The organism is Staphylococcus sp. GW821-FHT11H10, from assembly GCF_058807855.1.
This window is the reverse complement of sequence record NZ_JBXARC010000007.1, coordinates 1-106,353: the sequence shown is the minus strand read 5'-3', so window position 1 is coordinate 106,353 and position 106,353 is coordinate 1. Positions and strand designations below refer to the sequence as shown.

At 32.7% G+C, this 106,353-nt stretch carries 92 protein-coding genes, 2 tRNA genes, 5 pseudogenes, 1 riboswitch and 1 other annotated feature; of the genes and pseudogenes, 46 read left to right on the top strand and 53 right to left on the bottom strand.

Annotation, left to right across the window (positions count from 1 at the left end):
* Nucleotides 1–146 precede the first annotated feature (146 nt).
* The 4 genes and pseudogenes from AC1RRU_RS05840 to AC1RRU_RS05825 all read right to left on the bottom strand — a co-directional run bounded on the left by AC1RRU_RS05840 (nt 147) and on the right by AC1RRU_RS05825 (nt 4,593).
* A complete protein-coding gene (locus AC1RRU_RS05840; RefSeq protein WP_000842690.1) occupies nt 147–1,085 on the bottom strand; it encodes a PfkB family carbohydrate kinase in 939 nt (312 codons plus the stop codon).
* A pseudogene (locus tag AC1RRU_RS05835) lies at nt 1,082–2,415 on the bottom strand (purine-cytosine permease family protein). The gene AC1RRU_RS05840 and the pseudogene AC1RRU_RS05835 overlap by 4 nt, the downstream one beginning before the upstream one ends.
* Nucleotides 2,416–2,433: 18 nt before the next feature.
* Entirely contained in the window at nt 2,434–3,420 is a 987-nt protein-coding gene (locus tag AC1RRU_RS05830; protein ID WP_000653291.1) for an ADP-ribosylglycohydrolase family protein, read from the bottom strand.
* A 243-nt stretch (nt 3,421–3,663) separates the two neighbouring features.
* Nucleotides 3,664–4,593: a helix-turn-helix transcriptional regulator gene (locus tag AC1RRU_RS05825; RefSeq protein WP_000750310.1), complete on the bottom strand. Its 930-nt coding sequence runs from the start codon at nt 4,591–4,593 to the stop codon at nt 3,664–3,666.
* Nucleotides 4,594–4,672: 79 nt separating this feature from the next.
* On the opposite strand from AC1RRU_RS05825, the gene AC1RRU_RS05820 reads away from it, so the two are divergent.
* Nucleotides 4,673–5,101 (top strand): VOC family protein, encoded by a 429-nt coding sequence (locus AC1RRU_RS05820; RefSeq protein ID WP_001011132.1) that lies wholly within the window; start codon nt 4,673–4,675, stop codon nt 5,099–5,101.
* A gap of 678 nt (nt 5,102–5,779) precedes the next feature.
* Here the strand turns inward: AC1RRU_RS05820 and AC1RRU_RS05815 are convergent.
* From AC1RRU_RS05815 to AC1RRU_RS05790, 6 genes are all read right to left on the bottom strand, one after another.
* Nucleotides 5,780–6,409 carry a hypothetical protein gene (locus tag AC1RRU_RS05815; protein ID WP_001053440.1) on the bottom strand — a complete coding sequence of 210 codons (630 nt, stop codon included), beginning with the start codon at nt 6,407–6,409 and terminating at the stop codon, nt 5,780–5,782.
* A 685-nt stretch (nt 6,410–7,094) separates the two neighbouring features.
* Nucleotides 7,095–7,733: a fusidic acid resistance EF-G-binding protein FusC gene (locus AC1RRU_RS05810; RefSeq protein ID WP_001033157.1), complete on the bottom strand. Its 639-nt coding sequence runs from the start codon at nt 7,731–7,733 to the stop codon at nt 7,095–7,097.
* A 317-nt stretch (nt 7,734–8,050) separates the two neighbouring features.
* Entirely contained in the window at nt 8,051–8,209 is a 159-nt protein-coding gene (locus tag AC1RRU_RS05805) for a hypothetical protein (protein WP_023604766.1), read from the bottom strand.
* Nucleotides 8,210–8,318: 109 nt separating this feature from the next.
* A complete protein-coding gene (locus tag AC1RRU_RS05800) occupies nt 8,319–8,597 on the bottom strand; it encodes a hypothetical protein (protein ID WP_001837210.1) in 279 nt (92 codons plus the stop codon).
* 473 nt (nt 8,598–9,070) lie between these two features.
* Nucleotides 9,071–9,913 (bottom strand): NAD(+) hydrolase TirS, encoded by an 843-nt coding sequence (gene tirS / locus AC1RRU_RS05795; RefSeq protein ID WP_000114516.1) that lies wholly within the window; start codon nt 9,911–9,913, stop codon nt 9,071–9,073.
* A 23-nt stretch (nt 9,914–9,936) separates the two neighbouring features.
* The gene (locus tag AC1RRU_RS05790; RefSeq protein ID WP_016170663.1) at nt 9,937–10,641 is read right to left on the bottom strand and encodes an FRG domain-containing protein; all 705 of its coding nucleotides are present in this window, start codon (nt 10,639–10,641) and stop codon (nt 9,937–9,939) included.
* A gap of 144 nt (nt 10,642–10,785) precedes the next feature.
* Between AC1RRU_RS05790 and AC1RRU_RS05785 the strand changes: the two genes are divergently transcribed.
* The 10 genes and pseudogenes from AC1RRU_RS05785 to AC1RRU_RS05740 all read left to right on the top strand — a co-directional run bounded on the left by AC1RRU_RS05785 (nt 10,786) and on the right by AC1RRU_RS05740 (nt 20,484).
* Complete coding sequence (locus tag AC1RRU_RS05785; RefSeq protein WP_037541412.1) at nt 10,786–12,300, top strand: hypothetical protein; 1,515 nt, start codon at nt 10,786–10,788, stop codon at nt 12,298–12,300.
* A 172-nt stretch (nt 12,301–12,472) separates the two neighbouring features.
* On the top strand, nt 12,473–12,769 hold the full coding sequence (gene ssb / locus AC1RRU_RS05780; RefSeq protein WP_000220590.1) for a cassette chromosome ssDNA-binding protein: 297 nt from the start codon (nt 12,473–12,475) through the stop codon (nt 12,767–12,769).
* Nucleotides 12,769–14,538: a cassette chromosome replicative helicase gene (gene cch1 / locus AC1RRU_RS05775; protein ID WP_031926269.1), complete on the top strand. Its 1,770-nt coding sequence runs from the start codon at nt 12,769–12,771 to the stop codon at nt 14,536–14,538. The genes ssb (AC1RRU_RS05780) and cch1 overlap by 1 nt, the downstream gene beginning before the upstream one ends.
* Before the next feature lie 187 nt (nt 14,539–14,725).
* Nucleotides 14,726–16,075 carry a cassette chromosome recombinase CcrA gene (gene ccrA / locus AC1RRU_RS05770; RefSeq protein WP_031926268.1) on the top strand — a complete coding sequence of 450 codons (1,350 nt, stop codon included), beginning with the start codon at nt 14,726–14,728 and terminating at the stop codon, nt 16,073–16,075.
* 21 nt (nt 16,076–16,096) lie between these two features.
* Nucleotides 16,097–17,722 carry a cassette chromosome recombinase CcrB gene (gene ccrB, locus AC1RRU_RS05765; protein WP_031926267.1) on the top strand — a complete coding sequence of 542 codons (1,626 nt, stop codon included), beginning with the start codon at nt 16,097–16,099 and terminating at the stop codon, nt 17,720–17,722.
* Between the two features lie 467 nt (nt 17,723–18,189).
* Nucleotides 18,190–18,540: an SAUGI family uracil-DNA glycosylase inhibitor gene (locus AC1RRU_RS05760; protein ID WP_053017464.1), complete on the top strand. Its 351-nt coding sequence runs from the start codon at nt 18,190–18,192 to the stop codon at nt 18,538–18,540.
* Between the two features lie 86 nt (nt 18,541–18,626).
* Entirely contained in the window at nt 18,627–18,938 is a 312-nt protein-coding gene (locus AC1RRU_RS05755) for a DUF960 domain-containing protein (protein ID WP_053017467.1), read from the top strand.
* Nucleotides 18,939–18,952: 14 nt separating this feature from the next.
* Complete coding sequence (locus tag AC1RRU_RS05750) at nt 18,953–19,462, top strand: DUF1643 domain-containing protein (RefSeq protein ID WP_037541520.1); 510 nt, start codon at nt 18,953–18,955, stop codon at nt 19,460–19,462.
* Between the two features lie 14 nt (nt 19,463–19,476).
* Entirely contained in the window at nt 19,477–19,698 is a 222-nt protein-coding gene (locus AC1RRU_RS05745) for a hypothetical protein (RefSeq protein WP_049426585.1), read from the top strand.
* A gap of 289 nt (nt 19,699–19,987) precedes the next feature.
* A pseudogene (locus AC1RRU_RS05740) lies at nt 19,988–20,484 on the top strand (GNAT family N-acetyltransferase).
* Between the two features lie 178 nt (nt 20,485–20,662).
* Here the strand turns inward: AC1RRU_RS05740 and AC1RRU_RS05735 are convergent.
* The 20 genes from AC1RRU_RS05735 to serS form a co-directional block, all read right to left on the bottom strand.
* Nucleotides 20,663–22,936, bottom strand: coding sequence for a bifunctional glycosyltransferase/CDP-glycerol:glycerophosphate glycerophosphotransferase (locus AC1RRU_RS05735; protein WP_049426584.1), 2,274 nt, complete (start codon nt 22,934–22,936; stop codon nt 20,663–20,665).
* Nucleotides 22,936–24,261 carry a glycosyltransferase family 2 protein gene (locus AC1RRU_RS05730; protein WP_049426583.1) on the bottom strand — a complete coding sequence of 442 codons (1,326 nt, stop codon included), beginning with the start codon at nt 24,259–24,261 and terminating at the stop codon, nt 22,936–22,938. Before AC1RRU_RS05730 ends, AC1RRU_RS05735 begins: the two co-directional genes overlap by 1 nt.
* Before the next feature lie 15 nt (nt 24,262–24,276).
* Complete coding sequence (locus AC1RRU_RS05725; RefSeq protein ID WP_049426582.1) at nt 24,277–26,151, bottom strand: DUF6270 domain-containing protein; 1,875 nt, start codon at nt 26,149–26,151, stop codon at nt 24,277–24,279.
* 264 nt (nt 26,152–26,415) lie between these two features.
* Nucleotides 26,416–26,895, bottom strand: a complete 480-nt coding sequence (gene rlmH / locus AC1RRU_RS05720) for a 23S rRNA (pseudouridine(1915)-N(3))-methyltransferase RlmH (protein ID WP_033079930.1) — start codon at nt 26,893–26,895, stop codon at nt 26,416–26,418.
* Nucleotides 26,896–27,299: 404 nt separating this feature from the next.
* On the bottom strand, nt 27,300–28,100 hold the full coding sequence (locus tag AC1RRU_RS05715; protein WP_011274380.1) for an MBL fold metallo-hydrolase: 801 nt from the start codon (nt 28,098–28,100) through the stop codon (nt 27,300–27,302).
* A 267-nt stretch (nt 28,101–28,367) separates the two neighbouring features.
* Nucleotides 28,368–29,159: a two-component system regulatory protein YycI gene (locus tag AC1RRU_RS05710; protein WP_011274378.1), complete on the bottom strand. Its 792-nt coding sequence runs from the start codon at nt 29,157–29,159 to the stop codon at nt 28,368–28,370.
* Nucleotides 29,160–30,491 (bottom strand): YycH family regulatory protein, encoded by a 1,332-nt coding sequence (locus tag AC1RRU_RS05705; protein ID WP_011274377.1) that lies wholly within the window; start codon nt 30,489–30,491, stop codon nt 29,160–29,162.
* Nucleotides 30,481–32,307: a cell wall metabolism sensor histidine kinase WalK gene (walK, locus tag AC1RRU_RS05700; protein ID WP_016930922.1), complete on the bottom strand. Its 1,827-nt coding sequence runs from the start codon at nt 32,305–32,307 to the stop codon at nt 30,481–30,483. The genes AC1RRU_RS05705 and walK overlap by 11 nt, the downstream gene beginning before the upstream one ends.
* A gap of 12 nt (nt 32,308–32,319) precedes the next feature.
* The gene (gene yycF / locus AC1RRU_RS05695) at nt 32,320–33,021 is read right to left on the bottom strand and encodes a response regulator YycF (RefSeq protein ID WP_011274375.1); all 702 of its coding nucleotides are present in this window, start codon (nt 33,019–33,021) and stop codon (nt 32,320–32,322) included.
* Nucleotides 33,022–33,543: 522 nt separating this feature from the next.
* A tRNA-Asp gene (locus AC1RRU_RS05690) sits at nt 33,544–33,616 on the bottom strand.
* 6 nt (nt 33,617–33,622) lie between these two features.
* Nucleotides 33,623–33,697, bottom strand: a tRNA-Glu gene (locus AC1RRU_RS05685).
* Between the two features lie 490 nt (nt 33,698–34,187).
* Nucleotides 34,188–35,471: an adenylosuccinate synthase gene (locus AC1RRU_RS05680; protein WP_011274374.1), complete on the bottom strand. Its 1,284-nt coding sequence runs from the start codon at nt 35,469–35,471 to the stop codon at nt 34,188–34,190.
* A 277-nt stretch (nt 35,472–35,748) separates the two neighbouring features.
* On the bottom strand, nt 35,749–37,149 hold the full coding sequence (gene dnaB, locus AC1RRU_RS05675; RefSeq protein WP_493196466.1) for a replicative DNA helicase: 1,401 nt from the start codon (nt 37,147–37,149) through the stop codon (nt 35,749–35,751).
* Between the two features lie 206 nt (nt 37,150–37,355).
* Entirely contained in the window at nt 37,356–37,802 is a 447-nt protein-coding gene (rplI, locus tag AC1RRU_RS05670) for a 50S ribosomal protein L9 (RefSeq protein WP_016930923.1), read from the bottom strand.
* Nucleotides 37,799–39,766 (bottom strand): DHH family phosphoesterase, encoded by a 1,968-nt coding sequence (locus tag AC1RRU_RS05665; protein WP_011274371.1) that lies wholly within the window; start codon nt 39,764–39,766, stop codon nt 37,799–37,801. Before AC1RRU_RS05665 ends, rplI begins: the two co-directional genes overlap by 4 nt.
* Before the next feature lie 27 nt (nt 39,767–39,793).
* Complete coding sequence (locus AC1RRU_RS05660; RefSeq protein ID WP_029376641.1) at nt 39,794–40,720, bottom strand: YybS family protein; 927 nt, start codon at nt 40,718–40,720, stop codon at nt 39,794–39,796.
* A gap of 123 nt (nt 40,721–40,843) precedes the next feature.
* On the bottom strand, nt 40,844–41,812 hold the full coding sequence (gene metX / locus AC1RRU_RS05655; protein ID WP_016930924.1) for a homoserine O-acetyltransferase MetX: 969 nt from the start codon (nt 41,810–41,812) through the stop codon (nt 40,844–40,846).
* Between the two features lie 71 nt (nt 41,813–41,883).
* A riboswitch (SAM riboswitch) is annotated at nt 41,884–41,985 on the bottom strand.
* Nucleotides 41,986–42,109: 124 nt separating this feature from the next.
* The gene (locus AC1RRU_RS05650; protein ID WP_011274368.1) at nt 42,110–42,439 is read right to left on the bottom strand and encodes an AzlD domain-containing protein; all 330 of its coding nucleotides are present in this window, start codon (nt 42,437–42,439) and stop codon (nt 42,110–42,112) included.
* Nucleotides 42,436–43,131, bottom strand: coding sequence for an AzlC family ABC transporter permease (locus AC1RRU_RS05645; RefSeq protein ID WP_033079926.1), 696 nt, complete (start codon nt 43,129–43,131; stop codon nt 42,436–42,438). Before AC1RRU_RS05645 ends, AC1RRU_RS05650 begins: the two co-directional genes overlap by 4 nt.
* A gap of 449 nt (nt 43,132–43,580) precedes the next feature.
* A complete protein-coding gene (gene serS, locus AC1RRU_RS05640) occupies nt 43,581–44,867 on the bottom strand; it encodes a serine--tRNA ligase (protein ID WP_016930927.1) in 1,287 nt (428 codons plus the stop codon).
* Between the two features lie 84 nt (nt 44,868–44,951).
* Nucleotides 44,952–45,150, bottom strand: a binding site (T-box leader).
* A 371-nt stretch (nt 45,151–45,521) separates the two neighbouring features.
* On the opposite strand from serS, the gene AC1RRU_RS05635 reads away from it, so the two are divergent.
* A complete protein-coding gene (locus AC1RRU_RS05635; protein WP_016930928.1) occupies nt 45,522–46,334 on the top strand; it encodes an NAD(P)H-hydrate dehydratase in 813 nt (270 codons plus the stop codon).
* A 101-nt stretch (nt 46,335–46,435) separates the two neighbouring features.
* On the opposite strand, the gene gyrA is transcribed toward AC1RRU_RS05635, so the two are convergent.
* The 6 genes from gyrA to dnaA all read right to left on the bottom strand — a co-directional run bounded on the left by gyrA (nt 46,436) and on the right by dnaA (nt 55,690).
* Nucleotides 46,436–49,135 carry a DNA gyrase subunit A gene (gyrA, locus tag AC1RRU_RS05630; protein WP_493196465.1) on the bottom strand — a complete coding sequence of 900 codons (2,700 nt, stop codon included), beginning with the start codon at nt 49,133–49,135 and terminating at the stop codon, nt 46,436–46,438.
* Between the two features lie 97 nt (nt 49,136–49,232).
* Nucleotides 49,233–51,167, bottom strand: coding sequence for a DNA topoisomerase (ATP-hydrolyzing) subunit B (gene gyrB, locus AC1RRU_RS05625; RefSeq protein WP_033079924.1), 1,935 nt, complete (start codon nt 51,165–51,167; stop codon nt 49,233–49,235).
* Nucleotides 51,168–51,176: 9 nt separating this feature from the next.
* Nucleotides 51,177–52,292 carry a DNA replication/repair protein RecF gene (gene recF / locus AC1RRU_RS05620; protein ID WP_053023214.1) on the bottom strand — a complete coding sequence of 372 codons (1,116 nt, stop codon included), beginning with the start codon at nt 52,290–52,292 and terminating at the stop codon, nt 51,177–51,179.
* On the bottom strand, nt 52,289–52,531 hold the full coding sequence (gene yaaA, locus AC1RRU_RS05615) for a S4 domain-containing protein YaaA (protein WP_172458781.1): 243 nt from the start codon (nt 52,529–52,531) through the stop codon (nt 52,289–52,291). The genes recF and yaaA overlap by 4 nt, the downstream gene beginning before the upstream one ends.
* 369 nt (nt 52,532–52,900) lie before the next feature.
* Nucleotides 52,901–54,034 carry a DNA polymerase III subunit beta gene (gene dnaN / locus AC1RRU_RS05610; RefSeq protein WP_011274360.1) on the bottom strand — a complete coding sequence of 378 codons (1,134 nt, stop codon included), beginning with the start codon at nt 54,032–54,034 and terminating at the stop codon, nt 52,901–52,903.
* 300 nt (nt 54,035–54,334) lie between these two features.
* Complete coding sequence (gene dnaA / locus AC1RRU_RS05605) at nt 54,335–55,690, bottom strand: chromosomal replication initiator protein DnaA (RefSeq protein ID WP_011274359.1); 1,356 nt, start codon at nt 55,688–55,690, stop codon at nt 54,335–54,337.
* A 678-nt stretch (nt 55,691–56,368) separates the two neighbouring features.
* Between dnaA and rpmH the strand changes: the two genes are divergently transcribed.
* The 10 genes from rpmH (at nt 56,369) to AC1RRU_RS05555 (ending at nt 64,440) form a co-directional block, all read left to right on the top strand.
* A complete protein-coding gene (gene rpmH, locus AC1RRU_RS05600; RefSeq protein WP_000240855.1) occupies nt 56,369–56,506 on the top strand; it encodes a 50S ribosomal protein L34 in 138 nt (45 codons plus the stop codon).
* 112 nt (nt 56,507–56,618) lie between these two features.
* Nucleotides 56,619–56,969: a ribonuclease P protein component gene (rnpA, locus tag AC1RRU_RS05595; RefSeq protein WP_162838898.1), complete on the top strand. Its 351-nt coding sequence runs from the start codon at nt 56,619–56,621 to the stop codon at nt 56,967–56,969.
* A gap of 153 nt (nt 56,970–57,122) precedes the next feature.
* Nucleotides 57,123–58,502, top strand: a complete 1,380-nt coding sequence (gene mnmE, locus AC1RRU_RS05590; protein ID WP_011276915.1) for a tRNA uridine-5-carboxymethylaminomethyl(34) synthesis GTPase MnmE — start codon at nt 57,123–57,125, stop codon at nt 58,500–58,502.
* 120 nt (nt 58,503–58,622) lie between these two features.
* Nucleotides 58,623–60,500: a tRNA uridine-5-carboxymethylaminomethyl(34) synthesis enzyme MnmG gene (gene mnmG, locus AC1RRU_RS05585; protein ID WP_011276914.1), complete on the top strand. Its 1,878-nt coding sequence runs from the start codon at nt 58,623–58,625 to the stop codon at nt 60,498–60,500.
* On the top strand, nt 60,500–61,222 hold the full coding sequence (rsmG, locus tag AC1RRU_RS05580) for a 16S rRNA (guanine(527)-N(7))-methyltransferase RsmG (RefSeq protein WP_011276913.1): 723 nt from the start codon (nt 60,500–60,502) through the stop codon (nt 61,220–61,222). The genes mnmG and rsmG overlap by 1 nt, the downstream gene beginning before the upstream one ends.
* Nucleotides 61,223–61,267: 45 nt before the next feature.
* Nucleotides 61,268–62,107, top strand: a complete 840-nt coding sequence (gene noc, locus AC1RRU_RS05575; RefSeq protein WP_011276912.1) for a nucleoid occlusion protein — start codon at nt 61,268–61,270, stop codon at nt 62,105–62,107.
* A 223-nt stretch (nt 62,108–62,330) separates the two neighbouring features.
* Nucleotides 62,331–62,693, top strand: a complete 363-nt coding sequence (locus AC1RRU_RS05570; protein ID WP_016930935.1) for a DUF3147 family protein — start codon at nt 62,331–62,333, stop codon at nt 62,691–62,693.
* Nucleotides 62,694–62,711: 18 nt separating this feature from the next.
* A complete protein-coding gene (locus AC1RRU_RS05565; RefSeq protein ID WP_011276910.1) occupies nt 62,712–63,110 on the top strand; it encodes a DUF3147 family protein in 399 nt (132 codons plus the stop codon).
* Nucleotides 63,073–63,612 (top strand): TetR/AcrR family transcriptional regulator, encoded by a 540-nt coding sequence (locus AC1RRU_RS05560; RefSeq protein ID WP_011276909.1) that lies wholly within the window; start codon nt 63,073–63,075, stop codon nt 63,610–63,612. The genes AC1RRU_RS05565 and AC1RRU_RS05560 overlap by 38 nt, the downstream gene beginning before the upstream one ends.
* A gap of 255 nt (nt 63,613–63,867) precedes the next feature.
* Nucleotides 63,868–64,440 carry a helix-turn-helix domain-containing protein gene (locus tag AC1RRU_RS05555; RefSeq protein ID WP_011276907.1) on the top strand — a complete coding sequence of 191 codons (573 nt, stop codon included), beginning with the start codon at nt 63,868–63,870 and terminating at the stop codon, nt 64,438–64,440.
* A gap of 52 nt (nt 64,441–64,492) precedes the next feature.
* Here the strand turns inward: AC1RRU_RS05555 and AC1RRU_RS05550 are convergent, their stop codons facing one another.
* The 5 genes from AC1RRU_RS05550 to AC1RRU_RS05530 form a co-directional block, all read right to left on the bottom strand.
* Entirely contained in the window at nt 64,493–68,155 is a 3,663-nt protein-coding gene (locus AC1RRU_RS05550) for a Spy0128 family protein (RefSeq protein ID WP_016930936.1), read from the bottom strand.
* Between the two features lie 323 nt (nt 68,156–68,478).
* Nucleotides 68,479–68,673, bottom strand: a complete 195-nt coding sequence (locus AC1RRU_RS05545; protein ID WP_011276905.1) for a VraH family peptide resistance protein — start codon at nt 68,671–68,673, stop codon at nt 68,479–68,481.
* 27 nt (nt 68,674–68,700) lie between these two features.
* Nucleotides 68,701–70,584, bottom strand: coding sequence for an ABC transporter permease (locus AC1RRU_RS05540; protein ID WP_011276904.1), 1,884 nt, complete (start codon nt 70,582–70,584; stop codon nt 68,701–68,703).
* On the bottom strand, nt 70,574–71,332 hold the full coding sequence (locus AC1RRU_RS05535; protein ID WP_011276903.1) for an ABC transporter ATP-binding protein: 759 nt from the start codon (nt 71,330–71,332) through the stop codon (nt 70,574–70,576). Before AC1RRU_RS05535 ends, AC1RRU_RS05540 begins: the two co-directional genes overlap by 11 nt.
* Before the next feature lie 23 nt (nt 71,333–71,355).
* Nucleotides 71,356–71,763 carry a YxeA family protein gene (locus tag AC1RRU_RS05530; protein ID WP_011276902.1) on the bottom strand — a complete coding sequence of 136 codons (408 nt, stop codon included), beginning with the start codon at nt 71,761–71,763 and terminating at the stop codon, nt 71,356–71,358.
* Nucleotides 71,764–72,115: 352 nt separating this feature from the next.
* On the opposite strand from AC1RRU_RS05530, the gene lepB reads away from it, so the two are divergent.
* From lepB to AC1RRU_RS05455, 15 genes and pseudogenes are all read left to right on the top strand, one after another.
* Nucleotides 72,116–72,688: a signal peptidase I gene (lepB, locus tag AC1RRU_RS05525; RefSeq protein ID WP_011276901.1), complete on the top strand. Its 573-nt coding sequence runs from the start codon at nt 72,116–72,118 to the stop codon at nt 72,686–72,688.
* A 236-nt stretch (nt 72,689–72,924) separates the two neighbouring features.
* Complete coding sequence (locus AC1RRU_RS05520) at nt 72,925–73,998, top strand: zinc-ribbon domain-containing protein (RefSeq protein WP_011276900.1); 1,074 nt, start codon at nt 72,925–72,927, stop codon at nt 73,996–73,998.
* Nucleotides 73,998–75,404 carry a zinc ribbon domain-containing protein gene (locus AC1RRU_RS05515; protein WP_493196464.1) on the top strand — a complete coding sequence of 469 codons (1,407 nt, stop codon included), beginning with the start codon at nt 73,998–74,000 and terminating at the stop codon, nt 75,402–75,404. Before AC1RRU_RS05520 ends, AC1RRU_RS05515 begins: the two co-directional genes overlap by 1 nt.
* Before the next feature lie 181 nt (nt 75,405–75,585).
* Nucleotides 75,586–75,762, top strand: a pseudogene (locus tag AC1RRU_RS05510) (GNAT family N-acetyltransferase); the annotation flags it as partial.
* A 93-nt stretch (nt 75,763–75,855) separates the two neighbouring features.
* The gene (locus AC1RRU_RS05505; RefSeq protein WP_029376643.1) at nt 75,856–76,398 is read left to right on the top strand and encodes a GNAT family N-acetyltransferase; all 543 of its coding nucleotides are present in this window, start codon (nt 75,856–75,858) and stop codon (nt 76,396–76,398) included.
* Nucleotides 76,399–76,706: 308 nt separating this feature from the next.
* Nucleotides 76,707–77,199, top strand: a pseudogene (locus AC1RRU_RS05500) (FGGY-family carbohydrate kinase); the annotation flags it as partial.
* A gap of 602 nt (nt 77,200–77,801) precedes the next feature.
* Nucleotides 77,802–78,359, top strand: a complete 558-nt coding sequence (locus AC1RRU_RS05495) for a TetR/AcrR family transcriptional regulator (protein ID WP_016930942.1) — start codon at nt 77,802–77,804, stop codon at nt 78,357–78,359.
* Between the two features lie 126 nt (nt 78,360–78,485).
* Entirely contained in the window at nt 78,486–79,370 is an 885-nt protein-coding gene (locus AC1RRU_RS05490) for a beta-keto acid cleavage family enzyme (protein ID WP_048667879.1), read from the top strand.
* A complete protein-coding gene (locus AC1RRU_RS05485) occupies nt 79,370–80,338 on the top strand; it encodes a 3-hydroxyacyl-CoA dehydrogenase NAD-binding domain-containing protein (RefSeq protein ID WP_053020144.1) in 969 nt (322 codons plus the stop codon). Before AC1RRU_RS05490 ends, AC1RRU_RS05485 begins: the two co-directional genes overlap by 1 nt.
* Nucleotide 80,339: 1 nt before the next feature.
* Complete coding sequence (locus tag AC1RRU_RS05480; protein WP_053020143.1) at nt 80,340–80,813, top strand: thioesterase family protein; 474 nt, start codon at nt 80,340–80,342, stop codon at nt 80,811–80,813.
* Between the two features lie 140 nt (nt 80,814–80,953).
* A complete protein-coding gene (locus AC1RRU_RS05475; RefSeq protein WP_016930946.1) occupies nt 80,954–82,141 on the top strand; it encodes a betaine/proline/choline family ABC transporter ATP-binding protein in 1,188 nt (395 codons plus the stop codon).
* Complete coding sequence (locus AC1RRU_RS05470) at nt 82,138–82,770, top strand: ABC transporter permease (RefSeq protein WP_053020142.1); 633 nt, start codon at nt 82,138–82,140, stop codon at nt 82,768–82,770. The genes AC1RRU_RS05475 and AC1RRU_RS05470 overlap by 4 nt, the downstream gene beginning before the upstream one ends.
* An 18-nt stretch (nt 82,771–82,788) precedes the next feature.
* Nucleotides 82,789–83,745 carry an osmoprotectant ABC transporter substrate-binding protein gene (locus AC1RRU_RS05465; RefSeq protein WP_002502246.1) on the top strand — a complete coding sequence of 319 codons (957 nt, stop codon included), beginning with the start codon at nt 82,789–82,791 and terminating at the stop codon, nt 83,743–83,745.
* Nucleotides 83,745–84,404, top strand: a complete 660-nt coding sequence (locus AC1RRU_RS05460) for an ABC transporter permease (RefSeq protein ID WP_016930948.1) — start codon at nt 83,745–83,747, stop codon at nt 84,402–84,404. The genes AC1RRU_RS05465 and AC1RRU_RS05460 overlap by 1 nt, the downstream gene beginning before the upstream one ends.
* A 24-nt stretch (nt 84,405–84,428) precedes the next feature.
* Complete coding sequence (locus AC1RRU_RS05455) at nt 84,429–85,193, top strand: alpha/beta hydrolase (RefSeq protein ID WP_002502244.1); 765 nt, start codon at nt 84,429–84,431, stop codon at nt 85,191–85,193.
* A gap of 214 nt (nt 85,194–85,407) precedes the next feature.
* Here AC1RRU_RS05455 and AC1RRU_RS05450 read toward each other — a convergent pair whose 3' ends face one another.
* From AC1RRU_RS05450 to AC1RRU_RS05440, 3 genes are all read right to left on the bottom strand, one after another.
* Nucleotides 85,408–86,349 carry a ketopantoate reductase family protein gene (locus tag AC1RRU_RS05450; RefSeq protein ID WP_016930949.1) on the bottom strand — a complete coding sequence of 314 codons (942 nt, stop codon included), beginning with the start codon at nt 86,347–86,349 and terminating at the stop codon, nt 85,408–85,410.
* Between the two features lie 120 nt (nt 86,350–86,469).
* A complete protein-coding gene (locus AC1RRU_RS05445) occupies nt 86,470–87,138 on the bottom strand; it encodes a hypothetical protein (RefSeq protein ID WP_048667886.1) in 669 nt (222 codons plus the stop codon).
* A gap of 509 nt (nt 87,139–87,647) precedes the next feature.
* Nucleotides 87,648–89,222: a BCCT family transporter gene (locus tag AC1RRU_RS05440; protein WP_048667887.1), complete on the bottom strand. Its 1,575-nt coding sequence runs from the start codon at nt 89,220–89,222 to the stop codon at nt 87,648–87,650.
* A gap of 183 nt (nt 89,223–89,405) precedes the next feature.
* On the opposite strand from AC1RRU_RS05440, the pseudogene AC1RRU_RS05435 reads away from it, so the two are divergent.
* A pseudogene (locus tag AC1RRU_RS05435) lies at nt 89,406–90,010 on the top strand (GNAT family N-acetyltransferase).
* A gap of 64 nt (nt 90,011–90,074) precedes the next feature.
* Here AC1RRU_RS05435 and AC1RRU_RS05430 read toward each other — a convergent pair.
* Together AC1RRU_RS05430 and AC1RRU_RS05425 are read right to left on the bottom strand one after the other, a co-directional pair.
* Nucleotides 90,075–90,461 carry a VOC family protein gene (locus AC1RRU_RS05430; RefSeq protein ID WP_048667888.1) on the bottom strand — a complete coding sequence of 129 codons (387 nt, stop codon included), beginning with the start codon at nt 90,459–90,461 and terminating at the stop codon, nt 90,075–90,077.
* Between the two features lie 36 nt (nt 90,462–90,497).
* Nucleotides 90,498–90,965: a bacillithiol transferase BstA gene (locus tag AC1RRU_RS05425; protein ID WP_048667889.1), complete on the bottom strand. Its 468-nt coding sequence runs from the start codon at nt 90,963–90,965 to the stop codon at nt 90,498–90,500.
* 258 nt (nt 90,966–91,223) lie between these two features.
* Here AC1RRU_RS05425 and AC1RRU_RS05420 point away from each other — a divergent pair, with 258 nt between their 5' ends.
* On the top strand, nt 91,224–91,997 hold the full coding sequence (locus AC1RRU_RS05420; protein WP_048667891.1) for an inositol monophosphatase family protein: 774 nt from the start codon (nt 91,224–91,226) through the stop codon (nt 91,995–91,997).
* A gap of 115 nt (nt 91,998–92,112) precedes the next feature.
* Here AC1RRU_RS05420 and AC1RRU_RS05415 read toward each other — a convergent pair whose 3' ends face one another.
* From AC1RRU_RS05415 to AC1RRU_RS05395, 5 genes are all read right to left on the bottom strand, one after another.
* Entirely contained in the window at nt 92,113–92,856 is a 744-nt protein-coding gene (locus AC1RRU_RS05415) for a cyclase family protein (protein WP_048667892.1), read from the bottom strand.
* A gap of 265 nt (nt 92,857–93,121) precedes the next feature.
* A complete protein-coding gene (gene metE, locus AC1RRU_RS05410) occupies nt 93,122–95,371 on the bottom strand; it encodes a 5-methyltetrahydropteroyltriglutamate--homocysteine S-methyltransferase (RefSeq protein ID WP_048667893.1) in 2,250 nt (749 codons plus the stop codon).
* Nucleotides 95,368–97,206 (bottom strand): bifunctional homocysteine S-methyltransferase/methylenetetrahydrofolate reductase, encoded by a 1,839-nt coding sequence (locus AC1RRU_RS05405; protein WP_011276876.1) that lies wholly within the window; start codon nt 97,204–97,206, stop codon nt 95,368–95,370. Before AC1RRU_RS05405 ends, metE begins: the two co-directional genes overlap by 4 nt.
* Nucleotides 97,160–98,335: a cystathionine beta-lyase MetC gene (gene metC / locus AC1RRU_RS05400; protein ID WP_048667895.1), complete on the bottom strand. Its 1,176-nt coding sequence runs from the start codon at nt 98,333–98,335 to the stop codon at nt 97,160–97,162. The genes AC1RRU_RS05405 and metC overlap by 47 nt, the downstream gene beginning before the upstream one ends.
* Nucleotides 98,332–99,435 (bottom strand): PLP-dependent transferase, encoded by a 1,104-nt coding sequence (locus tag AC1RRU_RS05395; protein WP_048667897.1) that lies wholly within the window; start codon nt 99,433–99,435, stop codon nt 98,332–98,334. Before AC1RRU_RS05395 ends, metC begins: the two co-directional genes overlap by 4 nt.
* A gap of 810 nt (nt 99,436–100,245) precedes the next feature.
* On the opposite strand from AC1RRU_RS05395, the gene AC1RRU_RS05390 reads away from it, so the two are divergent.
* From AC1RRU_RS05390 to ychF, 4 genes are all read left to right on the top strand, one after another.
* Nucleotides 100,246–101,076: a ParB/RepB/Spo0J family partition protein gene (locus AC1RRU_RS05390; protein WP_048667898.1), complete on the top strand. Its 831-nt coding sequence runs from the start codon at nt 100,246–100,248 to the stop codon at nt 101,074–101,076.
* A gap of 180 nt (nt 101,077–101,256) precedes the next feature.
* A complete protein-coding gene (locus AC1RRU_RS05385) occupies nt 101,257–102,138 on the top strand; it encodes a mechanosensitive ion channel family protein (RefSeq protein WP_011276872.1) in 882 nt (293 codons plus the stop codon).
* A gap of 21 nt (nt 102,139–102,159) precedes the next feature.
* The gene (locus tag AC1RRU_RS05380; RefSeq protein WP_011276871.1) at nt 102,160–102,363 is read left to right on the top strand and encodes a DUF951 domain-containing protein; all 204 of its coding nucleotides are present in this window, start codon (nt 102,160–102,162) and stop codon (nt 102,361–102,363) included.
* An 11-nt stretch (nt 102,364–102,374) separates the two neighbouring features.
* Nucleotides 102,375–103,472 carry a redox-regulated ATPase YchF gene (gene ychF, locus AC1RRU_RS05375; RefSeq protein ID WP_011276870.1) on the top strand — a complete coding sequence of 366 codons (1,098 nt, stop codon included), beginning with the start codon at nt 102,375–102,377 and terminating at the stop codon, nt 103,470–103,472.
* 141 nt (nt 103,473–103,613) lie between these two features.
* On the opposite strand, the gene AC1RRU_RS05370 is transcribed toward ychF, so the two are convergent.
* Together AC1RRU_RS05370 and AC1RRU_RS05365 are read right to left on the bottom strand one after the other, a co-directional pair.
* On the bottom strand, nt 103,614–103,805 hold the full coding sequence (locus AC1RRU_RS05370) for a hypothetical protein (RefSeq protein WP_011276869.1): 192 nt from the start codon (nt 103,803–103,805) through the stop codon (nt 103,614–103,616).
* Between the two features lie 65 nt (nt 103,806–103,870).
* Nucleotides 103,871–104,677 (bottom strand): glycoside hydrolase family 25 protein, encoded by an 807-nt coding sequence (locus AC1RRU_RS05365; RefSeq protein WP_011276868.1) that lies wholly within the window; start codon nt 104,675–104,677, stop codon nt 103,871–103,873.
* Nucleotides 104,678–104,967: 290 nt separating this feature from the next.
* On the opposite strand from AC1RRU_RS05365, the gene rpsF reads away from it, so the two are divergent.
* The 3 genes from rpsF to rpsR are packed head-to-tail and all read left to right on the top strand — an operon-like array spanning nt 104,968 to nt 106,088.
* Nucleotides 104,968–105,264, top strand: a complete 297-nt coding sequence (gene rpsF / locus AC1RRU_RS05360) for a 30S ribosomal protein S6 (RefSeq protein ID WP_011276867.1) — start codon at nt 104,968–104,970, stop codon at nt 105,262–105,264.
* 21 nt (nt 105,265–105,285) lie between these two features.
* A complete protein-coding gene (gene ssb, locus AC1RRU_RS05355) occupies nt 105,286–105,798 on the top strand; it encodes a single-stranded DNA-binding protein (RefSeq protein ID WP_011276866.1) in 513 nt (170 codons plus the stop codon).
* A 47-nt stretch (nt 105,799–105,845) separates the two neighbouring features.
* Nucleotides 105,846–106,088, top strand: a complete 243-nt coding sequence (rpsR, locus tag AC1RRU_RS05350) for a 30S ribosomal protein S18 (protein WP_002447994.1) — start codon at nt 105,846–105,848, stop codon at nt 106,086–106,088.
* Nucleotides 106,089–106,353 lie beyond the last annotated feature (265 nt).

The window sequence follows — 106,353 nt, the reverse complement described above, 5'->3', positions numbered from 1 at the left end:
TCATGCTAGCAAGTTAAGCGAACACTGACATGATAAATTAGTGGTTAGCTATATTTTTTACTTTGCAACAGAACCTTCTTTTAAATAGTTTATAAGCCTAAAGCTAAAATACAACAACTGTTGAAGATAGTAAGCGTGAGACAAATTTAATATTCTTCATCTATAGGATTGAATATATCCGTATTTCCACCTTGTTCTTGCACAATTTTAGATGCTACTTCGTTTCCCCATATACAAGCTTTTTCAATACTTTGGTTATCTAGCAAACCTGCTATAAAAGCTGCTGTGTGTGAATCACCAGCGCCTATAGTATCAGTTACAGGAACCTTTTCCCCCTCTAAAATCTTAACTTTACACTTATTTGCTATAAGAGTACCTTCGTTGCCTAACGTAACTATCACAGGTTGATTAGTCTGTTTACTTACTTCTAATGCCGCATCTTTCACATGATTCTCACTACTCAATTGTAATATTTCATCTTCGTTGGCATGTACTATTGTGTTTATTTCAAGCAACTTCCTTATACTCTCACAGTTCATTTTATTAATCCTTGGTGAGGGGTCAAAAATAATTGTAGTTTTCTCGTTTAAACGACTAAATTCTTCTAATAAAACTTCGTCTGAAGGAGGTTCAAAAGAATAACCTGACACATAAATATAATCATACTTATTAAGATCAATTTCTTTAAACCAATTCTTTTTCCAAGTCATTTCAACTCCAGGTATCGTTAAAAAAGTGCGTTCCCCATTATTTTCAACGATACATAACGTCCAACCATTATCACCTAATATATTATTTAATAATGAAGTTTTGCCTTCTTTTTTTAACTTATTTTCAATAATTGTTCCATTAGGACCATCGCCAACGGGCACCATCAAATCATAATTAGCTTTGAACTGACTAAGTATATCGCCTACATTATATGCGCAACCACCTACTATTGTCTTCTCAGAGTGGGCAAATTCGTCCGATCCACTACTTGGTATACTATTAACATTTAAAATCACATCAATAACAGCACTGCCGATCACCAAAACCTTTTTTTGGCTATTAATCTGGTGATATTCTCTTAATGAACTTTTCATTTTTTAGCCTTCTTTCTGTGAATATTTAAAGAAATATTAAATATATAATATAAAAATCCGCTAACCATAAATGTTACAATTATATCAAAACTTGAAGAAGTAAAAATGTTTATTAATGCACCTACTATTACTGCTATACTCCAGACCATTACTGTTTTAATATTCAGACTATTATACTGGGGATCGCAAACCAATTTTTTTCATAGCCTATATTTTTTCTCAATGTTGCATAATCAACAATGAAAATTGCAGACCAAGCAGCTAATCCAATACCCAAAACTCCTAAAAACATTTCAAAAAAAGCGAGAAAATTTCTGGAAACTACTAAGACATAAATAGGAATGGCAATAATAATAATTGAATGAATAATAATAACTGTAGAATTTTTTACTTTCAAATCAAAAGTACTCATAATTAATCTTGAGGACTTTAAACCTAAAAAACACATAGGAGTAAGGCCACCTAAAGCAGATATTAAGTAAATTACTGTCATCCAATTTGGTAGTACTTCGCTAATTAATAAGATTGGATTTTCTGCATTTGCTAATTGTGGCTCTGAAGTAGCTAATAAAATTCCAGTACTTATAATGATAAATAAAGGGATAAACGCGCCAGCTGTAACACTAGTGATTATTGATAAAGAACTGTTCGATTTTTTTTGAAAACGGCTATAATCTGCAGCTGCGTTAGTCCAAGTCAATCCAGTCCCTACTATTACAAAGGCTAATGCAGGTAGAAAACCTTTAAGCCAAGACCCAGATTTCATAGAAAAAAGAGCGTTCCAATCAGTATTAGTAATTAAAATTGTTATAACTAATAAGGTTAATGCACCAAATACATATGTGAAAAATGTTTGTACTGATACAAGTACTTTTTGTGAAAAAAGAACAGATATAATAACTAGCCCAGCAAAAATCGCTAAACTCATCAAAATTAGAAATGTACTAGTCTTAAAACCAAAAGTATTGAATAAAGCCAGAAGAGTTAAAGTTCCTGTAGAAACATTAACAGATAACCAACCAACTTGACCTACCCAGCCAATTAAAGCAGGTATATGATTGCCTTTAAATCCAAATGGTGCTCTTGAGAGCATAAAAGTTATAGCTCCACTATCTCTACCAGCTACACTTATATAACCAACTAGAACAAAGGATAACGGTCCTATTATAGCAATCAAAATTGATTGTAAAAAGCTCAATCCGTAACTTACTATGACAGCGCCATAAACTATCCCGAGAATACCTAGATTGGCTGCAAACCATATAAAAAATAAGTCGATAGGTTTCCCGTTTTTTTCACTTTCAGGAAGAAAGATTTCTTCTTTTTCCATAACGAACACCTCGATTTTTTATAACATTTTATTTTTTTCGAGCGTAGTTGCATATTGTTCTAAGTTCACACTATTGTGTTTGTCGATAGTCTCTATCCAAAGTTTTTTAAAATTACTATATCCGTATTTAGCTCCCGATATAGCAGTTGCCATAGCACCAATTGTGTCAGTATCCCCACCAATATTCGCACAAAAAATTGCGCATTTATTGGGGTCTTTACAAAAATAAGCAATTGCCAAAGCAGTGGGGACCGATTCAGTTAATGATGTTCCGCATCCTATCACATCATAAAGCCAGAGCGAATATTCCTCCTCACTTTCGAAATGATTGGCAAACTGAACTGCTAATTTTAACCTTTCTGCTATTGATGCAGAAAAAGTTTGTTCTCCTTCTTTAATAGCTATATCGTGAATATCCAAAACGCCTTCTATAATTTCTTTCCAATTCTTATCTTCCGCTGCCAATGTTACTGCATAAGCAATCATACTAGCTCCGGCTATTGCAACATCACTTGTGTGAGTAGCTTCACTAATTTCCTTAACATAATTTACAAGCTCTACTTTTTGATCTTTAGAAAATAAAGTACCAATAGGAGCAATTCTCATAGCCGACCCATTAGTTAATGCATTTTTTGTATAGAATTGGGAATCTTCTCCTTGTATTATTGCAGTTAAAGCTGCTTTAGAACTTGGGCCAAGAATATTATTTTTAAATGCGTTTGTAGCATTGGCCCATTCAATCAATTCGTCTGCTATGATTTTTTTTGAAGGTTCAAAATGATTTTTATTTAGTGCATCAATGATTAGTAGTGATTGTGCAGTATCATCTGTAAACTGTCCTTTGGTGAAATTTCTGGCTACCTTATTTTCATAAGGACCATCTAAAAAAGTTGTGATTTTCCCAAAAAAATCTTTAATTTTGTTGCGATTCCATAATTCTGAAGGCATACCTAAAGCGTCTCCAATAGCTTGGCCATATAAAGTTCCTAATATTTTATCTTTCATTATAAAACTCCCTTCTTGTCCACTTATACGTACGAGTTAATTTTTTATTTTAGAGCGCTTACATTTTATTGTCAAAATTTTAATATAAATCCCTTCCTTTTATACTATACACAATCTATTTTTTAGTTTTATTTGTGATACGCTTCTGCGTCTCGGTTAGTGATGCGGTTTTTAAACTACGGATCAATTTAATATGTTTAAGATTATCTTTTCTTTGTTATTGCAATCATAATTAAATTACCATTAGTATAAGTTTATTATTTTGGTTAGTTCAGTTTTAATAGCTTTTTTCAAACTAATAGGAAATTCTACTTTGACATTGGCACCACATGTGACTATTAATTTAGCTATAAAATTTATATCTTGCATGTTCACTTTTGATTTAAACAAATATGTCTCTTCGTTAATATTTTCAATCATATAGTCACTCCACAAGTATCCTTTCAAGATATTTAATCCAATAATATTACTTCTAATTTGTATATCAATCGTATTTTCGTTTTCAACCATAAACTGTTGAAAATTCTGCATAGTTATTTCATTACATTCTTTAGTTTCTCCCATTTCATATACTTCTTTTATTTTAGAAATGTTTAACAACTTTACTAATTTTGATGCTATATTAACAACAACGAAGTACCATTGTTGATTTTTATATAAGATACCAATACCTTTATATTGTTCTTTCAAATAGTTTTGTGAATAACAGATTTTAAATGACTTACTACCAATTGTTAATCTAATGATTTCATTAAATATCTTATAACTTTTGAACTGATATGTATCTTCATTAAAATATTGAAATATCTCATTATACTGGTTTATCAATTCTTTTTTATTCGAATTATTATATAACTTTTTTAATATTTCTTGATATTCTGTTTGAAAAGGTAACTTACTAACATTGGAGATACTTGAAAGTGTAAATACTAAAGCTTTCAATTCTTCGTCTGTGATTGCTATTTTCGTTTGGTTTCGATTACCTATGGTCATATAACCGCCATTTTTCCCTGTACTACTATATAAAGGCACTCCTAATGCTTCAATTTCCTTTATATCCCTTAAAGCAGTACTACGAGAAATATTAAATTCTGACATTAAATCATTTAACTTGAAATTCCTTTTTTCATTACAGTATTCAATCATATGATATAATCTAACAGATTTTTTCATTATTATTCCCCTTTTAGTATCAATAGGTGACACTAATACAGTATATACTTATTTATAACAAATTTAAGGAGGAAAAACTATGAATTTTCAAGTAAGTCCCTATTTTTTAATTATAGAAAATGCAGATGGTTTGAAAAGGTTGTATGAAGAGCTGTTTGGCGCTAAAACACTGTATATCCAACGTATCAAGGATAGACCGACAGATAAGCAACTTAATATCGATAAAAAAGATTTAAATAAAATTGATCAATGTGTACTTCAATTTGGAGATATAAAAATTATGATTGCGGATGATACCGAAGGTTTACCTATAACCCAAGGTAATAATATATCGCTTTGTATTACTTTTGACCATGTAGAAGAAACTAAGCGTGTGTATGACCAGTTAATAGAAAAAGGCAGTGAAGTATTAAAAGCATTCAGCCCAGAGTTCTATACTGAAGGTTATGGTTATGTAAGAGATCCTTATGGTATATCTTTACATTTATTTACGAAAAGGAAAGGTTAAACCAAGTTTCTAGTGTTCTATTACAGATATTGGTACAACTATAAGGACATTTGGGAACAAATTATCGCATGTTTTTTCAATATAAAAAGCCATGACATTATGCATCTTGGCTTTCGTTTAATCTTATACCTATTTAATAGTTTAATACCTACTGTACAGAATGAACAGTACAGTTATGACGTGCTTTTAGTTGTGATTCTATTATATGTATAGTATTTGAACTTAAGGCAAAATATGCAATACCCCGTATAAGCGATGTTTTTCATTATCAATGATTTTGGAACGGGAAAGGGTGAGGATTCAGAATGGTTTCCCGTTTCTTCATTTAGATATAAGTTTTTCAAGTTTTAACTCAATATATATTTAAAATTTCTTTTGATTAGTAGATTTATTATCAACTTCAATCATCTTACTAAAACACTCAATTTTTTCTTAAAGAAGATTTAGCGATAACTCTATTTGCTTCTGCTACTTTTTCAATTATCTTTTTCATACCTTCAATGTTTTCATTGTTTAACTGATTACTTACTTTATCCAATTTTAAAGCTAACTTTTCGAGACTGCTTCTTTGCTTACTTTCATAATACTTATTATTAACGTCACATTTAATAAAATAATTTATAATATCTTGAATATCCTTAATACTAGCTTCTATATTTAATATTGACTTACCTCCACTTATTCAAAATTATTTTGTATCTCATATTTTTTAATTTTATTAGTGAGTAATGAAAAATCAAATTTTCTAATTTCCTGATTTACATTAATTTCAGATATCTTCTCAACTAATTTCTTATCAAACAAATTACCTATAATAGTATTTACTGCTTTAATTTTACTATCATATGGTTCACTATAATAATATTTATCGGTTTCGTATTTTATCGTTGAAAGTGGTTCTTTAATATTACCCTCATAACAAATTATGATTAAATTAATAGCGTTTGAAAGCTGTAAAGCCACTTCATTATACTGTTTTCTTTGCCTATTAATATCTAAATTACCTTTATTCGTTACGCCTTGCAATTGATTACCTTTATTAATTACTTTAAACGGGTTAAATAAAGGTAATTTGTCTTGATTTGATAATTTTAGTAAATCTTCAGCAATATGATAACCACAATTAAACGTACCTAAAACTTTTTTAGAATTATCTTTTAAACTGTATGAAAAACAATAATAGCTATCTGTCAGTCTACCGCCTTCACCGTCTTTCTTTTGACCTTCTAATAATTTTAAATGTGATATAGGTGTCACATCATATTTCTCAAGAAATTTAAGTCTATTTTCATGACCTCTTAAATTCATACTTAAAGACCCCCTTTATTTAAATTTGATACATTATTATTAATTAATCTGATTTTCACTCTTCATCTACTTACTCATTTTTTTACCATCACTTATGATAACTTTCAGCGTATTTTAGAAGATTGTTGTTTATAGTTTCTGTACTATTAGAGTAAATCAAGAAAAATATACATACAATTGCTAAAAATAATATATTATAAATAAAATGGATAATTAATCATTTTTATCAATTATATTAAATTCATCACGATGCCTTAATATAGATTTTATTCACTTTACGTTGTTACTAATATTTAAAGTGTCTTGCGTCCGTTTTTCATATCTTTTTTCAGAAATAAGATGATAATTGAAGTTAATTCTTTTCACCTTCTCTATTCCCTTCCAATCGAACAGTACGGTTTTTCCGGATAATTCGATTTTCTGTTAATTCATTTCATTATATATAAATATTGCCTAATCCATACAGTTTTTTCTAATCTTATATTTATCTTTATTTAGCCTTTTTCAGTTTGGTACATTAAAAAATTATAATCCCATTTTTAATCCTCTAATTTAATATTTTTGTCATTATACTACAAACGGAACGTACGTTCTATTTATAGGGACTTTCAGCGTATCGATTAAGAGTGAGGTACAAAATATAACAACCCTGATCATTAGTTCTAAAGATCAGGGCTGTTTGGATCTATTTTATTTTAACAATAAATTCGTAAAGATTATTTATATCATCTAGGTTCTGATTACATTTAAAACTGTCATAACAAATGTAATCTCCTTTTTTAGTATATGTTCCACTACTCTTATTATGTTTAGTTTTATTGAGAAAGAGTGATGTATCAGATTCCTGATTACAAATTTTACAGAATCCTTTTACTTTATTTGGTGAAATTTCGCCATATATACCTTCGAATTTATCATCTAAATTTTTATAAACGATATATTTTCGGTTAGAAGAATTATCATTCCATCCTAAATATGAAATTTCTTTTGTATCAATTAAATTTATATCTGGTCTCTTTAATTTTTTTACTTTACGAAAAATTTTCTCCAGTTGACTTGATGAAGGTATTTCAAAATCTTGGATGTACACTTTTAATTCATTTAAAAGATGTTCTGCTTTTTTCTTAGTTAATTTTACATCGTCAATCGATGTAATAAAGTCCGAGATATCAATATCTTTTTCTTTAAAGATATCATTAATTTCATTTAGTAAAAAATCTTTTTGTGTTTTATGGGAATTCATATCGTTTGTACGATATAACTTAATCAATTGATATACTAACTGCTTTACTTTAACAAACTTATACACTTCTATTTTATTCATTTCATATTCCTCCATTTTTGTTGAAGTACTTTGTGAAATGAATGCTATTCATAACTAAGTACTTCTTATCTTTGAGTTAGAGTACTATAGCGTATGATGTATGACATATTTATATGTCGCATTATAATCAGCTCCTATAAAAATCTTCCATACTATCTTAGCAGATGATTTTATAAAAGTGAATAAATACTCCTTAAAATATCTAGTGGCATATTTATACTTATATTATATTCAGTAACTGCTCTTTTACTTATTTCAGCATCCGAATCAAGATTTATCACTTCAAACTCTAGTATCTAACTGGATATAAATGGAATTCAACAGTTACTCCCGCTTCTGTTAATGCTCATTGTCTTATCTCGAAACCGATCAAGTGATCCGACTGTCGTATGTGTAGATGGTAAATCACTAAAGTCTGTTTCAAGAATTGGTACTGCATACTTCGGTGTATCTCCTTCAACACCTTTAAGATACATAGACCATGCAAACTAATTCAATTCTTTACTCCATACTCTCTTATCATTAAATTCATTACTTGATTATGTTATACATACATTATTGCATTATAGCTTCATTCACTATTTATCATTCCCAATCTTTATTACATAATTCTTTAGCGATTTGTTCGGTGGTTAAGCAATCCCTATTCAAAATTTCATTCACATTAAAATACTTAACTCCCATCAATCCACCTTTAGATGTTTTCTTGTAGTCTGTCTCTATAAAATCTTCAATTAAGTAATAATAATGGGGTTCGTTCAATAGATTAGTCCACTTTTCTTTCCCAAGCACCATTATTTTATTTTTAACTATTTCATACTCATCAATCGATAACTCAGTACCTACAGGATAAACTGTCTTCAAGGATAATGAGCTCTCATTTATTTCCGTCACTATTACTTTGTCTACTTTTCCGATAGCTTTTATTGCTTTGTCTTTATATAACCCAATGTATTCTATCGGCTTGAAACTGTAACCTCTTTTTCAGCAGGATGAAAGTAAATATTATGTTTAAGGTTATCATCAAATGAGCTACCTGAAAGACACATTCTCATCCTTCCCTCAATATCATCTTGAATCATCTACACTTAATTGGACATATTATAAAAGAATCAACTAGAAAATATTGGATAACTATTACTACTTTAATTGTAAATCCACCAATCGAGGTAAAATATTCATAAATTGAAGTTGTTTCTATTTTCCATTCACTGCTTTGGTTTAAAATAGAGGAACAGTAGCTTGCTTACCATTCTGCATACTCATTTAGTAATAAAAACACTGCTTTTTTCATTTAATTCCCTCTTTGCTTTTAAAGTAGATAACCAATACTATTACTAATTCTTAGAATTAACGATTACTTGATAAATTTTTTCTACTATTTCTTCTATACTAAAATCACTTGTATTCAATGCATACTTATCTACTAAATATGGGTTGTATGCACGTACATCTTCAACACTCACTTTATGCCAAATAGGTAATATAATAACATGCTCTTCATTTATTTCTCTGTTTAGAAAGGATAAAAATTCGTACCTGCTCCAACCACTTTCAATAAAATTAGGGGATAAAAATACTACAACAAACCGAGAGTTTAGTATACCCATATTCATAGTTTCTGTTTGACTTTTTCCGATTTCAAAAACTTTAACATCTTCAAAGACTTTTAGTCCTTTTTCTATTAGTTTTTCACTTATCTTAGATACATAATCTTCTTTATCTAAACTAGAATGGGATAGAAAGACATCATATTCAATTATCTCTTTTTGATTCACTGCTTTTTTTATCTGATTTGATATCTCATTTATTTGATCTGAATTAGTTAATAATTTTTCCATAATCTCTTCATTTCCTTTTGTATTTTTATCTAACATACTGGATAATTTCTTTTGATTCCTAGACTGCTCTTTTTGAAGATTAATTTTTGTTTCATTAATTTTTTTCTCAATCTTAGTATACTCAACTTGTAAATCTGCAAGTTTTTGCTGCTTTGTAACTAATTGCTTATTAGATTTTTCCAAATCTCTAATATTACTGGAAGTAGGTTTTCTTTTTTTATTTATTCTTTCTATCCTTTTTCTTAATCTATCAATTTCATCTGGTAACTTATTCATATTTCTAGCTATTTTTGCAGATTTTGACATTTGACTTTTTAATTTAGTTTCTAATACTGACATATAATACCTCGCTTTTTATAATCTTATTCATTAATTGAATTTAATTCTTGCGTTATATTATTTGAAGCGTATGGATTTATCTCCATTATCCAATTAACATGGCTAGATAAACCATCTAAGTCAGGAAATAATGATAATTCGTTGATACCATAATAAGATAACTCTTCTCTTAATTTTTTGCGATAATGTTTCTTTATGATGATTTTGTGTAGTTCTTCTTTCTCTGAAAGATTAGCTTCTATAGAATTTGTAGGAGGCTCATGAATAGTAAAAATTCCACTTTGTCTAACCACTCTCGAAGCTAGACCGTTAGGCTTTACTTTTTTTATCCCTTTACTCTTAAAAGGCGTAGCCCCTTTCATATTCATATCCGATTTTTTTAAATAGGCATAAATAACAGCATCACAATCCTCATATGTTTGCACCGCAAAAAAGGCAGCAACTAAAGGATTAAAACTCCAATCCAATAGTCTAGTAGCTAATCCGTGATGTTGCGCTATAGTTAGCATATCCCAATCACTATAAGTCTCTTTTAAAAATATCATTGCTTGACGTTTCCAAGCATAAAATGTTTCTTCATCATCATATTTATCATAAGGTGCTCGACCAGCTTTCGGAACTAAACTCCAATTCAAATTACTATGACCTCTAAATAACCATAAGCTATTATCTCTATAATTCTTTAAAACTTGATGTAACTCACTGAAAGACTCGACTGACCTTTTCATAGGACCCCTCCAATAGGAACGTTTGTTCCCTTTTATATTGTATATCTTATCTTATAGGGAAAAATTAGTAAACATTATTGAAATATCTTAAAAATAAAACTAGCATTATGTCTATACATTTAATTATTGAAAGTGAGTAATACTATGATTAAAAATAAATGGAAAATAGAAATGTGGTTTCGGAATTTTAGTTATTTTATACATAAAATTGATTCAGAATTTATATTAGAAGAATACTTAGAGGATTATTTACCTAAAGAATACCGACCAAATTTTATATGTGGAAAAGCCCAACCTAGCGAAACTATATATGTAAGTTATTTTATAAATCAGGATGAACAAACTGTGGAGCAACATACTGTGGAATGTGACAAAACTGGTTTTTTTATAGATGAAATCCCTAAACATTTTATAAAAAATAAAATGCATTATTTTATTGATAGTCAAAGTAAAATTGATATTAAAGACTTATTAAATGAGTTTATTGATCAAGGTACAGCCATTTTGAATATATTAGATTTAAATGACCTAGAAACATATTTTAATGATTACTTAGAAACAATCAACCATACAACAGAATTCGCTAAAAAAATAGCTAACAAAGCTATGAAAGAAATTCGAAAAAATATTGAGTTAGAGCAAATTAAACAGCAAGTAAGTTATATGAAAAATGCAGATCAAGTCTCTTTTTTAGAAAGCTTTAAGGATTTAAAGCATACGATATTAAAACAACACCGAGATTTATCGTTAAAAAATGTTGATGATATTATAATAAGCGACTTTTTAACAAGATACCTCATTTATAAAGAAAAACAAGATTCGTATGTAAAAAAAGATATCTCAAGTATAAATAAATCTCAGTATTTTAAAAAGTTAGTAATCGAAGGTTTAATTAGAGAAAGAAAGAGTAACTCTCAATACTTTGAAATAGCTAATAGTATCAAACCTTCATCTCACAATAATAATAGCTTAAATCAATCTGATGAAATAGATCAATTTAGACAGGCTGTAATTGGTATTTCTCTTAATCTATACGATCATAATGATACTTACTTCAAATTTATCCGTAGTATTATGAAAAAAAGTTCACGTAAAGTTAATTTAACAATAGACGATATTATTAAATCTAAAAATAATATAGATAAATTTATGAAGAAAAATAAGTTAATTAGTAATAATGAGTTATTTTATTTAACAACAATTGAGGATACATTTCATTTTACATTATTCACTGCTATAACTGATTTAATTGATAAAGTAGTCAATGTTTCAAGTCGTATTATCGAAGAAGCATCTCAATACGATATATTAATTGCCTTACACAGTTTGAATAGTTTAAAAAATGAGTTGAATACAATAATAGATAAACACGAAGAAAATTTAATTCGTTTCGAAAGTCTTATTAATGGTTATGTAAGAAATACTCAATTAAAAATATTAGTTCGCAATACAATTGAACAGCACCCAGAACTAACAATGAAAATAGAAGATTCATTAATTTCAAACCTTAATGATTATAATATTAGTGAAATATATAGTAGGGAGACTTTTAATAACGATTACAATGGTATTCTTGATAAATTAATGATTCAGGTAATTAATGATTTTTATAAATTACGCTTAAAAAAATTGAATAGTGCATCTAAATTATATTATTAACATACCTTTTTAAACCCAACGATTTTTTTATCGTTGGGTTTTTTAATTAACAAAAGGTGTAATACCAATGTCCTAATATTTTCCTCTCAAATTTAGAACTTTATATCTCAGTGTAGATATAAGATACAAAGGCATCATTTAAATGATGACTAATATACAAAGGATGATCCAAATGACTTACGAGCAAGAAGATGATTTTAAACTGTTGAAAAGAAGAATTTTAGGAATTGGATTCGTTTTACCGGAGGGACAAGTATTTACTTTCCATGACTTGAACCGTCGTGCAAATGTACAATGCTCAAAAGCTGTACAACAAAATGTTGGACGTTGGTTCGCATATTTTGTTAAAAATGCGCCAAGTGTTCCATTTATTATTATCGGTAAAAATACCAATGGTCATTTAGTATATATGAAAGTCGGACCTAATCCACTCCAAGATAGCAACCCTTCGAAAGGAGGTGTTCGCTAATGAGTCATTACATCATTTTTGAAGCAGGTCCATACCAATTAGATGCAAAGGCGTGGCGTAAAACTTTTCCACCTAAAAAAGATGGAGATAAGGAAAAAGTAGTGCCTATATCTAGTTGTATCGTTGTTGAAGCTAAATTTTGGCATGCCTCAGAAAATACAGAAAAAATAATTATTTCTAACGGTAAGGATAAAGAACATACATTTGAATCTGATATTTTAACAACTCGAAACTTACCTTCCTTGATTAAATATGGTCACAGTATCAATGAAAGTTATATAAGAGATTTGAGCTATGCACTACAGTTAATGCGCGATGAACTGCCCACTTCTGATTTATATGATGGCTCGGGCATCATAGAAACACCCCACGGTTACATTGTAATGGTAGATACCATTTACACATCTAAACAATATGATCAGTTAGCATCTTTAGAGCCTATTGTCGATAGTGCTTATCTATTAGAGCCTAAAGGGACATTTAAAGATTGGTTAAATATGTATATGAACGAAGTCAAAGGTCATCTTCTTCTAGAGTTAGCGGTCATATTTGGAATTTCTGCCTTAGTGACAGCCTTTCTGAAGCATAAACATGAGGTTGAATTTGCTGGTATCATCTTTAGTTTTACAGGCCAGTCATCAACCGGTAAATCAACAGCGGCAGCTTTAGCGGTATCCGTCGCTGGAAATCCAACCAAAGGTAATAAAACGCTTTTTCGAAGTTGGAATGGCACACGTAACGCTCTTGAAGGTTACTTGAGTAACAATTATGGCATACCTATGGTATTTGACGAGCTCTCCTCAGCAACTTTTAAAGATACAACAGGGTTATTGTACTCCATCGCTGAAGGTCAAGGGCGTCAACGTTCAAACGTTCATGGAGAAGTTAAAACACCTAAGAATTGGGGAACTTCTGTCATTTCAACGTCAGAATACAGTATTTTTACTGATTCAGCTCAAAACGATGGGTTACGTGTAAGAACCATTGAAATTAATGAGCAATTTACTACAAATGCGACCAATGCTGACAATATTAAAAAAGCTGTGGCGCTAAACTATGGTCATGTTTTACCGTTAGTAGCTCAATACCTTATAAATCGTGAAGAGGAAGTTATTCAATGGTTTAAAGATGAACATCATTGGTTTAAAGCTAAATTGAAGAGTGAAGCAAACAATACAGGTATTCGTATGTTTAAGCGTTATGCAGTCATTACAACATCTGCGCAAATATTAGGTCGTGTTTTAGCTACAAATATTGATATCGCTAAAATAAGAGACTACTTTATTGATTATCATGCTCATACAGTCTCTGAACGATCACTGGCAGATAAAGCAATCGAAGTCATTACGCAATTTGTAGCACAAAACCGTGGTAAATTTTCTGATGACAAAGCGTTAAAGAATATGATGGAGAACCATGGACTAATTGCCTTAAAAGATGAGTATATCGAAGTCAAAATCATTGCGTCTGTATTTAAAAATATGTTGATAGAGCATCACTTCCAAGATGTTAATAATGTTGTTAATGCACTAAGGGATAAAGGATTTATCGAATCTGACCATGATCGAATTACAACAAAAAGAACAGTCAAAGATGACAATGGCAAAAAACAGTCACTTGTCTTTTACCATTTAAAGCTAGATTCAAAATATGCGTCTATTTTTGGTCTAACTAAAGATGCTGAACCTATTAAAGCTGAAATTAACTTGGATAACAAAAAGATACTTGAATCATGGAAAAAACAGAACGATGATTTAATTGATTTTTAATAACTTAAAGATGAAATCGTACAGGAGTAGATAAAATGGATGAATTGATTGAATTACTAGCTGATTTAGTTGTTGAAGAAATTAATCATGCTGATGACTAATAATAACGCCCAACACCAGCAGGTGTTGGGCTTATCTATAAATTCGTTCATAAATATATATTATCACTTTGGAAGGAGGAAATACGATGAAACAAGCAATAGGTTACTTACGACAGAGCACTACAAAGCAACAATCCTTAGCAGCACAAAAACAAACCATCGAGGCATTAGCCAAAAAACATAATATTCAATACATTACCTTTTATAGCGATAAGCAATCAGGACGCACTGATAAGCGGAACGGTTACCAACAAATTACTGAACTGATTCAACAAGGACAATGTGATGTATTATGTTGTTACAGATTAAACCGACTTCATCGCAATCTTAAAAATGCATTAAAACTCATGAAATTGTGTCAAAAATACCATGTCCATATCTTAAGCGTTCATGATGGCTATTTTGATATGGATAAAGCATTCGATCGGCTCAAACTCAATATTTTCATCAGCTTGGCCGAACTAGAATCTGATAATATAGGCGAACAAGTCAAAAATGGAATCAAAGAAAAAGCGAAACAAGGTAAAATGATTACAACACATGCACCCTTTGGGTATCACTATCATAATGGTACTTTCACGATAGACACAGTAAAAGCACCAACAATAAAAGCTGTATTCAATTATTACCTTCAAGGTTATGGTTATAAAAAAATTGCGCAATACTTAGAAGCTGATGATAACTTCATTAATCGCAAGCCTTATCAAGTGCGTAATATTATCCTCAACCCTAATTACTGTGGCCGTGTTATCAATCAATACGGACAATATGAAAACATGTTCCCAGCTATTGTCAGTACAACGATATACGAAGAAGCTCAAGTTACCCGAACTCAGAAACAAGTAAAACGTAAGCCGTCAGAAAATCAACTCAAACAAAAAATCAAATGTCCTTATTGTCATTCGACACTCACAAACATGACTGTCCGAAAACCAGATCATTCATTGCGTTACTATGTCTGTCCGCAAAATATGAATAATGCTCGCTTTGTTTGTGAATTTAAAGGAATCAACGCACAAGAATTAGAAACAAGTGTTTTAGCGACTTGTCAGGACTTCTTTCAAAATCAACAGCTCTATTCAAAAATAAACCATGCTATTCAACAACGACTCAAAAGACAAAGAGATATAGAAACTAAAACTACACTCAATCACGAGCAGCTGATAGAAAAATTAGCCCAAGGCAAAATTGATGCAGAAACGTTCAGAGAACAAACGCAATCATTACATCAACAATCAAAACCTATATCATCAATCAGTACGTATCAAATTCGAAAAGCTTTCCAAAACATCATTCAACAACGTTTCACGCTAAACATGTTGTACCCCTATATTGATGAAATTAATATTTCTAAAAATAAAAGCCTCGCTGGCATCTATTTCAAAAATGAACCACTGAATATTGTAAAGCAGACTATGGAATTATCAATTGTATAATTAAAGAAAGGATGGATTATAATGGATAAAATGAAGAAAAAGCTTGTAGGAGGCTACATTCGCGTATCCACAGAGAGACAAGTAGAAGGTTATAGCATCGAGGGACAAATTACACAAATAGAGCAATATTGCCAATTTAATGGCTATGAACTCGTTGATATATATGCAGATCGGGGTATATCAGGAAAATCTATGAACCGTCCTGAATTACAGCGCATGTTAAATGATGCTAAAAATGGAAAATTAGACTGTGTTATGGTTTATAAAACAAATCGTTTGGCACGTAATACTTCCGATTTACTTACAATCGTCGAAGAACTTCATCGCCAAAATGTTGAATTTTTTAGCTTGTCTGAACGCATGGAAGTCAAAAATTCAACAGGCAAGTTAATGCTCCAGATACTTGCAAGTTTTTCCGAATTTGAAAGAAATACAATTTTAGAGAATATTTACACCGGACAACGTCAAAGAGCTTTAGAGGGCTATTATCAAGGCAATCTTCCATTAGGATATAATAACATACCTGATAATAAAAAAGAATTAATGATTAATCAACATGAAGCTAACATCGTTAAATATATCTTTGAATCTTATGCCAAAGGTCATGGTTATCGTAAAATAGCCAATGCACTCAATCACAAAGGCTATGTGACTAAAAAAGGCAATCCATTTAGTATTTCAGCTGTTACTTATATTCTCTCAAACCCATTCTATATTGGTAAAATTCAATTCGCGAAATACAAAGATTGGAATGATAAACGTCGTAAAGGCTTGAATGATAAGCCAGTAATCGCCGAGGGCAAACATACCCCTATTATTAGTCAATCATTATGGGATAAAGTGCAAGCACGTAAGAGACAAGTAAGTGAAAAACCACAAGTCCATGGTAAAGGAACCAATATTTTAACTGGAATAATTTCGTGTCCCCAATGTTCTGCACCTATGGCTGCGAGTAACACCACAAACACACTTAAAGATGGCACTAAAAAACGTATTCGTTACTATTCGTGTAGTAATTTTCGAAATAAAGGCTCAAAGGTATGTTCTGCGAATAGTGTTAGAGCCGATGTCATTGAAAAATATGTTATGGACCAAATACTTGAAATTGTCAAAAGTGATAAAGTTCTCAAACAAGTTGTCGAACGTGTCAATCAAGAGAATCAAGTCGATGTAGCTGCACTTAACCATGATATTGCTTATAAACAACAACAATTTGATGAAATTAGCACTAAACTTAAAAATCTAATTCAAACCATCGAAGACAATCCAGACTTAACATCTGCACTCAAACCAACCATTCATCAATATGAAACACAACTGAATGATATCACAAACCAAATTAATCAACTCAAGCACCAACAAAATCAAGAGAAACCATTTTATGATACGAAACAAATCGCTGCTTTATTACAACGAATATTTCAAAATATAGAATCCATGGATAAATCACAGCTCAAAGCTTTGTACCTAACGGTTATTGACCGTATTGACATCCGTAAAGATGAGAATCATAAAAAGCAATTCTTTGTTACACTAAAACTTAATAATGAAATTATTAAACAACTTTTCAATAATAATAATCTAGACGAAGTGCTTCTCAGCACTTCGTCTTTGTTTTTGCCTCAAACACTCTACTTTCAAATATAATATCTATGTACTGTCCTTTCGTCATTCAATAACACTCATCTAACAAATATATTCAACACGCTAACAAATCATGGCTCAATGTGAAGCTTATATTGATATGACGAAAGAACATCCCAAAACAAAATATAAGTGGGATAGTAACGGGATTGGCTAACTTCATGTAGGAGAAGGATTACGCAAGCGTAATCCCAAAATCCCGTTATTATTTATAAATAAATAATATAAAAAGAAAAAGTAAGTCGTAATAACACCACCAAATCCAAATGATATATAAATATATAGCTATATTTCCCAACAAATGAGCGGGATAACGGGATTTTCTTGTCATATCAATGTTTGTAGCAGTTTTTCATATGGGATTTTCTCATATTGTCAACGGGATCCGTAATAAATGACAAATCAAACATATATTATCTCAATGATGTATATGAACTACATCACTATCACACTATCTAGGAGGCAATGATATGAAAACAACCACTCAAGAACTCAAACAATATATAACTCGTCTATTCCAACTATCTAACAACGAAACATGGGAATGTGAAGCGTTAGAAGAAGCAGCAGAAAATATACTTCCTACTCGCTTTGTAGACCATACCCCACTTGCGCATCTTACACTTGACACTTATACCTACTATAACGATGAACTACATGAGCTAAGTATCTATCCATTTCTTATGTACGCCAATAACCAACTCATCAGCATTGGTTATTTGGATCATTTTGATATGGACTTTCTATACCTCACAGATACTAAAAATACGATTATCGATGAACGTCATTTACTAAAACAAGGAGGGAATGACCATGAATAATTGGATCAAATTGGCACAAATATCTGTTACAGTCATTAACGAAGTGATTGACATCATGAAAGAAAAGCAAAATGGAGGAAAATAGTATGAAAATCAATCGATACATCACAAGAGGCATTAGTGAACACCTATCTCTAGACCTTCAAATCTTACTTTGGAATATGGTGAAAGAAAGAGATAATAAACCTCATACAGATTACCTACACATTTTTAGACTACAAGAAGATGAGAATATACTCTCAATCACACATGAACAAGAACAACCCGCATACAAATTGGAATATCACTATACAAACTATGTAAAAAATCAAAATGCATTACCTAAGAAAGTCTACGTTATTCGTGAAGATGACGTAGACGCTTTTTATTATGTGATGCTTTTACCAGAAGAATACTAAAGGGAGAGACGATGATGAATACAATCAAAAGTACGATACACACAGAAGCTATATTTAGCAGTGATAAAAAACACCGCTACTTACTCAAGAAAACATGGGATGAAAAGAAACCGGCTTGTACTGTGATAACGATGTATCCTCATTTAGATGGTGTATTATCACTCGATCTTACTACGGTTCTCATCCTCAATCAATTAGCTAATTCTGAGCAATATGGCGCTGTATATCTCGTTAATCTTTTCTCTAATATTAAAACACCTATGAGTATAAAGCATCTCAAAGATAAAGAACCATATGATGAACACACTGATATTCACTTGATGAAAGCGATAAGTGAAAGTGACACAGTGATTCTTGCTTATGGTGCCTATGCGAAGCGGCCTGTTGTCGTCGAACGTGTTAAGCAAGTGATGGAAATGCTAAAACCTCATAAGAAGAAAGTAAAGAAACTCATCAATCCAGTAACAAATGAAATCATGCATCCACTCAATCCTAAAGCACGTCAAAAATGGACATTGAAATAAAAGGAGGGTTATCTATGAACCATAAAACTACACAATCAGATTGGCGAACGGTTGCTAGTTGCTTAGCATCGCAAAACTATATTTCAATTATAAAAGGACTAGTATATCATTTTACAGCTATTGAAGATGAAGAAATACTTGATAAAATCTATGACGATTTTATGAATGATGACGCTATAACAACGATACTTAATAATGATTTACAGATAATTATTAACCAATACCTATCAAAATGAATATCATACTACTTACAATAAAAATAGAGCATTCTTCATTTTTACGGTGAGGGATGCTCTATTATTTATTTTTTATTGTTACTATTGATATATTTTTTTAATACAAACAAATGTGACAGTTTTATATGTTTCATAGTAAGAGTAATAAATCAGAGATATTAGAAAATAATAAGAAAATGAGAATTAGTATGTAGTGAATTGTTAAAATAGAGTATTCACAGTGAATGATGACTTATTCGTTATTTATATTTATAAAGCAAATATATAAGAAAATTTTGGGAATGGGATTATGAAACTAAGAACATTAGAGTATAATGATTTACTTTTTGTTCATGAATTAAATAATGAATATTCTATTATGTCTTATTGGTTTGAAGAGCCTTATGAATCCTTAATGGAACTTCGACATTTATTTGATAAGCATTTATTAGATGAATCGAAGAGACGTTTTATTGTTGAAGATGAAAATCAAGTCGTAGGTATTGTTGAATTAGTAGAAATTAATTACATCCATTGTAATTGTGAAATACAAATAATTATTAAACCTGAGTTCAGTGGTAAAGGTTATGCAAAATTCACATTCAAAAAAGCGATAATTTATGCATTCGATATTTTAAACATGCACAAGATCTATCTATATGTTGATGCAGATAACAAAAAAGTATTCATATATACGAGTCACAAGGATTTAAAACTGAAGGATTACTCAAAGAGCAATTCTACACTAAAGGTAAATATAAAGATGTCTATTTTATGTCATTATTGAAATCTGAATATATTTTGTAGCATAAAAAATAACTCATATATTCATTTTAGTGTATCAATAGTAAAAAATTACACGCGTTCAAATGTTACCAGTTACTTGTTAAATCAATATACCTCTTTAGAGATTAAAAATAGAATTATTGCTATAATTACAATAATTCTATTTTTTAAATTATTTATATATTTATTGAATTTTTATTTAATTAATAAAACTTTCTTTTATTATAGCTTCAATATTAACATTAGCATTTCTTATTTCAGAATTTTTATATGATTCTGGTATGTTGAAGTCATTAAATTTATTTTTATTTATATTATTAGCTAATGCGATTTCACTATTAGATACTAGAGGTAAAAGAGAGTTATACATATCCATGTAAACACCCCTAGTATTTATATATTTATTGAAATCCTTTATTAATAAATAAAATGGTTTATTTATATGTACTGCATCAAAAATTATTGAAGAGAAATCAGTTACTATTATATCGGAAATCAAAATTAATTCTTGGCTATCTACATTATTATTAACTGTTAATACATTTCTTATACCATTATTCCAGCTCGGTTGTTTATCCATTGGATGCGCTTTATTTATGATTATGTATTCATCATCTAAATTCTTTAATAACTTATTAAAATCAGCTATATAGCTAGTGTCTTTTCTACTTTCAGGAGTAAGATAATTATAATCTCTCCATGTTGGTGCGTATAATATTATTTTTTTATCTAAAGGAATATTATTTTTCAACTTAAAGTTTCTTATTAATTCTTTATTGTTTAAATTTTTTACTAACCATTCATTTCTTGGATACCCAAAATTAATAATTTTTTTCCGGTCTATATCATAAGAGGAAATGAATTTATCTACAGCTTTACTAGAATCTGATAATAAATAATCCCAACGATCAATATCAGACTTTTTATTTGTTTTATGGCTAGGGTTTAAGGAAAGCATTTTAAATTCATTTGAATCAAAAAGCATCCTTTTAAAAGGAGTGCCATGCCATAATTGAATCCAAACCTGTGCCTCTCGCTTTTTGAATGCTAATGGAATCCACGATTCACCAATTATTACTTTACTAGTATATAAGTATTTATAAAATTCATCGCTTCTTGGAGCTATTCTATACTCTTCATTTATGTTTTTATCAAAAGATACTATTTTTAATTGATTTGGTGAAAAATTTTGTTGTAAATAATTAAAAAGATATTTGGAATTTCCTCTATATTGATAATCAAATCCTAACATTAAAATAGTTTCATTATTTATATTTAAATCTAAATATTTCTTTAGCTGTCTACCTCTTTGTTTTTTTCTGTGTTTATGAACTTTTCTTCTAGTATAAAATAATAATGGTTCTAAATAATAATTATTTTTTACTGACTGCTTTAAATTATACTTTTTATCAGCTTTCAAAGATTTTCTGTTTGCATAATGATTCAATAAATTAGTCCTATGTAAGCGAAATATTTTTTGCATTTTTTTCACCTTTAAATCTCTTATCAAGTGTTTATTAAAAGCATAATCATAAAGTGGAATTACATGATTAGGTACAGTAACCATATGTAGATAATCATTTAGAATTTGCATAGTATCATATATAAATTTTTTTCTAATATTTTTTCTTTTAGGTAAACGGTTTTCAGAATACAATAGACATCGATGTAGAAAATATTTTACTACATGATATGGCGTAAAATGATGGCGATAGCCTGTTTCATATAAATTTTTCAATGCTCTTTCTATAGCAATTAAAAATGAATCTCTATGCTTTAAAGTTTTTCCATCAGATTTTGTAGAAGAGTTCTCATGAACTCTGACTTTATATAATATGTTAGAAATCACTGGTACTCGAACTGACCTTAATACACTTTTTACATAAAATTCGAAGTCTTCATATAAATACCCTTCTCCAAATCTGATATCATGATCTATTAAAAACTCTTTTTTATAAAGTTTATTAACCGAAAAATATGTAGTACATGCTAATAATAACTCACAAGTTTCCCTATACAATGCATTTTTTTTATTATATTGTTCTTTATTTATATATTTGGTTTCACCTGTTTCAGGGTAATAATATGCCCACTCAAAAATTGCAAAACTATTATCGGGAACAGCCATCAATCTCCAATAAGCTATTTTCAAAGCATTCTCAACTAAGTAATCATCAGAATCTAAGAATAATATCGATTCTCCTTTAGCAATTTCTATACCAAAATTTCTTCGTGCTCCCTGCCCTTTATTTATCCCATCGTCATATAGCTTATAGTCTATATAGCCATTGCTTGAATTTGAAATAAAACTTTTAATTATATTAATGGAATTGTCTTTCGAACCATCATTAATTATCAAAACTTCAACATTTTTATTAAAATTTTGATTTTCTACTGAGTTTAGTGTATTAATAATGTACTCCTCAGCATTATACACAGGTATAATTACAGTAACTTCATATTTTTTATTCATTAATAATCCCTCAATTTATTTTTTCTTTTTAATATTCTCTTAACAATTGATTTCGATTTTATATTTAAAATTATTTTATTATTTTTATCTTCAATTACAAAAATAGCATCATGAAAAAAGAACTTTATCGGAATAGTTACATTAAATATTTGTCTACTAAAATCATTCACTTTCTTTCCAAAAATCAAATGATTTCTCACTAATTTTAATTTAGGTTTATAAATTTTTTTTCCCTTAAATTTGATATATATATTTGAATCTTCTGATATAAAAAAACTATTATCGGAGAACGAAAAAACAATATTTCTTTTTATAATTGAAATCGAATGTATATAAACATGAATATGATTTATATTTTTTTTCCAAAAATAAGTTGAATTTTTTAATTGATATAAATAGTTTTTATACACTTCTGGAACTGGTTGTAAATCGATGATCTTCTTGTCTATATTTTTAAATACTAATTGTGATTCTTTTTTAAACTCGTCAAATTCTTCATCATTGTGTTCCAACATTTTGTTTTGATTATCGTAATACAAATAGTTTAAATAGTGTTTTGTAATTAAATATTGAACATAATTTATTACATAACCATATTTGTATTTAGATTGGTTAATTAAATACATATAATTATCTTTCAAATGATTTAAGTACCTATTTTTATTCAACCAAGCTTTGTTACTTAAAGAGTTAGGATCATTTCTATCATAAAAATAAATTGAATTTTTTAACATCCCATATTTTTGCTTGTTTAATAAAATTGTATTTATTAATTTTGCATCCTCCCAATAATCTATAGTATTATCAAAGCGATACTTTTCATTTTTTAATAATGTGTTTCTAAATATTACCCCACCTATGTGATATTGAACAAATTGATAATTTTTAAATATATTTATAATATTCCCATTGAATTTGAATTTATCATTCATCGTATGTTCATAAATTTTTCCTTCTTTAAAAATTTTTATAGGTGTAAAAACTATATCAATCTCTTTCTCTTTCTGAAAAAAATTTTTAGCTTCACAAAAAAAGGATTGACTCACCCAATCAGAATCGTCAATGAATGTCACAAATTCATTTTTTTTATTTATTATTTCTATCCCACTATTTCTTGCATCACTTACTCCTACTCCCAAATTATTTATAACTCGAATATTAGGATATTTAGAATAATAATTTAGTTTTTGTATAGTACACTCATTACTATTATCATTAACTAAAATTATTTCATCATTTATGTCTATAAATGAATTTAAAGTTTTATTTATCGTTCTATCAATAGTTTTCCAACTATTATGTACAGGTATAATTACAGAAAACATTTTATTAAAACCTTTCTACTTATTAACAAGAAGATCTTTTAAAATAATTTTGTTGAGCCTATTAAATTCTTCTTTATAAAATTCACTTGAATAATGAACTAAAGAAGCGCCAAAAGGATGTTTGAAATCAGCAATCCAAAAGTCTTCTGTCATATCTATAACCTTTACTCTAGGATAAGATTTTAAGAAATGATTGTTCATTCGCTCCCAAAAATAATTTTGTTGAATTGATAATTTAGGGTCTTTAACATTATGTTTGTTACCTAATTTATCTTTATATGCATAAGCTGACCTACCTTTAACTAAGATTATTTTTTCTAATGGAACTATCTTTGAGATGTTATCCATATATGTATTCAAATCTTCTTTCCATTTAATAAAATATTCTTCATTTTCTACTTGTCTTATAAAATCTATATCCTTCCAACACTTTAATAATTTTGTTTCTCTAAGGTGTAAATTTCCAGACACATAATTATTATCATTAGTTTTTATAAGCGGTTGCGTTGCATCTACAAAAAAGTCAATTATTATATACTGACAATTTACTCTACTTAACTCATTAAAAATATTTTTTTGAAAGTCTCTCTTTACATACTGTAATTGGGAATCTTTTATATATTTTTCACTACTATAATTCAAATTTACAGGAGATGATACAGCTGAAATGACTGAACTATGAAATTGTGTAAAAACAACATCATATATGTCTTTATAATTTGGATTAAAATATTCACCAGAATTAAACATATTCCTTGAATAACAAGATCCTAATACAGCGATACGTATTTTATTACTAGTTCTTTCCTTAACTTTTAATACTAACTCATTTTTATTATTCTCAAATATTTCAATTTCTTTATTTTCAGATGAAAAATTAATTTTAGTATTTATATTTTTTAATTTATTTTCTACGGAATCATTTTCTAAAAATAAATCATAATCAGCATCTAAATCTGGAAGTTTTTCCAATATTATATTTTTATTTATACTATTATCTTTCAAAGAAAATTCAAAAATTTGCGGTACCATTTTATTTGTTTTTTCTTTCATAATAAATTTATTCAATGTGAAATTTTTGTATTTAAAAATTAATTTTTCTTTTGTTTCTGTAATATCATCTAATTTTCCCTGAATTAAGTAATTATTTTTTCGAACTTCAATAGCTAAACTATTACTTTTGGTTTTATAAAATATAAAATTCACTCCATTATTAGTGAATATTTTTTTATCAAAAGAATCATTTACCAATAAGTATTTATCTGAGATTTGATTATTAATTTTATACCTTATAAAAACATCCCAAATATCTAAATTTTCTGAAATTATGTCTAATTTGTTAATTTCTTCTCTTAAATCCCATTTGTCAGTTTTAAGTTGAGTTGATTTAATAACATAAGTATGAAAGTGCCATAATTTTGGTAATGGTCTCTTTTTAATGACTAGGTCTTTATCAAAATCATGTTCATTATCATCAACATCTAAAATTAAATATTCATTAAAATTTTCTGATTGTAACATTGGCGTTATTAATTTTGGTGATACAATGATACTCATTTTTTCATATTCAATTTTTAATATCGTGTTATAAAGGTCATTTGTCTCTATTTTATATTCCCCATATAAATTGTTATCAAATTCTAAATTACTAGAAATTTTCCATTCTTGTTTTCTACTAATTTCTCTATCAAACAGATGTTCTATTGACAGATAATAAATATTTGATTCCTCTAATTCTTTATATTTGTGCAATTTTAAGTCTGTAGAAGGGATAGCAGGGAAACTAAAATTAAAAATTTTCTGCGCATTAAAAATTAATTCTTCTTTATTTGTTGTAAAAAACCATCCCGATTTTTCATTTTTAATAGACTTTACTTTAACTTTGTTCAACCCATCACTCTCCTATATGAATTATCTATAGATGAAACTGATTTAATATAATAATATAATACTACAAAACCCAATTATATGCATATATTATTTTTTGTTTTTTAGTTATTGTATACAAATTGAATTTATTATTTTTTTGATTAATTTTTAAAAAATAAATTGATCATTGTAACTTATGATAAACTTCACTCAAATATAACTACTATCATACATATCAGAAAGTATTATAAGTTTAAAATACTTATATAAAACTAAAAAACCACATCACTTGTGGTACGCTTCGCCTCGCATGATTTTAAATGCTCTGTATACTTGCTCGATTAAGACAACGCGCATCATTTGATGTGGGAATGTCATTTTACTGAATGAAAGTGCGTAGTTGCTGCGTTGTAAGACGTCCTCATGCAATCCATTTGATCCACCAATAACAAAGACGAAATCACTTTGACCTTGTGTCATGCGTCGTTGCATTTCTTCAGCTAATCCTTCTGAAGACAACATTTTACCTTGGATTTCTAAAGTGATGACTGTTGCTTGAGGTTTGATTTTAGCTAGTAAGCGTTGACCTTCTTTTTCTTTCACTTGTTCAATTTCTTTATCGCTCATATTTTCAGGTGCTTTTTCATCAGGTACTTCAATAATTTCAATTTTGGAATAAGCACTTAATCTTTTTTCATATTCTGATATAGCCTGTTTCCAGTATTTTTCTTTTAATTTACCCACAGCTAAGATTGTTATCTTCATAAAATCCTCCATAGATGTTAATAGTTATCCTACTTATCCACAAGTTATCAACTTGTTAACAGAATTCCCTCTAATTATAACAGTAATGTATACGAATTAAGCCATATTTTTAAAAAATATCCCCATTTCATGTGACTATCCTTGTATATATGTGGATAAGTCTGTGAATAATGTGAGTATTTCTGTGTGTATTATACACAAAAGTGGATAACTTCATTCAATTTTGGGGATAACTTTAAGTAAGTCTTAAATATTTATTCACAGATTTAGGCTAAATCTTGTTATTATAAGGTTCCTTTTGAATAATCATGTATAGTCCAAATTATTAGATAATTAACTCAATAAATAAAAAAACAACCTACTCACAAATACTAATTTTGTAAGTAGGTCGTTCTTCTAAATAATTACAATGTATATATCGGTGTAGCTTGTGCTTTATCTGTATCACATAATAGCACTTCTTTTTCAGTATCTATATCATGTTCATTTAGAACCTGACTAACGCTCATACGTGCTAAATCTTTCATGTTGTTATCTTGTGATAAATGTGAAAGATAAATACGCTTCGTATTACCTGTAATAACATCAGTCATCGCTAGTCCTGCATCTTCATTAGATACATGTCCCATATCGCTTAAAATACGTTGCTTCGTCTTCCAAGGATAACGACACATGCGTAACATATCCACATCATGATTACTCTCAAACATAAAGGCGTCACTACCTTGAATCATACCTTTCATTCTATCTGACACATAGCCTGTATCTGTAATCATCGTAAATTTCTTATAGTTATTGTGGAAAATATAAAACTGTGGATCAATTGCGTCATGAGATACATTAAATGATTCTATATCAAAACCTGCAATAGATTTTGTTTCATAAGGATTAAATATGAATTTTTGATCCATTGGAATTTTACTATCTTTCTTCTCAATTGCTTTCCACGTGTTCTCATTCGCATAAATCGGCAAACCATATTTACGCGCAAGCACACCTAATCCTTTAATATGATCACTATGTTCATGAGTAACTAGAATGCCGTTTAAATCTTTTATATTTCTATCAATTTGGCTAAATAAATCTTCCATTTTCTTGCCAGTGAGTCCAACATCTACTAATAGACTGCCTTTATCACTCTCAACATAAGTGGCATTCCCCGTACTACCACTCGCCAATACACTCATTCGTATCAAGCGGCTCATCCTTTCTACTTCCGACAACTTACTCTATATTTTAGAGTGCCTTCAGTCTAATTCCTTATATTCTGCACTCTATAATTAAAAAAATGAAGTTTCGAACAATCCACATCATTCGAAACAATCCAGTCCTCTAAAATACCTTTATATTATACTATACCAATCCAATAATTAAAGTTCCAATTCCATGTTTATCTACAACACTAACACATACAAATAAAATAAGTGCATGAGACCATCGTTGTCCCACACACTTACTATTCTTCCTGCTCCCTAGTTATCAATCACTTTCGGATTTGATGATGTCGCTTCAACATAATAAGTCTTCACGTCTTCTTTACCTTTATGTTTCACTTTAATTTCCCAGTTCGCCTGCAATAATTGCACATTCGTTTCTCTCACAACCGAGTAATATCCTAACCTTGCATCCATCACTTCATCGCCTGATTTCAAGTAACGATTAAAGTATAACGTTTCTACTGCTTTACGCGGTGTAATCACTTGCTTCTTAGGATTATTATCACTCTTCGCAGGCTCAATGTTATTCATTACCGATTGTTCATAACTTGTCGCTTTACCATCATTGATATTAAAGCGTAGACGCGCTTTATTATTATTCATCAACGGATAACCTTCATAAGTCTGTTCATACGTCACAGTATCAGATGTAACATCACCAAGTTGATACATCTTACCGTTGTATACATTACTCATGATGTAATCTTTTAAATCACTTAAATTACTATCACTCACATTAACTGTACTATTAATCTCACCTGTTAAAGTATTCCCAGAATCTTCCGCTTCTAATGACGACTTACCCTTCGCATAACTTTCGAAGTCTTTAGACTTAGCAGTAATCATCTGCATCTTCGTCCCGCTTACATCTTTATTTAAAATATCCTTCGAAATTTTAATTTCTTCTTGCTGGAATTTAACCTCATTATCACTTTCAGATTCGTTAATTTGAGACTTCGTTACCTTATTCACGTAAATCAATACGAGTAGGATATTAACTAGAATAAACACGAAAATAAACAATGTCTTCGTTCGTTTCCAATTCATTTATTCAAGCCTCCCATCCTCATAAGCGTACCAATCGCCGTCGTATTGAACATACCATGTTGGCACAAACTCACTATTACGTTGCACTTCTATATCATCTTTATCAGGTTGATCATCTTCTTTATAACCAATGACCATATTCGTTACCTTTTCGAAATCAATCGTATGATTATTTGCGAGTGAAGAACGAACACTTTCAACACTATCTAGCGACTTCGTTTTACCTTCTAGAGGTACACTAGAACGCAATAGCGCACGTTTATAGTCATAAATGCCTTTATCTCCCCAAGTGACCTCTATATCATTTAATTGCTGATCATTAAATGTTGGGTGGCCATTGAGGAAGAGTTGATACGTTAATTCACCCGATGAATTATCTGTATTGAAAAGACGGAAGTCATCATTAAAGAATCCACCATGTCCATTGATATATTCAAATGTACTTGGAATCGTTGAATCCATATCACTTGAGCTAGATTCATCTTCAGATAAATTCTTATAATGATATTTCTTACTTTCATCATTATAGTTCGCTACGCCAGTGTTATTATTGTACGTTGTTGAACCACTCTTACCGCTTCGAATAATCACTGAGTCGTCAAATAGAATAGCATTCATCGTTTCGACTGGAATCGTATCATAAACCATACGGTAAGAACGCATGTCTTTCGGACGATTTGGCGCAAATATATGCGTTGCTTTATCAATCGTATCTTTATTTGTGATTACCTCTGAATATTTCTGCATTTCTTTATTCAAATGATCCATAACTTTAATAAAATGATTAGCTTTCGTAGTCAACGTTACTTTCATTACTTCATGACGATCTTCACTTATCGCATACAATTCTAAATTCTCTTTAGGATTTTGACTTACTATAATACGATTAAATTTGAAATTTTTAGGTACTTTCGCTGATGAATTCAATACTTGACCTAGATATGTCGTTAGCGGCATATCATAAGTGAAATCTAGCACAGTAAAGTGGTCATTTAACATGGGAATATTTAAATTATAATCTCGATGAATATGTTCCACTTTACTGACTTCATGATTCTTCAATGTACCTGTTACTTGAGACAATTGAGCACGAGATGGTGCCAGCCCTTTAACCTTATCGCCTTTAACTTCTACAATTTGATACGGAGATATCACATTCTCTATATTGGCAGACATGGGCTTACCAATCGTCTTAGTATTGCTCTTTTTACTATCTGTGCTATCAATATTATTTAAATCTGGTGAGAAATTCCACACCATAAACGTAAGCACAACACTCATCATGACTAGTAGGAAAAGAATAATGGATTTAATATGCTCTTTACTCTTCATCCCAATCACCGTCGTCTATAACTTCACAAGGAAGTGTAATAAATATCGATGTACCTTGTCCTTCAACACTATTCGCCCAAATTCTTCCATTATGCGCTTCTACAATCTCTTTCGAAATGGCTAGTCCTAAACCAGTACCACCCATTTTACGTGTACGCGCTTTATCTACACGATAGAAACGATCAAAGATTTTATCCACTTTGTTAATAGGAATACCTATACCATTATCTTTAATACGAATCGTCATACGATTGTATAAAGCGTTTTGTTTCACGTGGAACTCGACACGTTTTTCACCACGAGAATATTTCATCGCGTTAGTAATAACGTTATCAAACACTTGTGTCATCTTATCTGGATCAATTTCAGTAAAGATGGTTTCTGAAGGAATTTCACGCACAAACGTCGTGTCTTTCGCTGCCATTTCATGACGGTTAATAATCTTATTAATGAACATGTTGAAGTCGACAATTTCTTTCGTAATTTGTTCGGATTCGTTATCCATTTTCGATAATTGCAGTAAATCATTAACAAGACGTATCATTCGTTCTGTCTCTTCACGTGTTACCGATAAGAAAGATGGTGCTAAATTATCATCTTTCCAAGCACCTTCTTCAAGCGCCTCTATGTAACTATTCATCGATGTTAAAGGCGTACGTAATTCGTGAGATACGTTCGCAACGAATTCGCGACGTTCACGTTCAACTTGTTGTTGTTCAGTAACGTCATGTAATACGGCGATGTAACCTGTCACAAATCCAGTTTCTTGAACAATCGTACTGAAATTCACACGTGCGATGATGCCTTCATCTTCATTTATATCTAATAAGAAGCTATCGTTATTCTCTTGAATTTCATCTAATGAGAATTCGTCTTCTAAATTCAATACACTTAGCATGTAATAACCGATTAAGTCTTCCTTAGACATACCTAACATTTTTATCGCCATATCATTGACGATACGCACACGACCACGTCGGTCTGTTGCGATAATACCGTCACTCATATGCGTGATAACTGAGTCTAAACGACGTTTCTCACTCTCAGTATTCGCTTGTGCCTCTTGAACTCGTTTAGACAAATTGTTGAAGGCTAAAGCTAATTCACCGATTTCGTCATTACCATATATCTTAACGCGTTGCGTATAATTACCTTTAGACATCTCTACCGTCTGATTACGCATGTCCGTAATCGGTCTTGTAATCGTCCTTGCGATAAAGAAACCGAGTATAACGGTAATGAAGAGGGAAATCGCAGTACCGATAATGAATATTTGGTTAATATTATTCAACTGATTATATACATCATTGATATTCGATTCTATGTAAATATTACCAATCGTCTCGTTGCCATTCTTTACGGGTAAGTTGTAAATCCAAATTCGCTCTTTACCGCTACCATAGTCTTTTAAAACATTGTGACTATTGGATTCTCCTAGCGATAAGGCTTTTTGAACGGAGTTATCATTAACTTTCTGATTAATCATATTATGTGATGATATCTTCGCTGTAGCCATGATAATTTGATCTTTATCAATAAAACGAATTTCTTCAATTTCTTGACGGTTGGCATACTCATTTAATAAACTTTGAACTTCTTTTTGAGCGTTAGAGGGATCATCTCTGTATATCCGCTCAATGTTAACTTCAAGCTGTGTCGCATACTGTTTAATATTCTTCATGAAGTTATTTGTCAGTTCTTTTTCTAAACTATTAGTGAAATATAGACCGATGATCTGCATTCCAATAATAATCAATAACACATAAACAATAACAAGCTTGGTGTGAAGGGATTGTAACTGTTTCAGCCACTTCATAGTCGCAAGCCCCTAATCGTGTTGTTGGAGGAAGTATCCAACGCCTCTACGTGTCACAATGTATTCAGGATGTGATGGATCATCTTCAATCTTCTCACGTAAACGACGAATTGTTACGTCTACTGTACGCACGTCACCGAAGTAATCATAACCCCATACTGTTTGTAGTAAATGTTCACGTGTCATGACTTGACCCATATGTTTAGAAAGGTAGTGGAAGAGTTCAAATTCTCTGTGTGTTAATTCAATATCTTCCCCACGCTTTTTAATAGAGTAAGCATCTGGATAAATGACAATATCTTTAATTGTAATTTCATTTGTCGTACCACTTACTTCTTGAGCTGGTTGTGAATAATGGCGACGTAAGTTCGCTTTCACACGTGCGATTAATTCACGTGTACTGAACGGTTTCGTAACGTAGTCATCCGCACCAAGTTCAAGACCTAAGACCTTATCGATTTCAGAGTCTTTCGCAGTTAACATAATAATCGGCATTTCGAATTTCTTACGTACTTCACGGCACACTTCCATACCGTCACGACCAGGTAACATGATGTCTAATAATACGATGTCTGGTTCTTCCTCGTAGATTAAATCTACTGCATCATTACCATCATAGGCACAGTAAACATCATATCCTTCTTTTTTCAAATTAAATTCTAAGATGTCCGCAATTGGCTTTTCGTCATCTACAACAACAACTTTTCTTGCCATATCTATAAACCTCATTTCTCAAATTGTAGTTCTATATTTTATTATTCGTTCTTAATGAATTAGTAAAGATTAAACTGTGATTTGATGCGTTTTTAATAAGTTTATAGCGCATATTAATCTACTATATAATTTACCATTAATATTCATGTAATTCTATTTTCATATTTAAAATTATAGAATAATATTCGTTTAAAGTTTACCACTCTAATTTAATATTACAAATAAGTTGAACCCTTTGAATACGGGACAAAAGTCGTAGTGACGGCCATTTAACCCATTATTACAGAATGATGATACGACTCAATGGTTTAGTAGCAAGCTTTCTATTTTAAACATAAGAATAATATTAAGATTCTGTTGCGACGTCATACTTTTGTAATGCTAAAGAATGTATTACGATATTTAGCTTTTAGTATATTTTTTGATTTTTTGAAAATGAGATCTAAAAAGTTTAAAATGTGGATTTCCATAAGTAGTAAAATGAAGGCATAAAAAAATGCCTATCCTTTTGGATAAGCAATACGGTCTCGACGGGAATCGAACCCGCGATCTCCTGCGTGACAGGCAGGCGTGTTAACCGCTACACTACGAGACCTAAAAATGGTGACTCCTACGGGACTCGAACCCGTGTTACCGCCGTGAAAGGGCGGTGTCTTAACCGCTTGACCAAGGAGCCGTTCTTAAGCACAAGATAGATTATAGCACAGGCTTTATTTTGAAGACAAGACATTTTTTACATAATTTTAATATTTTTTTATATTTCCTTAATTTTTTGGATAAACATTGTAATAACAATGGTTTTAAGGTTACAAATGCTATATTTATCGATCTTTTTACACTCATGTTTCTAAAAAAAAATAGGCATTGAACGAATCAATGCCTACAAATAAATGATGTTTCCGGAATGATAGACGGGCTTCAGTGAGCAGGTATTTCTGCAGAAATACTCAAAGCTCGACAAAACTTGAGAAACAGTTTTGCTCACTTTTCGATTCTGCTCTAAACCTAACCGCTCACTTACGCACCTTTTTGATAGACGGGCTTCAGTGAGCAGATTACTCAACAATTATACGCTAATCGCTTAAATCACAGAACGATTTTCGCTCATAGCTAGTAATTGCTCGCAACCTAACCGCTCACTTACGCACCTTTTCTTCACACCTTTTTTACCACAATTGTTCTAATAGGTTTGTTTGGTCACGGTCTGGACCTACTGAGAAGATTGAAATACGTACATTACATAATTCAGAAATGCGTTCTAAGTATTTACGTGCGTTATCTGGTAATTCTTCTAATGTACGGCAACCAGTGATATCTTCTTCCCATCCTGGTAACTCTTCAAAGATTGGTTTACAACGACGTAATTGATCTAAGTTAGCAGGATATTCTGTAATTTCTTCTCCATCTAATTCGTAAGCAGTACAAATCTTCACTGTATCAAGACCTGTAAGTACGTCGATAGAGTTAATAGATAAGTCTGTAATACCACTAACACGACGAGAGTGACGTAATACAACTGAGTCAAACCAACCTACACGACGTGGACGTCCTGTTGTTGTACCGTATTCACGACCAACTTCTCTAATATGATGTCCATTTTCATCAAATAATTCTGTAGGGAATGGACCATCGCCTACACGAGATGTATATGCTTTACATACACCAATCACTTTAGATACGAAAGTTGGGCCTACACCTGTACCAACTGTTACATTACCTGCAACAGGGTTACTTGAAGTTACGAAAGGATATGTACCATGGTCGATATCTAACATGACACCTTGTGCACCTTCAAATAAAACTTTTTCTTCAGCTACAAATGCATCGTCTAAGATTTTAGAAGTATCTGTAACAAATTCTTTTAAACGTTGACCTGCAGCATAGTATTCATCAAAGATTTCATCGAAACGTGGGCAAGTTTCATTAAACATGCCTTTGAAGTATGCATTTTTAACTTCAATGTTCTCTTTTAAACGTCTTTCAAATGTTTCTTTTTCTAATAAGTCAGCCATACGGATACCAATACGTTGTGCTTTATCCACATAAGCTGGTCCGATACCTTTCTTAGTAGTTCCGATTTTATTATCACCACGACGACGTTCTTCATATTCATCTTGTGCTAAGTGATATGGAAGAATGACTTGCGCACGGTTAGAAATACGTAAGTTAGAAGTAGATACACCACGTTCATTTAAACCGTCTAATTCTTTTAATAATGCAACTGGATCTACAACTACACCGTTACCTATAACTGCAAGTTTATCTTTATAAAAAATACCTGATGGCACTAAATGTAATTTATAAGTTTCTCCACCAAATTGAATCGTATGACCTGCGTTATTACCTCCTGAAAAACGTGCAATAACATCTGCTTGTTCCGCTAAGAAATCTGTAATTTTACCTTTACCTTCGTCTCCCCATTGTGTCCCAACAACTACGATTGATGACATGTGAGCACCTCCAAAGTTTTCTCAATTAACCATTAAGTATTCTATCAATACGAACCCCATAATGCAAATAAAAATCGAACATTAATTTTAGTGCATATGACTTCCACACTCAAAAGTAAATTTACTCAATAAAACTGTTAAATCATTGATAATAAAGCTATTTGAGTTCTTTTATTTAAAAATCATTACACATACTTACGCTAGAAATCCATCACCAAAACAAAACAAAAACCGCATATTAAACGATTTATATCATTTAATATACGGTAAAATATTTTTATGACATTTCTGCATGTACATAATCAATGTCTGTAAATTTATTGTATTGTTTCATGAAGTGTAACTTCACAGTACCAGTCGGACCATTACGTTGTTTAGCAATAATGATTTCAATTTCACCATTTTCATCATTCGATTGTGGTTCGAAATTTCCACCGTCATCGTCATCTTCACCTTCGCCACGATTATAATAATCATCACGATATAAGAAAGCAACGATATCCGCATCTTGCTCGATAGAACCTGATTCACGAATATCACTCATCATTGGCCGTTTATCTTGACGTTGTTCCACGCCACGAGATAACTGACTTAGTGCAATAACTGGACATTCTAATTCACGAGCAATCGCTTTTAAAGTACGTGAAATTTCAGATACTTCTTGTTGTCTGTTATCAGAAGCACGTGAACCACTACCTTGAATTAACTGTAAATAGTCAATCACAATCATGTCTAAACCATGTTCTTGTTTTAAACGACGGCATTTAGAACGTAAGTCTGTAATTCGAATACCAGGTGTATCATCAATGAAGATCTTGGTACGTGATAATTTACCGACTGCTATTGTAAATCGATTCCAGTCTTCTTCTGTCATCGTACCTGTACGTAGTCGATTGGAATCCACGTTCCCTGAACTACAAATCATACGTGTTGCTAATTGGTCTGCCCCCATCTCAAGTGAGAAAATGCCGACAGTATAATTACCTTCATGTGTCGCTACCTTTTGAGCAATGTTAAGAGCGAAGGCAGTCTTACCTACTGAAGGACGGGCAGCCAAGATAATTAAGTCATTTCTATTAAATCCAGCTGTCATTCGGTCTAAATCACGATAACCCGTAGGAATGCCTGGCGTTTGACCACTATTTTGGTCGAGCTCTTCAGCTGTTTCATAAACTTGTCCTAATACATCTCTAATATCCTTAAATCCATCACTCTGACGATTAGAGGATAATTCAAGAATACGTCGCTCGGCATCACTTAATATCGCATCTAATTCAAGTTCATTATCATAGCCATCGTTGGCAATACTATCCGCAGTTTGAATTAATCTGCGTTTTAATGCATGGTTTGCGACGATATTTGTATAATACTGAATATTACGTGTCGTTGGTACATTATTTGAGAGTTCCGCTAAATATTGAGGACCACCAGCCTCGCTTAATGTACCTTCTTTCGTTAATTGATCCATTAACGTTACGACATCAATTTCATCACCATCTTCATTTAAGTTCATCATCGCTCTGAAGATGTGTTGGTGGGCACCTCTATAAAAGGACTCAGGAAGGAGCACTTCCTGAGTCGAATTAATCAATTGTGGATCTAAAATAATTGCACCTAAGACAGATTGTTCAGCTTCATTATTATGTGGCATTTGCTTTTGCTCATACATATTATCCATTAATCATTACACCTCTAAATCCATCTTAATTTTCATAAATCCTAGTGCAACATTGTTTAAAGTTTAAAATTATTTTGTCATTCGTTCACATAGAATGGTTAAATGACACTCAAATACATATTTTTACTTAACCTAAGTGTTTATACGCTTAAGTAAGTAGTTCTAATGATTAAAATCAAAAAACTGCTTTAGAGCCTATCCGCTTCTTACTTCTCTACAGTGTGAACACGGATCGTACCTTCAACTTCTTTATCTAATTTAACAGGTACATTTGTATAACCTAATGCATGGATACCTTGAGGTAAATCCATTTTACGTTTATCAATTTTAATATCATGTTGTGTTTTAAGTGCTTCAGCAATTTGCTTAGTACTTACAGAACCGAACAATTTGCCTCCTTCACCAGTTTTAGCACTCACTTCAACTTCGATTTCTTCTAATTTAGCTTTTAACGCTTTAGCATCATCAATTTCTTTTTGTCTATCTGCTTCAGCACGTTTATTTTGTTGTTCCAATTGTTTCAAATTACCTGGAGTTGCTTCAACAGCATAATTATTTTTAATTAAAAAGTTATTTGCATACCCTACTGGTACATCTTTAATTTCGCCTTTTTTACCTTTACCTTTAACATCTTGTGTGAAAATTACTTTCATGCGTCTTCACTCCTACTCATTTGTTCTGTAATTGCTTGTTGTAATTGTTCAATCGCTTCTTCAATTGATAATCCTTTCAATTGTGTTGCAGCGTTAGTTAAGTGACCACCGCCACCTAAGGCTTCCATCGTTAATTGAACATTAATAGAGCCTAATGAACGTGCTGATATACCGATTAAGTTATCTTCACGTTTAGCTACTACATAAGAAGCTTCTATACCTTCTAAACTTAACAACTCATCCGCAGCTTGTGCAACTGTAACAGGATGATAAATTTTTTCGTTAGAACCATGTGCAATTGCAATGCCATTATCTTGAACTTCAACTGTTCGAATAAGTTCTGAACGATTGATATACGTATCGACGTCATCTTTTAAGAAGTGTTGCGTTAATATCGTATCTGCACCATGGGCACGTAAATAGCTTGCCGCGTCAAACGTTCTAGAACCTGTACGTAATGTGAAATTACGTGTATCCACAATGATACCTGCATACATAACAGTAGATTCTAAACGTGTTAAACGTTGTTCAGTTGGTTGATATTCTAATAACTCTGTTACAAGTTCTGCAGTCGAACTTGCATAAGGTTCCATATATACTAATAATGGATTAGAAATAAAGCTTTCTCCTCGTCTATGATGGTCAATCACGACTTTACGATTAGCTTTATTTAGAATGTTCTCATCTAATACCATTTCTGGTTTATGCGTATCCACAACGACAATCGTAGATTTGGATGTCATCATATCCCAAGCTTCATCTGATGTTACAAATCTTTCCTTCAACTCAGGTTTCTTATCGATTTCATCCATCACTCGGCGTAACGTTGGATCAATATCTTCCTCGTTTAAGACAACATAAGCTTCTAAATTATTCATTAATGCGAATCTTGAAACCCCAATTGCCGCACCTATAGCATCTAAGTCAGGACGTTTATGTCCCATAATGATAACTTTATCGCCTTCAGTTAAGATATCCTTTAATGCGTGAGAAATAACACGCGCTCTTACACGTGTACGTTTTTCCATCGGGTCAGTCTTACCGCCATAGAATCGCACGTTTCCGTTCATATTCTTAATAGCTACTTGGTCACCACCACGACCTAATGCTAAATCTAGACCAGATTGTGATAATTCGCCAAGATCGATTAAGTTCTCAGTACCTTCTCCGACACCGATACTTAATGTTAATTGAGCACGGTAACCGACACTCTTTTCACGTAATTGGCTAAGGATTTCAAAGTTAGATTCTTCGATTTCAGCTAATATTTTTTGATTTAAATACGCTACGAACTGGTCAGAATTATATCGTTTAAAGTAAATATTGTATTCTGATGCCCAACGACTAATCACTCGCGTTACCATTGAGTTGATTTCAGAACGTTGCGTGTCGTTCATATTTTGCGTAATTTCATCGTAGTTATCTAAGAATAACGTTGCGATGATTGGCTTTGATTCTTCATATAGCTCATTAGTTTGCACTTCATCTGTAATATCGAAGAAATATAAACAACTTTCTTCTTCTGAATGACGAACGTGGTAATGATATTGACCATGTTCGATTTCAACTTCTTGTACCTTTTCAAGCTGCTTTAAAATATTCGGAAAAACTTCATTGACTGGTTCTGAGATGACATTCGTTTCTAAGTGTTCAGACATGTACTGGTTAATCCATTCAATATGGTCATCAGCATCAAGCACGACCATACCAATAGGTAATCGTTTAATTGCTCTGTTGCTTCCAGCCGAGATGTGACCACTTAAGTTATCCACATAATTATCCATTTTCAATAAGGCTTGTCTGACTAACACGATGCTAATAATAATCATCACGACTAAAATAGCTGCTGCAATTGTAGCGACTAATGGTTTAAAGATAAACCATACAACTACAAGTGCAATCGAAGTAAGTACCATTAAAATAAATGGTATCAGTAGAGCCTTCTTAGTGGATTGACGGTTCATTATTCCACCTCTATTCACTTTTTAAAGTCATTTTTTAATCATTCGTTTTAAATTAATTCCTAAATCAAGTACGCCAAGTAATGCAATGATATGTGTTGCTGGTGTAATAATTGTCCCCACAACCATCAGCAATATCGTTACAGCGTTTGGTATACGTTTTGCTTTACCAAAGAAATGAATTACACTTAATCCTTGGATATACATCAGTAATGATAACACAACTTCGAAATTTAACACGATACTTTGGAAAGTACTTGGTTCAGTAGCGAACATTACACAAAGTAAAACAACCATATATACCCACAGTAATGAACGGTTAAGCTGCCAAGCAAATAAAGGTTTAAAAATTGGTGTAGCTACTTTAAATTTACGAAGAATTGGAAATGTAATAATTAAGTTAATTAAGACTAAAATAAAGACCGTAATGATAATAAAACTTGGAAGTTGAACTGCCATTTGACGAAAGCCTTCTTCTAAGATTGTTTTATAATCTGCTTCAACACCTGATGTTACAACAGCATTATGCATTGTATCTTTAAAAGGCTTAATTAATGTCGTAGCGCTAGGTATCTTTTTAAACGTTTGTAATAACATAAATGCGACTAAAGTAAATATACTTAAATATGTTGTAGCTATAAATAAGATGCGTTCTTTAGAGGCACGTTCTTTCAATAATTGGCCAATAATAAAGCTAAGTATTAAAACTAAAATCATGGCACTTAATACAAATGTATTACCCAACAATGTGGTAAGAATTACTGTGATCAAAGCTCCAATTCCAAATGATGGAATAGACTTATTCCATAAAATAATACCTGGAATTGTAGCGAATAAACATAGAATTAATCCAAGTACTGGTAATACATACGTAACTAAAGCAACCATAACAAGTGCAATTGTTCCTATAATTGTTGCTTTAGGATGTACTTTTGAAAACAAATTCGCCACTCCTATACTATTTTGACTATAACTTCTATTTTAACCTCTAAGCAAAATTAAAACAAATTGTGAAGATTGAGGTATAGCATAAGACTATAACAATGTGTTTTTACTTCCATAGCGACCTACCCGTTTCGTCTATTTCCGCTTAAATTTCGTTACTTTAAGAAAATGATACAAGTTAGGTGCCCAATCATTAAAATTTAATAAAAAGCCATCATGACCTACATTATCTGGAACAAAGAAATGACGATGATATTTAAATCGCTCCCCTACTGCCCTCACTTGATCATCTGGATATAATAAATCATCTGTAAAGCCCATTGTTAAGACCTTAGTATCCAGAGATTGATAAACATCATCTACATTAGTACGTCCGCGATCAACATTATGGCTATCTAATACATTTAGCATTGTTAAATAACATGACAAATCATACGTTTCTTTAAATTTATTACCTTGATGTCGTTGATAACTCACCACTTCATCTGGTGAAAAGCGTTGGTCATAACTTTTAGATGAACGATACGTTAGAAAGCCTAATTGTCGCGCAATACTAAGACCTTCTTTGCCACCAATATGAATCGCTTCTCGTGCAATTTCATTGAAAGCACGACTATATGATGACGTCTTATCAGTTGCTGCTAGAATAACCGCCTTATCCACTTCGAATTGGTGATTATATAGAAGCTCCATGACTTGCATGCCACCTAGGCTACCACCAATTAAAATATTAATCTTGTTGAAACCAAGTGCGTGTATGCCCAGTTCAATAGCTTTTACAATATCTCTCAAAGTTAAATGCTTTGGAAAATTTGGATTAGTTAAAGGAGAACTTGAACCAAAGGGACTACCAATAACATTAAACGTTAGAAATTGATAATCATAAATCGGCATATAACCACCGTCTATAATTTCACGCCACCAACCAGGCTCGTCATCTGTGCCATATGTTAGATGATTACCAGTAAGTGCGTGACACACTACAACAAGCGGTTGACCAGCATAGCCTACATGTTCATAACGCAATTGTAAATTATCAATCATTTCACCTGATTCAGTTGTAAAGGGTCCTAGATTTAATGTTTCTACTGTGTAATTGGTCATGCGATTACCTCCTTTTAAATAAAAAAATCGCCTATACTCTATTCTTAAAGTATGAGGCGATTTGTCTCCATTACTTATCATTCGAGTATCTCGTTGGTAGTAGCACCGTGCGTATGCATCGCCGGTTGCTGAAGTTTCTCAGGGCCGTGTCCCTCCACTTCTCTTAATAAGTTTTTTATCTCTATTCATTTACTGCGTATTTATAAAATAGTATCAATGTACCATTTATGTTCTAGACTTTTATTGTATCTAATTGTATAACCAACTTCAATTGTTAGTTGTTAGGTCCTACCTTTTCTAAAAGAAGAAACGTAAACCTGCTATAAGAACAATACCCACTAATATTGTTGTCGTAAGACTTCGTGTAAAAAGTGCAACAAAAACAGTCGGAATTGTTACTAAAACAAATGGGATATTGAGTGTATATCCTGCTACGCCCTCTTGTTGCTCGATAATGCCATCTAAGATAAGTGCTGTAAATAATGTAATTGGTATAAACGATAACCATTTAATTACCGTTTCTGAAAGTTGAATACGTGAAATCATTAAGAATGGGACTACTCGAATAATTAAAGTTACAAGTCCACACAACACGATTAATATAAACATGTGCCAAGATGTTGTCATTTATCCATCACCACCCCTAATGTTGCTGCTAACATAGATGCAATTAAAATTGCGACGTATGACGGCATGAACCAGCTTAAACTGAGCATCATCACGATGACAAATACGATAAGTACTATGTAAATTTTAAGTTTAGATGAAGTGATTGATTCAAATTGTGCCATTGTTAAAAAGATAAACATCGCGGTAATCGCAAAATCGAGACCTAACATATCTGGATTAGATATGTATTTACCGAGTAACGCACCAACAATACTTGCTAGTGCCCAAAATGAATATGCAGTTAGATTCAATCCATGTAACCAACGATCGTTTATCTTCTCCCCTTTTAAATGAGGCGTGATTGCAACGCCAAAGGTTTCATCTGTCAAAATTGAAGATAAGCCTAGTCGATTCCAAATACCATAATCTTTATAATTAGGTGCCAACGTCATTGAAAGTAGGAAGAAACGTGAATTGACAATCAATGTTGTAAGGACAATGGCAGAAATCGGTGTTCCAGTAGCCACAAGCGCACATATAATAAATTGTGCTGCACCAGCATACACAAGCAAACATAATAATAGTATTTCGATAATACTAAAGTGTTGTGAAGCCGCCACTATTCCAAATGATAGTCCAATTCCAACGTAGCCTAATAAAGTAGGTATACATTCTTTAACGCCCTGTTTAAATGTCACATGTGATGTCATCTTTGTAACCTCCTTTATTCTGTTTAATTTTATAAAGTAATATACTAATAATTTTAGTCTAATATACGGATGCTAGAGTGGCAACAACATTAGACGCAGGGTTGTGTGATGTTAGACTGAAAGACTACTTAGAAGTATTGATTTGAAAGGATTTTAAATGTGTCTATTTTTTGACTATAACGGTTGATTTACCTCTTGGAAAGCAGTCTAAAATACCCCTTTTAACTTCATCCCTTTATTAAGAAAAAGTGGAATTTTATGCAATTAATTATTAGAAATATACTAAGAGGATATGGACTAAATTTAATATATTAGAATTTCATATGTAAGGATAAAAAAAAACTGAGAAAAGCTCGGTAAGAGCATTTTCTCAGTTTAGTCGGCTACTGCGAATTTCGATGTAGCCCTAACATATTCATTTTGTCCTAGATTTATGACTTATTCATGAATTAGCCATTAACAGGACGGATTTCAGTTTTACCACCCATAAATGGTACTAATGCTTCTGGAATTGTGATTGAACCATCTGCATTTTGATAGTTTTCAACGATAGCTGCAAATGTACGACCTACAGCAAGTCCACTACCATTTAAAGTATGTGCTAATTCTGGTTTAGAAGCGGCATCACGTTTGAAGCGGATGTTAGCACGACGCGCTTGGAAATCAGTACAGTTTGAGCAAGAACTAATTTCTTTATAGTTGTCATAACTTGGTAACCATACCTCTAAGTCGTATGTTTTACTAGCACTGAAACCGATGTCGCCAGTACATAAGATAACACGACGATATGGTAAACCTAATTCTTCAAGAATTGCTTCAGCATTTTGTGTCATATCTTCTAAAGCGTCCCAAGAATCTTCAGGTTTTTCGATACGAACCATTTCAACTTTGTCGAATTGGTGTAAACGGATTAAACCTCTTGTATCTCTACCAGCTGATCCTGCTTCACTACGGAAACAAGCTGTTTGTGCAGTGAATTTTTCTGGTAATACGCCTGGTTGGATGATTTCATCTCTGTAGAAGTTAGTTAATGGAACTTCTGCAGTTGGAATTGTGTATAAACCTTCTTTTTCAACTTTGAATAAATCTTCTTCAAATTTAGGTAATTGACCAGTACCAAACATTGTATCTGCGTTAACTAATTGAGGTGTCATCATTTCAGTATAACCGTGTTGCGTTGTATGTTTAGTAAGCATGTAGTTCATTAATGCACGTTCTAATAATGCACCATCTTTAGTTAAGTATACGAAACGCGCACCTGAAATTTTTGCAGCACGTTCAAAGTCTGCCATTTTTAATTCTTCTACTAAGTCCCAGTGTGCTTTAGGTTCAAAGTCAAATTCACGAGGTGTACCCCATTTTTTAACTTCAACGTTTTCTTCATCAGAATCCCCTTGTGGTACATCTTCAGCAATTAGGTTAGGGATACGAATTAAGATATCTCTAACTTTATTATCCACTTCGTTAAGTTTAGCGTCGTTTTCTTTGATTTCGTCACCAAGTTCACGCATTTCTTTGATGACGTCGTCTGCATTTTCTTTGTTACGTTTCTTTTCAGCGATTTCTTCACTTACTTTGTTACGACGTGCTTTCATTTCTTCAGTTTTACCGATTAATTGACGACGTTCGTTATCTAATTCTAATACTTCGTCAACTACTTTAGGATCATCTCCACGTAGTTCAATTTTGCTCTTAACTGTGTCTGCTTGCTCTCTAAATAGTCTAATGTCTAACATGTAATATTCATCCTTCCCAATTTTTGAAAAATTTAATTTCGGATAACATGCGTATTTTCAATAAAAAAAGACCACATCCCCTTCACAAGGGACGTGGTCTACGCGTTGCCACCCTATTTAACAATTTAACACTACATATGTATCAAATTGCACTTTCCTTAAAATAACGGTTATTACCGGTTGTTCACAATTGTAGGTAGATTCGCATAACAATCAATTACTTGTTCACACTCAACACAAGCTCTCTGAAATTAATTGACTATGTTACTTGTCCCACGAACAATAACTTATTAAGTTATTTTTAATATAGCAAACTCCTTTATAATTAGCAAGTAAATGGTAAATAATATTAATTCATGCTAGTTGTAAACACCCTCTATTAGCCAACATAATCACTTCCCATCATTCATTACAAAATAATCTTCATAATAGTGTTGACGAAAGTCATCCACAGGTATAATATTTTCTATTGTATTTAAAAAGGTCATAAACAAACATTCAAATTTAAAACTTAACAGGCGAGTTAGTTGTTGATGCTTTCGCTACGCATCTCATCGTCACTTGAAATTTGAGTTATATATAGAATTGACAGTAATCACATTTTTACAATTTAGTATTATACGTTCGAAACGTCTTCAAGGGAGGGTTTAATTCATGGAAACATTAACAACAGTTAATATTCCGAAAAGAAAAGAAGAGACACATAAAGGTGACTATGGAAAGATTTTACTTATAGGTGGGAGTGCCAATTTAGGGGGCGCAATCATGTTGGCTGCGCGTGCGTGTGTTTATAGTGGAAGTGGATTAATTACAGTAGCTACACATCCTACAAATCATGCTGCACTTCATTCTCGTTGCCCAGAAGCAATGGTTATCGATATTAACGACACTAAAATGTTAACTAAAATGATTGAGAACACAGATAGTATTTTGATTGGACCAGGCTTAGGTATCGATTTTAAAGGTAATAACGCAATTACATTTTTACTACAAAATATTCAGCCACATCAAAACTTAATTGTTGATGGTGATGCTATAACGATATTTAGTAAATTAAAACCTGATATCCCAACTTGCCGTGTTATCTTCACGCCACATCAAAAGGAATGGGAACGTTTGAGTGGTATCCCTATTGAAGAACAAACTTATGAACGTAATAGAGAAGCTGTAGATAAGTTAGGTGCTGCAGTTGTATTGAAAAAACACGGTACTGAAATATTCTTCAAAGACAAAGAATATAGACTTGCCATTGGTACACCGGCAATGGCGACTGGTGGCATGGGAGATACATTAGCTGGTATGATTACAAGCTTTGTTGGACAATTTGATGATTTTAGAGATGCGATAACAAGCGCAACTTATACGCATAGTTTTATTGGAGAAAAGTTATCTGAATCTATGTATGTCGTACCACCTTCACGTTTAATTAGTGAAATTCCATACGCTATGAAAGAATTAGAAAACTAAATAAGCTATAAAAACAAGACTTCCCTGGTATCAGGGAAGTCTTGTTTGTTGAAGGAATCAATATTGTTGTAACTTTCTATTATAGATTAACCTTCTATTATTTAGTTTTCGTCATCTTCATCATTGTTAGATGCATTTTCAATGTCTTCATTTACACGATCCATGAAGTCTTGTCTAACTTCAATACGTTCATCTGTTGAGTCATCCTCAGATGAAACTGTAGTTTCTTCGTCCGCTTCAGTATGAAGTGCGTTACCTGGTGTATCATCGTCAATTACTTCTTCACTAGGACTTTCAGTACTCTCTGCATTTGATTCACCATTTTCAGTTTGAGCAGCCTCAGTCGCATCTTCATCTTCTGTTTTATCAATAACTTTAGCAACTGTTGATACAAATTGATCATCGCCTAGTTTCATTAAGCGAACACCTTGAGTTGCACGACCATTTTGAGAAATATCTTCTACTTCTAAACGAATGATAACACCACTATTTGTAACAATCATTAAGTCTTCTTCGCCATTAACAGTTGTGATACAAACGATATTACCATTACGTTCAGTAATCTTGGCAGTCTTGATACCTTTACCACCACGATTTGATAAGCGATATTCACTCACTGGCGTACGTTTACCATATCCATTTTCAGTGACGACTAGCACTTCATCTTCGCTATCGGCATGTGCAACATCTAGACCTACAACGACATCATCTTCACGTAATGAGATACCTCTTACACCTGCAGCAGTACGACCTAATGGACGTAAACTTGTTTCTGCAAATCTAATTAATGAAGCATGGGATGTTCCAATTAAGATATCTTGGTTACCATCTGTAAGACGTACTGCAATTAATTCATCGTCTTCTTTGAACCCAATCGCAATCTTACCGTTCTTATTGATATGTGAGAAATTGCTTAAAGCAGAACGTTTCACAATACCATTTTTAGTTGCAAATACTAAGTAACTATCTTCATCTTCAAGGTTTCTAACAGCAATCATCGTACTGATTGTTTCATCATTATCTAATTCAATGGCATTGATGACTGGAATACCTTTAGATTGGCGAGATAATTCTGGAACTTCGTAGCCTTTAAGTTTATAAACACGACCTTTATTCGTGAAGAATAGAACGTGGTCATGTGTACTTAACGTTACAAGTTGACTTACGAAATCTTCTTCCAATGTATTCATACCTTGAACGCCGCGTCCGCCACGGTGTTGTGAACGATACGTTGAAACTGGTAAACGTTTAATATAGTTATTATGGCTCAATGTGATGACGATTTGTTCTTCAGGAATTAAATCTTCATCTTCTAAATCATCTAAGCCACCTAATTGAATTTCTGTACGACGTTCGTCACCAAAACGTTCTTTAATATCGGTTAACTCATCACGAACTAATTGAAGTAAAACTTCGTCATCGGCTAAGATTTCTTCAAGTTCAGAAATATAACCGAGTAATTCGTTGTATTCATTTTCAATTTTATCTCGTTCTAAACCAGTTAAACGTCTCAAACGCATATCTAAAATAGCTTGCGCTTGACGTTCAGACAATTTAAAACGCTCTTGCAATGTTTCCATAGCGACTTTATCTGTTTCTGATTCACGAATTGTCGTAATAATCTCATCGATATGATCTAACGCTATACGCAAACCTTCTAAGATATGTGCTCGGTCTTTCGCTTTTTTCAAGTTGTATTCAGTACGACGACGTACAACTGTCTTTTGATGTTCTAAATATTCAACTAAAGCTTGTTTTAAATTGATTAATTTTGGACGTCCATTAACAAGTGCAATCATATTAACACCAAATGAAGTTTGTAATGGTGTCTGTTTATATAAATTGTTTAAAATAACATTGGCATTTGCATCTTTACGAACATCGATTACTACTCTAACGCCAGTACGTAAACTTGTTTCATCACGTAAATCAGTAATACCTTCAATTTTCTTTTCACGAACAAGTTCTGCAATCTTCTCAATCATACGCGCTTTATTAACTTGATACGGAATTTGAGTCACTACGATACGTTGGCGACCGCCACCTCGCTCTTCAATTTCCACACGTGCACGCATTTGAATTGATCCTCGACCTGTTTCATAAGCACGTCGGATGCCACTTTTCCCTAGAATTAAACCAGCTGTTGGAAAATCAGGACCTTGAATATCTTCCATAAGTTCTGCAATCGTTACATCTGGATTCTTACTTAAATGTAAAACACCGTTGATGACTTCAGTTAAATTGTGAGGAGGAATATTTGTTGCCATACCTACAGCGATACCTGATGCACCATTAACTAATAAGTTAGGGAAACGAGAAGGTAAGACTTCCGGCTCTCTTTCAGTACCATCATAGTTATCTAGAAAATCAATTGTATCTTTGTTAATATCACGCAGTAATTCTAACGTAATCTTAGTCATCTTCGCTTCAGTATAACGCATGGCAGCGGCACCATCGCCGTCCATTGAACCAAAGTTACCTTGACCATCGACAAGTGGATAACGATAACTGAATGTTTGTGCCATTCTGACCATGGCATCATAGATTGATGAGTCTCCGTGAGGGTGATATTTACCCATTACATCCCCAACGATACGTGCTGATTTTTTATATGGTTTATCAGGGGTCATACCTTGTTCATTTAAGCCATATAAGATACGACGGTGTACAGGTTTTAAACCATCACGTACATCAGGTAACGCACGTGAAACGATAACGCTCATTGCATAGTCTAAGAATGATTCGCGCATCTCGCTGGTTATATTTCGTTCATTTATTCTTGATTGAGGTAAGTCAGCCATCAAGATATCCTCCTTCTATAATCAATTCACTTAAAATAGCAAGACTGCAAGCCATTATGCTGTACAGTCTTCAAGATTTTCAATACTAGACGTTAACTTAGAAATCCAAGTTCGCATATACTGCATTGTCTTCGATAAATTGTCTACGATTTTCAACTACATCACCCATTAACATTTCAAATGTTTGGTCCGCTTCAATCGCATCTTCTAATTTAACTTGTAACATCATACGGTTTTCAGGATTCATAGTCGTTTCCCATAATTGATCCGCATTCATTTCTCCTAAACCTTTATAACGTGATATTTGCCATTTAGGTGTAGGACTTAATTCTGATTTCAATTTATCAAGTTCACGATCATTAAATACATAATATTTTTGTTTGCCTTGTGCCAATTTATACAATGGCGGTTGTGCAATATACACATATCCCGCTTCGATTAGTGGTCTCATGAAACGATAGAAGAACGTTAGTAATAAAGTTCTAATATGCGCGCCATCCACATCAGCATCTGTCATGATTACAATTTTATGATAACGTGCTTTAGAGATATCGAACTCGCCACCAATACCAGTACCAAAGGCTGTAATCATTTGACGTATTTCATTATTATTAAGAATACGATCTAAACGTGCTTTTTCAACGTTTAAGATTTTACCTCTTAATGGCAAAATGGCTTGTGTTTTAGAGTCACGACCTTCTTTTGTAGACCCCCCGGCAGAGTCACCCTCTACTAGGAAGATTTCACTTTCTTCAGGTTTCTTACTTGAACAGTCTGCAAGTTTACCTGGTAAGCTTGAAATTTCTAAAGCTGATTTACGACGTGTCACTTCACGTGCTTTCTTAGCTGCGACACGTGCACGTGATGCCATAATTCCTTTTTCAACAACGATGCGTGCAACATTTGGATGTTCATATAAGAAACGTTCAAAATGCTCAGCAAACAATCGATCAACAATTTGACGTACTTCAGAGTTACCTAATTTCGTTTTAGTTTGTCCTTCGAATTGAGGATCACCATGTTTAATTGATACGACGGCTGTTAAACCTTCACGTGTATCTTCACCAGACAATCTTTCTTTATCGTCTTTGATAATCTTACTTTGTGTTCCATAGCTATTTAATATACGCGTTAAGGCACGTTTGAAACCATCTTCATGCGTACCACCTTCATAAGTATGAATATTATTCGCATAAGATAATAAGTTCGTTGCATAACCGCTGTTATATTGCATAGCGATTTCTATTTCTACATCATCTTTAGTTTGATGAATATAAATAGGTTCTTCATGAATAGGCTCTTTATTTTCGTTTAATAGTTCAACGTAAGATTTAATACCGCCTTCATAGTGATATGTATCTTCGCGTTGCTCTACATCTTCACGCTCATCTCTTAAAGTGATTGAAATACCTTTGTTCAAGAATGCAAGCTCTCTAATACGCTTTTGTAGCGTTTCATAGTTATAAACAGTTGTTTCAGTGAATATTTCACCATCTGCTTTAAAGCGAATGACTGTACCTGTTTTATCAGTGCTACCTACTTCTTTAAGATCAAATTGAGGTACACCTTTTTTATATGCTTGATGATAGATTGTATCGTTACGATGAACGTATACCTCTAAGTCTTCAGACAAAGCGTTAACAACTGAAGAACCTACACCATGTAGACCACCAGATACTTTATAACCGCCACCGCCGAATTTACCACCAGCATGCAGTACAGTTAAGATAACTTCAACTGCTGGACGACCCATTTTTTCTTGAATATCAACAGGAATGCCTCGACCATTGTCAGTTACTTTAATCCAATTGTCTTTTTCAATAATAACTTCGATTTGATTTGCATAACCAGCAAGTGCCTCGTCGATACTGTTATCCACGATTTCCCATACTAAGTGGTGCAAACCTCTTTCTGAAGTTGACCCTATATACATACCAGGTCTTTTACGAACGGCTTCTAACCCTTCTAATACCTGTATCTGTCCAGCACCATAGTTATCTGTGTTGTTTACATCTGACAATGTATTCACCATCACTTTCTATTACTTTATAATTTCACCTTGATTGATTCGATAAAGCTTAGCATTATTCATAATTTCATGATCTATGCCGTCAACAGATGTTGTTGTTACAAAGGTTTGTACTTTATGTTGAATCGTGCTTAATAGATGTGTTTGTCGAGAATCATCTAATTCGCTTAACACATCATCCAATAATAAGATTGGATATTCTCCAACTTCAATATTCATTAACTCTATTTCTGCTAATTTAATGGATAATGCAGTCGTACGTTGTTGCCCTTGGGATCCATATGTTTGTGCATCCATATCATTTACATTAAAGCCCAAATCATCTCTATGTGGTCCAAATAAACAGACGCCTCTATCCATTTCTCGCTTAATATTGTCATTCAATAGCGTAATCACTTCGTCCAATAACGTCTGTTCATCTTTGCTCATATCACTGAGTTTAATACTTGGTAAATAAGTTAATGACAACGTTTCTCTCTCATTCGTGATACCTGCATGAATCGGTTTAGCCAATGATTCTAATTCTTTGATGAAATGCTCTCGTCTCAACATTACATTTAAAGCATATTGTGCAAATTGTTGGTTTAAGACTTCTAACATTGTAGTGTCTTGCTTCTGGCCCAATTGCAGTTGCTTTAAGTAATTATTCTTCTGTTTGAGAATACGCTGGTATTGAGCCAAATCATTTAAATATACTGCAGATATCTGACCTAATTCCATATCAATAAAGCGTCTTCGTATCTGAGGGGAGCCTTTGACAATATTTAAATCTTCTGGCGCAAAAAGAACCACGTTAAGATGTCCAACATACTGAGTTAGTCGACTTTGTTCTAAGTGGTTCACTTTTACTTGTTTACCTTTTTTAGTTATAAACATCGTTAGTGGCATCGTTCCATGTCTATAATTTAGTACACCCTCTATTTTAGCATACTCTGAGTTAAACCGTATAAGCTCCTTATCATTCGATGTACGATGACTTTTGGCTAAAGCTAATGTGTAAATTGATTCAAGCAAATTCGTCTTCCCTTGTGCATTTTCTCCGATCAGAATATTCACATCAGGATGACATTCGAGCGTAACTTCTTCATAGTTACGATAATTTTCTAATTGGAGTGTTTTAAGTTTCATTGTTCACCTTGATGAATAATGATTACAGAATCAATTTCAGGGATATCTGGGAAATCAATTCGATCTTGGTTAGCTAGTTTTTTACCGCGACGTGTTTCGCGCTCGCCATTAATTAGAACTTCAACATCTTGTAAGAACCATTTAGCTTGTCCACCTGATTCAATAATGCCTTCCGTTTTAAGAAATTGGCCTAACGTAATATCGCCTTCAACTACTACTTCTTGAACCAAAATAATCACTCCGTTTCTTTATGTGTCATTAATATATTATACCTTTTTTAGGTTTAAATTTCATTTAAAATGGAATGTGAAACCGTTTACTTCACAATATCTTTTTACATATTTAATTTTAGTAGGAAAATTAGCTATATTTTTCAATTTGAAGCGGCCTTTTTAAAGAAAATTGAAGATTACAAATGAGGTTGTATAGAGAATAGCCTGATTTTTAATTTTAAGGGCCATTTTAGCTTGATGATATATTATTTAGAGTTATCCACTAGTGATTAACTTTTGTGTCTATATTGAAGGCTGAATGAGTTTAAATTTAAAAGGAGTTACGACAGAATTTCTTTTGAATTCGTCGTAACTCCAAATTAATACCTTTTAAAACTAATACGTTCTAATTGGTAAAATTAATTGAGTGACAGAATCATCTTCTTTTGGTTTAAGGATGAACGGTTTCATCGTACCAAAGAATTCAACTTCAACTTCATCATTATCAATCGCTTTTAACGCATCCATCATATAACGAGAGTTGAAAGAAATCTTCAAGTTGCCACCCTCTACATCCGTTGCTGTAACTTCTTCTTTTACAGTACCAATCTCAGGTGACGTAGATGATAATTCTACAACATCATTACCCGTACTTAACTTAATAACATTGTTGCCACCTTCTCGTGCCAATAAAGAAGCACGATCGATTGCGTGATAGAATTCACCGTTGTCTAAGCCTAATTTAATTTCGTAATTCTCAGGGAATAAACGTGTTGTATCAGGATAATGTCCTTCTAATAAGCGAGAAATAAAGTTTACATTTCCAACTTTAAATAAAACTTGATTTGAAGCAAAGAAAATATCAATCTCTTCATCGCTATCACTCATAATTTTATTTAATTCTGATAAAGCTTTACCTGGAATGATGACATTTTTGTTTTCAGAGTCATCTTCTAATTTCAATTTTCTTACAGCCAAACGATGTGAATCGGTCGCAGTGCATATTAATTCATTATCTTGTATAAGCCAGTTAACACCAGTAAGTACTGGGCGTGTTTCTGAGGTGGACACTGCGAAATTTGTTTGTGCTATGATATTTTTTAATACTTTTACTGATAATTGGATTGCATCATCACGTGATACTTGAGGTAGTAATGGATATTGATCAGGATCTAAACCACTTAAGTTAAATTCAGAATGTCCTGAAGTAATCAGTGTTTGAAATTGTTCATTTGTTGATAATTTAACATCTTTACCTGGTAGTTTTTTAATAATATCTACGAAGAAACGACCAGGAAGTACAACTGAACCTGTTTCAGAAATAGTGACAATATCCTCACCATCTACTTGTTTAGGGATTGTAATTTCAATAGATATCTCAGAATCTGAACCAGTAAGAATGACTTCGTTATCTTTAGCATCGATTTTGATACCCGTTAAAATTGGTAATGTTGTTCTTGGTGAGATGGCTTTTAATGTGTCGTTTAATTGATTAATAAAATAATCTCTTCTAATTGTGAATTCCATCATTAATTTAAACTCCTTCCAGTCGTTTATATATAATTATATAGGTTTTAAATTCATAGTAATAGTAGTAGGGCTTGTGGATTAGTGGATATGTTAAGAAAATCCTTATGTGCCAAAGTTATACACATGTGGATAAACTGTTGATGCTGTGTATTACTTTTAAACATTATCCACATTTACGAATAAAAAGTTTATGACGCTTATAATTAATTATTGCTTCTTATACCATAATAACTTGTCACTATTTTTATTTCCCACTTTATCATTTCATAATCTGTTGTATAACAGTTTTCAACTTTTATTTTATTGATTGCGAATTTCTTTTTCCAAATCTTCAACTTCTTGTTTAAAAATTGTATCGGCTTTAATATCTTTAGCAATCTTTTCGTGCGCATGAATCACTGTCGTATGATCTCGACCACCGAATTCTTCACCAATCTTAGGTAATGAAAAATCGGTAAGTTCTCTTGATAAATACATCGCAATTTGACGTGGATAAGCAATTGATTTTGTACGTTTTTTTGCGCTGAAATCTTCGATGCGAACGTTGTAGTAGTGTCCAACGACTTTTTGAATATCTTGGATTGTAATTTTTTTAGATTTAGGAACTTGAATAATATCTTTGAGCGCTTCTGCCGCTAATTCAGTCGTAATAGGTCTGCCTTGAAGTTTAGAATAGGCAAGCAAACGTGTGAGTGCGCCTTCTAATTCACGGATGTTTGATTGAATTTGATTAGCAATATAATTTAAAGCTTCAGCAGGAATTTCTAAATTCTCTTCTTCGATTTTTTTCTGAAGAATCGCCATACGTGTTTCATAGTCAGGAGGAGTAATATCAACGATTAATCCCCATTCGAAACGAGAACGTAAACGGTCTTCTAATTTTGCAATTTCTTTAGGTGGACGGTCACTTGAAATGACAATTTGCTTCTTATTTTGATGTAATTCATTAAATGTATGGAAGAACTCTTCTTGCGTTTGTTCTTTATTCTGAATAAATTGAATGTCATCAATCAGTAACACGTCGATGTTTCTATACTTTTCTCTAAAGGCTTCAGGTTCATTGTTACGAATTGATTTGATGAAGTCATTTGTGAATTTTTCACTTGAAGTATATAGTACTTTAGCATTTGGTTGATTGCTAAGAACATGATGACCGATCGCATGCATAAGATGTGTCTTACCAAGACCAACGCCACCATATATAAATAGAGGGTTGTATGCTTGTGCTGGTGCTTCAGCAACTGCAAGACTTGCTGCGTGTGGAAATCTATTGCCAGGTCCAATGACGAAAGTATCAAATGTATTGTGAGTATTGAATTGATCTGTGCCTTCATGACCATATTCAATGATTTGACGTTGAGGTTCGCTTGGCGTGTTAGATTTACGACTTGTCTCATCAAGTTCAGCTAATTGTTCAGCAGTGAAAAATTTGGGTTCAACTTCATAACCAATAACATCTTTCATAATTGTTTGGATTACTTCTTTGTAGTTTGAATTTAACCATTCTGCGTAAAATTCATGAATTACAAAGATGATTGCAACATTATCACGAATTTCTTTGAGTTCTGTATCTTTCAAAAAAGTATTAAATGTCGATTTAGATATTTCTGATTCAGCAACTTCTAATACTTTTTTCCAAATTTCTTGTTCTGACATAAAATAAACTCCATCTTCTTTTAAATTTAGGACTTATACACAGACATTTAGACAAGTGGATAAAAATAATCACAGCATGTTAATAATTATCCACAAGTTAATAACATTCAGTGGATAACTTTATATATGCTATGATTTATTCACACTAAATACGTATATAAAATCAATAAATAAATCCTTTAAAAATAATGAGTTAGACGACTTATCCACATAATTATACTTTTTAACTTAGAGAGATGTCAAATAGGTGTGAATATGTTGTTAAACTTGGTATAAATCTGTTAATAATGAATATATTATCCACAGAAACTTGGATCTCATATGTGTATAAGTGGATAATTTTAAAAAACTAACTTTATGTACTACAACAGCTTTGGGAAATAATTTATAAAGATGAATTTAAAATGAATAAAGTTTGAAAGACGCTCGTTTGATGAAATGTATAAATATTAAAAATGAATGTTGGCAAGTGGTTAAAAAAATAACATCTTAATGCAAATGCTGCTTGCTTTATAAATAGTAATTTGTTATATTGTAGTAGTTGCTTGAATTATGACTAGATAAAATTGAATTAAAACAAGAATTCTGATATCAGAAATTATAATTTATCTATTAAAATAATCAGGATCACTACAAGAGCGAGTGAGCTGGATAAATATGTAGATGGAGGTGTTTTGCATGGTAAAACGTACTTATCAACCAAATAAACGTAAACATAGTAAAGTTCATGGTTTCAGAAAACGCATGAGCACTAAAAATGGCCGTAAAGTTTTAGCACGTCGTCGTCGTAAAGGCCGTAAAGTTTTATCAGCATAAGATCACTGACTTCTCAGTGGTCTTTTTTTTCGTTTGAATAGGTATAAATTGAGATACGCTATATCAAAACTAACTTTAACTAAAATGGCAAAGAATAAAATAAGCGAGTGATGTGAACGTGGAGAAAGCTTACCGTATAAAAAAGAATACTGATTTTCAAACGATTTATAAAAGAGGGAAATCGGTAGCAAATAGACAGTTTGTTGTTTATACCTATAATAGTAATAAAAATCATTTTCGATTAGGTATTAGTGTATCTAAAAAATTGGGCAATGCAGTGACTCGAAATAGAATTAAACGTGCGATAAGGGAGAATTTCAAAATTCATAAAGAAGATATTATTGCACGTGATATTATCGTTATTGCTAGGCAACCAGCTAAGGATATGACTACACTTGAAATCCAGGGTAGCTTAGAACATGTATTAAAAATTGCTAAGGTCTTTAATAAAAAGATTAAATAGAAGGGTAGGGGGATTTTAGACTCCTGTTAGTCTGAGGTTAGACAAACCGAAGTCTTACATTATGAGCGATAAATCAACTTATTAGCAATTTTTATAGAAACAAATTACAATGTTATAATGAAATTTTACTTGAATAAGGAGGCGAGGATAATCATGGATTTTGATACGATAACTAGTATTTCAACACCTATGGGTGAAGGGGCAATCGGTATTGTCCGTTTATCTGGACCGCAAGCCGTTGAAATTGGAGATAAGCTATATAAAGGAAAGAAAAAGTTAGAAGACGTAGATTCACATACGATTAATTATGGTCATATCGTAGATCCTGAAACAAATGAAGTTGTTGAAGAAGTTATGATATCTGTGCTAAGAGCACCAAGAACATTTACACGCGAGGACATAATTGAAATTAATTGTCACGGTGGTATTTTAACGATTAATCGAATATTAGAACTTACAATGACGCATGGCGCAAGAATGGCAGAGCCAGGTGAATATACAAAGCGTGCATTCTTGAACGGGCGTATCGATTTATCACAAGCTGAAGCTGTTATGGACTTTATTCGTTCTAAAACAGATCGTGCTTCTAAAGTTGCCATGAACCAAATCGAAGGGCGACTAAGTGATTTAATTAAACGACAACGTCAATCCATTTTAGAAATTCTCGCGCAAGTAGAAGTGAACATTGATTATCCCGAATACGACGATGTTGAAGATGCTACAACTGAGTTCCTATTAGAGCAATCTAAAAAGATTAAAAACGAAATTAATCTATTATTAGAGACTGGCGCACAAGGTAAAATTATGAGAGAGGGTCTTTCAACCGTTATCGTTGGTAAACCAAATGTAGGGAAATCGTCAATGCTAAATAACCTTATTCAAGATAATAAAGCCATCGTAACTGAAGTTGCAGGTACAACTCGTGACGTTTTAGAAGAATACGTCAATGTTAGAGGTGTACCATTAAGATTAGTAGATACTGCAGGTATTCGTGACACTGAAGATATCGTTGAAAAAATTGGTGTCGAACGTTCACGTAAAGCCTTAAGTGAAGCAGATCTAATCTTATTTGTATTAAATAACAATGAGCCATTAACACAAGAAGATCGTACATTATATGAAGTTATTAAAAATGAAGATGCCATTGTAATTGTTAACAAAACTGATTTAGAGCAAAACTTAGATATAAATGAAGTAAAAGAAATGATTGGTGATACACCACTTATCCAAACATCTATGCTTAAACAAGAAGGTATTGATCAACTAGAATTACAAATACGAGATTTATTCTTTGGTGGCGATGTTCAAAACCAAGATATGACTTATGTATCTAATTCAAGACATATCTCTTTATTAAAGCAAGCTAGAAATGCCATTCAAGATGCGATTGATGCAGCTGAATCAGGTATTCCTATGGATATGGTTCAAATTGACTTAACGCGTACATGGGAATTACTAGGTGAAATTATTGGTGAATCTGCTAGTGATGAATTGATTGATCAACTATTTAGTCAATTCTGCTTAGGAAAATAATAGTTTGTACCTCATAGCGATGCAACGTTATATCAAATTATAAATATAAATGAAATTGAGACGGTAGGAAGTCTTATTTATAAAAATAAAGGCAAAGGAAATTTAAAGGAGGTCAATTAGGTGGTTCAAGAATATGATGTAATCGTCATTGGTGCTGGACATGCAGGTATTGAAGCAGGTTTGGCATCTGCAAGACGTGGTGCAAAAACACTAATGCTAACAATTAATCTAGATAATATTGCATTCATGCCATGTAACCCATCAGTAGGTGGTCCAGCGAAAGGTATTGTCGTTCGAGAAATTGACGCATTAGGTGGACAAATGGCTAAAGCGATTGATAAAACACATATCCAAATGCGTATGTTAAATACTGGTAAAGGACCAGCAGTACGTGCGTTACGTGCTCAAGCAGACAAAGTGTTATATCAACAAGAAATGAAACGTGTCATTGAAGATGAAGATAATTTAGACATCATGCAAGGTATGGTGGATGAATTAATTATTGAAGACAATGAAGTAAAAGGTGTCCGCACAAATATCGGTACTGAATATCGCGCTCAAGCGGTTGTTATTACGACAGGTACATTCTTACGTGGTGAAATAATCTTAGGTAACATGAAATATTCAAGTGGTCCAAATCATCAACTTCCATCTATCACGCTAGCTGATAATTTAAGAGAATTAGGGTTTGAAGTTGTGCGCTTTAAAACGGGTACACCTCCACGTGTAAACGCGAAAACAATTGATTATTCTAAGACGGAAATTCAACCTGGTGATGATGTGGGTCGTGCATTTAGTTTTGAAACTACAGAATATATCCTAGACCAATTACCTTGTTGGTTAACATATACTAATGATCGTACACATAAAGTCATCGATGATAATCTACATTTATCAGCAATGTATTCAGGTATGATCAAAGGAACAGGTCCTCGTTATTGTCCATCAATTGAAGATAAATTTGTGCGTTTCAATGATAAACCTAGACATCAACTTTTCCTAGAGCCTGAAGGTCGTAATACAAATGAAGTTTACGTTCAAGGCCTTTCAACAAGTTTACCAGAACATGTACAACGTCAAATGTTAGAAACAATTCCTGGTCTTGAAAAGGCAGACATGATGCGTGCAGGTTATGCCATTGAATATGATGCCATTGTACCAACGCAATTATGGCCAACATTAGAAACTAAAATGATTAAAAATTTATACACAGCTGGACAAATCAATGGTACTTCAGGTTATGAAGAAGCGGCTGGACAAGGTATTATGGCAGGTATCAATGCTGCAGGTAAAGTGCTTGGTACCGGAGAGAAAATCTTAAGTCGTTCAGACGCATATATCGGTGTTTTAATTGATGACTTAGTTACAAAAGGTACGAATGAACCTTACCGCTTATTAACATCTCGTGCAGAATATAGATTATTACTACGTCATGATAATGCTGACTTGCGTTTGACAGATGTAGGTTATGAATTAGGTATGATTTCGGAAGAACGTTACGCGCGTTTTAATGAAAAGCGTCAACAAATTCAAGATGAAATCCAACGTTTAACTGATATTCGTATTAAACCAAATGAACACACACAATCCGTCATTGAGGCAAATGGTGGTTCACGTCTAAAAGATGGCATTCTAGCAATTGATCTATTACGACGTCCTGAAATGACATACAATACAATCTTAGAAATTCTAGAAGAAAGTCATCAATTACCTGAAGCGGTTGAAGAACAAGTTGAAATTCAAACGAAATATGAAGGTTATATCAATAAATCATTGCAACAAGTTGAAAAAGTTAAACGCATGGAAGAGAAAAAAATTCCGGAAGACTTAGATTATAGTAAAGTGGATAGTTTAGCGACTGAAGCTCGTGAAAAATTAGCTGAAGTTAAACCATTGAATATTGCACAAGCATCACGAATCTCTGGTGTTAACCCAGCAGACATCTCAATCTTACTTGTTTATTTAGAGCAAGGTAAATTGCAAAGGGTGAAAAATTAATGAACGGCATAGAATGGCTAGCTAAAGAATTAAGTGAACATGGAATTGAATTGTCAGATAAACAAAAAGAACAATTTCAAACATATTATCGTTTACTTGTAGAATGGAATGAGAAAATGAATCTCACAAGTATTACAGATGAACATGAAGTTTATTTGAAACATTTCTATGATTCAATTACACCAAGCTTTTATTATGATTTCAATCAACCTTTAACCATCTGTGATGTTGGTGCTGGTGCAGGTTTTCCAAGTATTCCATTGAAGGTTGTTTACCCTGAATTGAAAGTAACCATTGTAGATTCTTTGAATAAACGTATTCAATTTTTAAATCATCTAGCTGCTGAACTTGGCTTAACTCAAGTTAGCTTTGTACATGATCGCGCTGAAACATTCGGTAAAGGCGTAAACAGAGAAACGTATGACGTAGTTACAGCACGTGCAGTAGCCAGACTTACAGTGTTAAGTGAATTGTGCCTTCCTTTAGTTAAAAAAGGTGGTCAGTTCATCGCATTGAAGTCTTCTAAAGGAGAAGAAGAATTAGAAGAAGCACAATTTGGGATTAGTATATTAGGTGGCGTCTTTAGTGATTCTTATACATTTGATTTACCAGAAGATGCTGGTGAACGACAAATGATTATTATAGATAAACGTCGTCAAACATCTAAAAAATATCCTAGAAAACCTGGTACGCCTAATAAATCTCCTTTACTAGAAAATTAATAGCACTTACATGTTAAAATTAATTTTAAGAGGAGTGAATGGATAATGAAAAAGCCTTTTTCAAAATTATTTGGATTGAAAAATAAAGATGACATCGTTGGATACATTGAAGAAGATCGCAATTCTAGCGTCGAATCCATTCAAATTGAGCGTATTGTACCTAACCGTTATCAACCAAGACAGGTGTTTGACTCAAGTAAGATTACTGAACTTGCTGAATCTATTGATGAGCATGGTTTATTACAACCCATCGTTGTAAGACCGATTGAAGAGAATATGTATGAAATTATTGCGGGTGAACGACGTTTCAGAGCACTACAGTCACTGCATAAATCTCAAGCAGATGTCATTATACGTCATATGAATGATGAAGAAACAGCAGTTGTAGCATTAATTGAGAATATTCAACGTGAAAATTTATCTGCTGTTGAAGAAGCGGAAGCTTATAAAAAGCTTCTTGAAATTGGTGGCACAACGCAAAGTGAATTAGCTAAAAGTTTAGGTAAAAGTCAAAGTTTTATCGCAAACAAATTGCGACTATTGAAATTAGCACCTAAAGTGATTAATCGTTTAAGAGAAGGCAAGATTACTGAGCGTCATGCTCGTGCTGTCTTATCTCTCAAAGAGGACGATCAAGAAAAGCTAATTGAACAAGTGATTAGCCAAAAATTAAATGTTAAACAAACAGAGGCACGTGTTAAACAGAAAATTGGACCAGAAAAAGTAAAAGCTCAATCTTTCCAATTCTCTAAAGATTTAACACAAGCACGTGACGAAGTTGGAAAAAGTATTCAAGCTATTGAACAATCTGGTATACGTGTAGAACAACGTGATAAAGAACATGATGATTATTACGAAATTAAAATAAAAATTTATAAAAAATAGATGAAAAGTGTGTATGATACCATTTCTTAAGGGATTGGTTTTAAAATGTATATCACTAAATATTAGCACTAAGATGATTAAAAATTGAATTATCTTAGTGTTTTTTTATGTTCAATATGGCAATCATTTTTATTACAAAGTGCTGTTTACATAGCAAATAAATAGATTTACAATATTATTAAACGAAACGTATCGTTTAATAATTAAAGAAGAAGGGTTTATTGTGTTTGGAATATCCATTTCTAGTGCTATTCTTCATTTTGTTATTGGAGGTCTTGCAGTGGCAATTGCATCTATAATGGCTGAGAAAGTCGGTGGTAAAATGGGTGGCATTATCGCTACTATGCCGGCAGTCTATTTAGCCGCAATTATTGCCCTTGCGATAGATCATCGTGGCAATCAATTAGTACAAATGTCAATTCATCTTAGTTCTGGTGCCATTATTGGGATTATATCGTGCATCATAACAGTCTTTCTAACTTCTCTTTATATTAGTAAAAGAGATTATAAAAGAGGTACAGGATTTGCATTAATATGTTGGCTTGTAATTTCTCTAGGTATATTTGTCGTTAGACATATGAATTAATCTTTGGAGGCTTTTGTAATGAAATTAGCATTAATTAAATTCTTGGTTGGAGGATTAGCAGTTACACTTAGTTATATTATTTCTGTTATTTTACCTTGGAAAGAGCTCGGTGGCGTCTTTGCTACATTACCTGCAGTATTCTTAGTTTCATTGTTTATAACAGGAATGCAACATGGCGATGTCATTGCTAAGCACGTTAGTAGAGGTGCAGTGTTTGGCATGACAGGTGTATTAATTAGTATACTAGCAACATGGGCGATGCTTTATTTTACAAATCATTGGTTACTTAGTATTGTTACTGGATTTATTGCATGGTTTGTAAGTGCAGTAATTATTTTTGAAGCGGTTGAATTTATTACGCGTTTAAGAAGGGGAAAACATGGCTGGAAGACCGAAAGATCCGACAATCAATCATAAAATATTTGATGAAATAGATCGATTGTTAGTAACCACTCATTTTAGAGACATTACGATTGATCAAATTTCAGAGAACACAGGTGTTTCAAAAGCAACGATTTATCGTCGTTGGAAAGATAAATCATCGATTATTGTAGATATGTTTGTGAGTAGAACTCAGATTTTTGAAAATGAAAATAAAGATTTATACACAGGATTGTATCAATATTTAGTAAAGATAATGTCTATTTATAAAACCAATCTTGGACGAGCGGTTATTGAAATATTGATTAGTAATCAACAAAATGACGCTCGCGAATTATTTATGCAAGGTTATTTTAAAAATAATCGTAAGATATTAAAATCTATTATTGCTCAACATATTAAAGAAGAGGATCAAGATTTATTTATAGATTTAATCTTCTCACCGATTTATTTTAATATTTTAATTAAACCTGAAACACTCGATGAAGCGTATATTGAAAAAATGTTGAAAATGATATTAAAATCATTTAATGACTAATATTTAATAGTAAATGGAACAGCAATAAATGTTAAGACGCTGTTCCTTTTTTAGACGTCGGGAAGTCTTGCAAATGCTGATATATCAGTATGTAAAAGGATTTTGACAATGAAAAAGATGCGTATGACAAAGAAATTTGGTAGTTTTTTATATGAGGAAACGTTTCTATAGAGATGAAGTGAGATACGGCACATATTTACTATCTTGCTTCTATTCTATGCAAGATTAATCTATATGGTTAAGGAGTTATGGATGATGGAAATCGGTCAACAAATTAGAAAATATAGAGAAAAAGAAAAGTATTCTCAAGAGTACTTAGCTGAGAAATTATATGTTTCGAGACAAACCATTTCTAATTGGGAAAATGAAAGAAGTTATCCAGATATCCATAATTTGTTAATGATGTGTACATTATTTAATGTTTCATTAGATGATCTTGTTAAAGGAGACGTGAAACGTATGGGTCATGAAGAAGTTAAAAAGGACATGGATTTTTGGACGTGGATGATGTTGATTTGGATTTTATTAGCTTGTGTTTTAATAGGACCACTTTTATATTATTTGAGTTGGTGGGGCGTTGCGATTACCTATGTTATTTTTTCTGTAGGTTTTTATAGTAGTACGCAAGTCGACAAAATTAAATATAGGCACGGTATGGATAATTATGATCGAATCGTTGCATTTATGAATGGTCAAGATCCAAACGAAGTTCAGACGAGTAAAACACGTAATCTCATTACGAGCATCTTATCATTTGTCTTTGTAGTAGGTGCATTTGTAATCATATGTTGGTTAAGTATTTATTTGTCATTTAAATTTTTACCGTAATCAATTAAAAAGACCTAAGAAGCGGAAATGCTTCTTAGGTTTTTTAAAAATTTCACTTTAAATTTTGCCCATCGCGTCTTCTTCTACCGAATAATAATACACTACCTAAACTTGCAAACATTGTTGCTAATAATGATTTATTTATATTAGCATCGTCGCTACCAGTATTTGGTAGGTGCTTCGGTTGATTTAGTTGTTTAGGTGTTGGTGGCACATGATGTGTCGGTGGTACACCTGGTTTTTCAGGTGGGTTGCCTGGCGGGTTAACTGGAGGTTGACCCGGTGTTTTAGGCGGATTATGTGGTGGTTTGTTTGGCGTTGGTGGTACGGGAGGTTTAACAGTGTTGTTAAACTCAGTATCATTTATTCCAACTGATTTACCGCCTGAACTGTTGTAAGTTACAGTTGCTTGTAAATTACCAGTTTCTGGATTTTCAGTAACTACCACTGTTGATTTGATAGACATTGTATCATAAGCAATATTTGAATCTGTTCCCACTTGTTCAGTGATTTGGTAAATATAAGTGCCTACTTTATTGAATTTAATTGGTAAGAAATTCACTTTACCATTCGCATCATTTGTTGCTGATTGCTCTGGGTGATCAGGAGTGTTTAAATCCGTTAAGATGAATGTGTAATCTCCACCTTTAAGTTGACCACCTTCCAATTTCTTAGTCACTTTGAATTCAAAGTTTACTGGTACTGGTTTTACTTTATTTACACGTTTTTCTGACGGTTTAGGAGGTGGTACTTCATTGCCACCTTTGGCTGGGTTAAAGAACTGCACAGACTGATTAGCTACATTAGTGATGTCTTTACTAGCTTTGGCACTGTCTTTAATGACCCCGACAATATCTAATTTGTAATAACGTCCAAATGGCATTTGCGCATTATCTAGCACATGGTCTTTGACTAAACTATCTTTTGATGTAGCTATGATAACACCATTCTCATCTGTGATATCAAATAAGTTTGTAACGTCCTGTCCAGTAATACCGTCGTATACCTTAATACTTTGAACAGCTACGCTTGTTTCATCATAGTCATCAGTAATGCCTAATTTATTAATTTTATTCTCTGGTGTTAAGTGTGTTGTATCTAACCAAACTTGATACACAATTTTATCGCCACGATTAAGCGTTTTAGTATTGATGTTTTCTGGTTCATTATTAGTTGTTTGATCCGCATAAGGGTTCACATTAGTATCTGCATATTTATTCGCTAATTCACTATCATCATCTAATAATTTATTTGCTGTAATATCATATTTTTCCACTGATAAATCAAATTTTTCAGGTTGGAATACAGGTGTCGGTGGTGTTGGAGGAACAAATGTATTGTTGAATTCAGTATCTGCTGGCGCAATCGATGTTGCTGTAAGTACATGTAAATCTTTAGTGATATTTACAGTTACAATTGCTTTCATAGAATCACTACTGATATTCGGTAAGTTACTAGGAACTTCTTCAACAGTATACGTGAAGGTTTTACCAGCATCGGCATTAGTATAAGTCGGACGTTTACCTTCAATAAAGTTGAAGTTTATTTGACCTGTCGCATTATTTGTACCTGTAGCGATAACTTCTCCGTCAGCATTTTTCATAGTGAATTGAAACTCTTCATTGTTTAACGGACGGCCAACTAGAGATTTTGTAAAATGAACGTCAAAGTCTAATTGCTTAGGTGCTACATAATAGTTAGTGAATGCTTGGTTATTATCAGTATCTGAATCATATGCGTAACTCACATTTGCGTTTAAAGCCACATTTTCTTCGGTTACTGTAACAGTTGCTGTAATCGTTAATGGTTCAGCATCAAAATTTGAGTTAAGGTTAGCTTTATTTTCTGTAATTGTATAAGTGTAAGTACCTGGTTTTGTAAATGAAATCTTATCAAATGTAACTGAACCATCTGCTGCATTTGTTTTTGATTGCGAAGTCTCTGGAATAGCTGGTGAATTAGGACCGGCTACAATATTGAAAGTGAATTCACCTTGCGCTAGCGTATGTTCGCCTTTAACTACTTTATTTGCCTTTAATGTGACTTCAACAGGGTCTATTGCTGTGTAGTAATAAATAATAGGATGCGCTTTAGCTAATAAGTTTTGTAAACGGAAGTTACTTCCACGTCCTACTTGTACACCATTTATTGATTGATTAGGAGCAAATATATTCCCAACAGCACCTTCGCCAGCACTAGCTGGTTGAATAAGAAATGGTATATTATATCCAGGAATATAAATCTGTTTACCTAAATCATTTTTATTTCTTTCGCCAGGTCTTAACGTTGCTTCATAAACTTTCACATAATTTGTTGTATCGATACCTGTGTTTTTCGCAGATTCAGACATGTGATCCACCGATAAAGTCCAAATTTCGATACGTGTTGTACCATCTTCTCCGATAATTTCTTTGATACGTTTGACACCACCATTATTCGTTTCAGCATCCACATATCTCAACCCAACTTGGTATGGGCGAACCATTGTACCAATCATGTGATTAGGCTCAGCAATTTGATATAATTTGTAACCTTCAAATTCACGTGAGTTTGAAGCGGTATAGATTTGTCCATCCATACCTTTAATCGTATAGTGTGCTAGCTCTTTTTCAGTGAAATCTGGTTGGTATGTTTGAGCGTTTATATCAGTCTTATCTGCTTGATAAGTGGGGTTATTCTTAGTAACAACACGATAATAGGTCGTTTCAGGAACAATGTGGGGCACATAATATTGTGGATCTGTAATGGTTGTTCCTTCATTCGCCTGGTTAAATAAATCGTAAATTTGTATGCCGCTTCGTCTATCTTCTAAGCTACCATTATCATCTATTTCAAAACGTGCTCTAATAGTTGAAACTGTGTTTTTGAATGAGTCTAATGTATTTAAAAAAGTGAAATTGATATGACCATATTTCGCTTTTTGAGGATCATGAGCAGCTACTGCGATTTCTAGAGAATTTTGACCAATGGATACAGTGCCAGGTGAATTGATCTGTTTCGTTTCTACTACAGTATTTGTCTCACCGTTAACTAATTCAATCGTTACGTCATTAGAATCATCGTAGGGCTTAGATAAACGATAATAATATTTTGTTTGATAGGCAGCATTAAAATCTTTAAGATCTGTTATCGCAAATGTATACTGATTTGGATCAGGACTTTTTTCAAATACGACGTTTGGTGTTGGGACAGTATTTGAATCTTTAGGTTGTAGAATGGCAACATCTCTACTTTTAACTGATGCACCATTAGCATCATCCATATTAGGTGTTGCAGTTGTCGTTGTATCCTCTAAGACGCCTTCTGAAGTAATTGGTGACGTTGCTGAACGACGTGAACGCGTATGTATTACTTTCTTCTCTATTTGAGATGAAGCGGCAATGGCTTGCGCATTTGCATTTTCTTTAACTGAGTGAGTTGTCTTACTCGTTATTTGTGATTGAATTTCTGCTTTTGTTGTATTTTCTGTATTTTTTAGGGGATTAGATTGATATGTTGAAGCTGCATTTTGTACGTCTTCGTGTGTTGAATTATTGGCTTTCTTTTCAAAAGATTGTGGATTGGAAGCCGTGTCCGTTGTTAACGTACTATTATGTAATTCACTCGCATGAGCTACATCTTGAAAGCCCACAAATAAAAAGGCACCTAATAGTACGGAGCCTGTTCCTATTGAAAACTTTCGAATAGAGAAGCGATATTTAGTTTTTTGAAGCATAACTTGATGTCCTTTCTTAGATGAATAAAATATTTCTGTCAATTTAATTATAAAAAATATAAAATAAAAAATATTAATATATAATGATCATAATTATTAAAATAAAAAGCAAAGGGGTAGGATAGAATCCTTTTGAATTCTATCCTACCCCCAACTTACTTAGCTTGTAGAATTTCTTTGTGAAATTCTTTATGTTTGGGCCCCAAACCCCGTATGTATGATTAGAGCTGAGAATCGCTTGATTTAAAGCGCCTTCTCAGCTCAATTAATTACTGCTTGTTTTCAATGTAGACATATTTATTCAAAAAGCTTTGTTTTCAATATTAGTTACTATTCTTTTCTTCATAACGTTTTAGAATATAACCACCACCAAGTAAGCCTACCGGCACTCCAATAAATGGTGTCACAATGCCACTTAATATGAAGACGATAAGTACTAACATAAGACCGTTAAACCAATTGACTTTCAAACTTAATAAATCCTCGTAAGATTTGCGAATTAATTCTTTAATATTCATTTAAACAACGTCCTTTCTTTTCAATTATTAAATAGAGTGTTTTACAATTCGATTTGCATGGATAAATGAGATTGCTGCAAAGATAAGGTAAACAAGTGAATAAACAATCATCACAATGATAATCGGTATAGGAGAGTATTCTCCCATTAGTTTCATAAATACCATTGCAGCAAATAGTGCGTGTAATAATGCGATGATTAAAGGTAAACCGAAGTTGAATAGAATCTTTAATGCTAGACCTTTCGTCATATCCGTGTGTGTGAAGCCGATACGTCTTAATATGCGATAATTGTTAATTTCATCTTCGGTTTCATCCATTTGTTTAATATAGATAATACATCCCGCTGCGATGAGAAACGCTAATCCTAAGAATGATGTGACAAATATTAGAATACCATTACTTTCATCTAGCATTTTCTTCGTGTCATTTTTTAATTCTACATTTGGACTTACTTTCTGAGCTAATGTCTCCGCTTTGGAGAGGTCTTTATGATCTTTGATATTAAATCCATAATGATGCATCAGTTGGTCCTTCATTTTCAATTTATTGAAATTATCTGGACTTACTTTTAAGACAGGACCACCTATAGAAACGGTCGACGGAATTACCTCATTGTCATCCTTTTTATTCACGTTTAATGTCATTTTTTGTTGACCTTGAAGTGTCATATCTTTATTCGTATGAACACTTACAATGCCAGAAAGCGGTCCTTGTAGGTTAGTAATTGTAGCATGGTTACCTTTATTATTTTTATCTGGCATCACAACGATACCAGTATTTTGCATACCTTCGTTTGTTTTACTTTTTAAGGCATCATTTTTAAACAATTTCGTATTACTACCTTCAAATGTTTTCGTGTCATATTGAATATGATTTTGTTTTAATAGTTTTTCATACTTTTGAGCTGATTCTGTTTTAGAAAAGTTAACGTCTTGAGGAGACGATACTTGAATCATATAGTCCGTATTGGCTTTACTAATCGCGCCAAAACACAGAATAGTTACTGTCACAGCTGAAATTACCGCAATAATTGTTAGTGACATCGCATTTTTCTTCATGCGATGCATAATTGATGAAGTAAATACGACATCTGTAATTGAAATGCGTCCATGTTTAGACTTTTTCAGTGATTTAAATATGATAGATACTGAACTTCTAAAGAATAGATAAGCCCCCACAACGGTTAGAAACAGAATTAAGAAAGGTGTGACTAAGACCATTGTTAAAACTTCGAACTTACCAAACATTTCAGTAGAAATATAATACCCAAAGATGATCATGATAATGCCTAGAATACCGGCAATAAGTTCAGGAACGGTAATTTTAGCTTTAGTAGCTTCTGATTTAGTACTGTCCTTCATCATTGACAGAATGGTTCTTCTTTTTAGGAAAAGGAAGTTCTGGAACATAATCAAGATAAATGCTAGTACGAGCATCACAATTGTTTGTATTAACGCAGGAAATTCAAATCCGATTGATACACCTACTTTCAAATGCATCATCTTCACTAGAATGTTAAGTAGAATTTCAGAGCCTACAATACCAATTAAAATACCTATGATGCCAGTAATAAAAAAGAATGTAAGTTGCTCGATAGCTAGCATTCTTAAAATGTTTTGTCGTGTTAATCCAATAAGTTGGAATAGCGCAAATTCTCGTGTTCTACGTTTAATAAATAATTGGTTCGCATACATTAAGAAAATAATAATTGTAATAAATAGGAAAACTGAGCCTACTTTAGCACCTTCTTGAATAACTTTTGGAGAACCACCATTATTAATACTATGTGTGTACTGCAAAGTGACAAAGCTAAAGTATAAAATAATACTAAAAATGAGTGAAAAAAGATACAGTGCATAATTTTTGAAATTACTTTTTAAGTTTTTGAGTGTAATTTGATTAAACGTCATTTGCGACACCACCTAAGGCTGACTGTAATTGAATGATTTCATTATAAAATTCGCGTTTAGATTTATCTTCTTGATGGATTTCTGAATGAATATTGCCATCTTTTAACATAATGACACGCTGTGCGAAACTCGCTGCAGATGGGTCATGAGTTACCATGATTATCGTGCTATTGAATCGCTCGTTCATATCTTCTAGACGGTTGAGTAAGTCTTGCGCACTTTTCGAATCAAGTGCTCCTGTCGGTTCATCGGCAAAGATAATAGCCGGTTTATGAACGAATGCACGTGCGGCAGCGGTACGTTGTTGCTGACCACCTGATATTTCGCTTGGATATTTATCGCTTAACTCATAAATACCGAGTGCTTCAGTAACTTCTTTATAATTTTGTTCCATCTCATCTTTACTTACTTTTTGAACGGATAGTGGCAACATAATGTTTTCTTTAACAGTTAAGGTAGGTAAGACACTATAATCTTGGAAGATAAATCCAAGTTCTTTCTTACGAAATTGTGCTAACTGCTTATCTTTAAGTTGATTAATTTCATTGCCACTTACTTCTACAGTTCCTCCAGAAATACTATCGATGGAACTAATGACATTGAGGAGGGTAGTCTTACCTGAACCTGAAGGTCCCATTATGGCGACGAATTCTCCTTTGTCCACTGAAAAGTTGATGTCGTGTAGGGCTTTATATTTTTGTTTACTTCCGTATACTTTTGATAAATGATTGACGTTTAGAATTGGCATGTCGATCGCACTCCTTATTTGATTTATAATTTTTCTTTTGCTTTAGTTGGAATTTTTGATTTTTTAACTTCTTCGAATGACTGAATTGTGTGAGATTTTTCGCGTACAACTAAGTAATGATTTTGTTTTAATTTTTTAGATGCTGTGTATTCAATTTTTTTAGATTTACCATCTTTCGTGTAACCCGTTTGATTGTAATGATAGATATAGAAATCTTTTTCTTTATCAACGACTTCTACTTTCGATGGCTTTTGAGTCTTAACGTAATATTCATATGTTGGGGCTAGAGGATTGAGCTTGTTCCAGTCATTGATTGAATGATTGTTAGGGTGTTGATTGGAATAAGCATTTAATCCAAACAATCCTCCGATAACGATAATTGCAATGACGACAATTGTAATGAATATATTTCTTAAGGTTTTCAATATCATCACTCCTTGTTTCTATTACACTTATAATTGTAGAAGGGTTGCGTCAGTACTGCCTTTATCTAACCTTACAAAGTCGATGTCATTTCTTACGAATATGAAAGATTGGATTATTTTTTGAAAATGTAAGTAAGAAGGCATTCTTAAATGTGATAACTTGAATAGTAATCTTGTGAGAGGTTTGTTACGATGAAGCTATCAATAAGTACGCTAAGGATGAATTTCTTGATGAGCTTAATTTTCAAAACGAAGTAAATTGATTAACGTTACGGTTTTTAAAGATGAGTGAAACGACTTTGCAATATATTTGTGATAAAGTAAGTTGTGTTTATAAAAGATGATAGGCGGGGTTTAATTGAAAAAAGAGATAATTGAATGGATTGTAGCCATTGGTGGCGCACTCTTAATTGTAGGTATTGTATTAAAGTTTATTGGAACATCATACACAGTATCAGGTTCATCGATGTATCCAACTTTCCAAGATAGAAATAAAGTGATAGTTAGTAAGATTTCGAAAACATTGAACCACATTGATAATGGTGATGTCGTTGTCTTCCATGAAGATGCACAACGTGATTTTATTAAGCGTGTGATTGGTACGCCAGGTGATAAAGTTGAGTATGAAGGTGATCAATTATATGTTAATGACAAAAAGGTATCAGAGCCTTATTTAGATTATAATAAGAAGCATAAACAAGGTAAGTATTTAACAGGTACATTTAAAACAAGCCAAGTGAACGGAGCAAATGGTAAAAATAAAATTCCTAAAGATAAGTATTTAGTTTTAGGTGATAACAGACAAAATAGTGTAGATAGCCGTTTGGCTGAAGTTGGTTTAGTAGATAAAGACCAACTTGTAGGTAAAGTTGTTTTAAGATATTGGCCATTTAATAAATGGGAAGCAGGTTTTAACCCAGGCACATTTTAGAAAAAACAATTAAATGAATAAAATTTATTGTCGGTGGAGTCTTAGACTTCATCGTTTTTTTATTTCAGTATAGTTAAGGCAATATTTAGATTATTATATTAAATGAACTTATCTAAATATTGCTTTTTAAAATATATATTTATTTTGATAAAAAGTTCAAAATAATATAGAAAGCAACACAAAATAAATGATATACTTTTTGAAGATTTAAAAAATAAAAAATTGGAGGGATTCCTATGCAATGTCCAAATTGCGGAAATGCTATCGAACCTAACGATTTATTTTGTGGAGAGTGTGGCCATAAAATAGATAGACAGTCTCAGACTATTAATTCTGCTGAAAAAGATATCTCTAATGCTGAAGCTAATGGCCGACGACAGGATTCAAATGAATCATTAGGTGAAGGTAACGAAACGACATCACATCAAAGTAATCATTTATCAAGAACAAACGAATCGAAACACGATAAACATTCTTATGAAGAAGGTAAAGTGCCAGATCATCAGCATGTACCTGAACAGACTACATCGACACAACAACATCAAATGCATCAACCACAGTCAAATCAGCACCAACAACCTCACAACAACGTAGCACATACATATCACAATCAACAACAATACAATCAGTCATATTCAAACCATCAACAACCACAACAAACAAGCCAATTTAGTGACCATGCAAAAGAAGTGACAGAAGAAAGTAAAGGTTTCTTTAGAAGTGCTTTCGCTTCACCTGATCAAGTACTAAAAAGCCAACAAGCATTTAGTTTTAAATTGTTATTTTCTTTAATCATTGTCGGTTTATTAGTCGTAGCACTGTTACTTGCTATTGTAATTCCTTCATCAGTTGGAATGTTTGAAACACCAAAAAGCCAAATTATCTTTTCTGTTATGTTAGGTGTCATTTTATTCCTAGCAGTGATAGTGGGAGCAACATATGGTATTTCGCGCTTAGTAGTTAGACAGCCAATTACATTTAAAAAAGTACTGTCAGATTTTGTACTTATTAATAGTGTTTCAGTGGCAGTACTATTGATTGCACTTATTTTAATGTTCGCTAATTCTTTTAGCTTTGGTGGCGCATTATTTATGCTATCCATTCTATTAATCGTTGTTTCAGGTGTTTACATGATTGCCAAATATAGTGCAAATCATCATACGCGCTTTTCTAGTTTTTACGGTGTGATTATTTACATTATTGTGTTCTTCTTATTTGTGACTATTTTCGGTGAATCTTTATTTAACCAAATCTTTGGAAACTTAATCAGTGAGTTCAATAATCTATTTGATGGGAGTTCGATTTACTAATGAAATATTGTAGTAATTGTGGTCAACCTCTTCGCGAAGGTGTGAAGGTATGTACAAATTGTGGGAAACCCGTTCAGCAATCTAAACCAAATCACTCTAACACACAGCAAGATTATCACAACCAAAGTCGACAAGATAAGCATGAGCAACATCAATATCAAGGGTATAATAACCATAATCAAAACGGTTATGCCGACAGACATGATCAACAACCACGTAAAGGCGATAATAAAAAGACTTGGATTATTATTGCAGTTATAGCTGTATTGCTAATTGCTTTGATCGTTGCATTTTCAGTATTAAAAAATCAATTTTCTCCGGAAAAGCAAGCATCTAATATTGCACAAGCAATTAAGAAAGATGACGAAAAAGCATTAGCCAAAGAAGTTACAACTCAAAATGACCAAAAATTAAGCAAACAAGAAGCACGCGCATATTTAAACTACATCAAAACAGAAGATGACTTAAATAATGTCGGTAGTAATGTAGAACAAAGTGCGAAAGAAATTAAAGATAATCGTTATAATAATTTATCTGTGGATGCTAATGGAAATAATGTGTTAAATATTTCAAAGGATGGCAAGAGATTCCTATTTTTTGATAATTATTCATTCAATGTTCCACAAAAATCAGTGAGCATTTATCCAAGTAGTAGTGGAGATATTACTTACGAATACAATGGTAAGAAGCGTACGACAACGGTTACGGAAGATGATGAAAAAACGTTAGGTACGTTCCCAATCGGTGATTACAATTTAAAAGCAACAAAAGACATCGATGGTAAGAAATTCAAAGGTGCGCTAATGATTAACATGAGTGATGACGCTACTGCTTATGAATCATTTAAACAAAAACGTTTCACAGTCAGCGTTGATGGCGGCTATATGTTAAACAATGTGAAAATATACGCGAATGATAAAGAAATCGGAAGTGAATCATCTTCTGAAACATTTGGACCATATGACCCTGATGAAGAAGTAACCGTTTATGCACAAGGTACTTATGAAGGTAAAACGTTCAAATCAGATTCTGTTAATGTGACTAGTTCTGGGGAAGACGATGATGACGTAACAGATGTCACAGTTACGTTTAATGATGATGAGATTGATAAGTATATCGATGACAAAATGGATGCTGAGTCTGATAGTGATAGCGATGATTCTGATTCAAGTTCAGGCGAAGTGACACGTGATAACGTCATTGATAAAGTAGAATCATACGAAGGTCATACGTTAGATACGGATACTTACACATACAAAGAACCAGAAAAAACAGATGATGGTAAATGGGGCTTCTCATTTACTGACAAAGACGGAGATTTAGCCGGATCATATACTGTTGACACTGACGATGGTTACGTAACTGAATACGATGAAGATGGTGAAGAAGTCGGTTCTGGTTATTAATAAATGAATAGTTATTATCATAATGAGGTTGAGCGATTGAATTTAATTGCTCAGCCTTAATTTTTAAGGATTTTTGAAGCATAATAATTTATGAGCTTTAATATTAATTAAATCAATTTATGTTACTATATATTTAATTTACCGAAAAATTTGAAAATTTAAACTGGAGGCGATAGTTATGATGTTTGGTTATCAAGTGAATGAACATGTGACGTTGAAGATATTAGAAGAACGTGAAGCGGAGCAACTTTTCAAATTAGTTGATGCGAATCGGGATTATTTAGGCGAGTTCTTGCCATTTGTAGAATACACAACGGAAGTTACGCACAGTAAGAAGTTTATTCAGTCGGCACTAGAATAGTTCACTCGTGGTGATGGCTTTCCATATCCTCATTAGGAGCGGTTTTTTGGGAGTTTATTAATAATTAAATACATAGGTGGGATAGTTATGATCTTTGGTTACCAAGTAGATAAAGATATTAAATTAAAGATATTAGAAGAACGAGAAGCAGAACAGTTATTTAAATTAGTAGATAGCAATCGTAACTACTTAGCAGAATTTCTACCTTTTGTTGAACATACGAAGAAGGTTGATGATAGTAAACACTTTATCCATTCAGCGTTGCAACAATTTATCGATGGTAATGGATTTCATTGCGGGATATGGAGTAATAAAGAACTGATTGGAGTTATTGGGTTGCACTATTTAGATTTAATTAATAAAAAAACTTCGATTGGTTATTATTTAGCTGAAGCCTTTCAAAAGAAAGGTATCATGACTAAATGTACTAAAGCTTTAATTCGTTATGTATATGAAGAATATGATATTAATCGTATTGAAATACAAATGTCTACCAAAAATAAAAAAAGCCGAGCTATACCAACAAGACTTGGATTCACACAAGAGGGTATATTGAGAAGTGATGAACGTTTACAAGGAGAATTTTCAGATAGTTATGTGTATAGTTTACTCCGGGAAGAATATGATGATTAATTCTATTGTAAATATACATTCAAATTTATTTACAAGATGATTTTATAATAATTTTTTAAGTAATCAATAAACGTATGATATCCACTTATAGATTCATTCCGAATATAATAGAGAATAGAGTTATCTCTTTCTATTTTTAAGCTTATTGTTTAGTAAAACTATATATAATAAATTGAAAGTGGTTAAAATTTTTATGTTAGATTAAGAATATACCAAGTGTAGGATAACACAATAAAAACTATTGTAAAGATGGAGTCAGTTATGGGGTATAAATTATAATATTACAATATTTAAGTTTAAAAGTGATAATTTCCGGAGAATTTATTACAGAGGTTCAACAGGGTTATCCTATGTTAGTACGATCGATAGATAGATAGTTCATTCAATTTAGCTAATGTAATGAAAACTCACATATATAGTGCATTTAGTACATTAAAAATTGGTATTGATTTATTAAAAAAGAATGAAGATATTGAAATTAATTCAATATATGGACACGGAGGTATATTCAAAACCAAAAAAGTTCCTCAAACATTTTTGGCAGCAGCAATGCAAAGTCCCGTTAGTGTTATGCAAACTGCTAGTGAGGGTGGAGCATGGGGGATTGCTGTTTTAGCTAGATATCTTGTAGCAGAAAACTATGTAAATTTATCTAGTTATCTTAATGAAATTGCTTTTAAAGATACTGATTCTATCAAAATTGAACCAAATGAAAAAGAAATAGAAAGCTTTAATCGTTATATATTGAACGTTTTAAAAAAAGGTCTTCCTATAGAACGTCTTGCTAACGAACAACTTTAAAGAAATCACAAATAAGCAAAGGGAGAAAGTGAATTATTGTGACTAACGATTTAACTAAACAAAATCGACAATTTTTAGGATTACCTGGGGAATTCTCAGATAGTTTATTGAGAGAAGAATATGAAAATGAAATTTAAAGATGAGAAATTAGTTAAATTTAATAGTATCTTTTGATTATTTACTTATCTACTTGACATAAAGCATTTTAAATGATTGTTTACAAAGATAATCAATAATTAAAATGAAAGAAAATACACTTATATTAAGTTTTTCACTTCTACTCTTATACAATCAATACAAAAGGTTAAAAAATTTAAGTTCAATTTGATTTAAGTCATAGAGCTAGGACTTTCGTAAAAGAAGTTTATCTTCAATATAAATTAGGTTACATACACAGTTGGGATAGGAAGAAGAATGCATTTTGAATTCTTTGTCTTATTCTCACATACTTTATACATTTTTTAAGTGTAATCATTTTTAATATAGTTAAAAAGATTAGAACGTAAAACTTTTTTTAAAATAATTTATATAATATAATAATCTCTATCTATTTAAGAGTATTATGTAAACAATATTGATTTTAATTGGAAGAGGGTGAATTGATGACGAGGAAATCTAAGAAACAGTATATTTTAGAATCTGCAGCTAATATAGTAAATAGACAAGGTACTGACTATTTAACATTAGATGCAGTAGCAAAAGAAGCAAGTATAAGCAAGGGTGGTTTGCTTTATCATGTTAAAAATAGAGAAGGTCTAATAAAGGAACTTGTCAATTATGCTAATGAATTATATCGAGAAAATGTAAATAGTCATATTGATAATACACATTGTAAACAAGGACAATGGTTAAATGCGTTTATTGAAGCAACGAAAGAGCATCGTGTTGAAAATGCGCCTATTACTTCTGCAATGCTTGCTGCACAAGGTTCAAATAAAGCGCTACTCTTACCATTAAAATCTTTATATGAAGATTGGCAATCTCAAATTGTTAATGACGGTCTAGATGAAATAGATGCAACAATCATTAGGTTAGCTGTTGATGGTTTATGGTTATCAGAAGTTTTTGGAATAAGTGCAATTGATGAATCAATGCGTGAAAGAGTAATAAATCGGTTAAAAGAAAACGTAGAAGTAGGTATTAATAAAGAAAAAAAATAAATTTTCAGGTTTTAAGCTGTTAGGTGAGATTGAAACTTTTCAGCTTATTTTTTATGCTACGGTTGAAACTTTACCGACCAGTTGGTATAGTTTGTAACGTATTTAAAATATAAAGGAGTGCTTATCTTGAAAAAAGTGTTATTAACTGCAGCAATTACAGGCGCTGGAGATACAATTGACAAAAATGAAAATGTTCCAGTAACACCACAAGAACTTGCTGATTCAGCAATTAAGTGTGCAAAAGCTGGAGCAACAGTAGCACATATTCATGTTAGAGACCCTAAAACAGGCGGGGTGAGTCATGATCCAGAACTGTATAGTGAAACTGTAAGACTCATTAGAGAGGCAGACGAAGATATTATTATTAATGTAACAGCTGGTGGCGGTGGCGACTTTATTCCAAGTCAAGAACACCCAGAAACAGGTGGTAAAGGAACCTGGATTCAAACGCCTAAAGAGCGTCATAGACCAGTAGGTGACACATTACCAGAAATGTGTACGCTTGATTGTGGCAGCGTTAATATGGGAGATTCGATATATATTAGTCCCGCTTCATGGCTGAGAGAACAAGCGCAAATGATTAAAGATGCAGGTGTACAACCAGAACTTGAATGTTTTGATACAGGTCATGTCAGTTTTGCAAAGCAACTTGTTAAAGAAGGCTTAGTCGAACAACCTATGTTCCAATTTTGTTTAGGTATACCTTGGGGCGCTGAAAATGATGCTCAAACGTTAGACTATCTTATTTCAAGAATCCCTGAAGATGCACAATGGTCTGCATTTGGTATTGGTAGAATGCAATTACCGACAGTTAGAGAAGTTGCTAAACGCGGTGGAAATATTCGTGTTGGTCTTGAAGATAATTTGTATATTTCAAAAGGTGTTAAAGCAACTAACGAAGCATTAGTTGAAGAAGCTAAGAAAATAATGAAAGAATATGATTTAGTCCCATTAACACCTGCAGAAGCAAGAGAGAAACTTAATCTTAAAAATAATAAAGGAGGCAAATAATGAAGTTCGCAGTAGTTGGAACAGGCGTAATTGGTAGTGGCTGGATAACAAGAATACTCGCTCACGGACATGAAGTCATTGCTACAGATCCTAGCGAAGGTGCCTATGAAAGAATGCTAACACAAGTTAAACAAAATTGGCCTTATGCTAAAGAAATGGGATTATCTGAGGGAGCATCGTTGGATAATTTAAGCTTTACTACGGACTTAAAATCAGCAGTTAAGGATGCAGATCTTATTCAAGAAAACGTTCCTGAAGTAGAATCTATTAAAGATTCGGTTTTAAAAGAAATAGACTTTTATGCGAAACCGTCTGCTATTATTGGTTCAAGTACTTCTGGCATTATGCCAACAGAGTTACAAAAAAATTTAAAGAATCCTGAACGTTTAGTAGTAGCACATCCTTTCCATCCAGTATATATCTTACCTCTTGTTGAGATTGTACCAGGTCAAAGTACTTCAGAAGAAACGATTATTAAAGCTGAGGAAATTTATGAGAATATTGGCATGGATGTCCTCCATGTAAGAAATGAAATTGAAGGACATATTGCAGATCGTCTAATGGAGGCATTATGGAGAGAATCTCTACATATTGTTAATGATGGTATTGCGACAACAGAAGAAGTAGATAAAGCATTTACGCATGCAGCTGGTTTACGTTATGCACAATATGGACCATTCATGACATTTCATCTTGCAGGTGGCGAAGGTGGTATGAGACACATGCTTAAACAATTTGGTCCTGCATTGAAAAAACCATGGACTAAGTTAATTGCGCCAGAATTGACAGAGGATCTTTACGAAAAAGTAGTGAGCGGTAGTGAAGCGACATCACAAGGATATACAATGTCAGAACTTGATCAAAAACGCAATGAATTCTTGATTAAAGTAAAACAACTCGCAGAAGAATATTGGCCAGAAGATACAGATTCAATGAAAAAATCTAAAAAACATCAAGTGGTAAATTAATATGTCAGAACATTATATTTACCAAACAAATGTAAAAAAAGAATGGGTTGATTATAACGGACATATGAATGATGCTGAATACAACCGTGTTTTTAGTGATGCAACAGATGCATGGTTAGCATTAATTGGTCTTAATCAAGAAACAATTCAAAGATTGCAGTATACAATTTTCACATTAGAAAATCATATAACATTTTTAAAAGAAATGAAAGAAGACGAAAATATTCAGGTAAAAGTACATCTTTATGATTACGATAGTAAACGTGTACACGTTTATATGGAGATGTTTAATAAGGATGATATATGTAGCGCCATATATGAAGTTATGTTGATGGGAATAGATATAAATACAAATAGATCAGCACCTTTTCCTGAACAAATATTAGAATCTATAGAGTTATATTTTAATACAACACCTATTAATGAAAGACCTAAACAATTAGGACATCGAATAGGAATTAATAGAAGAAAATAGAGGCTAATTTAGTAGTTAATAATTGAATGATTGAAATATGGAGGACTTAATGTGCCTTGTTTTTACTTAGTAAACTTTGTATAACATACACTTTAAGTCCTCAGTTTGTAATAAATATAAAAAAAGAGAGGACTGGATATATGTTAAGTATTAGAAACTTATCAAAAGTCTATGCAGGTGGGAAAAAAGCAGTAGATAATATGAACATTGATATTGAATCAGGAGATTTTGTTGCTTTCATAGGAACAAGTGGGAGTGGTAAAACAACCGCATTAAGAATGATTAATAGAATGATCGAATCATCAGATGGTGAGATTACAATTAATGGTAAGAATATTAAAGATATCAATGCAGTAGAATTAAGAAGAAATATTGGTTATGTGATTCAACAAATTGGTCTAATGCCTCATATGACAGTTAAAGAAAATATTGTACTTGTACCTAAACTATTAAAATGGTCGCAAGAGAAAAAAGACAGAAAAGCAAAAGAGTTGATTAAACTTGCAGATTTGCCTGAAGAATATTTAGATAGATATCCTTCACAATTATCTGGTGGACAACAACAACGTATTGGTGTAGTACGTGCCTTGGCAGCTGAGCAAGATATTATTTTAATGGATGAGCCATTTGGTGCATTAGATCCAATTACCAGAGACACATTACAAGATTTAGTGAAAAAATTACAAAAACAACTAGGAAAAACATTCATTTTTGTTACACATGATATGGATGAAGCAATTAAATTAGCAGATAAAATTTGTATTATGTCTGAAGGTAAAGTAATTCAATATGATACACCAGATAATATTTTACGTCATCCAGCTAACGATTTTGTTAAAGATTTTATTGGTCAGAATCGTTTGATTCAAGATAGACCAAATGTACGAACAGTAAAAGATGCAATGATTACACCAGTCACTGTACATATTGATGAGTCATTAAATGATGCAGTTAATATTATGAGAAACCGACGAGTAGACACAGTTTTTGTAATTGATAATAAACATCATTTACTTGGATATTTAGATATTGAAGATATTAATCAAGGACTACGTCAAATGAAAGAACTTATTGATACAATGCAGCGAGATATTTATCGCGTTAAAGTTGATAGTAAATTACAAGATACTGTACGTACAATTTTAAAACGTAATGTAAGAAATGTACCTATTGTTGATACAGATGGTAAAACTCTAATCGGATTAGTAACTCGATCTAACTTAGTAGATATCGTATACGATACACTTTGGGGTGAAATTGAAGAAGAAACAATAAATGAAGATGAAGGCATTGTCGAGCCTAAAGAAATAGGGGCGGATAAAGTATGAGTTATTTAATAGACAATGGTGGCATATTAGTTAATAAAACTTTTGAGCATCTGTATATATCAGTAGTAGCGTTATTACTTGCTATGATTGTTGCTATTCCTTTGGGGATTCTACTATCAAAAAGAGAAAAGTTATCGAAGATTTCTTTAACTGTAGCTGGAATCTTACAAACAATTCCAACTTTAGCAATTTTAGCTTTAATGATTCCACTTTTTGGTGTGGGTAAAACAACAGCAATTATTGCATTATTTATTTACGTATTATTACCAATTTTAAATAATACAATTGTAGGTGTCCAAAATATTGATAACAATGTAAAAGAAGCAGGACGTAGTATGGGTATGACAAATTTTCAATTGATGAAAGATGTCGAATTACCATTAGCTTTACCAATGATTTTAAGTGGTATCCGTTTATCTTCAGTATATGTAATTAGCTGGGCAGCTTTAGCAAGTTATGTTGGTGCTGGAGGACTAGGTGACTTGATTTTCAATGGTTTAGCTTTATATGAGCCAATGATGATTATCGTAGGTACTATTTTAGTAACTGTACTTGCACTAATTGTAGATTTAATTTTAGCTCAAATTGAAAAGTGGATAGTTCCGAAAGGACTTAAAGTTTCCAGATAAACAATAAAGGAGGACATTATGAAATATTATAAAAAATATATTGCAGTTTTTGTACTATGTCTAACTGTGTTGTCTGGATGTAGTTTACCAGGTTTAAAAAATAGTAATTCAGATGACGATGTTAGAATTACATCTTTAGGCACAAGTGAATCTCAAATCATTTCACATATGTTAAGAATTTTAATTGAACATGATACAAATAATAAAATACAACCTACTTTAATTAATAACTTAGGATCAAGTGTTATTCAGCATAATGCTATTACAAGTGATCAAGCAAATATGTCTGGTACACGTTATACAGGTACTGATTTAACAGGGGCATTAGGGGAAGATCCAATTAAAGACCCTAACAAAGCAATGAAGGCAACACAAAAAGGCTTTAAAGATAAATATCATCAAACATTCTTTAATTCATATGGTTTTGCAAATACTTACGCTTTGATGGTAACGAAAGAAACAGCAAAAAAATATCATTTAGAAACAGTCTCTGATTTGAAAAAACATGCAAATAAATTAAGGGTAGGTATGGATAGTTCTTGGGAAAGTCGTAAAGGTGATGGCTATTCAGGATTTAAAAAAGAATATGGTATCGATTTTAAAACAGTAAGACCTATGCAAATTGGCTTGGTTTATGATGCATTACATTCTGGTAATTTAGATGTAGCAGTAGGTTATTCTACTGATGGTCGTATAGCGGCATATGATTTGAAAGTACTTAAAGATGATAAACATTTCTTTCCACCATATGATGCAAGTCCTTTAGCGACTGATCAATTATTAAAAGAAAAACCAGAATTAAAACCAATTATAAAAAAATTGGAAGGTAAAATTTCAACTGAACAAATGCAAGAACTAAACTATCAAGCAGATGGAAAAGGTAAAGAACCAGCAACAGTAGCAGAAGATTTCTTAAAAAAACATAATTACTTTGACGATGAAAATGACTCTAAACAGAAAGGTGTTCAAAACTAATGGAAGGTAATTTATTCGAACAACTAATACATTATTATCAAACAAATTTTGGTTATCTATGGGAGTTATTTATTAATCACTTCTTAATGTCAATATATGGAGTATTATTTGCTGCTATTATCGGTATACCTCTTGGAATACTTATTGCAAGGTTTGGTAAGTTGTCTGGAATTATTATTACATTAGCTAACATTATTCAAACAGTGCCTGTAATTGCTATGTTAGCAATTTTAATGTTAGTAATAGGACTAGGTATTAATACTGTTATTTTCACTGTTTTCTTATATGCACTTCTTCCTATTATAAAAAATACGTATACTGGTATTAATGAAGTGGATATCAATATTAAAGATGCTGGAAAAGGAATGGGAATGACACGTAATCAAGTCTTACGTATGATTGAGTTACCACTTTCTTTATCAGTAATTATTGGAGGCATACGTATTGCACTAGTAGTTGCAATAGGTGTTGTTGCTGTTGGTTCGTTCATTGGAGCGCCTTCACTTGGTGATGTCGTTATTCGTGGTACGAATGCTACTGATGGCACACTATTTATCTTGGCTGGTGCATTACCCATTGTTGTGATAGTAATCCTTATAGATATTATTTTACGTCTAGCAGAGAAAAAATTAGATCCAGCTACACAAACGAATAATTAATAAAGTATTTAAGGAGTAGATAATATGGCTTTAATCCAGATGAATTATTTATCAAAAACGCTTGGAATGCATCAATCTTTAAATGTTATTTTACCTGAAGATGACAGTTATTTTGATTCAGCGAACGAAACAAAAAAACTTAAAACAATGATGTTATTTCATGGACTATCTAGCGACACTCATTCGTATATGAGATATACAAGTATAGAACGCTATGCTAATGAATATCAATTAGCGATTATAATGCCTAATGCAGATCACAGTTTTTATACGAATATGGCTTTTGGACACAGTTATTATGATTACATTTTAGAAGTTTACAATTATGTACACCAGATTTTACCGTTGTCTAAAAAAAGAGAAGATAATTTTATTGCAGGGCATTCAATGGGAGGATATGGAACAATTAAATTTGCATTAACACAAAGTCAGTTGTTTTCTAAAGCTGCTCCTTTATCTGCTGCATTCGACGTTTCTATGCTTAAAAAATACAAATGGTATGATTTTTCACCAGAGTCTATAGTTGGAACGGATAAGGAGATAGTTGGTAGTAATTTTGATCCTTATCATCTCGTTGATAAAGCTATAGAGAAAAATATTGATTTGCCAGAGTTATTAATTATGTGTGGTACAGAAGATGAACTTTATAAAGGTAACTTAGATTTTATTAACTATTTAGATAAAAAAAATGTACAGTATGACTTTATAAAGAGCTCAGGAAAACATGATTATGCATTTTGGGATAAAGCTATTGAAAAAGTAATTAAAATATTTACAAATAATATATAAAATAATAAGACCATTAGTCTAACAATTTTGACTAGTGGTCTTATTATTTTATTCTTATATAGAAAGATTTAATATTGATTATTCATTTACAAGTTAATTTAAAAATCAATATATATTATTTAGGGCAATGACAACAATTGAGTTTTATCAAAAAAATACCAATTCTTTCAAATAATTCACAAAAAAGTATAGTTTAATTTTACATTATTTCATATTAACGTTTATTTAACTTCATTTCTAATTGATGAATGAGATGAGTAATCAGTTCATTATTAGGAGTTGCGATACCTAATGATTTACCATAGTTCACAATTTGACCATTTAAGTAATCTATTTCAGTTAAACGACCATGATTATAATCTTGATGCATTGAAGGATAGTGTAAACCTTGTGCATGATCAGGATAAGCTGCTTCAATTTTCGAGATTAAGTCGTTAATATGAATATCTACATTTTTAGCATGTGCTACGTCGACAATTTCTTCAATGATTGGGCGTATCATTGCTCTAGAATGATCATAAGCGCCCAATTCACCGATTGTTTTATCTAATATCGTGCACAGTGGATTTAAAACACTGTTAAGCGTGGCTTTAGACCATATTGCTTTAAATACATCATTACTGATAGTGGCATTTAAATGAGCTTGATTTAAGATATCTGCAATTTCTTGAGTACGTGGGTCTTTTTTACCATCAGCACGTTGAAAGTCAATTGAACCTTCACCTTCTAATAGCAATTGACCTGGACCACGTAATCCAGCTGTCCACATTGTTACGGCTAAGAAAATTTGTGATTTTGGAACGAATTGTGATAGACGTTCGTCATGGCCTAAACCATTCATCATACATAAGATGGCAGTATCCTCGCTAATTGCTCCCTGCTCTTTTAAAATTTGCATCATTTGTTCAGATTGCATTGATTTTGTTAAAAGTACGATAATATCATAGGTTTGATTGACCTCTTCAGGGAATGTGGCATGCATTTCAACAGTATAAGTATCATGTTCAGTTTGAACTTCTACTCCTTTTTCATTTATTCGATGAACATGATCTTTCCAGTAATCTATTAATGTAACATCTTGTCCACTTTGTTTTAGGTAAGTACCAATACGACTTCCCATTGCACCCGCCCCAGCAATTGCAATTTTATTAGCCATACTTAACACTCCTTATTTTTCTTGTATTCTATCTATTTCCACTAAAATATGTTAAAAATATAGTCTAAATTACATAGATTTAAGCTACTAATCATTTTCTGATGATTTGTCTTGTGCTTGTTAATCCTCAGAAGACGATGATTCTTCTTGCACATTATCATCATTATGATTAGATTCCGTACCTTCTTTATCTTCCGATGATTGATTTTTGGTGTTTGTTTCTTCTTGATTATCATTAGTAATTTGATTATTGTCTTCTTGATTTTGACCATACTTTTGTTCTTTAGCTTTATTAAATTGTTTCATTTCTTCATCAGTTGCATTAGTATAACTATCTATGACTTCTCCACGATATTTATTAACCTTAATTGTTTGTGTTAATGCAGGCCCAGCAACTGTTCCGTTTTTAAAATTAACAAAATAAGCTTCATTATTTGTTGCATTTTTATCAATATAAAATCCACTTTGTTCTCGTCCAGAATTTAAATATTTTTTAGCATAAATTTTAGCTACATTTAATGCATGATATTCACTTATAGGTTTTTTATTTATTGGAGGTTGTTGATTATTTTCTTTAGATGTTGAAGATTTACTAATATTTTGATTATTGATATTATTCTCTGATTCATTTTGGTCATTTGATGAGTTTTTATCATTTTTTGTCACTTTTGATTGTTGTTGATCATTCGAACTTTTTTTATCTTTATCATCTAAATTCAGGTTTAAGCTACATCCACTCAAAATTATTGTAAAAGCTAATGCACCACTAATTAATTTATTATAAATCATTTATAAATCACCTTTAAAAAGCATGTTTATTTATATCGTACCCTAAAAGGATAATTTTTAACATTTAATATGAAAATATATTATATGAAATTTTTTATTTAGTTAATGTATAGATTGGATGAATAAGTGGCAGAACGAATAGATTTATTTATAATAGTATAGATAGCCAATTTGATGTGGTTGGTCTTGTTGATAAAAAATTGTAGATAAAGTAGTTTGGAGATATTGGCCATTTAACGAATTGAAACTAATTTTTAATCCAGGAACATTTGAAAAATAAAGTTACAACGAACGTATCTAATTCGTTGTGATCACTTATTTTATCGTATTGTTTATGTATATATACCATACAAACCAAAAAAGTAAGATAGAATTTATTTTGAATTTGTCGTCCCCAAAAAAGAGGACTAAAGTTGAAAAAAGCTTGCGACAAATGCATTTTCAATTTAATCATCGACTACCATCAATATATAAAACCTGAGACATTTAATAATGTCTCAGGTTTTGTCCTATTTAATTTTAGATTGTTGGTTTGTGTTATTTTTAATATAGTTCTTTTTACGTTGATGATCAGGTTGTAAGGTTAAACCTAAGAATTTTCTTTCTTGATTTGCATCTTTGAAAAATGAAATCATCATTAAAATAACAACAAAACTAAATGGTAATGCTGAAATAATAGCAGCTGATTGCAGAGCATCTAGACCTGTCGATCCACCAGATAGTAAAAGTACGTAGGCAATCGCTGATAACATGACTCCCCAAACAATCTTAACAAAACCGGATGGATTTAAACGTCCAAATGATGTTTGCATACCTAATACAAATGTAGCTGAGTCTGCGGATGTAATAAAGAACGAGCCTACTAAGATAATAGCGATAAACGATAAAATTGTACCCATAGGCATTTCATTGAAAATACCAAATAATTGTGTTTCAGGTGGCATACTAAAGATGTGTTTAGATTGCTTACCAATTTCAATACCAGTAATACCAAAGGCTGTAAACCATAACATACTAATAATTGTAGGAACACCTAATACTGCTATAACGAATTCACGAATCGAACGACCTTTTGAAATACGTGCAATGAAGATACCTACAAATGGTGACCAACTCATCCACCAGCCCCAATAATAAATCGTCCATGACTGTAACCATTCATGTTTTTGTGAGTTAAGTGGAGCAACATCAAAGCTATTAAAAATAAGTGTATTCAAATATTCACCAATTGAGGATGTAAACATATTCATAATTAAAATTGTAGGACCTACAATTAGAATAATAATAAGTAACATCGCAGCTAAAAGCATATTTAAATTACTTAAATACTGAATACCTTTGCTTAAGCCACTCCAAGCACTAAGTAAGAATAAAACTGTAACAATAAGAATAATAATGCCTTGAATAAGCTTATTGTTTGGCACTCCAAATAAATAATTTAAACCACCGTTAATTTGCATGGCGCCAACACCAAGTGACACTGCCACCCCAATAATAGTAGCAAAAACAGCTAGAACATCTATAACAGTACCTAATGGACCTTCTACTTTATTCCCGAAAATAGGACGTAATGTACGAGAAATGAGTCCTAAGTCATTTTTTCTAAACTGTGTATATGCAAGAGCCAAAGCAACAATACCGTAAACTGCCCAAGGATGTAGTCCATAATGTAAGAAACTTGAACGCATAGCTTCAGCTAGAGCAGCTTCTGTTTCTTTACTCGCTGTTGGTGGAGATAGATAATGTGAAATGGGCTCAGAAGATCCATAGAATACAAGTCCAATACCCATACCTGCACTAAATAGCATTGTTAGCCATGAAATAGTATTAAATTCTGGTTTATCATCAGGTTTTCCTAATTTAAGCTTTCCAATTGGATGAAAAATAAGAGTGATACAAAATATCAGAATAATACTAATAAGTAACATATAGTACCAACCGAATGTTTCTGTAATAAAACTTCCGATTGCTCCTGAAATTGAACCAAATTGATTAGGGAATATGGCTCCAATAATTACCAGTAACCCTACAGTAACTGAAGCAAAAATAAATACATTTGAAAACTGTTTAGATTTGTTTTCCATGTATTTAACTCCTTTCAAATTTAATAAAGTAGATGTATAAAAGCTTAACATATATAGTTAAAAGAATAATGAATAAGTTTAAAATTTTACAAACATGTAATAAGTTTATACCTTTGAATTGTGTAATATGTTGCTTTGGTTATAATTTCTTTCATGTTTTAAAAAATATAGGAGATACTAATTATATTTGGATATCAAATTAATGAACTTTTGAAATTAAAAATATTTGAAGAACGAGAAGTAAAGCAGAATAACTATTTAAATTAATAGATAGTAATCGTAAGTATCTATCAGAATTTCTATCTTTTGTTGAATAAATAAAGAAGGTTGAAGATAGTAAAAATTTTATCTATTCACTATTGCAACAGTTTACACGCGAATAAGAAATGAGGAGTTGTATTTAAAAAACCGCACTGATGCGGATATGGATTTCATTGTGGCATATGGTATGACAAGGAACTTGTAGGAGTCATCGGCTTGCATTATTTAGATCGTGTTAACAAACGAACGTCTATCGGTTACTATTTGGCAGAGCACTTTCAGAAAAAGAGATTATGACAGCATGCACAAAGGTGTTGATTCGCTATGTGTACGAAGAATTTGATGTAAATCGTGTGGAAATTCAAATGTCGACGCGCAATCCGAAAAGCAGGGCCATACCTGAGCGACTTGGTTTTACGCAAGAGGGCGTGTTGAGAGATAGTGAACGTCTACGTGGAGTGTTCTCAGATAGTTATGTGTATAGTCTATTAAGAGAAGAATATGGGGATGTTAAAGAAGAGTGGTAAGTAGAAGCTTATAAAAAAACGCTTAACAGTTTGTAGTAATAAACTATGTTAAGCGTTTCATTCTTTATTGTTCTACTATTTGAATTAAATTACCGCAAGTATCGTTGAAAATGGCCATTTTAGCACTACCCATTGTAGTAGGTTCAACGGTAAAGTGAACGCCTTTTTGCGTTAATGCATCATAGGTTTGTTGTACATTTTCTACGCCGAACATCGTAATAGGTATGTTGGCTTCGAATAGACGTTGTTGATAATCACTTGCAATAGGGTTGCCATTTGGTTCTAAGACCAATTGAGCACCATCTGGTTGATTCGGAGATACTAAAGTAAGCCATCTAAATCCTTCGCCTACAGGTTCATCTATTTTCTTTTCAAAACCTAAAATGTCTGTATAAAATTGTAAAGCTTCTTCTTGATTATCTACAAAGATACTATTCGCAATAATATTCATATTTATCCCCTCAAAGTATTTATTATGAAACTTGGATTACTTGGCCTGTTTAAGCACACGAGCCATTTCTTCAATTTTGCCTGCATGTAATGGGACGTGAATGGCATTTAACACTAATAATTCGTTAAGTGTTTTGCAGCCAGCAATCGGTTGTTCAAGTTCTTGTGATAGTTGTTCATCAGTAAGTTGACGAGCACGATCTGGAATTGTTTTTAAGTCCTCTTTAATCGATTCAATTGATGGTATGTCTTGTTCCTCCCAGTTTGCAGGACTAGAACCATAACCAAATAATTTAGTATACGTTTCAATATCAACGGCATTTTGAGCACCCATTGATAAAGCAGAATCGAAGATAGTTAAAACATGTCCAAATTGCCAATGTAAAGTATTTGGAAAAACATCATTCTCTTTATCTAATACTTTCTCAACGTTCCAATTATCATAAACTGATAATAGATAATTCACACCTGTATCAATAACATCATAAACTGTTTTATCACTCATTTAATCTCCTCCACATTCTTTAAAAATTAACTACTAAATATTTACCCGTTAAACATTCTTGTCAATCTAGTGGTAAGATAGTGTTATTAAAGAAAATGACTAAATGGCAGAGTATTTAATAGATATTTTATTAGAAAAAACATATAAACTTCATACAAGAACTTAATAGGTTAACGAATCTTAGATATAGTTGAAAAAGAATAATTTTTTAAAATTAAAAAAGCAATTATTAAACTGAAAGTAAGAGGTGAGAAGGGCGTGTATGTCATTCAAGATATTGACCATCGTATTGAAACATGGATAGTGCATATTGCTAAAAAAGTAGATGTGATGTTACAAGATGTGGCTGTTGAAACTAAAAAGCATGACTTAGATTTAGTGACGAATATTGATAAAGAAGTTCAAGCGGATTTCACTCAACTTATTAAAGCAAATTATCCAGAACACCAGATTATGGGTGAGGAAAAAAGTAACGGTGAAGTAGATATGTATCGTGGTTATGCTTGGGCGATAGATCCTATTGATGGAACAACCAATCTTGTTAAGCAAGGTAAGGATTATTGTTTAATTGTAAGTTTATTCTACGATGGCGAGCCTTTACTAGCCTATACATATGAATTTTATCAACAGAAATTATATAAAGCTGTTCAAGGTCAAGGTGTGACGATTAATGGCGTGCCACTTCATGTAGAAAAGTATCATCATCTCAACGATGCTTTGATTTCTATTGATCCGAAACGTGCGAGTTCTGAATTACTCAAAGCGTTGATTTCACATGCGCATGGTTTTCGATTTATTGGCGCTGGTGGCATTGGTGCATTGCGTACAATCACTGGTGATTTCGGTGCAAGTATTGATATGGGAGCAAACCTGTGGGATATGAGTGCACAAATATTATATGCGAAAGAGTTAGGGTTAGTAGTAACAGATATTCAAGGCAACTCTATCGATTTAAATCATGTTAAAGGTGCGATTATCGCGCATCAGGATATTCACGAAGACATCATTAATATTATAAAAACGTATCAATAAAATATCCTGCCACATCCCGATACTAGAATGTAATGGGTGATGTGACAGGATTTTATATAATATTAGGAAAGGTTTGGCTTTGATCGCTCGTTATCAAGCCTTCAAGTGTCATTATTTAAGGTTTAATCGCAAATGCACGTACTGGGAACCCAGGTGCGTCTTTCGGTTTCGGACTAATGGCATAAATGACCGCACCACGCGTTGGCAATTGGTCTAAATTCGTTAACAATTCAAGCTGGAACGTATCTTGTCCAAGAATGTAACGTTCTCCAACGATGTCACCATTTTTAACGGTATCTACCGACGCATCTGTGTCGAATGTTTCGTGGCCAATTGATTTTACGCCACGTTCTTCGACTAAGAACTTCAAGGCATCTAAGCCCCAACCCGGTAAATGTTGATTACCATCAGAATCTTTATTTTCAAATTGTTCAATATCTGGCCAACGTTTCGACCAGTCAGTACGTAATGCTACAAACGTGCCTTCTTCAATACGTCCGTTTTTAGCTTCCCATTGCTCTAAATGGTCACGTGTGACGATAAAATCAGCATTTTCTTCAGCTTCTTTTGAAAAGTCTAAGACGATAAGGGGCAATACTAACTCTTTCAAGTCTAGCTCTTCTAAGTAACGTTTATTCTCTACAAAGTGAATAGGTGCATCGATGTGTGTACCATATTGAGTGACGATATTCCAACGTTGCACGTAAAAGCCGTGCTCTTTGACTGTGAAAAGAGTGGAAACTTCACCTTTTTCAAATTCACTAAATCGAGGTATTTCAGGGTCAAAGGTATGTGTTAAATCAACCCATTCAGCTTCTTTCAGTTGATTTAGTTGATCCCATAATGGATAGTTTGGCATGTTCAACACCTCCAATTGTAATTGTTATTCTATGTTGATTTTGGCAGTGGCTGACTGAACTGACTCATCGCTTTAGGAAAAGCTCGCTTCAGTTCTAGTCAGCTGTGCCGGGGCCGACCAAGTATTCAAAGTCACAATAGTTTAATAAAATGAGGCAGTGGCTGACTGAACCGTCTCATCGCTTTAGGAAAAGCTCGCTTCAGTTCTAGTCAGCTGTGCCGGGGCAGTACTACGAAATCACAAGTGATTTCTGTACTGCTCCCCCCTACGCGGGTTTGTTTTGATTATTTGATTCACGTTTTTTACGAACTGTATTTACAAGTACAGTAAGAGCGTCTTTTACTTCATCTTCTTTACGTGTTTTTAAGCCGCAGTCTGGGTTAACCCAGAATAGTGAACGATCAATTTGTTGTAAAGAACGATCAATCGCTGTAGCGATTTCATCTTCTGTAGGGATACGTGGACTATGAATATCATAAACACCTAAGCCAATACCTAAATCGTAGTTAATATCTTCAAAATCTTTGATTAAATCACCATGGCTACGTGATGTTTCAATTGAGATAACATCAGCATCTAATTCATGGATAGCATGGATGATTTGACCAAATTGAGAATAACACATATGCGTATGAATTTGCGTTTCATCTTGTACTGAAGATGTTGCTAATTTGAATGAATTTACTGCATCTGCAAGATATTGTTCATGGTATTCAGAACGTAATGGTAAACCTTCACGTAAAGCTGGTTCATCTACCTGGATTACTTTTATACCCGCTTCTTCTAGCGCTAATACTTCTTCGTCAATGGCTAAAGCGATTTGGTCTTGAACGACTTTACGTGGTACATCTACGCGTTCGAATGACCAATTTAAGATAGTTACAGGGCCAGTAAGCATACCTTTCACTGGTTTGTCAGTTAAACTTTGCGCATATACAGTTTCTTTGACTGTTAGTGGTTCAGTCCATTTTACATCTCCGTAAATTACCGGTGGTTTAACTGCGCGTGAACCATATGATTGTACCCATCCAAATTTTGTTACTAAGAAACCTTGAAGTTTTTCTCCAAAGAATTCAACCATATCATTACGTTCGAATTCACCGTGCACTAATACATCTAAACCAATATCTTCTTGGATTTTAATCCAACGTGCAATTTCACTTTCTAAGAAGTTATTATAGGCTTCATCTGATATACGTTTGTTTTTCCAATCGGCACGATATTTACGTACTTCTTGTGTTTGAGGGAATGAACCGATTGTAGTTGTTGGTAAGTCAGGTAAGTGTAAGCGTGCGTCTTGTGCTTTTTTACGCTCAGGGAAAGGTGACTTACGGCTTGTCGGTACACTATCGAAATCGTATTCTAGATTTTTGAATGATTGACTTTGGAAACGTTCATAACGTGCTTTCAATTCGTCATATTTTGCGCTGTCATTCTGATTGAATAGTCGACGTAGCGCGTCTAATTCGTCTAACTTTTCAGTGGCGAAACTTAAACCTTCTTCGATAGATTGCTCTAAAGTTTCATCATCTAATGATACTGGAACGTGTAATAAAGATGATGAAGGTTGGATAACGATATGTTTTGCGTGTCCTTGTAACGTTTCGATTAATTTTTTCTTAGCTTCGATATCTGCAGCCCACACGTTACGGCCATCAATAATACCTGCATATAATGTTTTAGATGAATCGAAGTCACCTGATTCAATTTGTTTTAAGTTATAACCGTTGTCGTGTACAAAGTCTAATCCTAAACCACCAACTGGTAATGAACTTAAGAATTTAACATTGGCACGTTCGAAGTAAGTTTGAATGACTAATTTGTCAGCTAAACCTGCTTTATCAAAGTAGTTATAAGCTTCTCTAGTAATAGCTTCATAAGCTTCGCTTTCATCAGTAACTAATACTGGTTCATCAACTTGGATATAAGCTGCACCAGCGTCAATTAATGATTGAAGCACTTCTTTATATAAAGGTAATAGTGTTTGAACTTTCTCTTCGAATGATTGATGTCCACCTTTAGATAATTTTATAAACGTAATAGGACCTACAATCACAGGGTGAGCGTTAACGTTAAGAGATTTCGCATAGTTAAAGCGATCTAATAAAATGTTGTGGTTCACTTTAGGTTCAACATTATCCCATTCAGGAACAATATAGTGGTAATTCGTGTTGAACCATTTAATGAGTGCACTCGCTACATGTTCTTTATTACCGCGTGCAATATCGAATAATAAATCATCGTTAACTTCGCGACTTTGGAAACGTTCAGGGATGATGTTGAATAATAATGATGTATCGAGAATATGATCATACAATGAGAAGTCACCAACAGGTACACTGTCTAAATTATAATTTTTTTGTAATAGTAAATTTTCTCTATGTAGGTCACTTAACTTTTGATCTAATTCTGCTTTATCGATTTTTTTAGCCCAATAGCTCTCGATGGCTTTTTTCCATTCTCTTTTTCTACCTAATCTTGGGAATCCTAAATTTGAAGTTGTAATTGTTGTCATGATATTGCCTCCTTGTTTTGGGTAATTGCTTTGGAATATGCTGCGAGTTCTAATGAATAATCGATACGTTGGAATGGTGTGATAATGTATAAACCATTGAAATACTCATGCACTGTATCAATCAATTCTTTAGAAAGTCTCAAACTTAATGCTTTTGTTTTTTCTTTATCATCTTTTACTGCTTTAAATTGGCTTAATACGTCTTCAGACATTTTAATACCAGGCACTTCGTTATGTAGGAAAAGTGCATTGTTATAGCTTGCGATAGGCATGATACCTATAAATAGAGGGACATTAAGGTGTTTCGTCGCCTCATATACTTCTTTAATTTTTTCTTTGCTATACACAGGTTGTGTAATGAAGTAATTCATACCGGCAGCTACTTTTTTCTCAAGGCGTTTTACTGCACCGTCAAGTTTGCGTACATTAGGGTCAAATGCACCAGCGATGTTGAAGTTTGTATGTTTCTTCAGCGCATCACCATCAGTATTAATACCTTGATTGAATCTTAATGCTAATTCGGTTAATCCTTTTGAATTTACGTCGTAGACATTCGTGGCACCGGGTAGGTGGCCTACTTTTGAAGGGTCACCTGTAATCGCTAAAATTTCATTAACGCCAATAAGCGATAAGCCAAGTAAGTGTGATTGCAAGCCAATCAAATTACGATCTCGACATGTAATATGCACGAGGGGTTCAATGTTATAACGTTGGCGTATGATGCTCGCTGCAGCGATATTGCTAACACGAACAGTAGCAAGTGAATTGTCAGCGAGGGTAACAGCATCAATGTTCGCTTCGTCAAGTTTGCCAATATTCTCAAAGAAGAGATCTGTATCTAAATGTTTAGGTGTATCGAGTTCGACAATAACTGTTGGTCCGTTTTTAACTTTTGTTGTTAAATTATGTTTATACGTATGTGTGACTGCTCGATTTGTCTGACGATTGATTGGAATGACGTTTTTATTTTTAACAGGCTTTAAATCTTTTACAGATGATTTGATATACGCAATGTGTTGTGGTGTTGTGCCACAACATCCTCCAATTAATCTCACACCCTCATTAATAAGTTCTTGTGCGACATCTCCGAAATATTGTGCATTATCGCTATACTTAAATTCGCTATTTTCAATATCCAGTAAACTTGCGTTTGGATAGCATGATAAGTAAGCCGTTTCTGGTAACTCAATATGTGAAAATGAGCGTTGCATATGGTGTGGACCGTGATGGCAATTTAATCCAACAACATTGGCGCCACAGGCAACTAGTTGCTGTAAAGCTTTATTGATTTCAGTGCCATCGACTAAGTAATTTGTATTTGAAGCGGTCAATTGCGCAATGATAGGGATATCGTACTTTCGACGTGTTGTTGTAACAATATTTGTCAGTTCTTCTAAGTCGTAGTAAGTTTCGAACAATAACCCATCAACACCTTCTTCAACGAGTGTATCGATTTGATTTTCAGCGTGATACTGAATGGTGGACAAAGGCAATTCCTCTTGCTGTAAACTTCTGAAACCACCTACTGTGCCAAGTATGAAAGTATCAGGTCGTGCGGCACGTTTTGCGATGGCTACAGCTGCCTTATGAATGTCTTTTACTTTATGTTCCAAGCCAAAGCGTCTTAGCTTTTCAAAGTTAGCACCATACGTGTTGGTCTGGATAATATCGGCACCGGCCTCTATATAAGAACGATGTATAGACTCTACTTTTTCTGGATGAGTTAAGTTATAAGCTTCTGGACATGTATCTAAACCCTCTGAATAGAGAATTGTTCCCATTGCACCATCAGCTACTAAAACGTTGTTCTGTAATTGATTCAATAATCGACTCATTGAAAGCCTCCTTTAATGCGTAGTTGAGGTCAGCAATTAATTCTTGAGGTTGTTCTAGACCTACGCTTAATCGGAATAAGCCAAAGGTAATGCCACGTTCATTTCGAACATCTTCAGGAACAGCAGCATGTGACATTGTGGCTGGATGAGATAATATCGTTTCTACACCCCCAAGACTTACTGAAACTAGGGGTAAAGTTAAAGCATCTACAAAGTCTTGTGCTTTCGTTTCATCTTTTAATCGGAATCCAATCACGGCACCACCGCTATTTGCCTGTGATAAGTGTAATGAACTGTTTCCTGGATAATATACTTCGGCAATTTCTTCTCTTTCTTTTAAAAATGCTACAAGTTTCTCCGCATTTGATGTTGATTGTTTAAACCGCACAGGTAATGTTTTTAAGTGTTTGGCTAATGTCCAACTATCATGCGCTGACAATGCAGTGCCCGTACCATTCTGTAAAAGATATAATGCATCAGCGACGTCTTTACGATTTGTAATGGCAGCGCCTGCGATAATATCGCTGTGGCCACCTAAAAATTTAGTAGCTGAATGAACCACAATATCAGCGCCAAGTGCAAGTGGTGATTGACCCAATGGTGTCATAAATGTGTTATCTACTGCTAAAAGTAAGTGATGACGTTTAGCAATCGCTGCTACTGCACGTATATCTGTAATTTTGAAACAAGGATTGGATGGAGTTTCTACGTAGATGAGTTTGGTATTCGGCTGAATCGCACGCTCAATTTCTTCAGGTTGTGTAGCATTAACAGTCGTAAATTGAATACCAAAGCGATTTAAAATTTGTTCTGTAAGTCTGAATGTGCCACCGTATACATCATCAGGAAGAATGACGTGATCATTTGCTTTTAATGTTAGTAATACCGCTGAAATTGCTGCGATACCTGAGGCGTACGCAAATGCATATTGTCCTCCTTCAAGTTTCGCTAATTTCTCTTCAAGAAGTTGGCGGTTTGGATTGCCACTTCTGGCATAATCAAATTTTGCATTGCCACCAAGCACTTTTTGATGAAATGTTGAAGAGTCATAAAGTGGTGGGTTAGCTGAATCGTAATCTACACCTCTGTGTTCATCATAAATAACTTCGGTTTCTTTTGATAAGCTCATGAAATCACTCCTATTTTAGAATTCTCCAATGCTCGTAAAATATCTGACTCAATGTCGTTATAATCTTCAATACCAATGGATAAGCGTATAAGGTGTTCATCTATGCCACGTTTATCTTTTTCTTCATCCGGCATATCAACATGAGTTTGTGTGTATGGGAAAGTAATGAATGTTTCTGTTCCACCTAGACTTTCTGCAAAGATACAGATTTCTAAATTTTCCAAAAATTTAGCAACGCTAAAGTCTTTATTTAGACGTAAACTCAGCATGCCCGTTTTACCACTGTATAGCACTTCATCTATAGCACTAGAAACTTTACATCGCTCGGCTAACTTCTTAGCGTTTGCCTCTGACCGTTCAATACGTAAATGTAATGTTTTTAAGCCACGTTGTAATAAATAACTATCGATAGGAGACAATGTTGCTCCAATCATGTTATGCAATTGCCCAAGTTGCTCAGCTAATGATTCATCTTTAACAGATACAACTCCAGCCAATACATCATTGTGACCACCAATATATTTAGTTGCTGAATGGAGTACAATGTCAGCACCGTCTTCTAAAGGCGTGGATAAATAAGGTGTTAAAAACGTGTTGTCGATAATTGTTAATAGATTATGCTGTTGACTTAAGATGTAATAAGGTTCAACGTCAATTTCGATCATTTGTGGATTCGAAATAGGTTCTATGAAGAGTGCCTTTGTATTGGTCGTAATAGCGTTAACAACTTCTTCATAATTTAGGAAATCAACATATTTAAATTTGATACCATATTGTTTTTCATAAAAGTCAAATAATCTAAATGTACCACCATATAAGTCGAAAGCGACTAATATTTCATCACCTGGTTGAAACAAGTTACATATGAGTTGTACTGCAGCCATGCCACTTGAAGTGGCAAATGAAGCAATGCCTCCTTCTAATTTCGCAAAGGATTCTTCAAATGCAGAACGTGTTGGATTCTTTGTTCTTGTATAATCATAGCCTGTTGACTGACCAAGGTGAGGATGTTGATATGCAGTAGACAAATAGATAGGATTGGCTATTGCGCCAGTAATATCTTTAGTTAATGATATTTGTGCTAATTGAGTATCTTTCATGTCAAATCCTCCATTCATTTTTTTGTCCAATAAAAAAAGCTTCCGTCCTTTAAACCCGATATGCATCGGATGTAAAGGACGAAAGCCTGTTTCGCGGTACCACCTTTATTTATTACTTTATTGCTAAAGTAACCTCAAACAGTACGCCATTTTATGAATAAAAGTGTACTGAGATGGTGGACGCTAATTTAATCGTTATGTAACACTTTAGTCGAATGAAAGGGACACATTAAAAAACTCATTTAACTTGATTATAAGTAAATGAGTATTAACGATGATTAGCGACGTCTAGAATTCCAGTACGCCATTAAACAATAAATGTTAATACTGTATCGCTATAACGGGCGAACCCGTTGACACCTCGTATTGGCATCAACACTCAAAGGCCATTTTCAAACTTTCTTTCAATGTCTCTTCTCAGCTTTGGAGACTCTCTGTATTAGCAGTGTAAGTTCTACTTTCCTTATTACAGTGTGTAATTTGTGTTTTTTTAAGTTAATTCATAGCTTACAGACCTAAATTACATTTGTCAACAACTTTTCTGAAAATTAAAATTATAAAGGTAATTCAGAAAACGCTTTAAGTATTGATAGAATAGCGATAATTGTATATAAAAAAATTTAATTTTTTCATTACATTTGTCTAATCTACTTGTTAAACCTATTCTATATTTTTTAAAATAAATAAGTACTAAAAAATGCGCGCCATTGAATTTATAGTGTAAAAGTAAGTTTGTTGTGATTGTAAAAGACTAGTTCTTAGATAATGCTTCAAATACGATATCAATAATGGCTTAGAGGGGTGAAAATAGTGGGTCATAAGCAAGATGAGCGATTGGCGATAAGTCAAAATGAACAAATTCAAAAAATTGATCTTTCTAAAATTAAAGCCAATCCATATCAACCTCGTAAAACATTTGACGATGATAGATTGAGTGATTTAGCAACGTCAATACAAACTCATGGTGTATTACAGCCCATTGTATTGCGTCAGACTGTACAGGGCTACTATATAGTAGTTGGCGAAAGACGATTTAGAGCATCTCAATTAGCAGGGTTAACCGAGATACCTGCCATTATTAAAGAATTGTCCGATTCTGACATGATGGAATTAGCAATTATCGAGAATTTACAAAGAGAAGATCTCAATGCCATTGAAGAAGCTGAAAGTTACCAGCGCCTCATGAATGATTTAGGATTAACACAACAAAAAGTAGCGGAACGACTAGGCAAATCACGACCATATATCGCAAATATGTTAAGATTGCTAAATTTACCCAAAGACATTTCGAATCAAGTCAAAGAAGGTGCGTTATCTAGTGCACATGGACGCACGTTGTTAGGCATTAAAGATGTCACTATGATGAAAAAGATAAGCCAACAAGCCATACGTGAAAATTGGAGTGTTAGATATCTTGAACAGGTTGTAAATGAATTACAAGACGGTGGGCAGTCTAAAAAAAGCAAAGCAACAACGCAAATAAAACCTATATTTATTCAAAAGCAAGAACGTCGACTAAAAGAAAAGTTTGGGTCTAAAGTAGACATTTCAACTAGCAAGAATATAGGTAAAATAACATTTGAATTCAAAACAGAAGAAGAATTTAAACGACTCATTCAAAAACTCAATGACGAAGTATGATACGTAATCAATCGTATTGATAGAGTGATACTCTATGAAAGAGTGAGTTAAGATGTGTTACATCTTAGGCTTTGCCAAGGAAATAAGTAATAAAATAAAGCTTAAGACGGATACATATTGCGCAATAAATGAGTATAATAATTTAATTATAGAAAAGTTGAATAGGGAGGTTACTATTACATGAATCAGGTCAAAAATGTATTGTCTTCATTATTTGAACCTTTAACTAAAATAGAAACATATGAAAATTTAGCTATTAAAATAGCACTAATTATCATATATATTATTGTTGCACTTATCGTCATAGCAATATTAAACAAAGTAATTGAACAAGCATTTAAAATTCAAAATCGCAGTAGCAAAGGTAATAAGAAACGTTCTCGAACGCTTATTTCGCTTGTGCAAAACGTAGTGAGCTACATTGTTTGGTTCATTGTGATTACTACTATCTTAAGTAAATTTGGAATTAGTGTTGAAGGTATCATCGCCAGTGCCGGTGTTGTCGGTTTAGCTGTTGGTTTCGGTGCTCAAACGATTGTTAAAGATATCATCACTGGTTTCTTTATTATATTTGAAAATCAATTTGACGTTGGCGATTATGTTAAAATCAATAGCGGTGGTACAACAGTAGCAGAAGGAACAGTAAAATCTATTGGCTTAAGATCAACACGAATTAACACAATCACTGGTGAATTAACGATTTTACCGAATGGTAGTATGGGAGAAATTACTAATTTCTCTATTACTAATGGTTTCTCTATAGTAGAAATTCCGGTATCTGTAGAAGAAAACTTAGACAAGGTAGAAAAGCGTCTAAATAAACTATTTACTGCAATGCGTAGCAAATATTACTTATTTATCACTGATCCAGTCGTAGAAGGTATTGATTCGTTGGATGAAACTAAAGTAACGTTTAGAATATCTGCTGAAACTATTCCAGGTGAAGGGGCATCCGGCTCAAGAATATTACGTAAAGAAATTCAAAGAGTATTTGTTCAAGAAGGTATTAAATTACCACAACCAATTTATATTAAAAATAATAATCAACAAGGCAAATCTTAATTATTATTGAGGGGTAATTTCATGACGTCAAATTATGGAATAAATGATATAGTAGAAATGAAAAAGCAACATGCATGTGGAACTAATCGATTTAAAATTATTCGTATGGGTGCTGATATTCGCATCAAATGTGAGAATTGTCAACGAAGTATTATGATTCCACGTCAAACGTTCAATAAAAAATTAAAGAAAATATTAGTATCAAATCAAGATACTGAAGGTTAGGAGAATGATTAATGGCTTTAACAGCAGGAATCGTAGGATTACCGAACGTAGGTAAATCTACATTATTTAATGCAATAACAAAAGCGGGAGCATTAGCCGCTAACTATCCATTCGCAACAATTGATCCAAACGTAGGTATCGTAGAGGTGCCAGATTCACGTTTAAATAAATTAACAGAAATGGTTAAACCTAAAAAAACTATTCCTACAACTTTTGAGTTTACTGATATTGCAGGTATTGTTAAAGGTGCTTCTAAAGGTGAAGGTTTAGGAAACAAATTCCTTTCACATATTCGTGAAGTAGATGCAATTTGCCAAGTTGTACGTGCATTTGATGATGAAAATGTAACGCACGTATCAGGACGCGTAAATCCTTTAGACGATATTGAAGTTATTAATATGGAATTAGTATTAGCAGACTTAGAATCAGTTGAAAAACGTTTGCCTCGAATTGAAAAAATGGCGCGTCAAAAAGATAAAACTGCTGAAATGGAAATGAGAATTCTATCTAGAATCAAAGAAGCACTTGAAAATGGCGATCCTGTACGTAGCTTAGACTTCAATGAAGAAGATCAAAGATACGTTAACCAAGCACAATTACTAACGTCTAAGAAAATGTTATATATTGCCAATGTTGGAGAAGACGAGATTGGTGATGAAGATAACGATAAAGTAAAAGCAATTCGAGAATATGCAGCGAAAGAAGATTCTGAAGTTATCGTTATTAGTGCAAAAATCGAAGAAGAAATCGCTACATTAGATGACGAAGATAGAGAAATGTTCTTAGAAGATTTAGGCATTGAAGAACCAGGACTAGACGTACTTATCAGAACAACATATGATTTATTAGGTTTATCAACATACTTTACTGCAGGTGTACAAGAAGTGCGTGCTTGGACGTTCAGACAAGGTATGACAGCACCACAATGTGCAGGTATTATTCACACTGACTTTGAACGTGGATTTATCCGTGCCGAAGTGACAAGTTATGATGACTATGTTGAGCATGGCGGCGAACAAGGTGCTAAAGAAGCGGGTAAACAACGTTTAGAAGGTAAAGAATATATTATGCAAGATGGCGATATCGTTCACTTTAGATTTAACGTTTAATAATCACATCCAATTATTATAGCGATATGCATAGTAAAAATTAAATATTTGATAAAAAAATAAAAAGCAATGTAAGTTTCGCTTGGCTTGAATGACAGGAGACTTACATTGCTTTTTTTATATTGTTTATTTCATTATATCTTAAAAGAACGGTATAACTTTACTTGCTTCAATAATATCTTTGGTGCTAAAAAACTGTTTACCTTCTCCAGTGTATGCAGGTTCAAGAATCATATTGGCTTTCGCACAATATAACCATTCTGGATTGATACCGCAATTTAAGACTTCTTGAAATTCTTGAAAATCTTTATTCCAATCTAAATCTAATTGCATGTTTTACACCTCGACTATATTATAGAACAAGTGTTCGTAAAAATAAAGTGTTATGTATAAATTTTTTAACTAGTAAACCAATCAGCAGTAACATTCGCATCTATGTAATTAGCATCAACGTTTTGGTTTAGTTCAGGGGCATAGTAACTATCTGTGTATTGCCATAAAACTTTCTCTCTATTAGGTTCTTGCTCTTGATAAGCTGCTAACCAATAACCATCATAGGCACTTACAGCATTCGGAACGTTGTTGGTCATAAAGTTCTCATAAGAATAAAATAATACTTTTTTATTCCCTGAAAGTTGTTTCATTTCATCAGCCCAAGCTTTTGTAGCAGTGTCAGCATCACCAGAAGTGATTGAATTTTGTTCAAAATCATTTACATAGAATGAAGCTTTAGGTGCACGACTATAAAGCGTTTGAGCTTCATTTCGAGCATCATCAGCATTTTCATACAGGCTATATGAATAGACGCCGAATTTCATATTATTTTTATCTAATAAAGCTGAATTATTCTCCAAACATTGATCAACATATTCAGAACCATATTGACCTCTGATAATGATGAAATCATAATCTTTTTTTAGTTGTTTAACTTGCGAATCCGTTAAGTTTCCTTGCCATTCTGAAATATCTAACACACGATCGCCATTTTGTGTTGTGATTGCTTTAGATTTTGTTGAAAAGGTTGAACGGTTACTAGTAGCGTTGCTTTGTTCATTGGGATGATTTTTTAGATATTTTTGATATCCATACCCCATCGTTCCTTTTTGGCTACCTTCAGTCTGTTCAGAAGCGTTTGCATTTAACGCACCTATAGAAGTCGCCATAATAGTTAAACATGCAATAGATGATGTTGTTTTCTTGAACATTTGAGCTCTCCTTTAGATATTTTATTTTTTAAAAATAATATTAATATGCAAAATGCAGTTGTGATGTTAGTACAAAAACTAATGATTCGCAACTTTATAATTGACACGACACATATGTTGAAAAATAAGATTATAAACAATGTAAATTAGCGGAACTGATGCTGAATAAAATATATTGTAAAAAGTAATACTCTGTGCTATAATTCTTGATTGTGAGTAATGAAAATTATTCCTTGCTTATCGTTAGTATTCGATAGGCCGCATAGACCACAAGGAGGTGCAAGTATAAAATGAGAACATATGAAATTATGTATGTCGTACGTCCAAACATTGAAGAAGATGCTAAAAAAGCAGTTGTTGAACGCTTCAACGGTATCTTAGCTTCAGAAGGATCAGAAGTTTTAGAAGAAAAAGACTGGGGTAAACGCCGTCTTGCTTATGAAATTGAAGATTTCAAAGAAGGTTTCTATAACATCGTACGCATTAAAACTGATAACAACAGAGCCACAGACGAATTCCAACGTTTAGCTAAAATCAGTGACGATATCATCCGTTATATCGTTATCCGTGAAGACCAAGATAAGTAATAAATTGATGGGGGCGTTTTAATGATAAACAGAGTTGTATTAGTAGGTCGTTTAACTAAAGATCCAGAATACAGAACCACTCCCTCAGGCGTAAGTGTAGCGACATTTACTCTAGCAGTTAATCGTACTTTCACGAATGCTCAAGGGGAACGCGAAGCTGACTTCATCAATGTTGTTGTATTTAGAAGACAAGCAGAGAATGTGAATAATTATTTATTCAAAGGTAGTCTAGCTGGCGTTGATGGTCGCATACAATCACGCAGTTATGAAAATCAAGAAGGTCGTCGTATCTTTGTTACTGAAGTTGTAGCAGATAGTGTTCAATTCCTTGAACCTAAAAATGCTCAAGGTGGCCAACGTAATCAAAGTAATAACAATGATTTCCAAGACTACGGTCAAGGATTTGGTGGTCAACAATCAGGACAAAATACATCTTACAATAACAATAATTCATCAAATAATAAACAATCTGATAATCCATTTGCAAACGCAAACGGACCGATTGATATTAGTGATGATGACTTACCATTCTAATAACAAAATGAACGTATAAAAAAATATTCCAAAGGAGGTAATTAACCATGGCAGGTGGACCAAGAAGAGGCGGACGTCGTCGTAAAAAAGTATGCTATTTCACAGCAAATGGTATTACACACATTGACTATAAAGACACTGAATTATTAAAACGTTTTATCTCAGAACGCGGTAAAATTTTACCACGTCGTGTAACTGGTACTTCAGCTAAATATCAACGTATGTTGACTACAGCTATCAAACGTGCTCGTCATATGGCTTTATTACCATATGTTAAAGACGAAAACTAATATATAAGTATTGGTTAAACCCCGTAGGCTTAAGGCTTATGGGGTTACTTTTTTGCTTTGAATTTTAGGGAAAGGACAGAAAAAGGATATAATAATAATTTTACATTAAACACTAAGTTGTACTATATCAAGAAAAGAGTCCGGGACATAAAGTTCTTGGATAAGTGAAAAAAAGACAATTTCTATTAAAATAATATAGAAATTGTCTTTTTTATAAATTTTTTGATTATTTTCAGCTCGTTGAGCTACTACTTTTCTTATATTA

Bases quoted from the DNA above. Each gene is read 5' to 3' on its own strand.
- AC1RRU_RS05840 (WP_000842690.1), bottom strand. From the start codon at position 1,085: ATGAAAAGTTCATTAAGAGAATATCACCAGATTAATAGCCAAAAAAAG.
- AC1RRU_RS05830 (WP_000653291.1), bottom strand. From the start codon at position 3,420: ATGAAAGATAAAATATTAGGAACTTTATATGGCCAAGCTATTGGAGAC.
- AC1RRU_RS05825 (WP_000750310.1), bottom strand. From the start codon at position 4,593: ATGAAAAAATCTGTTAGATTATATCATATGATTGAATACTGTAATGAA.
- AC1RRU_RS05820 (WP_001011132.1), top strand. From the start codon at position 4,673: ATGAATTTTCAAGTAAGTCCCTATTTTTTAATTATAGAAAATGCAGAT.
- AC1RRU_RS05815 (WP_001053440.1), bottom strand. From the start codon at position 6,409: ATGAATTTAAGAGGTCATGAAAATAGACTTAAATTTCTTGAGAAATAT.
- AC1RRU_RS05810 (WP_001033157.1), bottom strand. From the start codon at position 7,733: ATGAATAAAATAGAAGTGTATAAGTTTGTTAAAGTAAAGCAGTTAGTA.
- AC1RRU_RS05805 (WP_023604766.1), bottom strand. From the start codon at position 8,209: ATGTATCTTAAAGGTGTTGAAGGAGATACACCGAAGTATGCAGTACCA.
- tirS (WP_000114516.1), bottom strand. From the start codon at position 9,913: ATGTCAGTATTAGAAACTAAATTAAAAAGTCAAATGTCAAAATCTGCA.
- AC1RRU_RS05790 (WP_016170663.1), bottom strand. From the start codon at position 10,641: ATGAAAAGGTCAGTCGAGTCTTTCAGTGAGTTACATCAAGTTTTAAAG.
- AC1RRU_RS05785 (WP_037541412.1), top strand. From the start codon at position 10,786: ATGATTAAAAATAAATGGAAAATAGAAATGTGGTTTCGGAATTTTAGT.
- ssb (WP_000220590.1), top strand. From the start codon at position 12,473: ATGACTTACGAGCAAGAAGATGATTTTAAACTGTTGAAAAGAAGAATT.
- cch1 (WP_031926269.1), top strand. From the start codon at position 12,769: ATGAGTCATTACATCATTTTTGAAGCAGGTCCATACCAATTAGATGCA.
- ccrA (WP_031926268.1), top strand. From the start codon at position 14,726: ATGAAACAAGCAATAGGTTACTTACGACAGAGCACTACAAAGCAACAA.
- ccrB (WP_031926267.1), top strand. From the start codon at position 16,097: ATGGATAAAATGAAGAAAAAGCTTGTAGGAGGCTACATTCGCGTATCC.
- AC1RRU_RS05760 (WP_053017464.1), top strand. From the start codon at position 18,190: ATGAAAACAACCACTCAAGAACTCAAACAATATATAACTCGTCTATTC.
- AC1RRU_RS05755 (WP_053017467.1), top strand. From the start codon at position 18,627: ATGAAAATCAATCGATACATCACAAGAGGCATTAGTGAACACCTATCT.
- AC1RRU_RS05750 (WP_037541520.1), top strand. From the start codon at position 18,953: ATGAATACAATCAAAAGTACGATACACACAGAAGCTATATTTAGCAGT.
- AC1RRU_RS05745 (WP_049426585.1), top strand. From the start codon at position 19,477: ATGAACCATAAAACTACACAATCAGATTGGCGAACGGTTGCTAGTTGC.
- AC1RRU_RS05735 (WP_049426584.1), bottom strand. From the start codon at position 22,936: ATGAATAAAAAATATGAAGTTACTGTAATTATACCTGTGTATAATGCT.
- AC1RRU_RS05730 (WP_049426583.1), bottom strand. From the start codon at position 24,261: ATGTTTTCTGTAATTATACCTGTACATAATAGTTGGAAAACTATTGAT.
- rlmH (WP_033079930.1), bottom strand. From the start codon at position 26,895: ATGAAGATAACAATCTTAGCTGTGGGTAAATTAAAAGAAAAATACTGG.
- AC1RRU_RS05715 (WP_011274380.1), bottom strand. From the start codon at position 28,100: ATGAGCCGCTTGATACGAATGAGTGTATTGGCGAGTGGTAGTACGGGG.
- AC1RRU_RS05710 (WP_011274378.1), bottom strand. From the start codon at position 29,159: ATGAATTGGAAACGAACGAAGACATTGTTTATTTTCGTGTTTATTCTA.
- AC1RRU_RS05705 (WP_011274377.1), bottom strand. From the start codon at position 30,491: ATGAAGAGTAAAGAGCATATTAAATCCATTATTCTTTTCCTACTAGTC.
- walK (WP_016930922.1), bottom strand. From the start codon at position 32,307: ATGAAGTGGCTGAAACAGTTACAATCCCTTCACACCAAGCTTGTTATT.
- yycF (WP_011274375.1), bottom strand. From the start codon at position 33,021: ATGGCAAGAAAAGTTGTTGTTGTAGATGACGAAAAGCCAATTGCGGAC.
- AC1RRU_RS05680 (WP_011274374.1), bottom strand. From the start codon at position 35,471: ATGTCATCAATCGTAGTTGTTGGGACACAATGGGGAGACGAAGGTAAA.
- dnaB (WP_493196466.1), bottom strand. From the start codon at position 37,149: ATGGATAATATGTATGAGCAAAAGCAAATGCCACATAATAATGAAGCT.
- rplI (WP_016930923.1), bottom strand. From the start codon at position 37,802: ATGAAAGTAATTTTCACACAAGATGTTAAAGGTAAAGGTAAAAAAGGC.
- AC1RRU_RS05665 (WP_011274371.1), bottom strand. From the start codon at position 39,766: ATGAACCGTCAATCCACTAAGAAGGCTCTACTGATACCATTTATTTTA.
- metX (WP_016930924.1), bottom strand. From the start codon at position 41,812: ATGACCAATTACACAGTAGAAACATTAAATCTAGGACCCTTTACAACT.
- AC1RRU_RS05650 (WP_011274368.1), bottom strand. From the start codon at position 42,439: ATGACAACATCTTGGCACATGTTTATATTAATCGTGTTGTGTGGACTT.
- AC1RRU_RS05645 (WP_033079926.1), bottom strand. From the start codon at position 43,131: ATGACATCACATGTGACATTTAAACAGGGCGTTAAAGAATGTATACCT.
- serS (WP_016930927.1), bottom strand. From the start codon at position 44,867: ATGTTAGACATTAGACTATTTAGAGAGCAAGCAGACACAGTTAAGAGC.
- AC1RRU_RS05635 (WP_016930928.1), top strand. From the start codon at position 45,522: ATGGAAACATTAACAACAGTTAATATTCCGAAAAGAAAAGAAGAGACA.
- gyrA (WP_493196465.1), bottom strand. From the start codon at position 49,135: ATGGCTGACTTACCTCAATCAAGAATAAATGAACGAAATATAACCAGC.
- gyrB (WP_033079924.1), bottom strand. From the start codon at position 51,167: ATGGTGAATACATTGTCAGATGTAAACAACACAGATAACTATGGTGCT.
- recF (WP_053023214.1), bottom strand. From the start codon at position 52,292: ATGAAACTTAAAACACTCCAATTAGAAAATTATCGTAACTATGAAGAA.
- dnaN (WP_011274360.1), bottom strand. From the start codon at position 54,034: ATGATGGAATTCACAATTAGAAGAGATTATTTTATTAATCAATTAAAC.
- dnaA (WP_011274359.1), bottom strand. From the start codon at position 55,690: ATGTCAGAACAAGAAATTTGGAAAAAAGTATTAGAAGTTGCTGAATCA.
- rpmH (WP_000240855.1), top strand. From the start codon at position 56,369: ATGGTAAAACGTACTTATCAACCAAATAAACGTAAACATAGTAAAGTT.
- mnmE (WP_011276915.1), top strand. From the start codon at position 57,123: ATGGATTTTGATACGATAACTAGTATTTCAACACCTATGGGTGAAGGG.
- rsmG (WP_011276913.1), top strand. From the start codon at position 60,500: ATGAACGGCATAGAATGGCTAGCTAAAGAATTAAGTGAACATGGAATT.
- noc (WP_011276912.1), top strand. From the start codon at position 61,268: ATGAAAAAGCCTTTTTCAAAATTATTTGGATTGAAAAATAAAGATGAC.
- AC1RRU_RS05565 (WP_011276910.1), top strand. From the start codon at position 62,712: ATGAAATTAGCATTAATTAAATTCTTGGTTGGAGGATTAGCAGTTACA.
- AC1RRU_RS05560 (WP_011276909.1), top strand. From the start codon at position 63,073: ATGGCTGGAAGACCGAAAGATCCGACAATCAATCATAAAATATTTGAT.
- AC1RRU_RS05555 (WP_011276907.1), top strand. From the start codon at position 63,868: ATGGAAATCGGTCAACAAATTAGAAAATATAGAGAAAAAGAAAAGTAT.
- AC1RRU_RS05550 (WP_016930936.1), bottom strand. From the start codon at position 68,155: ATGCTTCAAAAAACTAAATATCGCTTCTCTATTCGAAAGTTTTCAATA.
- AC1RRU_RS05545 (WP_011276905.1), bottom strand. From the start codon at position 68,673: ATGAATATTAAAGAATTAATTCGCAAATCTTACGAGGATTTATTAAGT.
- AC1RRU_RS05540 (WP_011276904.1), bottom strand. From the start codon at position 70,584: ATGACGTTTAATCAAATTACACTCAAAAACTTAAAAAGTAATTTCAAA.
- AC1RRU_RS05535 (WP_011276903.1), bottom strand. From the start codon at position 71,332: ATGCCAATTCTAAACGTCAATCATTTATCAAAAGTATACGGAAGTAAA.
- AC1RRU_RS05530 (WP_011276902.1), bottom strand. From the start codon at position 71,763: ATGATATTGAAAACCTTAAGAAATATATTCATTACAATTGTCGTCATT.
- AC1RRU_RS05520 (WP_011276900.1), top strand. From the start codon at position 72,925: ATGCAATGTCCAAATTGCGGAAATGCTATCGAACCTAACGATTTATTT.
- AC1RRU_RS05515 (WP_493196464.1), top strand. From the start codon at position 73,998: ATGAAATATTGTAGTAATTGTGGTCAACCTCTTCGCGAAGGTGTGAAG.
- AC1RRU_RS05495 (WP_016930942.1), top strand. From the start codon at position 77,802: ATGACGAGGAAATCTAAGAAACAGTATATTTTAGAATCTGCAGCTAAT.
- AC1RRU_RS05485 (WP_053020144.1), top strand. From the start codon at position 79,370: ATGAAGTTCGCAGTAGTTGGAACAGGCGTAATTGGTAGTGGCTGGATA.
- AC1RRU_RS05480 (WP_053020143.1), top strand. From the start codon at position 80,340: ATGTCAGAACATTATATTTACCAAACAAATGTAAAAAAAGAATGGGTT.
- AC1RRU_RS05475 (WP_016930946.1), top strand. From the start codon at position 80,954: ATGTTAAGTATTAGAAACTTATCAAAAGTCTATGCAGGTGGGAAAAAA.
- AC1RRU_RS05470 (WP_053020142.1), top strand. From the start codon at position 82,138: ATGAGTTATTTAATAGACAATGGTGGCATATTAGTTAATAAAACTTTT.
- AC1RRU_RS05465 (WP_002502246.1), top strand. From the start codon at position 82,789: ATGAAATATTATAAAAAATATATTGCAGTTTTTGTACTATGTCTAACT.
- AC1RRU_RS05460 (WP_016930948.1), top strand. From the start codon at position 83,745: ATGGAAGGTAATTTATTCGAACAACTAATACATTATTATCAAACAAAT.
- AC1RRU_RS05455 (WP_002502244.1), top strand. From the start codon at position 84,429: ATGGCTTTAATCCAGATGAATTATTTATCAAAAACGCTTGGAATGCAT.
- AC1RRU_RS05450 (WP_016930949.1), bottom strand. From the start codon at position 86,349: ATGGCTAATAAAATTGCAATTGCTGGGGCGGGTGCAATGGGAAGTCGT.
- AC1RRU_RS05445 (WP_048667886.1), bottom strand. From the start codon at position 87,138: ATGATTTATAATAAATTAATTAGTGGTGCATTAGCTTTTACAATAATT.
- AC1RRU_RS05440 (WP_048667887.1), bottom strand. From the start codon at position 89,222: ATGGAAAACAAATCTAAACAGTTTTCAAATGTATTTATTTTTGCTTCA.
- AC1RRU_RS05430 (WP_048667888.1), bottom strand. From the start codon at position 90,461: ATGAATATTATTGCGAATAGTATCTTTGTAGATAATCAAGAAGAAGCT.
- AC1RRU_RS05425 (WP_048667889.1), bottom strand. From the start codon at position 90,965: ATGAGTGATAAAACAGTTTATGATGTTATTGATACAGGTGTGAATTAT.
- AC1RRU_RS05415 (WP_048667892.1), bottom strand. From the start codon at position 92,856: ATGCCAAACTATCCATTATGGGATCAACTAAATCAACTGAAAGAAGCT.
- metE (WP_048667893.1), bottom strand. From the start codon at position 95,371: ATGACAACAATTACAACTTCAAATTTAGGATTCCCAAGATTAGGTAGA.
- AC1RRU_RS05405 (WP_011276876.1), bottom strand. From the start codon at position 97,206: ATGAGTCGATTATTGAATCAATTACAGAACAACGTTTTAGTAGCTGAT.
- metC (WP_048667895.1), bottom strand. From the start codon at position 98,335: ATGAGCTTATCAAAAGAAACCGAAGTTATTTATGATGAACACAGAGGT.
- AC1RRU_RS05395 (WP_048667897.1), bottom strand. From the start codon at position 99,435: ATGAAAGATACTCAATTAGCACAAATATCATTAACTAAAGATATTACT.
- AC1RRU_RS05385 (WP_011276872.1), top strand. From the start codon at position 101,257: ATGAATCAGGTCAAAAATGTATTGTCTTCATTATTTGAACCTTTAACT.
- AC1RRU_RS05380 (WP_011276871.1), top strand. From the start codon at position 102,160: ATGACGTCAAATTATGGAATAAATGATATAGTAGAAATGAAAAAGCAA.
- ychF (WP_011276870.1), top strand. From the start codon at position 102,375: ATGGCTTTAACAGCAGGAATCGTAGGATTACCGAACGTAGGTAAATCT.
- AC1RRU_RS05370 (WP_011276869.1), bottom strand. From the start codon at position 103,805: ATGCAATTAGATTTAGATTGGAATAAAGATTTTCAAGAATTTCAAGAA.
- AC1RRU_RS05365 (WP_011276868.1), bottom strand. From the start codon at position 104,677: ATGTTCAAGAAAACAACATCATCTATTGCATGTTTAACTATTATGGCG.
- rpsF (WP_011276867.1), top strand. From the start codon at position 104,968: ATGAGAACATATGAAATTATGTATGTCGTACGTCCAAACATTGAAGAA.
- ssb (WP_011276866.1), top strand. From the start codon at position 105,286: ATGATAAACAGAGTTGTATTAGTAGGTCGTTTAACTAAAGATCCAGAA.
- rpsR (WP_002447994.1), top strand. From the start codon at position 105,846: ATGGCAGGTGGACCAAGAAGAGGCGGACGTCGTCGTAAAAAAGTATGC.